The sequence below is a fragment of the Corynebacterium sp. MSK158 genome, from assembly GCF_030229085.1.
Classification (GTDB): Bacteria; Actinomycetota; Actinomycetes; order Mycobacteriales; family Mycobacteriaceae; genus Corynebacterium.
In genome coordinates this window covers 1-115,343 of record NZ_JASPHJ010000005.1, presented here as the reverse complement: position 1 = coordinate 115,343, position 115,343 = coordinate 1, and the positions used below count along the sequence as shown (strand labels likewise).

The window sequence follows — 115,343 nt, the reverse complement described above, 5'->3', positions numbered from 1 at the left end:
TGCTGCTTTAGCGCAGGCCTGCGGCGCGCTCGAGCTCGTGCTTTGCAATGTCCGCAGACTTAGGCACGATGGAAAAGACCTTGCGCTCGGTGTCCATGCCCTTGGTGAGGTTGAGCATACGACCCTCCAGGCCGAAGCAGAGGCCGGCAGCGAAGTCGATGAAGCGCTTGGCGGTGGCCTTTTCTGCGTCAGTCAGCTCGAAGACAACGGCATCACCGTCACGGAAAGGTTCGCCCACCTTGGCTGCATCATTGAAAGACGTCAGCGAAATAGCCACGATGGTCGGAACGAATTCCTCCTGCGCTGGGGCCGGCTCATAGGACTGCGGGGCGCGGCGAGGCGCGTAGGCCGAGGAGCTATTTTCGGAGTAACGCGGCTCCTCGTTGTAGTAGGCATCGTCCTCTTCGATGTCCACCGGGCCCAGCCCGAAGAAATCCTTCGTCTTATCAATGAATGACATTTTTGGGTCTCCCTCTGACCTAAATTTGTACAAGTCTAGACGCGTAAAATGTGTCTGGTGTGACTCATGTGATTTACGCTTTGAAATGCGCTTTTGCGATGTTTTTAACCTACTGGTCGCGGTCCCATGATACTGGTTCCGACACGCACGATATCGCTGCCCGCAACAATTGCCTCGGCCAGGTCCGCGCTCATTCCAGCAGACATTTTCAGCGGTCGGTTAAGCTCAGAGGATAGACGATCTACCTCTCCGCGGACTTTCCGGAATACCTCACCTGCATCGGCGTCGAGAGGCGGAACGACCATGAGCCCGGCAAGTTCTAGGTGGTGCGCGTCTTCTACGGCACGCACGAGCTCATCGAGCGCCTCAGGAGAAACACCGCCGCGAGCACCATCACCGTCGGCGGAGACTTGAATAAATGCCGGCAAATTGCTTTCACGCTCGCCTCGTTCCTTGGCTAAGGAAACTCCCCGCTCCAGCGCGTGGGCGAGCTTGAGGGAATCAAGCGAATGGACGCTGGCTGCCCATCGGGCTACGTGGTTGGCCTTCTTGGTTTGGATTTGGCCAATCATGTGGAAACGCAGCTGCGGCAGCTCAGCGGCCTTGGCACGGGCCTCTTGTTCCCGGTTTTCGGCGACATCGGTAACCCCTAAATCTGCCAGCAGGGCAATATCCGCAGCTGGGTGAAACTTCGTCACCGGCAACAGCTGCGGTGGTTTTCGCCCTGACTCCGCTGCTAACCGTTCAATCTCGACGCGGGTGGCCGCTAGGTTTTGTTCTAGCTGTGCCTTTCGGTCTGACATTACTTAGCCTCCAACCAAATTAGTCCAGCCTGGCGGCCGGTGACGCCTTCGCGTCGATAGGAAAAGAAGTCTTCGTCTTCGATGGTGCAGCGCGGGTCGGATTCAATCGCGGTGATACCTAGCCCCATAAGCTGGCGAATCAGCCCTGCGCGCACATCGATGCCCCACGTGCCCTTCGACGTCCGTGTCTTGGAGCCGGGCAAGCGACGCTCGACGTCAGTGGCCATTTCCTCGGGCACTTCATAGTTCTTTCCCGAAGCAGCCGGCCCCATGACCACCTGAATGCGCTCGGGCTGTGCGCCAAGCTTCTGCATTTCGCGCACGGTATTGACCACAATGCCGTTGCGGGCGCCAAGGCGGCCGGCGTGGGCGGCGGCGATGACACCAGCGGCGACGTCGACAAGCAGCACTGGCGTGCAATCCGCAACGAGGACGCCTAGTCCGAGGCGTCGCTGGGTGGTGACAATTGCGTCTGTGGCTGGCACGGACTCGTCCTGTGGACCATCGACGACGGTGACGGTATTGGTGTGAAGCTGTTCCATCCACACGATATCGTCCAGACCGGTCACGCGCTTCAAGCGCTCGCGGTTAGCGGCAACCGCGGCGGGGTCATCGCCGACGTGGTGCCCCAAGTTAAAGGAATCGTATGGAATAGCAGACGCCCCGCCAGCACGGCTAGTAAAAACCATGCGGACGGGGCGGGTGGTGCGATGTTCCTCGTTTACTGGCATGCACACCAGCGTAGCGTTTTGCGCTTAGCGCATGAAGGAAGGCACGTCCAGATCGTCGTCACCGTCATCGTCACGACGCTGGGACGGGCGGGACAAACGGTAGTCATCGCGGCGCTCCTCGCGGGAGAAACGGTCAGAGTTGGTGAACAGACCGCTAGATTCTGGGCGACGCTCCTCGGCAGGGCGCTGCGGGGTGTAGCGCTCTCGCTCCTGGCCGGCACGCGGCTCGTAGGAGTGGCGGGGGGAGTAGTCATCTTGTACCGGCTGAGCGGCAGCGGGCTGCGCCGGTGCCGGGGTGACGGGCTCTGCTGCTTCGCGCTGGCGATTGTCAAAAAGGGAGCCCGGCTTGCGCTGTTCCTGCTCAGGCTGCTGCTGCGCAGCGGCCTGGGTCATATTGGCCTCGGCATCGAAACCGGTGGCAATGATGGTGATGCGGATTTCATCGCCCAGGGTGTCATCGATGATGGTACCGAAGATGAGATTGACGTCTTCGTCAGCGCGCTCTTCCACCATGGAGGCAGCGGCGTTTACTTCGTGCAGGCCAAGATCGGAGCCGCCGGCGATGGACAGCAGCACGCCCTTGGCACCTTCCATTGTGGATTCCAGCAGCGGGGAGTTAATGGCCTGCTCAGCGGCAGTCATTGCGCGGTTATCGCCGCGGGCGGAACCGATACCCATCAGCGCGGAGCCAGCGTCAGACATGACGGAGCGGACGTCCGCAAAGTCGACGTTGATCATGCCCGGGATGGTGATCAGGTTGGTAATACCCTGCACACCGTTGTGCAGCACCTCATCGGCAGCGCGGAAAGCCTCGACGATGGAAAGCTCTTCCCCACCGAGCTGCATCAGGCGATCGTTCGGAATGACGATGAGGGTATCGCAGACCTCGCGCAGCTCCTCAATACCGGCCATGGCCTGGCGGGTACGGCGAGCGCCTTCGAACTTGAACGGGCGGGTGACAACACCGACGGTCAGCGCACCCATCTTCTTCGCGATAGACGCCACGACTGGAGCAGCACCGGTGCCGGTGCCGCCACCCTCGCCGGCAGTCACGAAGACCATATCGGAGCCCTCGAGGGCGTCTTCAATTTCGGACTTGTGGTCTTCTGCGGAGGTCTTGCCTACCTCAGGGTTAGCGCCGGCACCGAGGCCGCGGGTGGCCTCGCGGCCAATGTCGAGCTTGGTGTCTGCGTCAGAGAAGATAAGGGCCTGGGAGTCGGTGTTGATGGCGACGAACTGAACACCCTTGAGGCCTTCTTCGATCATGCGGTTGACGGCGTTGACGCCGCCGCCGCCGACGCCGACGACCTTGATATCCGCGAGATTGTTATTGGAAGAGATCATGTGAGTAGGTCTCACCTTTCGCTACTTTAAGTCTGCACGTGCATTAAACGAGGAATGTAATGCGGTCCGCCGAAGGCGAATCGCGTTCCTTTCCATCTTTAACGACAGCGGTGTAATTTTCACGCACATTTTCCGCGTGTCGAGACCCTCAAGTTCCACTTTAGGGTTTCTCACCTGCGGTTTTATAAGTCACACCCGTATCATCCGCCCCATGGTTCAGGCACTAAAAAGAGCCCGTGCAGCGCACACGCCTAAGCGGTGCTGCACGGGCCCACAAGAGCGATAAAAAGCACCTGCGGGGGCACCCGTCGCCCTATCCGCGGGTGGTGACCAACTCAGGGTTGGAAATATTCCACTCGCGGCCTTCCATCTTCAACACTGTGGCAAAGGCATGCGCCTTGTCCTCATCGTTGGAATCGCTGGCACCCCAGAAGACGCGCCGGTCATCTTTAGTGGTGAAAGTCAGCGAGTATTCGTCAGCAACTTCGAGCTTCGCCACCTGGTTGCGGACGTCGTCGGAAAGCGCTGCAATCGCCCGCACGGCATCCTGAGTTTGCGGCGAGCCACTATCGACGGAACCCGTGACCTCAACCGCGCCCGCGGGAGGCTCAGCGGAGGTAAATTCCTCGCCTTTATCATCGATCAGGAAGGGCTTATTATCACGCTTTACAAACGCCACGGCCTTGTGCTCGGCTACGTTGATGGTCAAGGTCGAAGGGAAATCGCGAGAGACTGTCACCGAATCGACCCAGTCCAAGCCGGCAACACCGGAAGCTGCCTCGCGCGCATTAACGCGTAGCAAATTTTCGCCCTCCGGAACCCCAGAGGCTTCCTCCACCTGTGCGGGATCGAGCTGGTGAACGCCTTCCACCTGAAAATTGCGTACCTTCAGGACGGGAACCGTCCACATTACGGCGGCCGCTATGAGGGCCACGGCGACAATTGCGGCGATGACCCCAGCGATGAGCTTTGCGGATACGCGCACTAGCTTGCCCGCAATTCATCGAGGATTTCCGCGGCCACCATGGTTACCGAGCCAGCTCCGATGGTCAGCACCACATCGCCTGGCTCCACCACCGACACGACGTCGCGGGCAGCGGCGGAAAAATCCGGCTCGAAGATGACCTGCATATCAGCGGGCATCTTATCGGTAATGATGCGGGAGGTAATTCCCTCCACGGGCTGTTCGCGAGCGCCGTAGATATCGAGTACCACGGCGGCGTCGGCAAGCGAGAGTGCCTGGGCAAACTCGGCGTCGAATTCCATGGTGCGCGAGTACAGGTGCGGCTGGAAACACGCGATGACGCGCCCGCCGTGGCCTTCCGCCTCGACCTTGGCGCGGGCGGCTCGCAGCACTGCAGCGACCTCGGTGGGATGGTGGGCATAGTCATCGAAGACGCGCACGGGCTTGCCCTGCTTGTCGACGCTCCCCCGGTACTCAAAGCGCCGCCGCACACCACCAAAATCAGCCAATCCCTCGGCGATGGCGGCCGGAGTGCCGCCGGAGAGCACGCCAGCGATCAATGCGCCCATGGAATTGAGCACCATGTGGTGGCCTGGTATCTGCAGTTCGTAGCGCACGGTTTCAGAAACACCAGGAAGGTTGACTTGGACGGTGGTGTCCATGCCTTCTGCGGTGGTCTCTTCGCGGACCAGCTCGGCGGCCAGTGGCACGGTGGAGGTAAAAGACTTCTCCGGCGAGCCGTAGGCCACGACGTTGATGCCGCGCTCCAGCGCCCGCTCGCCAGCCCGGGCAGCGTGCTCGTCTTCAGCGCACACAACGAGGTAGCCGGTCTCCGGGGTAACCAAGTCAGCAAAGTCATCGAAGACTTGGAAATAGGCTTCCTCGCTGTGGAAGAAGTCGAGGTGATCGGGCTCGATGGTGGTGAGCACCGCGACGTCAGGGCTATAGCGCAACAGGGAGGCATCAGATTCATCGGCCTCGGCGACGAATGCCTCACCGGTGCCACCGTGGGCATTGGTGCCCGCGCGGTTGAGCTGGCCGCCGATGGCGAAGGAGGGATCAAGACCCGCGTGTTGCATCGCGCTCACGGTCATCGACGTGGTGGAGGTTTTGCCATGGGTGCCAGCCAGCAACACCTGCTTGTGGCCTTCCATCAAGGCGGCGAGCAAATCGGAGCGGCGAATGACCGGGATATCGTTATCCTTTGCGGCTACTAGCTCCGGATTATCTTGGGGGATGGCGGCGAAAGAAGTAACGACGACGGTGGGCAGTTCACCCGACAGTCGCAGGTTTTCTGCGGCATGGCCGATGGCGACCTTGGCACCCATGGTGCGCAGCACCTCAACCGGGGTGGAGTCTTTGACATCGGAACCTGTAACCACTCCGCCGCGAGCGGCGAGGATTCGCGCGAGCCCCGACATTCCGGAGCCACCAATGCCGATGAGGTGGACGCGACGCAGATCGTAGTGTGCGGGATCAGTCATTTACTTATCCTTCCTTCCAGCGGCGTGTTCGGCCTCGGATACGCGGGCGGCGATGCGATCTGCAATGGTATTTGCCACGTCTCCGGCGCTAGCATGGGCGGCGGCGTGCGTCATCGACTCGAGGCGTTGCGGGTCATCGAGAATGCCACGCACTTCGGAGATGAGTCGCTCTGCGGTCAGCTCCGCGTCCGGAATCTGGATGGCGGCGCCTGCCTCGACCACGTCGCGGGAATTGAGCGCCTGTTCGCCATTGCCGTGCGGCAGCGGAACGTAGATGGCCGGCAGGCCTGCGGCGGATACTTCGGCAACGGTCATGGCGCCGGAGCGGCACACGACGAGGTCGGCTACCGCAAGTGCGGAGCCCATGTCCTCGATATACGGCAGTGCGGCGTAGTTCGGGTGTTCTGCGGGCGGATCATTCTTCTTGCCATAGGCGTGCAGTAGCTGGAAGTCCTGTGCCAGGTCCTCCACCGCTCCAGCAACGGCGCGGTTGATGCTGGCCGCGCCTTGGGAGCCGCCGGTGATGAGAATGGTGGGAAGCTCGGCCAGGTTCCACTTGGTGCGCGCGTCTGCGGCTAGGTTGCCATTCGGGTCCTCCGCCAGGCTCGGGCGAACGGGAATGCCGACGACTTCGCCCGGCATGCCAGAATCCGGGTGGGCGTTGAGCCCAATGCCACCCATCTTCACGCCGAGCTTATTGGCAATTCCAGCCAAGGCATTGGTCTCAAGAACATAGAACGGGATACCGAGGGACCGCGCAGCAATATAAGCCGGCCCGGCCACGTAGCCGCCGGTGCCGAAGACGACATCCGCCTTGACGTCTTTGAGTACCTGCTTGGCCTCCCCCACCGCGCGGGAGAGATTGAACGGTAGCTTGAAGAGCTGCGCGTTGACCTTGCGCGGGATTGGCACGGGGGTAATCAGGCTAAGGTCCACGCCGCGGGCGGGAATGATATCGCGCTCGAGGCCCTTTTCGGTACCGAGAGCGGTGATGCGTGCGCCGTGGCGCTCGCGCAAAGCTTCGCCCACGGCGAGGGCGGGTTCAATGTGTCCGGCGGTGCCGCCACCTGCGATGACGACGGAAATAGGCGTGGAATTCATAGCCTAAAGGCTACCAGCGCCACCTAGCGATAGCGGCGCTCGGCGCGCGGATAGCGGCGGCCGCTTCCGGTCACGGGGCGACCAAAGCGCTCCTCGCGCACGCGGGACCGCGGCTCCTGCGGACGAGCGTGACGGCCCTGCTGCTTCTTCTTCGGCTTCGGCACCGGCTGCGGCTCGCCGATGAACAAGAGGCGGTCGAACAGCGGACGGCCAAAGTTCTGCATGGCGGAAATTTGCATCGGCTCGTGACGCGCCACGTTGCACAGGATGCCCATCGAGCCGATCGTGATGATCGCCGCGGTACCGCCGGCAGAAATCATGGGCAGCTGAATACCGGTCACCGGCAGCAGGCCAATGACATAGCCAATATTCACGAAGGCCTGCGTGACCACACCGATAGTCAGCGTGGCAGCGAGCAGGGACTGGAACTGGTTCTGCGCGCGCATCGCGGTGCGCAGGCCGACATAGCCCAACGCGGCGAATAGCACGATGACGAGCGCACCGCCCCACCAGCCGAGTTCCTCACCCACGATGGCGAAAATAAAGTCATTTTTCGCCTCAGGCAGGTAGAACCACTTGGCACGGGACTGGCCAATGCCAACGCCCCAGAAGCCGCCGTCGGCAAGCGAGAGAAAGCCCTGATAGGACTGGAAACCCGTACCTTGAGTATCGGAGATATTGCCTACTAGGGCGTCGAAATAGGTGTGGAAGCGGTTGGAGCGGAAGCCGCCAGAAAGGAAGATAAACAGCAAACCACACACGGCTGCGACGCCGATGGTCGCCGGAACGCGCCAGTCGACACCCGCGAAAATCAGGGTGAAGACAACCACGAGGGCAAAGGACAAAGCCATACCCAAGTCGCCCTGAAAGACGATGAGCAAGAACATAACGCCGGCAATGAGGGAGTACATCATGAAGGGATCCGTCACCTTCATGGATTTGTGCTCCTTATCCGCCAATACGGTGGCACCAAACATGCCTACCGCGATGCGGGCAAGCTCCGAGGGCTGCAGGGAGAACGGTCCCAAATAAATCCAGGACTGGGAACCTACCTCTTCACGGCCGGTACCCACGCCGGGGATCAGCACCGCGATGAGCAAAATGATGGACAAACCCACAATCCACGGCACGCATTTGCGCAGGGTATGCGGCGACACTTTGAGACCAAACCAAAAGGCAACGAGGCCCAAGAACACCATCACGCACTGGCGCAATGCCTGGTTCCATACTCCGCCGTCCTCGGTCAGGGAAGTGGCCATGGAGGAAGAAAAGACCATGAGCACGCCGATGCCCACGAGGAAAAAGATGATTAGGCGCAGCAGCTGGTAATCAAGGCCTGCTTCCTGGCGGGCGCGCTCGCGCAGCTCGCGAACGCGGTCGCCAAAACTCTTGGAGCGCGGGCGCTGCTGGGAGGTGGCCGTCATGTGTTCTCCTGATCCTTAAATCTATAGCTCTAGTTACGGGTAAGTTCCCGCGCGGCCGCGGCGAATACATCACCGCGTTGAGCCATGCCGGTATACATATCCAACGATGCCGCAGCTGGCGCCAAAAGAACGGTATCCCCGGCGTCGGCGTGTTGCAGTGCAGCCTCCACCGCAGCATTCATGGCTGCACAAGGCTCCTGCGTCTCGATGACGTCCACCAGGGCATGCGGCGCGTGCGCCGCGAGGGCCCGGGCTACCTCTTCCCTATCCACGCCTAGGACTACCGCGGCCTTGATGTGGGCGGCGTGCTTGGCGACGAGCCCGTCTACCTCCGCGCCCTTCAACTGCCCGCCGGCAATCCAGACCACGGAGTTGAGCCCCTTGAGCGCCGCATCCGCCGCGTGCGGGTTGGTGGCCTTGGAATTATCGATGAACGTAATGCCGGAATGCTCATGGACCACAGCGCCGCGGTGCCCGGCGACGGTATATGCGGCCAACCCCTGCGCAATGGATTCCGGGGTGGCGCCTGCCAGACGCGCGACGCTGGCTGCGGCCGCAGCGTCCAGAACTCCTGCCAGGCCGGCGGGCTCAATGCCCTCTGCGGACGCGAGATCCTCACGCTTCCCGTCAAGCCGCGAGACAAGACGGCCGGCACTTACGCCCACCTCTCCCTGTGTAGGTTCAGCGGCAGTAAAACGGAAGAGGTCTGCGGTATCCGCGGCGTAGCGGACCGCCTCGGAGTCATCCTTGCCCACCACGGCAACCTCACCAGAGAGCACCTTGGCCTTCGCTCGGGCATAGGCATCGAACGATCCATGCCAATCCAGGTGGTCATCAGCCAAATTCAGTAGCACGCCCACATCCGGGCGCAGGTGGCTGGACCAATGCAACTGGAAAGAAGATAGCTCGGCGCAGAGAACGTCGACGCGAGGGGTGGCAGTGAGGGCGTCGAAAAGCGAAACGCCGATATTGCCCACCGCCAGTGCGCGCTTGCCGGTGCGCTTGGCATCTGCCTGCATAATCTGGGCCAACATACCCGTAGTGGTGGTTTTGCCGTTGGTTCCGGTAACTACCAGCCAGGTACGCGGCGCGCCGAAGACACCCGCACGATCCAGGCGATACGCGAGCTCCACGTCGCCGATGACCTCTACCCCAGCGTCCTGGAGGGCGACCAACAAGGGCGAATCGGGACGCCAGCCCGGCGAAGTAACCGCAAGGTCAAAATCGCCTTGGGCGGCAGAATCGACGGAGACGGTTGCTACCCCGTACTCCTCCGCCAATTCCGCCAGCGCAGTCTGGTTGGAATCTGCCACGGTGGTATCCACCCCGAGGCTTGCCAGCATAGCGACGCAACCGCGCCCCGATACTCCCGCCCCGGCCACGAGCACTCGCCCGCGCAACGAGGATGGCAACTCGGTCATCTCTATTCCTCTTTCCTCGATAAAGCTAAAAGGCGTGAGTCTTAGGAGGCAAAGCCGACGGCAGACAACCAGTCGCCGTAGAAGATGCATACGCCGGCAATAGCGGCCATGGCGCTCAGCAGCCAGAAGCGGGTGACCACGGCGGTCTCGGCCCAGCCACCATTTTCAAAGTGGTGGTGGATGGGCGCCATACGGAAGAAGCGCTTACCGGTGCTGCGGAAGACGATGATCTGGATAACCACGGAGACCGTCTCAATCACGAAGATAGCGCCGATGATGATCATGAGCAGCTCGGTGCGAGTGGTCACCGATAGGCCGGCGACGAGGCCGCCGAGTGCTAGCGAACCGGTATCGCCCATGAAGATCTTTGCCGGCGCGGCATTCCACCACAAAAAGCCCAAGCAACCGCCCAGACCAGCTGCAGCCAGCACGGCCAAGTCGAGCGGATCGCGAACCTCATAGCACCCTGCCGCTGGCGACACGGCGCAAGAGTTGCGGAACTGCCAGAAGGAAATCAGAGCATAGGCGCCCATCACCATCGCGGTAGTGCCCGCGGCCAAGCCGTCGAGTCCGTCGGTGAGGTTTACGGCGTTTGACCACGCAGCAATGAGTAGGTAGAGAAAGACCAAGAAAACAATGGTCCCGATGACCGCGCCGCCCACGGCGATGTCGAAGGTATCAAAATCGCGGACGAAGGAAAGGTTGGTAGACGCTGGGGTCAATCCATGTGCATCTGGGAACTGCAGCGCCAGGATGCCGAAGATGAGCGCCACGGCCAGCTGACCTACCAGCTTGGCGGTCTTGTTCAGGCCGAGGTTGCGCTTCTTAAATAGCTTGATGAAGTCATCGGCAAAACCCAGTCCGCCCAGGCCCATCGTGAGGAAGTAGACCAAAAGACCGGAGGGGCTAAAACCACCGTTACCGGTCACGCGGGCATAAATTCCCACCACGAGGTAGGCCACGGTGATGGCCAGCAAAATCGCCAGACCGCCCATGGTCGGCGTGCCGCGCTTGCGCAAGTGCAGCTGCGGCCCGTCCTCGCGGATTTCTTGTCCCTTGCCTACCCCGGAAAAGTAGCGCACCAACATGGGAGTGGTAAAGATCGCGACGAGGAAGCTGAGGATGCCCGCGATAATGATCTGAGTCATTGCTAAAGGTCTTTCTCCTTGTACTGAGGACTAACGGCGATTGAGCTGTTCTGCCACGCGCCACAGGCGCTGGGCATTCGATGACTTGATAAGGACTACATCTTTGGCCTCGCGCCCCGTCCAATCTTCGATGCCGGCAGGCGCTACCCTAATGATGTCTTCGACCGCCGCCGCAGCGGCGTCAACATCCGGGCTGATAGTAGTATTTATACCCCGCGCCTGTGCGGCCTCAACCATGGCCCTCATATTATCGTTGTCTCCCACGGCCACGAGGTGGTCAACGTGGTATTTGGAAAGCACTTCTCCCAATGCACGGTGGGCGGCCACTGCTTCTCCTCCGAGCTCGCCCATCTCACCGAGCACGGCGATGGCGCGGGCATCCGGTCGGGCGGCCGAGGTATAGGCCAGCGCCGCAATGGCCGCGTGCATGGAATCGGGGTTGGCGTTATAGGAATCGTCGATGGTGGTTACTCCATCGCGGCGGGTACGCACGTCCATGCGGTGTTCCGAGGCATTCTGGTGTCCGGATAGCGCGTTAGCTACCACCTGCGGGTCCATGCCCGATTCGATGGCAGCCGCGGCCGCTGCCAAAGCGTTAGAGACCTGGTGCTTGCCAAAGACCTGCAGCTTTACCGGAAGCGGGTCCGTTCCCGGCGCATGCAGCACAAACGAGGGGCGGGCGACGTCATCGAGCTGGATATCGCTGGCGTAGTACTGGGCGTCGGAAGCTGGCGGCTTATTGGCCGAGTAGTAGACGACCTTGGCCGAAGTGCGCGGCGCCATGCCGGCGACGAAGGGATCATCGGCATTGAGTACGGCGACGCCGCCCTCAGCGGCCGAGGGCAATGCTTCCACGAGCTCGCCTTTGGCTTGGGCGATATTCTCGCGTGAGCCGAACTCACCCAGGTGAGCGGTACCAACGTTGAGTACCACGCCGACGGTGGGCGCGGTAATGGTGGTCAGGTGGCGAATATGTCCGATGCCGCGGGCAGACATTTCGGCAACCAGGAAGCGAGTGTGTTCATCGCAGCGCAACGCGGTATACGGCAGGCCGACCTCGTTATTAAAGGAGCCGGGAGGAGCGACGGTGTCACCCTCAGCGCGGAAAATCGTGGCCAGTAGGTCCTTGGTGGAGGTCTTTCCAGCCGAGCCGGTTACGCCCACGATGTCTAGGCCTTGCTCGGCGGTCAAGCGGCGGGTGACCTCCCGCGCAATATCGGATAACGCCTGCACCACCGCGGCGGCCGAGCCGTCCTCGTCGTGGGCATAGATATCCGCGTTGGCGGCATCACCGGTAACGCGGCCTTGGGGCTTGACGACGACCGCCGGAACCCCCACCGGCCGCGCAGCTAGCACCGCCACTGCGCCCTGCTCGATGGCCTTTGCTGCATAGTCGTGGCCATCCACACGGGCACCGGGCAAGGCAAGGAAAAGCCCGCCTTTTGTTACCTTTCGGGAATCGAATTCGATGAACCCGGTAACGCGCTGGTCTGGGTCAGACACGCAATCGAGGCTGCCCCCGGTGATTTCGGCAATATCGGCAATAGAAAGTGGAATCATGTCTACTCCTTCGCATTCCCAAGGGTATCGCGGTGCGGGGTTCCGGCCAGCTTTTCCTCGATGGCGCGGGCCATTTCCTCGCGGTCATCAAAGTGCAAGGTTGTGCCGTTCACGAGCTGTCCCACTTCGTGGCCCTTGCCTACGACGATGACGGCATCGCCCGGCTCGGCCCAATCGACGACCTCATCGATGGCACGGGCGCGGGAGCCTACCTCGCGGATATCGCCCTCCGGGGAGGCGTCACGTGCGCCCGCCATCACCGCCGCGCGAATGGTGGCAGGGTCTTCGGAGCGCGGGTTGTCATCGGTAACCACGGTAAGGTCAGCGCGGCTGGCTGCGGCTGCGCCCATGATGGGGCGCTTGGAGCTATCACGGTCTCCGCCGGCGCCGACGACAATGCCGACGCGGCCTTTGGTTCCCTCCAGCTGGCCGCGCAGGGTGTCGAGCACCGCAGCGATGGCCGCCGGCTTATGCGCGTAGTCCACCACGGCCACAAAGTCTTGGCCGCGGTCGATGCGCTCCATACGGCCAGGGACTGCGACCTTCTCCACGCCCGACAGGAACTCCGCTGGGTCCTCTCCTACCGCGGCGGCCATGCCGAGCGCCAAGCAAGCATTGGCGATATTGAACTCGCCAGGCAGCGGCAGCCGGAAGGTGAATTCGGCGCCGTCATAATTCAGGGCTACTTCCTGGGCACCGGTGGCCTCAGTGGCGGTTTGGCGTGCGCTGATCGTGGCCGAAGCGCCCTGGGTGGCAACCGTAGTGACTTTGTGGCCCGCGCTCTTGGCGACGCCGCGCATGCGCTCGCCCCACTCATCGTCGATGCAGAGGACGGCACGCTCGGCCGCCTGTTCCCCAGCGAAGAGCTTAGCCTTAGCCTGGAAGTAATCCTCCATGGTGGGGTGAAAATCGAGGTGGTCTTGGCTCAGGTTCGTAAACCCACCTACCGCAAACCGAGTTCCGCGCACACGTCCCAGCTCCAGCGCATGCGAGGATACTTCCATCACCACATGGGTAACGCCCTCGTCCTTCATGCGTGCGAAAAGCTCTTGCAAGGTCGGCGCCTCAGGCGTGGTGAGCGAGGTGGGAACCGGCGTGCGGTTGATTCGGGTACCGGTGGTCCCGATTAGGCCCACGGAATACCCTGCGTGCAGCAGTCCGGCCTCCAGCAGGTAGCTGGTGGTGGTCTTGCCGGAGGTGCCGGTAACGCCGATGACCGTCAGGTCACGGGTGGGGTGGCCATATATCTCAGCGGAAATTGGGCCGAGCACGGCACGAATATCCTCTACCACTAAGATGGGGCGGGTTTCTTGGGCCTCGGTAAGCAGGTCGAGTCCGGCGGCGTCGGTAAGCACAGCTCCCGCCTTGGTATCGCGAGCGAACTGCGCGCCGTGGACGCGCGTGCCCGGCAAGGCAGCAAAGAGCGCGCCTTCCGGCAAACGGGAAGAATCCAGCCCGCACGCGGCGACCTCCACGGAGGCATCACCAATGACGCGGCCGCCAGAAAGCTGGGCGAGAGTATCCAAAGAAACGGTCATACTAAGCTCCTATTGTGCCCGCAGGGTCAGCCGCGGTGCTGGTTTCGATGTCGGAATATTGTCACGATTAAGTAGCCACGAGGCGATATCGCGGAAGATAGGTGCCGCCGACTGGCCGCCGCCTCCATTGTCCTCCACGCCGGACTTGGGCTCATCCAGCATGACTGCAACAACGAAGCGCGGATCATCGGCCGGTGCAATGCCGGCAAAGGTGATCCAATAGGCGGAATTCGAATACGCCCCGGTATTTGGGTCCACCTTCTGGGCCGTACCGGTCTTGCCAGAAAGCTGATAACCCTTAAGCTGCGCATTGCCGGCCGTACCGTTTTGCAGGCCTGCATCATCGTCTTGGAAGACGGCGCGGAACATATCCACCGTAGTCTTGGCGGTCTCCGGGCTTACCACCTGGTTCTTTTCCGGTTCCTCTAGCTTTTCGTCCTTGCCATCCGGCCCCTTGACCGAGTCAATGATGCGCGGCTCGATACGCTCGCCACCATTGGCCAACGCTTGATACACGCTGGCCATCTGCAAGGTGGTCCACGACTGGCCCTGACCAATAGGCAGGTTAGCGAAGGTGCCGCCGGACCATTGCTCCAAGTCCGGCACGCTACCGGCCGATTCATTCGGCAGCTCAACGCCGGTGGTATTGCCCAACCCAAACTTCTTGAGGTACTCGGCGTACTTTTCCTGGCCCAATTTATCGGCGATCATCAAGGTGCCGACGTTGGAGGATTTACCAAAGATGCCGGTGGTCGTATACGGCTCGGTGCCGTGCTCCCATGCATCGTTGACCGTCACGCCCGCCATATCGATGGAGCCGGGGACCTGATGCACCTCATCCGGGGTGGTCACACCCTCCTGCAGTGCAGCAGCCGCGGTAACCACCTTGGCTACAGAACCCGGCTCATAAGGATGGGAGACGCTGCGGTTTTCAAAGTCCTTGCCTTCATCGAGCTGATCCTCAACATTCTTATTGGGATCCACGGTATCGGTATTGGCCATGGCAAGCACCTGGCCGGTGGCAGCATCGAGGACCACTGCTTCCGCACCAGAAGCCTTGGAGTTGGCCTTAGCCTTCTCCAACTTTTGCTGAACGTAAGTCTGCAGGTCCAGATCCAAAGTGAGGGTGACGTCGCGACCATCAACGGTATCCACGACGTCGCGCAGCGTGCCTGGAATCACCTGGCCATCTGCGGACACGTCCTCGGTGGACTGGCCGTCAATGCCGGTAAGTTCCGTATCGCGCGCGGCCTCGAAACCGAACTGGCCATGGCCATCCATCGACACCTTGCCCACAACGTTTTCACCAATGGCACCGTTGGGATATTGGCGGATGTCTTGGCGGTCCGCTGCCACTCCGTGGTACTTATTGGCGATCTCTACGGCAACATCCGGATCGACATTGCGCACCAGTACCTCATACTGGGTATCGGCTTTGAGCTTATTGAGGATGTCGTCCTTATCCACCTTGGAGGTCGAGGCGCCGGAATCCTCAATCAGCTTCGGGATTCCCTCAGACATGTCCTTGAGGGTCTCCTCCATCTTCTTGGTGAGGAAGCTATCCAGCTTTTTATCATCCATGCCCTCGGTCGAGCCATCTTTTTGGGCCTCGATCTCGGCCTTGTCTTTTAGCTCATCGCGCAGGCGGGTCGGCGAGACGGTCAAGGAACGAGACTTCATCGTGTAGGCCAAGCGCTGGCCATCGCGGTCTAAGATCTCTCCCCTCCGGGCCGGCTCAATATAGACGCGCTCACGCTGGGTGACGGCTTTGGCGGAAAGATCCGGGCCCCACACAAGCTGCACCCACGCCAAGCGGCCAGCGAGGACGACCATCGCCACGAGCACCACGGATACGATGATGCGCAGGCGTTTGCGCATCATTTTCTTTTGCGGCACCGCGGAGCTGGCAGAGCGGCGCGGGCGGCGCCTAGCCTTACTTGGCGTAGTCACAGTCCAGTGTCACCTTCCCTATTTCCGCCACAATTTCTTGCGTGTATTGATTGTGCCCTACAAAAGTGAGAATGCCCGCGCCACCACGCGCGAGCATCATCTTTTTCACCGATTATTCTTCCCTAGCTACTCGGCGCGGCTGGCATACGGCGCACGGGCCGGAAGGTTGGGTCGCGCATTGTTCTGGGCGGCATCAGCTTCGCCGGCCTCACGATCGGAATTACGGTCGGCATCGCCACCATTGCTGGTGCGCTGCTGTCCCTGTGGCACGGCATTGAGGGAATCCGACATCCCCTCCGTATCCTTTGGGTCGCTGGAAGCCTGGCCCGGGCGGATTGGTTCACCGTTGACATCAATGAGCTTTTCGGTATCCGGGGTGCCTTCGCGCTTGTCGACGATCTTTCCATCGCCGCCAACTTCCGCAATACCCGGCTGCTTAGGAATAGCCATTCCCATTTCATCCGCGCGGCGCGCAATATCAGCAGAAGAGCTGAGATTTTCCGCATCGCGGTTGAGGGTCTCAATCTGGTTATCCAGTTGGGAATCCTGCACGGTGAGCTGCTGGATGGCAAAGGTTTGCTTGGTAGACAGACCAGACAGCCACATGGCCAAGGCCACACCGACGATAAGCAGGGTGAGGGAAATGACGCCCAACCGGGTAAGGAGCCCGTTCTTCTTCGTTTGCGGCTGCAGCTGGCGTCCGCGGAAGCTCACTACTTGCTTCGAACCTAGGCGCTTCGTGCTGCGGTGCGGCACGCGAGTGCGGCTCGGAGCACGCTTAGTGCTGGGACGCTCGCGCAGCGCCGTCGGGGCTCCGGTATCGATTCCGGTGGTGAAGTCTCGGCTGGCGCCCATGGTGCGAGTGGCCTCTCTGTCGCGGCTGTCAGTCTTTAGGTGGTTGCGGCGTGGGATGGTGCTCATTGCCTGCCTCCCGGCGGTAGAAATTCTGGCATTCCCTCGAGTCTTTCGATGGCACGAACACGCACCGACGCAGCTCGCGAATTTTCCACAATTTCCTCTTCAGAGGCCTTTTCCGCCCCGCGCGTAACGATCTTGAACTTCGGCGCGGTGCCCGGAAGATCCATCGGCAACCCAGCCGGCGTCTTGGAAGTGGTCAGTTCTTTGAAGGCTGCTTTAACGATGCGGTCTTCCAAAGATTGGTAGCTCATGAATACGGCACGGCCACCTTCTGAAAGCGCCTGGGTTATGACCGGCAGGACATTTTCGATAGCCTCCAACTCGCGATTGACCTCAACCCGCAGCGCCTGAAAGGTGCGCTTGGCGGGGTGCCCTCCGGTACGGCGGGTCGCAGCGGGAATGACATCATATAGCAGCTCAACGAGCCGCGCGGAGTTCTCGAAAGGCTCCTTGTCGCGCTCTTTCAACACGGCGGAGGCAATTTTTCCCGCGAAACGCTCATCACCGTAGGTTTTGAGGACGCGAGCCAAATCGCCGTGCGAATAGGTATTGAGTACATCTGCCGCAGTAATCCCTTGCGAAGGGTCCATGCGCATATCCAGCGGTGCATCCGCCTTATAAGCGAATCCGCGGTCAGCCTGGTCTAGCTGCATGGAGGAAACACCAAGGTCAAAAAGAGCGCCGGCAATGCCTACGGTGCGGGCCGAATCAAAGATATCGCCCTCCCCTTCCGCGATGGCGCTGCCCAGCTCATCGAATCGTGCATTAACACCAACGAAGCGATCGCCGTAGGGCGCAAGACGTTCGGTGGCATTGCGCAGCGCCTGCTTATCGCGGTCAACGCCAATGACTCGAGCTTTGGGGAAAGATTCCAGGAAGTAGCGAGTGTGACCGCCGGCGCCCAAGGTGGCGTCGACAAGCACGGCCTTATCCCCCGCCGCCTCTACCTGGGGGCGCAGGAGATCGGCCATGCGCTCGCGCATGACTGGCACGTGGCCGTGGTTATCCGCCACGTCATAATTAAGGTCTTTAGTAGCCATGTCTCCCCGCAACCCCCTTTCTCAAATTCCCTGACTTCCAGTGGTGGAAAGCATGCGAGTGCGTATAGGGCCCTGTCCGAGGCAGGTTTCTGATATCGGGGAAGTACACCAGAATCATCCGCCTCGGACAGAGTCCTTACACGCACTCTTGTGCAGGCTTAGAGCAAGCCCGCCAGTACGTCATCGGCATCTGCTGCCGAATAAGCATCTTCAGTTTGCGACTGGTACTCAGCCCACGCGGCTGCGTCCCAAATTTCGAGAAAGTCCACAGAGCCAACCACAACGCACTCCTTAGACAAGTTCGCATATTCCCGATGCCCCGCAGACAACGTAATGCGCCCATGCCCGTCCGGCCGTTGTTCGTCCGCACTTGCTGCCAAGTTACGGATGAAAGCACGTGCTTCTGGGTTGGTTCGAGAAACCGCCGCAGCCTTCCGTGCGCGTGCCGCAAATTCCTCCCGTGGGTACACGGCCAGCGAGTGGTCCTGCCCCTTGGTGACCATGAGGCCACCCGCGAGTTCATCGCGAAACTTTGCCGGAAGCGTAAGACGTCCCTTGTCATCGAGCTTCGGAGTGTAGGTTCCGAGAAACATCCCGGCGTCCACCTTCCTTACTCGAAAACTCCGGATTCTCTTACTTCAGAATCGAGACCCTTGAGCCCCTCTTTCCTCCGCTGCGCCCCACTCTACCCCACTTTCCCCCACCTAACCCACTTAAAGCGGCGTGTCTCTCGGATCACTCTCGATTACGTGCAGCTAGATAATGGTTTTTCCAGTGGGAAGAAATCCCGCGAAAGGCCTTGACAGCTCACTACAATCACCCCACTCACCCCACCCGTAACACCAATATAATGCGCCCCACTCCACCCACCGACCCCATATGCTGTGTTATCGAGGACTTTTACCTAAGCCCATGGGGCAACTACCCCACGATTGCCCACCCAGCGCCTCATCCGTGGGGCAAAGTGGGGAATTTTGGCGAGATACAAAAGTGCCCCGGTTGACCCTCACTGGGTCAACCGGGGCGAACTAAATTAAAAAGCGCTAACGCTCCTCAAAGCGGCGACGGAAGTTTTCCTCCAACTTGCCACTGACTCCACCACTGCGGGACGCGGATTTCTTTGCACGAGCGCTGGAATAATGGCCCTGGGCGGAATGCCCAGATCCATCTCCGCGCAGCATCCACACACCTGCGGCAAACATCACCAAAAAGCCCGCGATAGAAAGCACGATAAACCACAGGCTTTGCTGCGCGAGAGCAACACCGCCGACAAGCATGCAAAGGCCAACGACAACGAGCGCTACACCTCGGAGGGTTACCGCACCGCCGGATCCGCCGAACGACGTAGGCTCAGAAACGGAAGCGCCAAACTTAGGATCGTCAGCAAGTAACGATTCCTCAATTTCACGGAGCGTACGCTGCTCCTGCTCAGAAAGGGACACTGTTCCTCCAACTAGGGATTGAGCTTCGGGCGGTAATGGTTCTACCTATACTAACGCCCAGAATAATCAGTATGTTCCCCAAAAGGTAGTGAGCGCCCCCACGGAGTGACTACGCAGCAAAAGCGCCGAAAGTAGTCCCTGTCTCACTTTCATCCAAAAATTGTGCGGCATGCTGCATGAGACCATAAACATATTCCTCGCTCGGCGCTTCATCCAGCCCCGAAGACACGCGCGCACGAGTCCGCGAATATCCCTTAAAGGATTCAGCCCACCGTTTGCCTTCCACACCGACGAGCGCTAACCGATCCCATGCACTGGAGGGAAGGCGGCGGCGCCGAGCCACGACAGATGCAGCTACTCGTGCGCCAGCAGTACGTAAAGCCGATTGGTACGCCACCTCTAAAGCTTGATCGAATCGTCCCTCAGCCGCATAACCGCGCGCAGCGTCTAATAATTCTCGCGCCTGGAAGAGAAAACGTGCCCGCTTGCCACCTTCTCGCCCAAGAGAATGGGTACGCGTTGCCGAAATAATCTGTGCCATTGCCTCTGTCCTTAACTAAATAAATAACGTCGTTGAACTGCCCCTGACCCTAAGCAAGCCGCTAGACATTTCACCCCCGAGCATAGTTCACCTGTTCGATTTAAGCAACGTTAATAGCTGGCCACACGCTTTTTACAGACTTCTTGTTCGATTCAATTTTGTGAATTTCGAAGAACATAGCGAGCCCTGCTTTCCCTCCGCCACAGACTTCTGGTGTCATAGGAAGAGTGAGCTTTGAAATTCGCCGCCTAACCCCGCCAGAATTCTCCCTGCTAGCCCCACAGTTGGTTGAGATTTACATCGAGGCAATGCACTACAATCCCGCAATCTTGCATAGCCGCATTTCAAGCTGGCGAAATGACGTGACCCGCCCCGGATTCGGCGCGCAGATTGTCACCCATGAAAATGGCATCGTCGGCGTGGCCTATGGGTTCTTAGGCTCCCCAGATAGCTGGTGGGACGCTGAACTTCGCCGCGGGCTCCGCCTACAAGGCGGGCCCACCGAAGAGCAGTGGGACATTGTGCGCAACTACTTTGAGCTGGCTGAGATCCACGTCTTGCCGCAGTACCAGGGGCACGGCCTAGGCAGAAAGCTTTTGGAAGGATTGCTGTGGAATGCCCCGGCGCGCTATGCGCTGTTGTCCACACCCGAGGTGCCGAACGAGGATAACGGTGCCTTCCGTCTTTATAGAGCCGTCGGCTTCTTCGATGTCCTCCGTGATCATCTCTACCCCGCCGATGCTCGCCCCTTTGCCATATTGGGCGCAAGCCTGCCGCTGTAAACCTCTGTTATTTCTTGCGCAGCCTAGCCGGTATCGTGTGGGGTGTGACTATGCAGAATATTCCTGAGCTTGCGGACATCCCCGGTGCGGTGCGCGAGGAACTCGCCACCTTTCTCGATCAACGCCGAGAGCAGGTGGCCGAAATCGGCGCCCCTGTGACCAAGGCCGTGAGCTTTTTGGAATCCTTCGTGCTTGACGGTGGCAAGCGAGTACGACCTACCTACGCCTGGGCGGGCTACCTCGCCGCAGGTCGAGGAGAAGAAGATCCCGCGGCCATGCTCCGCGCGGCCGCCTCTTTGGAATTTATCCAGGCCTGCGCCCTTATCCACGATGACATTATCGATGCTTCCAATACCCGTCGCGGCAATCCTACGGTGCACCGGGGCGTCGAAAAGCTGCACCGCGAATCGGAGTACCTAGGGGATCCAGAGTTCTTCGGCACCTCCGTGGCAATCTTGGTAGGCGATTTAGCACTGGTGTATGCAGAGGACATGTTCCAAGATTCCGGCCTGAGTGCGGCCGCTTTGCACCGTGCTCGCGGCCCCTGGCGCGGCATGCGCACTGAGGTTATCGGCGGGCAGCTCTTGGATATCTCTTTGGAGGCGGCAGGTTCCGAATCGGTAGAGCTTGCCAATTCGGTCAACCGTTATAAGACGGCCGCTTATACCATTGAACGCCCGCTGCACTTGGGCGCCGCTATCGCCGGTGCAAGCGAGGAACTTATCGCTGCCTTCCGCGGCTATGGGCACGATATTGGCATTGCCTACCAGTTGCGTGACGATCAGCTGGGTGTTTTTGGCGATCCCGCGGTGACCGGCAAACCTGCCGGTGATGACCTGCGCGAAGGCAAGCGAACCGAACTTCTAGCGCTAGCGCTCCAGCGCGCGGATGAGTCTGATCCACAAGCTGCTGCTACCTTGCGCAAGCTCATTGGCCGCACCTCAGATCCCCAGGAGCTATCGCGCTTGGCCCAGATCATCGCTGATTCGGGCGCACCAGAAGAAATTGAGCGCCGTATCGATTCCCTAACACAATCGGGACTGCAACACCTGCACTCCGCACAGGTAGATCCCGCGGTCACCGAAACCCTAGAGCAGTTGGCTATCAAGGCTACTGCTCGCCGCAAGTAGGTTGTGCCGTGGCAAAGACGTACTCTTTTCCCATTCCGCGCGCGCTGCCGCTAGGGCTATCTGCCTCCTGCATTTTACTGCTCGCGTCCTTCTCTGGCGGTGCCACCCGCAACCGTGGAGGACTCCTCGAAGCATTAAATATCGGCTTCTTGTCCTATGGACACGGGCGCAATCTCGGCCTCGCGCTGTACTGGGTGGGTATTTTCCTCTTAGCCGCAGCGTGGGTGCTAGCTGGGCGCACCATCATTCGCCCGCAGCTCAAAAATCCTCTCCCCGAGGGCGGCTTGCGCGACATCCAGCGCATCCTCATCGCCTGGGTAGCTCCCCTTTTATTAGCCGGGCCATTGGCCTCACGCGATGTGTATTCCTACCTCATGCAAGGTGCTATGGTTCGCGATGGCTTCGACCCGTATACCGAAGGTGCCGCCGTTAACCCCGGACCCTTCCTCCTTGAGGTATCTCAAGATTGGCGCAATACCACCACGCCTTATGGTCCCCTTCACCTGTGGATAGGAGAACTGGTCACCAGCCTGGTAGGCGATAACGTCACTGCAGGCGTGGTGATCTATAAGATTCTTTCTCTGCTCGGGTTTGTTACCATCGCCTGGTCAATCCCCCGCATCGCCCGCAAACTCGGCGCGGATCCTGCGGTAGCACTGTGGCTTGGTGTAGCTAATCCAGTCATTATCTTGCACCTTATCGGCGGCATGCATAATGAGTCACTCATGGTGGGGATCGTGTCTATCGGCCTGCTAGCGGCATTGCATAAGCGCTTCCACGCCGCCCTCATCCTCGTGGGCACGGCCGTGGCTATGAAGGCAACTGCGGTTATTGCGGCACCGTTTATCGTATGGATGATGCTCCACCACTACGCTCCCAAGGGCTCCAGTAAGTGGCGACAACTTGCTGTCTTTGTGCTATCTGGCATCGCCGCAGTGGCAGAAATCATCGCCGCAGTGGCCCTCATCACGTGGGTTTCCGGCACGTCGTGGGGCTGGCTATCGCAGGTAAGCGGCAATTCCAAGGTGATTAACCCGCTGGCAGGTCCCACCTTGGCCACCGATATTATCTTCCCAGCGGTACAAATATTTATGCCGGATGCGTCCTATAACGCCATCCTGGCCGTCCTGCGCAGCATCGCCATGGCTTGCATGCTCATTGGGCTGGTGGCGGTGTGGTGGCTTTGCCGCAAGGACAACCGCGACGCCATTATGGGCACCGCGGCCGCGTACCAAGTTGCCTTTGTTTTCAATGCCGTGACTCTGCCGTGGTACTACGCCTCAATCTTCACCCTGATGGGCACCTTCCGGCCGCCGCTCTGGCTTATCAAATTCACGACCGGCGTGGCCCTGTTTATCGGCGTCTCGTTCTCTGGCGATGGCAATCACCAGCTCTACAACTGGTTCTGGGTCATCGGCATGATTGTGGTGGCATGGTTTGCCACCCAGTGGATCTTTGAAGACGTGCCTAAAAAGCGGCAGCCTGCGCGCGCCGAATAACCTCGCGGGCAAGGTGACCGTGCAGGGCATCGATCGGGCGGCCCGGCAGCGAGTCATCCTCGGTAAAGAGATGCTTGAAGATTTCGTCGTCCTTATAGCCGCCGTCTGTCAACACGGTAATTGCCGCAGTTACGTGCTTGGCAATAACGCCCTTGTCGTTGAAGAAGGCTAGCGGCACGCGCTTTCCTTCTGGGGAATCCCAGGCAATAAACTTTCGGTCCTGCAGCAGGTCATAAGCGCGGGTGATGGGCAGGTCTAGCTTTTCTGCCACCTGCTGCATGCTGAGCAGTTCTTCGTTTGCGAGCAAGGAATCGAGGGATTTTTCTTGGTTAGTCACGTTCTCTACTTTAACGCGGGCTAGATGATCAGCCATACTGGGAAGCATGACTAGGTTGGAAATTGGTGACGTTCTGGAGAACCGTTACCGGATCGATCGCCCCATTGCCCGCGGTGGCATGTCTACCGTCTATCGCTGCGTGGACATGCGGCTGGGGCGAGCGGTCGCGGCCAAGGTCATGGACGAGCGCTATTCCGATGACCCGGTCTTTATCAAGCGTTTTTCTCGCGAGGCTCGCGCCATGGCCCGTCTGCAGCATCCCAATCTCGTGGCTATTCACGATTTTTCCGCTGACGGCGAGCCCATCTATCTCATCATGGAGCTCATCGATGGCGGTACGCTACGCGAGCTATTGGCTGAAGGTGGCCCCTTTCCTGTGCAGGCGGCCGCCTCTACCCTGCGCAATGTGTTGCGCGGCTTGGAAGAAGTGCACTCGACCGGGCTCATCCACCGCGACATCAAGCCCGATAATGTGCTTATTACCTCCCACCACCGGGTAAAGGTAGGCGATTTTGGGCTGGTACGTGCCACCAATGCCGAGGCTACCTCGGACATGATCGTGGGCACCGTATCCTATCTCGCGCCGGAGCAGGTCACGGGCGAAGAAATTACGCCGGCCTCTGATGTCTATTCAGCCGGCATTGTCCTCTTCGAGCTTCTTACCGGCACCGTTCCTTTCTCGGGGGATACTCCCCTAGCGCATGCCACGGCCCGTTTGGATTCCGATGTCCCCGCGCCGTCCTCGCGGATTTCTGGGGTGCCCAAGCTTGTCGACGCCCTCGTGGCCACCGCCACCGCCCGCGATCCCCGCGAGCGCTTCGCCGACGCCGGAGAATTCCTCGAGGCGCTCGATGATGTCTGCCGGGAGCTTGATCTCCCGGACGTGACCATCCCTGTGCCAAGAAACGCTGCCGCGGCGCGCACGGCACAAGCACCTACGGATTTTTCGGGCACTGGAGCCACTGAGATTTTCGAACCTACCCGGAGCATTCCACAGGGTGAAACGGAGCATCTCGACGGTGGCCCGACAGAAGTCATCCCACCGCAGCGACTTAGCTTTGAGACGAAACTGGATTTGCCACAGGCCGGGGCCGCTCCAGAACCGGAGCCGCAATCATTGTCACGCCCCCAAGCACAGCCGTTTTCCGCACCCGAGCCCCCACTCGAACCATTTGCCCCAGCAGCTGCCTCTGCGCCTGCACCGGTACCTGCTTCTGTCCCCGAGCAACCGGTCCAGAACGCGCATGAAGAACCCGCCGAGCGTCCGCTGACCAACCGCAATCCACTGTCACTAGTGCTCTACCTAGTAGTGGTCGCGATTGCTGTGGGCGCGGTGGCTATCGGCGGGTGGTGGTTCGGCTCCTCGCTATACGGCATGACGCCGAACCTGTGGATTTAGTTACGTAGCATCTCCGCGATGAGGAAGGACAGCTCGAGCGACTGCTGCGTATTAAGGCGCGGATCCACGGCCGACTCGTAGCGGCCCGACAGATCCACGTCGGTAATGTCCTCGGCGCCGCCCAAGCACTCGGTGACGTCTTCACCGGTGAACTCAAGGTGTACGCCACCCGGGTGGGTGCCCAGTTCGCGGTGAACCTCGAAGAAGCCTTGGACCTCATCCACAATCTTGTCAAAGTGGCGAGTCTTGTAGCCATTGGAGGCGGTGAAGGTATTGCCGTGCATCGGGTCGGACTGCCATACCACCTTGTGGCCGGAGTCTTCCACTGCTTTGACAATGGCAGGCAGAACCGTGCGCACCTTATCGTGGCCCATGCGCGAGATCATGGTCAGGCGCCCCGGCTCGCGATTCGGGTCCAGCCTTTCCGCATACTCCACGGCCTGCTCCGGGGTGACGCCCGGCCCCAGCTTGATGCCCACTGGGTTACCAATCATCGCCGCAAAGTTCACGTGGAAATCTTCGATGCCACGAGTGCGCTCACCAATCCATACCTGGTGCGCAGAGAGATCGTAGAGCTTGGTATCGCCGTTATTGTCCTGGCCCAAGCGCAGCATGGAGCGCTCGTAGTCCTTCAGCAATGCCTCGTGCGAGCAGTAGATATCGGCTGAACGCAGGGTGTCATCGTGCACGCCGCAGGCATTCATGAAGTTCAAACCGTTTTCGATCTCCCGGGCCAAGTCCTGGTAGCGAGCACCAGCGCGGGACTTGCGCACGAACTCGCGGTTCCACTCATGCAGGCGGTAAAGATCCGCAGTGCCGGAAGAGGTCAAAGAACGCACCAGGTTCATTGCCGCCGAAGAGTTCGCGTAAGCGCGGATCATTCGGGCCGGGTCGTGGCGACGAGCCTCATCGGTCGGCTCCACGCCATTGACAATGTCACCGCGGTAATTCAACAAACCATTGGAGTCCGTATCGGAAGAACGTGGCTTGGCGTACTGGCCGGCGATGCGTCCGAGTTTAACCACGGGCACGGATGCGCCGTAGGTCAACACCACGGCCATCTGCAGCAGCGTTTTCACATTGCCACGGATATGCGGCTCAGTATTGGACTCAAAGGTTTCCGCGCAATCGCCACCCTGCAGCAAAAAGGCGTTACCCAAGGCAACGTCTGCCAGCTTCTTCTTGAGCGCCTCGATCTCGGGCGCAACCACGATGGGCGGCACGGACTCGAGAATCTTGCGCACGTTATCGGCCTGGGAAGTATCCCAGCTGGGCTGCTGCTTTGCGTCACGCTTGATGACGTCCTGGAAGACCTCGTCAATGCCGGCGGGCAATGGCGGAAGGTCTGGCAGTACGCCTTGCGGAATATCTACTGTCCAACTCACACTGCTATTTAACCATCAAGCGCCTATCGCGCGTTAGTTAAATTCTAGATATTAATTCTATTGCCCTTTGACAGCGGAAGCACTTGGGCGCAGGCACGGAACTTGGCGAGGTTATGGCGGGCGTCGACAAGCGCATCGTGATTGCCCTTAGGGACAGCCGGCAGGCTGGGACGCCCCGCAAACTCCCAGTACTGCTTCAGCTCGCGGGTATAGCGGGGCATGCGTTTAGGCAGTCCAGCCATATCGCCCCATAGCTGCGCCAAAACCACATGATCATAAGCGCCTACCCACGCCCATAGCTCTACCGGAGTTGAGCTTTGGGTCAAGAACTCGAAGACCTCCGTGCGAATGGTCTCCAGAGGTTTCCACACTGGGTCCCGCGGGCTGGGCAGCTTGGCCAATACATTGTCTTTGACCCAAGAATTGGCCTTGGACGGATCGAAATCCGTAGACACGGCGTAGTACTCGCTGCCATTCTCACCGACGATGCCGATGGAGACCAATTCAATGGTTTGTCCATCTTCGATAAATTCGGTGTCATAGAAGTAGCGCACGTCTCCCAAGCCTACTGCCGCCTAGTCTGCGGCGATAAATTGGCCCCTTAAAGAGACGGTTGTACACTTCTGGCGTGAAGAAATCTTTGTGGTTTACTGCTTTGCCCTTGTGCCTCTCTGCCCTCGTGGCCCTCTGGTGGCTCATCGATATCCCGGAGCTTTTCTCTGGTCATTTTTCCACGTATTACCACATTGACTTGGACGTTTACCGCGAAGGCGGGGCCGGCTTTGGCAGCGACCTCTATGCCAAGGACTACCTCGTTGGCAGCAATCGCGATGTCTCCCTTCCCTTCACCTATCCGCCTTTTGCGGCGCTGCTCTTTGCCCCACTGAGCTGGATTCCCCTCACTGCTGCAAGCATCCTGGTTTCTATAGCCTCCTTTCTTGCGCTGTGGTGCTGCGTAGCCTTGGTCCTGCGTGCCGTTGATTGCCCTGGCTGGGCGGGCTGGGCGCTTCTAGCAGCGATGCTTACTGAGCCGGTAACGGAGACCTTTAGCTTCGGTCAGGTCAATATCCTGCTTACCGCACTCGTTGTGGTCGATATTCTCTGGCTGCGCCCCGGCCGTGGCAGGGGCGTGCTTACCGGTATCGCTATGGCGATCAAGCTCACCCCTGCGGTATTCCTTGCCGTATTTTTCGTTCGCCGTGAATGGCGCGCATTTTTCAGCGCCCTCGGTTCCTTCCTGGCAGCCGGGCTCATCGCCTTCGCCTGCAATCCCCATAGCTCCATCCAGTACTGGAGCGAAACGCTGCGCGATTCCAACCGCATCGGTGGACTTGCCTATAGCTCCAACCAATCTCTGCGCGGTTTGTTTAGCCGCCTAGTCCCCGAACACGCTGAAAAGCTGTGGCTCGTGGCCGTTGTTCTCGTCGTCGCCATCGTGTGGTTTGCCATGGAGCGCCTCTCCCAGGAGAACCAGGCGGTACTCATGTTCCTGGCCGCTTCAGTATCGCTCCTGTGCTCGCCAGTGTCATGGTCGCATCACTTCACTTGGTTGGTATTGGCGGGTGTGCTGCTAGTGGCGCAGCACCACTGGGCGCTCGGTGCGCTGACATGGCTGGCGCTTTTGGCCCGCGGTCATTGGCTCGTCCCCCACGCCAATGACCAAGAGCTGTACTGGGCATGGTGGCAGCATATCGTGGGCAACGACTACGCCATCGTTACCGCTCTGCTGGTTCTTTGCTCGCTACCATTGGCTCTACGACGGGCCGGCGCTTATCAATCCGCGGCGGAACCAGCGTCCAGCCAAGGATAGGGACCTTCCCCAAGGCCCAAAGCGCTACCGATGCCGCAGCGGAGTAGAAGAAGCACATTCCGATCCAGAACCAGGTATTTTCCATCGGCCACTGGCCAGCAAGGCTCACCACATAATCGCGGTGGGCCATGAAGAAGCCGTACCCCAGCGTCATGCCGATTGGATGGGCCAAGTAAATGGGCAGGGTATGCCGGCCCACGAACTTTACAAAAGTGGACAGAGCCGGAACATGGCTAATAAGGACAGCACCAACGATGCCCGCTGGGGTTTCAAGCGTCTGCTCCGCAAAGCGGATCAACAGGTCTAGATCGCCTCGGCCAAGAATGTCCCCGCCTGGAAGTGGCCACTGCACCGCTACCTCGCCTTCGACGGCATTCCAGGTGTGCCGGATGGTAAGTCCCGCGATGTAGCTGATAAGTGCCGCACCATATGCCCACATAGAGCCCTTGCGGAAGGTGCCTTTGAAGGGTGCTTCGGCGGCGTCGGCAAACCGCGTAATAGGCCCGCGCAAATAGGCCGCACCGACGAAGATGGGCAAGAACATGATTGCCTTGCCAATAAAGTAGTAATGATGCTGCCACGCTATAAACAGCAGCGGCGCAAAGCTCAGGCCAATGCCTGCCCACGCGGGCAACTTGCGTACGGCCCACAAAAATATATTGAAAAAGATAAGCGCGTGAATGAACCACGCCATGGTATGGCCCAGCAGCAAGTTATAGAGCAGATCAGTAAGCTGCAGATAGGGATCACCAAATACCCAGTGGTACTCGATGCGCTTAGTCCACAGCTCAACGGTCATCCACACCGTATAGGGCACGAGGAAGAACCACAGGCGGCGGGTAAAAAGCTCGCTGAATGAATAGCGAAAGATCTTGGTAGAGAAATAGCCGGATACGAGGAAAAACAAGGGCAGGCGAAGGGGATCCAGCCACATGTTTAGGTCAGCCAACCACGTTAGCTCACCTTCCGGAACCACCAGCGTGACGTGCAAGAGCACCACGCCGATAATGGATACGCCTTTAGCGGTATCTGGCCAAGCTAAGCGGGCCTTGGGAATAGTGATTACCTCCCCTTGTATTCAGCGCCGGCGGGGTAACCATGGCCGGCTTTGAGCGAAGCCTTCACATCGGAGGCGTACACATCAACATAAGGCTTATCGCTCAGCTCGGCCAAATTGCGCATCACAAAGTCGGTGAAGGCGCGGATAGTCTCATGCTCGGCCGGATTCATCCCGCGCTCCTTGGCCCACTCATGCGGCCAGATGGGGTCTCCTACCCGCACGCCAACCTTGAAGGGGCGGGGAATCCACGAGCCAATGGGATTGGCCTTGCGCGAATTGATCATCGCGATGGGAAATACTGGCTGATTAGTCTCCATGGCGATGCGCGCCATGCCGGTGCGTCCCCTGTACACGCGGCCATCTGGGGAACGAGTTCCTTCCGGATAGATACCGAAGAGATCGCCGCGGGACAAAATACCTTCTGCGGTTTCCACAATGGCGTCGCCAGCGTCCTCGCTATCGCGCTCGATAGGGACTTGCCCTACCGAGGTAAAGAACCACTTTTGCAGGCTGCCAACAAGGCCAGGAGTGGTGAAGTACTCCGACTTAGCCGGGAAAGTGATCTGACGTGGGCATACCAAAGGAAAGAAGAAGGAATCCATGACAGCCTGGTGATTCGACACCAAAATCGCAGGGCCTTCAGCGGGGATTTTCTCGATGCCCTCACTCCACGGGCGATTCCATACTCGCAGGGCAGGTCCGAAAAAGATGTGCTTAAAAGCCCAGTACCACTTGTTTTTCATCGCCAGGTCGTCCTTTGTTAGTTTTAACGGCCGCTGCGGGCCAAATCGGCTACGCCAATCATACCCGCTGCCGACCCTAATTCTGCGGTGGCAACACGTGCGAGGGGACGATGCCCTGCCCCGACAATATCCTGTCCCATGGCTTGGGCAGCGCCCTCGAGGTAGAGGTCAGCATCTTGGGATACGCCGCCGCCGAGCACGATGAGCTCCGGATCCAAAACATCAGCGACAATGGATAGGCCCTGGCCCAGCCACCGGCTGAAGTCTTCCATCACCGCGACGGCAAGTGGATCTCCGCGCCGCGCCGCCTGGGTAATTTCCTTGCCTGTGGGATCAGCCGGCAGCGAGGTCTCATAGCTTCCACGCAGATCAGCGCAGGTATCCGGCAACGCGGTACCGGAGGCATAACGTTCCAAGCAGCCTCGCTTGCCGCAGGAGCACTGCCGACCATTGGGGACCACCACGATATGCCCAAATTCTGGGGCGGTACCAAACGCACCGCGGTAGATGGTGTCATGCGTCATCAACGTCGCGCCAATTCCTGTTCCTACCGCAAAGAAAACCCAATCCTCTGCTCCGCGGCCAGCTCCAAAGCACCACTCACCCCACGCGGCGGAATTGGCATCATGCTCCAAACGCACGTGCATACCGAGCTTCTGCGAAAGCGATTCTCGGACGTTGGCGTGCCGCCAGGGAAGGTGCGGGGCGAAGCGCACTACCTCACACGTAGGATCCAAAAATCCCGCCAAGGCGAGGCCGACGGCGTCCACCTCATAGTCGGCGCGCAGCTCATCGACGATGCCCACAATGTCCGCTTCCAGCTGCTCGACGTCCATGGAAGTGGGAACCGTGCGGCTCGCGAGGATCTCACCCTCCCGAGTGATCACTCCGCCGCGCACGTTGGTGCCACCGACGTCGAAGCCGATAGTCAGATCGGCGGAGTTCTTCTTAAGCATGCATAACAGAATATACCGACAACCGGGTTAGGGTCACATCAAGACATCAGCTGCCGCAATCGCTGCCCCATTATCCGCCACGTCCAATTCTCTTCCACATGGCGACGCCCCGCCTGCCCCATGTGAAGCCTACGCTGCGGGTCGGCCAAAAGAGCTTTCAACGCTTCAGCTAGTTCCGGCACAGAGGCGCCCTTGACGACGACTCCCGTCTCCCCCGTCACCGTCTCTGGTGCACCACCGGAGTCTCCGGCGACAACTGGCAGGCCGCACGCTTGGGCCTCCAAATAGACGATTCCCAAGCCCTCTACGTCTAGCCCACCGCCACGAGTGCGTGCCGGCATGGCAAAAACATCCGCTGCGTGCAAAGCAGTCTCAATGCTTTCCGCTTCCTGAATCACTGCGTCTGGACAGTAGATTTCCGCCAGCTGCTCTAAAGCCGCGCGGTAGCGTCCGCGCCCAATAAGCAGTAGCTGTGCATCCGGAAATTCTTCACGCACGAGAGGCATAGCGCGTAGAAGCTGATCCTGCCCCTTGCGTGGAACGAACCGCGAAATGCAAACGATGGTCGGCCCGCTGACTCCGAACTCTGCTTTTGCCGCTGCGCGTTGCTCCGGCGTGGCCGGAGAAAGGCCCTCCACGCTCACTCCGGAAGGCAGGTGCTCCCAGCGCGGATTCGGTCCAAATGGTCGACGCAACCGACGCAGGGTGTAGTCGGAGATATAGGTAATCACGTCAGCATAGTCACCAATGCGGCGCAGGCACTGCCGAGCAACGGGCACCATTGACCACCCCACTTCGTGCCCGTGCGTCGTAGCTACCACACGGGCGGCCCCCGCCTCCTTTGCGGCCTTGCCCATCAAAGCAAGGGGCGCGGCTGCACCAAACCAGACGATGTCAATATTTTCTGTGCGGATGATCTCCTGCATCCGACGAACCGTGGCGGGCGTCGGCAACATCACACGGCGAGGCCAGCGGATGACCTTGTAGTCCACCGCGGCATCGAATTCCGCCGGTGATTCCTGGGTTGAGGCAAAGACTACGACATCGCGCGGATCTAAGGTTGCTACGAAATCGCGCAGGTAAGACTGAATCCCGCCAATCTTGGGCGGGAAGTCATTAGTTACCAGCAGAACGCGGGCCACTTAGTACCGCGCCGTTCCGGTAATCGGCATGGAATTCAGCGGTACTACCTGAACAGGCACGCCATAGGTAGAGGCATGGACCACCTGGCCATCACCGATGTACATGCCGACATGCGTTACTCCCGGATAATAGCCCACGATATCGCCTGGCTGCAGGTCTTCCAGCGGTACCGATGTGCCACCGGCAATCTGAGCTTGAGACGTGCGCGGAATGGACTTACCAATCTGCTGATACGCCCAGAACATCAATCCAGAGCAGTCGAACTGATCGGGTCCAGCCGCACCCCAGCCATATGGGGCGCCCAGCTTCGACAAGGCAGCCGAGGCAGCACCATCAGCTACCTCACCTAGATCCATATCCGGCTTATCAGATCCGCCGAACTGGCCTTCCCAGGCCTCGCGTTGCTGTTCATCGAGGGCGTCCACCTGCTTCTCGATGTCCTTTTGCTGCTCTTCCAGTTCCTTCTTTTCCTTGAGAAGCTCTTCGCGCTGCTCTTCCAGCGCCTTCTTTTCCTCGCGCACCTTGGTAGCGGCGTCGGCAGCCTTATGCTTTTCCTCTTCCGCCATGGACGCGGCATCAGCCTTCGCATCAAGGGTGCGCTGGGCCTGGCGAGACAGTGCTCCGAGGTAGCCCATGCGCTCTACGGCATCGGAGGGATCTTCTGCAGCCAAGGCACCAGACACTGCCGAACGGGAATCACCGCGGTAGCGCGACTGTGCGATGCCATTGACACGGTCCTGCTGGGTGGAAACATCCCCCTTCGCATCGTCCGCACGCATCTGCGCCTCAGCGGCGGCCTGCTCGGATTCAGCAACCTCAGCCTGCTTCTCCTCAAGCTTGATCTCGAGCTCTTTTACTTCTTCGTTCTTGGCAGAAACCTTGCGCGCAACTTCTCCTACGCGCTCCACCAAGGCGTCTACATTTTCGGTGGCACTCTCCTGTTGTGGAGCGGCCTCCTGCGCAACAACCTGCGAAATCCCAGAAACCGATGTAACAGAAAGAGCCGCTGCAACTGCAGCTGCAGGAAGTACTCGTTTAGACACGTAAGGACCCTTAGACTAAGAAAATTTTAAAATCGTACTAACTATAGCGGGTTTTACCCCCTGATGCACGACAAAGCCCTCCCCGCGAAGGGGAGGGCAAGATCCGCTGCTTCTTAGAAGCGAACTGCGGAGTGAATCGGCATGTAGTTCAGGTCGCGCTCCTGAACCGGGACGCCGGAGTTAAGGGCGTCGATGATGGTGCCGTGGCCGGTGTAGATACCAACGTGGGAAGCACCACCGTAGTAAGCGATGATGTCACCCGGCTGCAGCTGATCCAGGGATACCGGGGTACCGGCGGCAGCCTGTGCCTGAGAGGTACGCGGGATCTGCTTGCCAGCCTGAGCGTATGCCCAGCTGGTCAGACCGGAGCAGTCAAAGGCGTTCGGGCCAGCGGCACCGTATACGTACGGGGAGCCGATGACGGAGCGCGCTGCAGCCAGTGCCTTCTGGCCAACGGTCTGCTGTGCCGGAGCGGCCTGCTTGTGGCCAGCTGCTGCGTAGTTGGTGTTCTGCTGGTTAGAAACCTGACCCAGGGACGGAACGTAGCGGTCGATGTTCGGAACCTGGTCAATGTTCGGGACGTTTTCCAGACCTGCTACCTCAAAGCGGTAGTCAGTATTAGGTACGACGACCTCTGCTGCCTGTGCGACGCCGGGTGCGACGACTGCTGCGGTTGCAGCCAGTGCTGCAGTAGATGCGATGCGACGGGTGTTCTTAATGCCCTGACGACGGTGCTGTGCCATGAGTAAAACTCCAAATCTTCCTGCGCGCCTACTTCTCTTGCAAAAGAAGCTCTGACCCTAGAGGACTAGCGTTCGTTGGGAATCCATTCCTTTAGGATTTCCTCCACTCGGCCCCTCAGTAGGAAGGGCCAGATGCGGCGCTGTAATTCTTCTGTTTAGATTGAGCACCTTTTCGGGCGGTAACTCAATGTCTCGAATAGGTTACGAAATCATCACAAGCAATGTCCATTCGCGACACCAAAATAACGTTTGTTATCGCTTCGTTACCTTCCGTTGACCTTGCCGAGATTTAACCTCCATATGGATGCTGGCGCCCACCAGAATCCACCGCCTCGAGGTCATAAGCTGCACAAATGACAGCGGATGCCGGGCATTCGACCAAAAAGTGTCCTTACTAAAAGTAAGCTTAACAATTAAGACTTTTCTAAATTGTGACTTTCAACACTACGACATTTTGAGAGTCCCTCCTCCTCCACGAGGCCACTCCTTTAACGCACGTCTAGAGCCTCGCTTTCATCACGACGGCGCCCCGCTTTGCCACCTTTCCTTGCGGTCGTTTTAGCTAAACCGCTTCTTGAAGCCCCAAAGGCACTCAACCGACGAGCGCAGCGTACCTCTAGGCAATAAAGCTTTTCGGTATTCACCCCCTCCTGAGCCCACGCACTAAGCTCCTGAAACTGTAAAGCACGACAAAACCGCAAACCATCGATAATCCGCGCACCAGAACACGTACTAAACCGGCTGCACAACAAGCTTCAGCAGCAGTTCTTCAGGTGCTTCTAGATTCATAAATACTCACAGGCACGCAACAGCTCCCCTTCAACAACTCCTGCAGCATCCAGAAGGATGAGAACTGGGATCGGAATCTATCTGTACATACGCAAACCGCCCTTACTCCTTCAGCAGGAGCAAGGGCGGTTCTGTGAGCGCGTTTCGAGTAATCCTCAGGAAAAGCGGCTAAATGCGGCCGTTTTCCTCGTCCTCACGGCGGTTAGCCTCGTTGAGGCGGCGGAACATCTCCGCTTCCTCGTCTTGGTTATCAGAGTGGATTTCATGTACTCGGTGCATGAGGGCCGAATCATCAGGGCTGAAGGTGCCCTGGGTCTCGGAGTCAGCGAGTCCGAGGTGGTTCAGCTGCTTCGGCACCTGAGCGCCTGCGTACTCGAGCGGAACCGGGTGGCCTTCGGCATCAACCGGGCCGAGCGGCTGGTGAACCTCGATGAAGGCACCATTCGGCATCTGCTTGATAACGCCAGTTTCAATACCGTGCTCGAGAACCTCCCGGTCAGAGCGCTGCAAACCAACGCAAATGCGGTAGGTCATGAAGTACGCAATCGGAGGAAGCACGATGAGGCCGATACGACCAACCCAGGTCATAGCGTTCAGCGAAATCTGGAAGAAGTGTGCCACGTGGTCGTTACCACCGGACAGGGTAACCAGCAGGAAGAACACGATGGCAGCAGCGCCGATAGCGGAGCGGGTAGGAACATCGCGCGGACGCTGCAGCAGGTTGTGGTGTGCATCGTCACCGGTGAACTTCTTCTCCAAGAACGGGTACGCCATTAGCAGGACGACCATGAGGCCACACAGCAGAGCTACCCAGAACGCGGAAGGAATGGTGTAGTTGCCGATGTAGAGTTCCCAAGCCGGCATGACACGGGCAACACCGTCAGTCCACAGCATGTAAATATCTGGCTGGGAACCAGCGGAAACTTGGGATGGATTATAAGGTCCAAGCAGCCAGATGGCGTTGATGGTCAGTAGACCAGACATCAGCGCCAGTACGCCAGCCACCATCATGCCCATACCGATGGCCTTGGTGGCGAAGACCGGCATAATGCGGACGCCAACGACGTTGTTCTCCGCACGGCCCGGTCCGGGGAACTGGGTGTGCTTCTGGAACCAAACCATAATCAGGTGGGCTGCAATCAGGCCAAGGATGATGCCCGGAATAACCAGAACGTGCAGGATGTAGAAACGATCCAGCATCAGGTCGGACGGGAAGTCACCGCTAAAGATTGCCCAGTGCAGCCAGGTGCCGATAATCGGCAGACCCAGGATGATGGCGGACATGATTCGCAGACCAACACCGGAAAGCAGGTCGTCCGGCAGGGAGTAACCGAGGAAGCCCTCGATCATGCCCAGCAGGATAAGTGCGCAACCGATAATCCAGTTTGCCTCACGCGGACGACGGAATGCGCCCGTGAAGAAGATGCGCAGCATGTGCGCAACCATGGACATCATGAACAGCAGAGCTGCCCAGTGGTGCATCTGGCGCACGAACAGGCCACCACGAACTTCGAAAGAGATATCCAGCGCGGTGGCGTATGCGCGGGACATTTCTACACCATTAAGCGGTGCGTAGGTGCCGTCGTATATGACCTTGGTGATGGAAGGGTCGAAGAACAGCGCCAGGTAGATACCGGTCAGTACAAGAATGATGAAGCTGTATAGCGCCATCTCACCGAGCATGAAGGACCAGTGGGTCGGAAAGACCTTGTTCAGCTGAGTCCTCAACACGCCGGCGGCGCTATAGCGCTCATCCATGTTGTTGCCCATTTGGGCGAGTTTATTGCTCATTATGACTTACGCTCCCAGAATGCCGGGCCGACAGGCTCAATGAAGTTGCCCTGTGCAACGAGGTATCCCTCGTCATCCACCGTGATAGGCAGCTGTGGCAGTGCGCGGGCAGCCGGGCCGAAGACCGGCTTACCGTAGTGCAAAGCGTCGAACTGCGACTGGTGGCACGGGCACAGGATTCGGTTGGTCTGCGCCTCATACAGAGAGGTCGGGCAACCGATGTGGGTACAGATCTTGGAGTAGGCGTAGTAATCGCCGTGGTGGAAGTCTTCCTGACCTTCGCGCTCGATTGCCTTCTGAGCGTCGTTGTGACGCAGGCGAATCAGCATGACCGCATTGCGGTTGCCGTGAATCGAGTGCATGTGGTGCTCGTAGACATCGCGCTCGGCATCGTACTTGTCGCCATCGTTAACGTCTTCTTCTGCCAGCGGGAAGACGGTCTCCATGCCGCCTGCCGCCAGATCCTCCGGGCGCACACGAACCAAGCGGGTAACACCCTTGGTGCTGTAGTGCTCACCGGTTTCGCCAGAGTGCTTCTCCGCGATGGTACCGGTGTCGCGGGCCAGGTAAAGCTTGACACCTTCATTGTGCAGGGTCCAACCGGAAGTCCACAGGGTGCCGTCGCCGGCATAGTTCATATTGTGGCGAACCTTCCAAGGGTTCTTGATTGCGCCACCAAGCGGAGCAATCACGGTTAGACCGAACAGAACGCCGGCGCCGCCCAGCAGACCCTGAACGGTCTTGCGGCGACCAAGAGTCGAGGTCTTCCAAGAATCGTTCAGAAGGGCGGTCAGGGTACGGCGGTCAACCTCTTCGGAAGGACCGTCGTGACGACGCTGAACGGAGATCTCCTCCGGGAGGATCTTCTTAACGTACTGGACGATGGCGATGCCCAAGCCACAAATTGCGAGGGCTGCAGTAATACCCAGCAACGGGGTGTAGAGAGTGTGCCAAATGTGGCCCTCCTCCCCCAGCTGTTTGTACTGCCACGGCCAGAACAGGTAAACGCCAAGGAATCCGAGGCCGCCGATGACGGACAGGAACAACCAGATAGCAACGTTACGTCCAGCGCGCTTTTCTGCTGGGTCGCCTTCGACTGGGAAACGCTCCTTGCGGAACGCAACGGTGACGTCGTCGAGCTCGGTACCAAGAGCAGCGAGTTCATCGTTGCTCATCTTGTCGAGCTCAGCGTTAGTGTAATTCTTCTTCACATTGCTCATGAGCGCGATCCAATCCACATAGCGGCAGCGCACAGGGCGCTAATGCCGATAATCCACATTGCCAGGCCTTCCGCTACTGGGCCGAGACCACCTAGGTCCCAACCTGCTGGGGAAGGGGTTTCCTTTGCAGACTTGAGGTAGGCAATGATGTCCTTCTTCTCGTCTGCGGTCAGCTGGCGGTCGGAGAACTTAGGCATGTTCTGCGGACCGGTCAGCATAGCCTGGTAGATCTCCTGCTCGCTGGCCGGAGCCAGCTCCGGAGCAAACTTACCGGAGGACAGGGCACCGCCCTGGCCGGTGAAGTTGTGGCAGGAAGCGCAGTTCATGCGGAAGAGCTCGGAGCCCTTCGCTACGTCTTCTGCCTGGATTTCGCCATTGTAGTTAGCACCACGTAGCGATTCTTGGGCAACGCTTCCGTCATCGTTGTAGACAATGTCAGCGCCGCCTCCGTTGGCTGCAACATATGCAGCCAACGCCAGAGTCTGCTGTTCGGTGTAGCGAGGTGCCTTGCGCTCTGCCTGTGCGTCGTTAGACATCATCGGCATACGGCCGGAGTGCACCTGGAAGTACACGGAACCAGCGCCGATACCAACGAGGGACGGACCGCGGCCTTCGATGCCCTGCAGATTGGCACCGTGGCAGGTAATACAAGCGGTGTCATAGATGTCCTTACCCTCTTGGACGAGAGCTTGGTCATCTTTTTCCGCCGTGGCGACCTGTGCGTCCGGGGTCAAGGCAGAAGCCAGGACGCCCGCTCCGGACAGGCCGATCGCCAAAGCGAAGCCACCAGCAAGAGTGCGCTTCGCCTTGCGGCGACGGCGGGTCTTCTTAGCCGCCGCAGTGGTCTGCTCCACTGCCACGGACTGCGAATTGTTATCCATCATTTTCCTTTAGATAACTCGAACACGGGAGGACTGTTTGGGGATCTTGGCCAGTGCTACTGAACCAAGTAAATAACGGTGAAGACGCCGATCCACACAACGTCAACGAAGTGCCAGTAGTAGGACACTGCCATTGCTGCGGTCGCCTGTGCCGGCGTGAACTTGGACTTCGCAACGCGGGCGAGAATGATTGCAAAAGAGATCAGACCCGCGGTTACGTGCGCAGCGTGGAAGCCGGTGATGATATAGAACACCGAACCAAAGACGCTGGACTGCACAGTCACACCTGCGTGAATCAACTCGGTCCACTCAAACGCCATGATACCCAGGAACACAACGCCCAGTACCAGCGTCACGGTGTACCAGAGTCGAAGCTTGTAAACGTCACCCCTTTCTGCGGCAAACACGCCGAACTGCGAGGTCACAGAAGAAGAAATCAGCACTGCCGTAATGAGGAAACCCATGGGCAGGTTGATATGGGCGGTGTGCTCCGCCCAATCGCCTTCCTGACCGTTTGCTCGCGAGGTAAACCACATCGCGAACAGTCCGGCAAAGAACATCAATTCCTGAGACAGGAACACGATGGTGCCCACGCTGACCATATTGGGTCGGTTCAGCGAGGCAGCACGTGGTGCTGTCATACCTTGGTTAGAAACTACGCTCGTCACAGTGGCTATTATGGCTGTTCTGGGCGTTAAAGTCACCTCGATTCCCCCCGCTTTCTCTATTCGTTTTCGATGCTTCATCCAGCGAACGTTCAGCTCTTGAGGGTCAAAAACAATATTCCCCCAAACGGGAACTTTTTGCCCCGCTTTCCGACGCCCCATTGATGCAGGTGACACCACCAGCCGGGCCCTACCCTGAAATTCCTAAGCACCCCAGACGCCTGCGGCCCACACTTGTCGATGCGCCAAGTAGCGCACCCGATCCCAGTCATCCAGAGAGATAAATCACATTTCCTGGACCCCCTAAACGCCCAGCTTTACAACTTTCGAACGACCCCCGCCAAAATCGGCTTCTACGTGCCAGAATGCAGAAGAAGACTAGTCGACAATACGCCACACAGTCAGGTGTCACTCCCCCACCGGCAAAACTTTTTAGAAATCTTGGGAACTTTATGACGCAACAGACGACGCTGGATCGCCAAAGCCCTCCTAGCCATGATGACTAGGAGGGCGGAGAAGTTTTAGGCAGGGATTCCTTTACATCGAGGAATTAGTGCTTTTCCTTCGGCAGGCCGTACTGCAGGGACAGGCCGGTGCAGGCCGCGATGAGGCAGACAGCGCCGAGGGCAATCAGCCAGAAGTAGAGGAAGATGATTCCCAAGCCGAGGAGGCCAATGGCGCCAGTCATAGCCAGCGGCCAGATGGAGCCTGGGGAGAAGAAGCCCAGGATGCCAGCGGCATCTTCAGTTTCTGCCTCTTCCCAATCCTCTGGCAGGACGTCACTGCGGTCATCAGTGAAGTGAAGGTAAGCACCCAGCATCATGCACAGCAGGAAGGCGAGGAACATGCCCACGATGCCAACCCACTCGGCACCGTAGAGGTAGCCATCGTCCTTAACGAAGGTGACGCCGAAGATGTAGACAATCAGCGAGACAAGAAGGTACGTCGCGATTGAGTAAAAGACTTTCGATGTTGCACGCATTGTGTTGTGTCCTTATCTCTTATGCCGCGGTGTTCACGTAGTTATCGCCCTTAGCGGTGTCACGCTCGCCGGAGAACGGGTGGGTGGTTACCGCGTATGGGTCTTGGCCGATTTCTTCCAGGGCCTCCGCGTTGGTGGCATCTGGGTTGTTCTCGCGGAACTTCAGGTACTTGTTGAAGTCCTCCGGAGAGACAACGCGGATTTCAAAGTTCATCATCGAGTGGTAGGTACCGCACATCTCAGCACAACGGCCAACGAATGCGCCCTGCTTCTCAATCTTTTCTACCTGGAAGCTACGCTCCTGAGCGTTTGCCTCGGGGTGTGCGTAGACGTCGCGCTTGAACAAGAACTCCGGTACCCAGAATGCGTGGGAAACGTCGCCGGAAGCCAGACGGAACTCAATCGCGGTATCGGAAGGAAGGACCAGAACCGGAACCTCTTCGGTGGTACCGACGGTCTCAATCTTGTTGTAGTTCAGGTAGGAAAGGTCGCCCATGGACTTGCCGTGGATTGGGTTCGGGTTGTCCACACCCTCAGGGTCGTGAGCAGTCTTCTCTGCCTCAGCCTGACGCTCCTTGTCGGCACCGTCGTAGTTCTCACCATTGACATGGTTCTCGGCGTAACCAAACTTCCAGTTCCACTGGAACGCGGTGACGTCGACGACGACCTTCGGATCCTTATCCAAGGCGGTGACCTTCTGCTGAGTCTGAACGGTGAAGAAGAACAGGCCCATGATGATGAGGATCGGGACGATGGTCAGAACCATCTCCAGCGGAACGTTGTACTGGATCTGGCGCGGGAACTCGCCCTTGCCATCCTTCTTTGCCTTCTTCGCGCTCCAGCGGAAGATTGCAGTAAGGAACAGGCCCCACATAATAAAACCAACGATCCATGCGGCAACCCAGACCCAAATCCAGAAGTTGTACATGGCCTCTGCCTCAGGAGTAATACCCTTCGGCCAACCGAATCCAAGGAGGTTCTCTACAGCAGTTGGTGCCTGAACGTCACAACCTGCCAGAGCGAGTCCACCCAGGGCAAGTGCGCCAGCTACGCCCGCCTTGCGGGCAAAGGTGCGCTTATTACGCTGTCCCACGTGTGTTCTGCCTTTCTGTCCACACAAAACTTCTCGAATACTCACAGAGCACTCTTACCCAATCAGAATAGAGGATAATTGCCAGATTCCCAGCCCGTTTAAAGACATAAAAGGGCACCTAGTGTGCTCATTTCATATTCTCCTTTTGGTAGGTTACCGCCCCACCTGCACAATGTTCCAACCGCACCCCCAGTACCCCTAGACTCCGTGTGCGCCAATTCACAGCATTCCCGTGGAGCCATCATCCGAAAGTTCGCACCCCTATCGGGGAAGCTAATTCCAAGGCAGTCGGCAGGTTTCCTTAAGCCGTGGCGTGTTCTGGTTTCACGCTATGTAGCCGTAAAGTGGGTGACTAGCAATAGACGCTTATATATAAGGAGCAATCTTTACATGTGCGGACTTCTTGGCATGCTCGCCGCCACAGGCAACGTAGATAAGTACGTTGATGCGCTGGAACGATCCCTGCCCTGCATGCGCCACCGCGGTCCAGACGCGGCCGGCACGTGGCATGACGGCGATACCGCCTTCGGCTTCAATCGTCTGTCCATTATTGACTTGGAGCATTCCCATCAGCCCCTCCGCTGGGGCCCGGAGGACCAGCCTGACCGCTACGCCATGACCTTTAATGGTGAAATCTACAACTACGTAGAGCTACGCGAGGAGCTCACAGGTCTCGGCTACACCTTCCACACCGAGGGTGATGGCGAGCCCATTGCGGTGGGCTACCACCACTGGGGCAAGGATGTAGTTAACCACCTGCGCGGCATGTTTGGCATCGTCATCTGGGATACCCACACCAAGACGATGTTTGCTGCCCGTGACCAATTTGGCATCAAGCCGCTGTATTACGCCACTACCCCAGCAGGAACTGTCTTCGCTTCCGAGATGAAGTGCATCCTTGAAATGGCAGACGAGATTGGTCTAGAACTCAACCTTGACCGACGCGCCATTGAACACTATGTGGACCTGCAGTATGTCCCGGAGCCAGAATCTCTCCACGCGAATATTCGCCGCGTTGAATCCGGCTGCACTGTCACTCTTCGCCCGGGCGAAGATGTCGTCTCCGAGCGGTACTTCAAGCCCCGTTTTCCTGTGCAGCAGGTAAAGCAAGGCGAAGAGCAGCAGCTGTTTAACCGCATTGCAGAGGCGCTGGAAGATTCCGTCGCTAAGCACATGCGTGCCGACGTCACCGTGGGTTCCTTCCTATCTGGCGGCATTGACTCCACCGCTATTGCCACACTGGCCAAGCGCCACAACCCAGATCTACTGACCTTTACCACCGGCTTCGAGCGCGAGGGCTATTCTGAGGTCGATGTCGCGGCAGAGTCCGCGGAAGCTATTGGCGTGGAGCACATCGTCAAGATTGTCTCCCCCGAAGAATATGCCGAGTCCATTCCAAAGATCATGTGGTACTTGGACAATCCGGTGGCTGACCCCTCGCTGGTGCCGCTGTACTTTGTGGCGCAGGAGGCCCGCAAACACGTCAAGGTAGTTCTTTCCGGCGAGGGCGCGGACGAGCTCTTTGGCGGCTACACCATCTACAAGGAACCACTATCCCTCGCCCCATTTGAGAAGATCCCTTCCCCACTGCGCCGCGGACTGGGCAAGCTCTCCCAGGTTCTACCCGAGGGCATGAAGGGCAAATCCCTGCTCAACCGTGGTTCGATGACGATGGAAGAGCGTTACTACGGCAATGCTCGTTCCTTCAACTTTGAGCAGATGCAGCGCGTTATCCCGTGGGCAAAGCGCGAATGGGACCACCGCGAGGTTACCGCCCCCATCTACGCCCAGTCCGAGGACTTTGATCCGGTTGCCCGCATGCAGCATTTGGATCTATTCACTTGGATGCGCGGTGACATCCTGGTCAAGGCCGATAAGATCAATATGGCCAACTCGCTGGAGCTGCGCGTGCCATTCTTGGACAAGGAAGTCTTCAAGGTTGCCGAATCCATCCCTTATGACCTGAAGATTTCGCACGGCACCACCAAATACGCCCTGCGCAAGGCCATGGAGCAGATCGTCCCGGCGCATGTTCTACACCGCAAGAAGCTGGGCTTCCCAGTGCCGATGCGCCACTGGCTGGCCGGCGATGAGCTTTATGGCTGGGCCCAGGACACCATCAATGAATCCCAGACCGAGGACATCTTTAATAAAAAGGAAGTTCTCGAGATGCTCAAGGAGCACCGCGATGGCGTTTCTGATCACTCCCGCCGCTTGTGGACCGTGCTGTCCTTTATGATCTGGCACGGCATCTTTGTGGAAAAGCGCATCGATCCGCAGATCGAGCAGCGCGACTACCCAGTCAAGCTCTAAGAGCCTTCCACGCAGAAAAGAGGGTGGGTGCCACTGGCACCCACCCTCTTTTCTGTCCTTCTATTTAGTTGAAGGAATCGCCACAAGCGCAAGAGCCGGTGGCATTCGGGTTATCAATGGTGAATCCCTGGGACTCGATGGTGTCAGCGAAGTCAATCTTGGCACCGGTCAGGTAGGGAACGGACATCTTGTCCACAACGAGGTTTACGCCGCCTACCTGATCAACCTTGTCACCGTCCAAGGTGCGGTCATCAAAGTAGAGCTGGTAGCGCAGGCCAGCGCAGCCACCAGGCTGGACGGCAATGCGCAGGGAGAGATCGTCGCGGCCTTCCTGATCAAGCAGCGCCTTTGCCTTTGCGGCTGCTGCTTCAGTCAGAATGACGCCGGTTGCGGAAGCTGGAGCGGTCATCACTTCTCCTCAATAAGTATTGGATTCGTTGCCACTACCCTACCCGGTTAGTTCAGGTGGGAAAAGGTAGCCCATACCTACAACACCATCTGGGCCGGGCCTATTCCCCTATTCACACCTAAACCTTGTAGTGTGAGGAACGTGAAACTCCCGTGGCAAAAAGATGACAAGACCTCCACTGAGCCCGCCCCTGTACAGGACAAAGCTCAGGCAGAAGTGCAGGAAAAGCCCCAGCGCAAGGGCTATACCCCACCAAAGGGTCGTCCTACGCCAAAGCGCGCAGAGCAAGAGATTGCGCGCGGCGTAAAGCGCGATCCCAATGGCATGTCCGATGCGCAGCGCTACCAGCACCGCAAGGACATGAAGAAGTCCATGAGCAAGGACGAGTGGAAGGAATATAAGAAGAAGGAGCGCCAAGAGCGCCAGCAGGCCAACCGCGAGCAGCAGGCCCGCATGGCAGAGGGCGATCCGCGCTTCCTCCCCGCCCGCGACCAGGGTGAAGTGCGCGCCTATGTGCGCGATTGGGTCGATGCCCGCCGCAGCCTGAGCAACTGGGTCATGCCGATGGCCTTGGTGCTCATCGTGGTCATGTTCTTGACCTACGCGGTCCCCAGCATTGCGACGATCATCAACGCGGTAGCGATGGTTATCCTCGTTATCTTCGCCATCGAGGGCGTCATTTTGGCCCGCCGCTGCAATAATGCCGTGCGCGCCAAGTTCCCCGGCACCACCGAAGCCGGCTTTAGCCTTGGTTTTTATGCGTATTCTCGCGCCAGCCAGCCGCGCAAGTGGCGCATCCCGCGCCCCCGCGTGGAGCTCGGCGCTGACGTTTAAGGGGACTACTCATGGCCATTCCGCAGCCCGATAAGCAGGCACATACCGCACAGGACGCACAGCTCGCCCCTTGGGGGCGCCTGACCGACGCCGCTCAATGGCTCGCTGCTTGCCAAGGCGCGGCCCCTGCCCGTGAGCCGCAGCGCATACGCGCCGTAATTTTCGCGGAACAGGAGGCCTCTCTTTCGGCCGCTGAGACCGCTGCGCGTCGCGCCGAGGCCGGGCTGAATGTAGTCACCGTGACGGATTATTCCCAAGCCTACAGCCTTGGAGCCGCAACAGCGGATGCGGAAATTGATGCCGGGGCTGACCTACTGATTCCCGGCGGCGAGGAGCACGCCCGAGTTCCGGCCGTGGTTATGGCAACGATGACGCAGACGGAGCCGGTAGTGATCGTCGGCAAGCAGCGCAGCGTGGAAGGCTGGAAGCGTGAGGTCTGCGCTATCCGGGACGCTATGTTTCGCGCCCGTAACCTCGAAGGCATGGAGCTAGTTGAATCATGCCAGTCCACGGTGCTAGCAGCCACGGTGGGGTTCATTGCCCGAGCCGCGGAGCGCCGTACGCCCCTGCTTATCGATGCCCCCTTGACCGCCACCGCCGCGCTCCTTGCCGAGCGCGATAACCCCGGCGTGAAAGAATGGCTTTTCGCCACCACGCTGTCCACTGCCCCTGCGCATAAGTTGGCACTGGAAAAGCTAGGGCTCCACCCCCTCCTGGAACTGGGAATGGAGCCACAACCTACGCTCGGTGCCCTCGCGGCGCTGCCACTGCTGCTCACCGGAGTGGAGATCGCCGCGGACGCCTAAGCGTGGGACTACTTCACTAGGGTATGGAGCCAACCGTGGGTATCCTCCACTGCGCCGCGCTGGATTCCGGTGAGGCGCTCGCGCAGGGCCATGGTGATCTCCCCCGCTTCATTGCCATTGACCTGGAAGTCGGCAGAGTCTCCCAACACGTGGCCCACCGGCGTAATAACCGCGGCAGTGCCACAAGCAAAGGCCTCTGACATAGCGCCGGATTCGGCATCGCGCTGCCACTCTTCGGCAGTAATGCGGCGCTCGGTGACCTTGTAGCCCACATCCTGTGCTACCTGCAATAGGGATTCGCGGGTAATGCCGGGCAGCAAAGAGCCCGATAGTTCTGGTGTAACAATCTCCGCGCTATCACCAGAGCCGTACACAAACATCAGGTTCATTCCGCCCATCTCCTCGATGTAGCGGCGCTCAATAGCATCCAACCAGACAACCTGGTCACACCCCTTTTCATCCGCCTGGGCCTGCGCCAAGAGCGAGCCTGCATAGTTGCCCGCAAACTTGGCCGCGCCGGTGCCGCCAGGGGCTGCGCGCACGTAGTCAGTGGACAGCCACACGGATACTGGCTTGATTCCGCCGCTGAAGTAGGAACCCGCTGGGGAGGCAATGAGCACGTAGCGGTAGGAATTGGCGGGGTGAACACCCAAGGAGACCTCGGTGGAGATCATAAACGGGCGCAGGTACAGCGCTGCTTCCCCGCCGGCTTCTGGTACCCAGTTCTGATCCACCTCAACCAATTGGCGCAGGGACTCAATAAACTCCTCCTGCGGAAGCTCCGGCATAGCCAAGCGCTCAGCGGAGTTAATAAAGCGCTGCGCATTGTGGTCCGGCCGGAAAGTAGCGATAGAACCATCCGGCTGGCGGTAGGCCTTGATGCCTTCAAAGATCGCCTGTCCATAATGGAATACGTTGCTGGCCGGGTCCATACTTAACGGACCGTACGGGCGCACCTGAGCATTGTGCCACCCTTTTTCTTCGGTCCAGTCAATGGTGACCATGTGGTCTGTAAAGTGCTTGCCAAAGCCGGGGTTGGCGAGGATGTCGCTCAATTCTTCCGCGGACGTGGGGGTATCGGTACGAGTAATCGTGTAATCAAGCATGCCCACAATCTACCCCTTTATCTATAGCGAGGCAGGAATAAGTTCATCGCCGCGCGGTACAGTGGTGGGAAGATTGATAAGCCTTTCCACAAAGGAGGAGACAAATGGCACAGTCCGATCTACCAGCACGCGGCCACTTTCCCCAGGTAAAGCTGGGAAAGAAGGTTCCTAAGAAGGCGGAAGCTCTACTTATCGCCGCTTTCGAGGGCGAAGGCGGCCTCGAGCTGCCAGGCACCGATCTGCTTGGGGGCGCGGCGCTGCGCTCCACTTATGAAGCACTGGTGGCCGTAGGGGCCTCTGGCAAGGCCGGTGAGGTCACGCGCGTGCCGGCCCCATCCAAGGCGGGCGTAGCATCCATCATCGCCGTTGGCTTGGGCGATGCGGAAGAAGTTGACGATGAGACGCTGCGCCGCGCTGCCGGCCAAGCCGCCCGCTCTATCACCAAGGTGGGGGCCGTAGCCACCTCCCTGGGCGATTTTGGAATCACCCCAGTGGTAGAAGGCCTTATCCTCGGCGGCTATAAGTATTCTGGCCTGCGCTCCGAGTCGGCAGCGGAGACCACCACCTACACCGTGGTGGCGGAGAAGTCCACTCAAAAGGAGTTCGACAGCGCCAAGATTACCGCCGAGTCCGTCCTCATCGCCCGCGACCTCGTCAATACCCCTTCCAACCTGCTCTACCCAGAAACCTACGCCGCGTTCCTGTCTGCCCAAGCGGCAGAGGCCGGCCTTGAGGTAGAGGTCTTGGATGAAAAGGCGCTGGAAAAGCAGGGCTTTGGTGGCATCATGGCCGTCGGCCGCGGATCCGCCCGCCCGCCGCGCTTGGTCCGATTGAGCTGGAAGCCAAAGAAAGCCAAGCGACACGTCGCTTTGGTGGGCAAGGGCATTACCTTTGATACCGGCGGAATTTCCCTGAAGCCGGGCGCCAAGATGTGGGACATGATTTCTGACATGGGCGGTTCCGCTGCAATGGCCGCAGCCATCATCGCCGCAGCAAAGCTGAACCTCAAGGTGGGCATCACCGCTACGCTGCCACTGGCGGAAAACATGCCGGGCAGCGATGCCACCCGCCCGGGTGACGTCATCACCCACTACGGCGGCATTACCTCCGAGGTTCTCAACACTGACGCCGAGGGCCGCCTCGTGCTTGCCGACGCCATTGCGCGCGCCAGCGAGGACAACCCCGATTACCTCATCGAAACCGCTACCTTGACCGGCGCCCAGATGGTCGCCTTGGGTGAGCGCACCGCCGGTGTGATGGGCTCGGAAGAATTCCGCGATCGCATGGCCGAGATCGGCCGCGAGGTGGGCGAGAAGGCTTGGGCCATGCCACTCCTGGAAGAACACGAAGAATCCGTGAAATCCGCCAGCGCCGATATCCGCAATATCAACGCCAAGCGTGAGGGCGGCATGGAATACGCCGGCACCTACCTCCAGCACTTCGTGGGCGAGGGAATCGAATGGGCCCATATCGATGTGGCTGGCCCTTCCTTCAACACCACGGGCGCTTATGGATATACCCCGAAGATGGGCACCGGCGTGCCCACCCGCACGGTGGTTGCCGCCCTGCGCGAGATTGCTGAATTAAAGTAGCACCACTACAGGCTTTGTGCGTTTAGAATCCTAGAAGCATGAAGCCTGCTCTAATCATCGTTGACGTACAACATGACTTCTGCCCCGGCGGCGCCTTAGCCACCGAGCGGGGCAATGAGGTCGCTGCAAAAATCGCTACCCTGCAACAGGACTACGAAACCGTCGTAGCCACGCAGGATTGGCATATCGATCCGGGTTCTCACTTTTCTAAGGACCCGGATTTTGTCGATTCTTGGCCAGTGCACTGCGTAGCCGACTCCCACGGGGCGGCCATGCATGAGGCCATCGGGCCGGCGCAAGCCTACTTCCGCAAGGGCGAATACACCGCCGCCTATTCCGGATTCGAGGGCGCTGCGAACGGCACCTTGCTCGCTGACTGGTTGCGCGAGCGCCACATAGACGCCGTGGATATCGTGGGCATTGCCACCGATCACTGCGTGCGTGCCACGGCCGCCGACGCCCTTAAAGAGGGCTTTACCGTCCGCGTACTGCGTGAGTATTGCTCCCCCGTTGATGATGCCCGTGGCGAGACTGCGTTGCAGGAATTGGCCGCTGCCGGCGCCACCATCTGCTAAACACATGAAGACGCCTACGGCCCTCGAACCGAATCTGGTCCGAGGGCCGCTGGCGCCTCTCTACAAGGTGTTTCCATCTATCGGCTAAAGCAGCCGCCCTCTGGAAACGGGAGGGGTTCTCTCTATCTCTCTCGCATGCGCTCTCTCAAACGCATGAATTAAGTATGGGGCATCGAAATTGGATCCGGGTGTCAAGTACCTGAAATTTTCCTGTTGAATTGTGCTACCAAGGCTCCTTCTACCTCACCTCGACAAATGCGTCTCCACCCAAACGGCGAAAGCCCTGCGCTACGCGAGACGATTGTTATAGGGTGATCTGCGTCCCCACGGGTGCCCGAGCACGGGCTGAGAGTGCGCTAAAGCTGCGCATAGACCGTTCGAACCTGTTTGGTTAATACCTACGAAGGAAGAGAGGAGCGCTTGCCATGACGGCTGCCCCAGAAAACCACCCTAAGCATTCCTATTCCCCCATTCACCACGACGGTCTAGAAGTTCCAGAGACCGAAATCCAACTAGATGATTCCCCGCAAGGCCCCAATGAGCCCTTCCGCGTCTACCGCACGCGTGGGCCAGAATGCGCACCTGAAGTGGGGCTACCGGCCTTGCGCAGCGAGTGGATTAGCGAGCGCGGAGATACCAAAGAATACGCCGGTCGCGGCCGCGATCTGGCCGACGATGGACGTGCCGCACAGCGCCGCGGGGCGTCTTCCCAAGAGTGGAAAGGCTCTAAGCGCACGCCGCTAAAGGCTCAGCCCGGGCGCCGCGTAACCCAAATGCATTACGCCCGCCAAGGAATCATCACCCGCGAAATGGAATTCGTAGCACTGCGTGAGCACTGCGATCCGGAATTCGTTCGCGCTGAGGTAGCTCGCGGCCGCGCCATTATCCCTAATAATGTCAACCACCCCGAGTCTGAGCCCATGATCATTGGGCGAAAATTTCTCACCAAAATCAACGCCAATATTGGTAACTCCGCGGTTACCTCCTCCATCGAGGAAGAAGTGTCCAAACTGCGCTGGGCTACCCAGTGGGGCGCGGACACCGTGATGGATCTTTCCACTGGTGACGATATCCACACCACCCGCGAGTGGATCCTCCGCAATTCCCCAGTTCCCATTGGCACCGTGCCCATTTACCAAGCATTGGAAAAGGTCAATGGCGTGGCAGAGGATCTGACCTGGGAAATCTTCCGCGATACCGTCATCGAGCAATGCGAACAGGGTGTGGACTATATGACCATTCACGCCGGTGTGCTCTTGGCGTATGTACCGCTAGCAAGCAATCGCGTGACCGGCATTGTCAGCCGTGGTGGCTCCATCATGGCGGGATGGTGCCTTGCTCACCACAAAGAGTCATTTCTGTACGAGCACTTCGATGAGCTATGCGAGATTTTCGCTCAATACGATGTTGCATTTTCGCTTGGCGACGGCCTGCGCCCCGGCAGCCTTGCCGATGCTAACGACGCCGCCCAATTTGCAGAGCTAAAGACTATCGGCGAACTTACCCGCCGCGCCTGGGAGTATGACGTCCAAGTCATGGTGGAAGGCCCCGGACACGTGCCGCTCAACATGATTCAAGAAAACAACGAACTCGAACAGGACTGGGCTTCAGATGCCCCCTTCTATACCCTGGGCCCTCTAGTTACCGATATCGCCCCTGGCTATGATCACATCACTTCCGCCATCGGTGCCGCCCATATCGCAATGGGTGGTACGGCCATGTTGTGCTATGTCACGCCGAAGGAGCACTTGGGACTGCCCAACCGCGATGATGTAAAAACTGGTGTCATTACTTATAAGATTGCGGCGCACTCAGCGGACGTTGCCAAGGGACATCCAGGCGCCCGCGCATGGGACGATGCCATGAGCAAGGCCCGCTTTGAATTTCGCTGGAATGACCAATTTGCGCTCTCCCTCGACCCAGAGACCGCTCAGGCCTATCACGATGAAACGTTGCCTGCTGAGCCAGCAAAGACCGCACACTTTTGTTCCATGTGTGGGCCGAAGTTCTGCTCCATGCGCATTAGCCAAGACATCCGCGAGATGTTCGGCGGGCAAATGGCCGAGCTCGGCATGCCGACGCTGGGCGAGCAGGTCCGTGCGGCAGCCCACGGCCCAGCACCACAGGAAGGTATGCAGGAAAAATCCGCCGAATTCCGCCGCAACGGGTCTCAAATTTATTTACGCGAGGATGCTGACCTAGCTTAGCTCTCGCCCTGTATCGGGATTTTCGCCGCGCTCAAATCGGGCGCGGCGTTGCCTTTGTTCTTCCCTTTTGCGCAAGATGCGCTGCCTTTCCATGCGATCGCGCATGCGCTGCGGATAGCCGGTTTCTTCCACGTCATAAATATCGCAGCTCAAAAGTTTGGCCACCGCATCAATTCCTTTCGGCCCGCCAATACGGCGCCGGATAAAATCGCCGTGTTCATCCACAACGACAACGGACATCTCATTGACTACAGTTTCCGGTTCCACAAAGGCCTCTACATATACCTTTCCGGCGGCCCATTGTTGCAGATCCTGCGCGTCTTCCGGGCGGATGGTCTCCCCCGGTCCGCGGGGTGGTCGCAGTGACGATCTGGACTTGTTGCGGCGGAAAGGGTTGAACATAATTCCCTAGCTTACCCGGAAGGAGGGTAGTTACTAACCCCACATCTGCACGAGGGTGAGCATCACGCTGTAAGATTGTCGGGTAGCGATAGAACACTTCCAACTTTCGAGGAGTCTTATAACTCATGGCGAACTCCGTTGAGATGCCCGAGCTGGGCGAATCCGTAACCGAAGGCACCATCACGCAGTGGCTCAAGTCCGTAGGCGACACCGTCGAGGTCGACGAACCATTGCTCGAGGTCTCCACTGACAAGGTCGATACCGAAATCCCCTCCCCCGTAGCCGGCACCATTATTGAAATTAAGGCTGACGAGGATGACACCATCGAGGTCGGCGAGGTCATCGCCATCATCGGTGACGAGGATGAGGCAGGCTCCGCATCCAACGACTCCTCCGCTGACAAGGGCGAGGAAGAAGCAGAAGAAAAGAAGGAAGAGCCGAAGGCTGACTCCTCCAACGGCGGCTCCGGCGACGCAGCCGACGTGGAAATGCCAGAACTCGGCGAATCCGTCACCGAGGGCACCATCACGCAGTGGCTGAAGTCCGTAGGCGACACCGTCGAGGTAGACGAGCCACTGCTCGAGGTCTCCACCGACAAGGTCGACACCGAAATTCCTTCCCCAGTAGCAGGCACCCTGGTAGAAATCCTCGCAGACGAGGACGACACCATCGAGGTCGGCGAAGTCATCGCCCGCATCGGCGACGAAAACGCCACCGCATCCTCCTCCGAGGCCAAGCCAGAGCCACAGGAAGAAAAGAAGGAAGAGCCAAAGGCCGAAGAAAAGGAAGAGCCAAAGGCTGACTCCTCCAACGGCGGCTCCGGTGACGCAGCCGACGTGGAAATGCCAGAACTCGGCGAATCCGTCACCGAGGGCACCATCACGCAGTGGCTGAAGTCCGTAGGCGACACCGTCGAGGTAGACGAGCCACTGCTCGAGGTCTCCACCGACAAGGTCGACACCGAAATTCCTTCCCCAGTAGCAGGCACCCTGGTAGAAATCCTCGCAGACGAGGACGACACCATCGAGGTCGGCGAAGTCATCGCCCGCATCGGCGACGAAAACGCCACCGCATCCTCCTCCGAGGCCAAGCCAGAGCCACAGGAAGAAAAGAAGGAAGAGCCAAAGGCCGAAGCAAAGGAAGACAAGAAGCCAGAACCGAAGGCTGAGGAAAAGAAGGAGTCGCAGCAGGATTCCTCCCTGAACACCTCTGCCAAGGTCAACAATGGCGACAACGTTCCTTATGTCACCCCACTGGTACGCAAGCTGGCTGAAAAGCACGGCGTAGACCTCAACACCGTTGAGGGCACCGGCGTGGGCGGCCGCATCCGCAAGCAGGACGTGCTCTCCGCTGCTGGTGAGGGCGATGCACCTGCCAAGTCTGGCGCACAGTCCAATAACTCCCCACGCGCTCGTTGGTCCACCAAGTCCGTGGATCCGGCCAAGCAGGAGCTCATCGGTACCACCCAGAAGGTCAACCGCATCCGCGAAATCACCGCCGCCAAGATGGTCGAGGCGCTGCAGATTTCCGCGCAGCTGACCCACGTCCAGGAAGTCGACATGACTGCCATCTGGGATATGCGCAAGAAGAACAAGCAGGCGTTCATCGACAAGCACGGTGCCAACCTGTCCTTCCTGCCATTCATCGTGAAGGCTACCGCCGAGGCTCTGGTCTCCCACCCGAACGTCAATGCGTCCTACAACCCAGAGACCAAGGAGATGACCTACCACTCGGACGTCAACATCGCTATCGCCGTTGACACCCCGAAGGGCCTGCTCACCCCGGTCATCCACAAGGCACAGGACATGACTCTGCCGCAGATCGCTCAGCAGATTGCAGAGCTGGCTGATAAGGCCCGCAATAACAAGCTGAAGCCGAACGATCTCACCGGTGCTACCTTCACCGTGACCAACATCGGTTCCGAGGGTGCCATGCTCGATACCCCGATCTTGGTTCCGCCACAGGCCGGCATCCTGGGCACCGCAGCTATTGAAAAGCGCCCGGTCGTTGTCAACGAGAATGGCCAGGACGCCATCGCCATCCGCCAGATGTGCTACCTGCCATTCACCTACGATCACCAGGTAGTTGACGGTGCGGACGCAGGCCGCTTCATCACCACCATCAAGGACCGCCTGCAGACCGCAGACTTCCAGGCAGACCTCGAAGTCTAAAGGTTCTATCGCCGCTTAAAGCCTCTTAGCCCCACCGCAGGGCTAAGAGGCTTTAGCTATGTCTGGGGTGCCAAGTGGGGGTGATGGATCCAAAATCACCGGACTAATCCATCCCCTTTTATTCGAGGTGTTGAGGGTGCCTTGCCCCTAAGCCCATGGTGAGCGCACTGGGCGCAGATCTATACAGTGACGGGCTGCATAAAAGTTTCCAAAGGGGGAACGGTTCACCCATTGTTAAACATATAATTGGGGCGGTTACAGCCACTGTCCCCCTATTAAGGAGTCTCACTGACATGGAATTCATCTCCCGCCATCTAGGGCCGGATTCTGCGGAGCAGGCCACCATGCTTGCGAAGGTAGGCTACGACAGCGTGGACGCGCTGGTCGATGCCGCCATTCCGTCAAAGATCCGCGCCGCAGAACTGCCTCAGCTTCCTGAGGCACTCTCGGAAGATGAGGCGCAGGCTACATTGCGGGAGTACGCCAACCAGAACACCGTGCTGAAGTCCTTCTACGGACAAGGCTTTTCTGACACCCTCACTCCCGCGGTCATCCGCCGCGGTTTATTGGAAGATGCGGGATGGTACACCGCCTACACCCCGTATCAGCCAGAGATCTCCCAGGGTCGTCTGGAAGCGCTGCTCAACTTCCAGACCATGATTGAGTCCCTGACCGGTCTGCCCATCGCGAATGCATCCTTGCTGGATGAGGCCTCCGCCACCGCGGAAGCCGTGGGGCTTATGTCCCGCGCGGTAAAGAAGGGCCGCCGCGTGGTACTGGATTCTCGCCTGCACCCGCAGGTGCTTACCGTCGCCGCGGAGCGCGCCCGCGCGATTGACCTCGAGGTAGAGATCGTAGACCTGCGCGAAGGCCTCGTGGGCGAGGATCTCATCGGCGCAGTAATCGCCTACACCGGTACCGAGGGCGATATCTTTGATCCCTCCACCGTCATCGAGGAGCTGCACACCCGTGGCGCACTGGCTACCGTGGCCACCGACCCGCTTTCGCTGCTCCTGCTGGAGGCACCTGGCTCGCTGGGCGCCGATATTGTGCTCGGTTCTTCCCAGCGCTTTGGCGTTCCGCTCTTCTTCGGCGGCCCGCACGCTGCCTACATGGCGGTCACGGAAAAGCTGAAGCGCCAGATGCCTGGCCGCATCGTAGGCGTTTCCAAGGACGCGGATGGTCGCCCAGCCTACCGCCTAGCGCTGCAGACCCGCGAGCAGCATATTCGCCGCGAACGTGCCACTTCCAATATCTGTACCGCGCAGGCGCTACTGGCCAACGTCGCCTCCATGTACGCCGTCTACCACGGCCCGCAAGGTCTCAAAGCCATTGCCCAGCGCGTCCACGCGCTCGCTTCCTCCTTTGCGCAGTCCGTTAAGGACGCCGGAAAGCAACTAGTGTCCGAGGACTTCTTCGACACCGTTACCGTCGCCGGCGTAGACGCCGCCACCATCAAAGCTGACCTCCAGAAGGAGGGCTACCTCGTGCGCACCATCGGCGAGGACAAGGTATCGGTGTCCTTTGGTGAGTCGGCGACCAAGGAGGACGTCGCCAAGCTCGCCCAAGCCTTCGGCGCCGAATCTGCTGAGGCTGACTTCGCCCTGCCGGAGAACCTGCAGCGCGGCGAGGAGCCGCTTCAGCACGAGATCTTCAATCGCATTCACTCCGAGACCCAGATGCTGCGCTACCTGCGCAAGCTGGCCGATAAGGACTTGGCGCTCGACCGCACCATGATTCCGCTGGGCTCCTGCACCATGAAGCTCAACCCCACCGCGGCCATGGAACCCATCTCCTGGCCGGAGTTTGCAGGCATCCACCCCTACGCACCAGAGGAAACGACCGCCGGTTGGCGCGCCTTGGTAGAAGAGATTGAGGGCTGGCTGGCCGAGGTCACCGGCTACGCCAAGGTCTCCATCCAGCCCAATGCCGGTTCCCAGGGCGAGCTGGCGGGTCTTTTGGCCATCCGCCGCTACCACGTGGCCAACGGCGATAACGAGCGCGATGTAGTGCTCATCCCAGCCTCCGCGCACGGGACCAATGCGGCTTCGGCAACGCTGGCCAACCTGCGCGTTGTTGTGGTGAAGACCGCCGAGGACGGCTCTATTGACCTGGCGGATTTGGATGACAAGATTGCCAAGCACGGCAACCACATCGCCGGCATCATGGTGACCTACCCCTCCACCCACGGTGTCTTTGATCCGGAGGTCCGCGACGTATGCGATAAGGTCCACGCGGTGGGCGGCCAGGTCTACATCGACGGTGCGAATATGAACGCGCTGACCGGCTGGGCCCGCCCAGGCCAGTTCGGCGGCGATGTTTCCCACCTCAACCTGCACAAGACCTTTACCATTCCGCATGGCGGTGGCGGCCCGGGCGTGGGCCCGGTTGCAGTGGCCGAGCACCTTATCCCCTTCCTACCCACCAACGCCGCGGATCCGCAGCTGGATGCCACCATCGCTACCCCGGTAGGTCAGGGCGTGCCAATTACCAATACCAAGTACGGCTCGGCGGGTGTGCTGCCGATTTCCTGGGCGTACCTAGCTATGACCGGTGCGCAGGGACTAGCCCAGGCCTCCGCCCACGCGATTTTGGGCGCGAACTACCTGGCCAAGTCCTTGGAAGATTCCTTCCCGGTGCTCTACACCGGCAATGCTGGCTTGGTTGCGCACGAATGCATCCTGGATCTGCGCGCGCTTACCGACGCCTCCGGGGTCACCGCCGCCGACGTAGCCAAGCGCCTCGTGGACTTTGGTTTCCACGCCCCCACCCTTGCCTTCCCTGTGGCCGGAACCCTCATGGTCGAGCCCACCGAGTCTGAAGACTTGGCCGAGCTGGACCGCTTCATCGAGGCTATGCGCACCATTCGCGCCGAGATCCAAGAGATCATCGACAGCGAGGTGTCCTACGAAGGCTCCGTTATCCACCACGCACCATTTACCGCGGAGTCCATCGGTGCCGATGCGTGGGAGTTCGCCTTCAGCCGCGAAAAGGCAGCGTGGCCCGTGAAATCCCTGCGCCACAGCTACAAGTACTTCCCGCCGGTGCGCCGCATCGACGAGGCCTACGGCGACCGCAACCTGGTCTGTAGCTGCCCACCACCAGAAGCTTTCGACATCGACGATTCTGAGGAGTAACCATGACCGAACTACTCACCTCCCCGCTTCATGCCGAGCACGAAAAGCTCGGCGCCACTTTCACGGCCTTCGGCCCGTGGAACATGCCCTTGAAATACCAGAATGAGCTGGATGAGCACCGCGCGGTGCGTAGCACCGCTGGCCTCTTTGACCTGTCCCACATGGGCGAAATCTGGGTCAACGGCGCCGACGCCGGCGCGTTCTTGTCCTATGCCTTCATCTCCAACTTCGAGCCACTCAAGGTGGGCAAGGCCAAGTACTCCATGATTACCGCTGAAGACGGCGGCATCATCGATGACCTGATTACCTACCGCTTTGAAGAGGACAAATTCCTCGTCGTCCCGAATGCCGGCAACGCCGATACCGTATGGGACGAGCTCAATAAGCGCGCCGAGGGCTTCGATGTTTCCCTGAAGAACGAGTCCCTGGACGTCGCCATGATCGCCGTCCAGGGCCCTAAAGCCGCAGAAATCCTCGTCCCACTGGTAGAAGACAATAAGCAGGACGAGGTATATAACCTCGGCTACTACGCCGCGACCATGGGCAAGGTAGCGCGCACTTTCGCCATTATCGCGCGCACCGGCTACACCGGTGAGGACGGCTTCGAGCTCATCGTGTATAACTCCGATGCCCCGCAGCTGTGGGAAGAACTCCTCAAGGCCGGTGCGGAATACGACCTCAAGCCGTGCGGTCTTGCCGCCCGCGATTCCCTGCGCCTCGAGGCCGGCATGCCGCTCTACGGCAACGAGCTCTCTCGCGATATCACCCCAGTAGAGGCGGGCATGGCGCGTGCCTTTGCCAAGAAGGAGGCCGATTTCGTCGGCGCCGAGGTCATCCGCCAGCGCGCCGCCGAAGGCCCACAGGTGGCTATCACCGGCCTCACCTCCACGCAGCGCCGCGCCGCGCGCACCGGAGCCGAAGTATTCGTGGGAGACAAGAAGGTCGGAACCGTCACCTCCGGCCAGCCTTCCCCCACCCTGGGACACCCAGTGGCCATCGCGCTGCTGGAAACCAGCGCCGAACTCGAGCCCGGCGCCGAAGTCGAGGTAGAGATCCGCGGCAAGCGCTATCCTTTTGAAGTAACCGCGTTGCCGTTCTACAAGCGCGATAAGTAAACATCATCTCAACCAGCCCGAAAGGACTACATCACCATGGCTACCCTTCCACAAGATTTCTCCTACTCCGAAGACCACGAGTGGGTCAACGCCACCGCTGACGCCGTTGCAGGCGCTACCGTGCGCATCGGCATTACCTCCGTCGCTGCCGATCGCCTGGGCGAGGTTGTCTTTGCCGAGCTACCGGAGGTGGGCGATACCGTCACCGCCGGCGAGTCCTGCGGCGAAGTCGAATCCACCAAGTCCGTCTCCGACCTCTACTCCCCTGTCACCGGCACCGTCAAGGCCGTCAACGAGGCCGTGCACGATGACTACGCCGTCATCAACAACGATCCGTTTGGTGAGGGCTGGCTCTTCGAGGTCGAGGTAGATGAGGCCGGCGAGCTCATGGATGCCGCCGCCTACGCATCCGCCAACGGCCTAGACTAATTCGGCCCCACGCGGGAGGGTGTGCCACGCGCATCCTCCCGCTTTGCTTTGCCCACCGCACCAGAGGAAACTTTGAAGCTATGACTGCACCACGAGATCCTTTCTTCCCCGCCGAGCGCTCCATCCGCGCCTCCGATAAGCCACTAGAGGTCCGTTTCCTGGGCCGGATGGACTACCAAGAGGCGTGGGATTACCAGGCCGAGGTAGCGGCCGCCCGTGCCAAGGGCGAGCAGGGCGACGTGGTGCTTGTGGTCGAGCACCCCAATATCTATACCGCCGGCAAGCGCACCCAGCCAGAGGATATGCCGGATAATGGACTGCCTGTTATCACCGTGGACCGCGGCGGGCGCATCACCTGGCATGGCGAGGGCCAGTTGGTCATCTACCCCATTATCAAGCTGGCTGAGCCTGTCGACGTCGTCGACTATGTCCGCCGCTTGGAGGAAGCCACCATCCAGACGGTTCGCCAGATGGGGGTGACCACCGCTGGGCGCATCGACGGCCGCTCGGGTGTATGGGTCCCCTCCACCACCCAGGCCAAGGATCCGGCTGCCCCGAAGCGCGACCGCAAAATTGCCGCGCTGGGCATCCGCATTACCCGCGGGGTGACCATGCACGGCTTGGCGCTCAATTGCTGCAATACGCTGGAATACTACGACCACATCGTGGCCTGCGGCATCGACGACGCCGACGTGACCACTCTGTCCTTAGAACTGGGCCACCAAGTCAGCCTCGAGGACGCCACCCAGCCGCTGTTGCAAGCGCTGGACGACGCCCTCTCGGGCCGCCTCATCGTTGCCGACCACACCTTCGGCTCCGCCCCGGATCCCACGAAGCTGGCCAATGAAAGGGCACGGGAGAGGCGTCGGCAAGCGCGGCACTAGCCCTCGTTCGGGGCTGGCGTGGAATAGGATGTGACCGCGGCGACTTATACCTAGAAGAGCTATTAGCCATCACCACCATCAACCGATAAAGTGAGTTTTTGTGACTGTAAAGCCTGAAGGACGCAAGATGCTCCGCATTGAAAAGAAGAATGCGGAGTCACCCATCGAACAAAAGCCACGCTGGATTCGCAACCAGGTTCGCACCGGCCCGGGCTACGAGGACATGAAGTCCCGCGTGGCCGGCGCCTCCCTGCACACCGTGTGCCAAGAGGCAGGCTGCCCGAATATCCACGAGTGCTGGGAATCCCGCGAGGCTACGTTCCTTATCGGTGGCGATAAGTGCACCCGCCGCTGCGACTTCTGCGATATTGCCACCGGCAAGCCGGAAGAACTCGACCGCGACGAACCGCGCCGCGTGGCCGAAAACATCCAGGAGATGGACCTCAACTACACCACCATTACCGGCGTTACCCGCGACGATCTCCCGGATGAGGGCGCATGGCTCTACGCCGAGGTCGTGCGCAAGATTCACGAGCTTAACCCGCATACCGGCGTGGAAAACCTCACCCCGGATTTCTCCGGCAAGCCGGACCTGCTCGAGGAGGTCTTCGAGGCCAAGCCGGAGGTCTTCGCCCATAACCTGGAGACCGTGCCGCGCATCTTTAAACGCATCCGCCCGGCCTTCCGCTACGAGCGTTCCCTGGACGTTATCCGCCAGGCCCACGACTATGGCCTGATTACCAAGTCCAACCTGATCCTCGGCATGGGCGAGACCGAGGATGAGGTCGAGGAAGCATTGCGTGACCTGCGCTCTGCCGGCTGCGATATCATCACCATCACCCAGTACCTGCGCCCCGGCCCGCGCTTCCACCCGATTGAGCGCTGGGTGCGCCCAGAGGAATTCGTCGCCCACTCCAAGCTGGCCAAGGAGCTCGGCTTCGGCGGCGTCATGTCCGGCCCTCTGGTGCGCTCGTCCTACCGCGCCGGCCGCCTCTACGTGCAGGCCATGGAAAAGCGCGGCTTCGAGCTGCCGGAAAACCTCAAGCACCTGGCCGAGACCTCCCAGGGTGCCACCGCCCAAGAGGCCTCCACCCTGCTGGAGAAGTACGGCCCCTCGGAAGAGACTCCTGTGACCACCCGCATGGCCAAGACCCCGGCTAATGCGAATTCGGCGGCGGCTACCATCCGCTAAACCGAACGTTTTCATAACGGCCTGCGCTTTTCGCGTGGGCCGTTTTAACATTTATGCCCGTTGACCTTTAAAGTAGGAGCCATGGCGAAAGATGACAAGGCAGCACTAAAGGCTGCAAAGAAGCAAGAACGCGCGGCCAAGCGCCAGCAGCGTAAGCAAACCTGGTCCCAGATGTGGCAAGCATTCAATATGCAGCGCAAGCAGGATAAGGCGCTTATCCCCATCATGCTGGGTGCCTTCCTGGGCATGGGATTGCTCTTCTTCCTCATTGGCCTGCTTTTTAGCGGCCAGTGGTTCATGCTCATCCTCGGCTTGGGCATCGGCGCCCTGCTCGCCATGTTCCTCTTTACCCGCCGCCTTGAGCGCGATATGTACAAGCGCGTGGAAGACCAGCCGGGCGCTGCCGGCTGGGCGCTGGAGCAGCAGCTGCGCAATACCGTGGGCATCGTGTGGTCCGTAAAGACCGGTGTGGCCGCCACCCGCCAGCAGGATCTTATCCACCGCGTCATCGGCAACGCCGGCGTCATCTTCGTTTGCGAGGGCAATAAGAACCGCGTACGCCCCACCTTGAACCAGCTTAAGAAGCGTGTAGACAAGATCGCCGGCGGCGTTCCTATCTACGAGATCTTCGTGGGCAACGGCGAGGACGAGGTTCCCGTATCCAAGCTGCGCAATAAGGTCATGAAGCTGCCGCGCAACTTCAATAAGAACGAAACCTACGACAACATCCGCCGCATCGAGGCCATGGATTCCATGCCGGGTACCACCCCGGGCATGCCTAAGGGCCCTATGCCCCACCAAGCGCAGAACATGGCCGGCATGAACCGCCGCATGCGCCGTGCCCAGCAGCGCAAGAAGAATAAATAAGCGCTAAAGAAAGTCCCTGCTGCACCGTGCATAGTGCAGCAGGGACTTTCTTACATCCCAAACCCGTGGGGTTTAACAGCCGAGACTATTTTTCCATTCTGGCCGTAACAAGCAGCGCTAAGACCACAATAGCTAAGCCCTGCGTAATCCAATAAGGCCAGCCAACGCCGACTGAGATTGCTATTAAGACCACCCCAATTATGGCTAAGACCTTTATCCGCATAGTCGTGCCCCTTCTCCTGCCGCTAAATCGACCACAGCTAAAAGGTATCTTAACAAAGAGCAGTCCTTATGGGAGCGCAGCGGAAAAACTTAAGAACGAATAACAATGGTGCCAGTGGCGCGGTCGTGCATTCCGCGTCCATCCGCATCAACCATGGCTGCTGGAAAGAGCACGCCGGTAAGCAGCGTACGCAGTACGGCGCGCCACAGACCCACGCGGGCACCGGGGACATCGAGACGCGCCACGCCCATCCCCAGCAGCAGCATGCCCGGGGTGCGGGCAAAGAGCCAACCACACACAATGCCCAGGATGACCCACAGGGCGTAGCCCAAGAAGGCTACACCGCCCAATTCCGTGGTGAACATGTGGATCAGGTTGGCAATGAGCATGCACACGATCCAGTCAATGGCCACGGCGCCGGCGCGGCGGCCTACCGAAGCCAAAGATCCAGGTCCAGACTCGGGAAGACCGAGCTTTTCGCCCGGCCAGCGGCCGGGTCCTTCCATGTCATCGTATTCGCCCGGAATATTCGGCCCGTCGAGCCACGTACGCTTATCTGCCATGCTCACCAATCTAGCGGGCACAAAGTAAGATGTGAAACGAGGGGAATCGCGATGCCGACGGTGGGAACCTAGTAGGCTATAGAGAGACAATTCACCGGTCAACAACGAGGAGACAAACGTGTCTTTCGAGACAGTGCAGGACATCGTCCAATTTATTAAGGACGAGGACGTAAAGTTCGTCGATATCCGCTTTACGGACGTCCCAGGCACCGAGCACCACTTTTCCATCCCAGCAGATGAGTTCACCGTAGAAGATGCCGAAAATGGCCTTGCCTTCGACGGCTCCTCAATCCGCGGATTCACCACCATTGATGAGTCCGATATGACCCTGCTGCCGGATCCAGCCACCGCGCATATCGATCCGTTCCGCACGGCCAAGACCCTGAACATCAAATTCTTCGTCCACGACCCATTTACCTTTGAGCCTTTCTCCCGCGACCCGCGCAACATCGCGCGCAAGGCGGAAGAGTACCTGCAGTCCACCGGCATTGCCGATACTTGCAACTTCGGCGCTGAGGCCGAGTTCTACCTCTTTGACTCCGTGCGCTTTGGCACCGACGTCCAGCACGGCTTCTACGAGGTTGACTCCGATGAAGGCTGGTGGAATCGCGATAGCGAGACCAACTTCGACGGCACCCCGAACACCGGCTACAAGACCCGCCTGAAGGGCGGCTACTTCCCCACCGCGCCGTATGACAAGCACGGTGAGGTACGCGACGCCATGGTAGAGAACCTGCAAAAGGTTGGCTTCCAAATCGAGCGCTTCCACCACGAGGTCGGCGCCGGCCAGAATGAGATCAACTACCGCTTCAACTCCATGTTGCACGCGGGCGATGACATTCAGACCTTCAAGTACGTGATTAAGCAGACCGCGGCGCAGTGGGGCAAGACCGCAACCTTCATGCCCAAGCCGCTGGCCGGCGATAATGGTTCCGGTATGCACGCCCACATGTCCCTATGGAAGGACGGCAAGCCTCTCTTCCACGACGAGGCTGGCTACGCAGGCCTTTCCGATATCGCCCGCTACTACATCGGTGGCATCCTCCACCACGCTGGTGCCGTTCTTGCGTTCACCAACCCGACGCTGAACTCCTACCACCGCTTGGTGCCGGGCTTCGAGGCCCCGATTAACTTGGTGTACTCCCAGCGCAACCGCTCGGCTGCCATCCGTATCCCGATTACCGGTTCCAACCCGAAGGCCAAGCGCATCGAGTTCCGCGCACCGGACCCATCCGGCAACCCTTACTTGGGCTTTGCCGCCATGATGATGGCCGGCATCGACGGCGTAAAGAACCGCATCGAGCCGCACGCTCCAGTTGATAAGGACCTCTACGAGCTGCCGCCAGCAGAGGCTGAGTCCATCCCGCAGGCGCCGACCTCCCTCGAGGCTTCCCTGAAGGCCCTGCAGGAGGACATGGACTTCCTCACCGAAGGCGATGTCTTCACCGAAGACCTCATCGAGACCTACATCAACTACAAGTACGAGAACGAGATCAACCCGGTCCGCCTGCGTCCTACCCCGCAGGAATTTGAAATGTACTACGACTGCTAGAGCTGCGCTTGCCGACGCCCCCTCTCGCCACCGGCTTTCCGCCTTCCTAGGCTCCCTAATTGCTGAGTGCCGATTGGGGGCTTTGCAGATCTATGTGCACTTTGGCTTCAGAAGTTTTGCACCCAACATTGACAAGCGTCCTTGGTTCTTGGCGGTGCCCCACTCCTTGTTGTTTGACTATCGCAGCGTTTTCAAATGCATGGCACTTGAGCAAAACCTTGCGCAAATGATTACTAAGATTGCGCATTTTGAGCTATACTTTAGTCAATCGATACCCCCTCCAAGCTTCCCATAGGAACAGCTCAATATGAGAGGGGGGCTTTGCTATTCTGAAGCAATGAACCGCAGGAAGAAGTTCCTTAGCATTGAAGAGCAAGTCAGTTTAATTCAACGCCGTGGGTTAATTCTTCCTTCCGAAAAATCTGCTAAAGATTTCCTTGAGCGTCAAAACTATTACCGCTTTTCGGGCTACATGCGGTACTTCCAAGAAAACTTAGCCGGTGACGAAGCCAAATTCTTTCCTGGCACCCAGTGGGATGAAATAGTTAATATCTACCGGTTGGACTTCGAACTTCGTTCTCTCCTACTCCGCGGGCTCCAAGAAGCAGAGCTTGCGGCCAGGACGGCCTTTGCTCTCAGCGAAGGTGAAATCCATTCTCCTTATGAGAAGTATCTTCAGCCCACTGCGTACCGGCGCCCACCAAATCCGGCCATGCCGCCCACACACGATCTAATTATCAGTGAGCTCAAGCGGTCTAAGGAACCATACCTCCATAAATACCAAAAGGACTCAGGGGCCGACACTGAAAGGTGGGTTTACGATGTTCCAATTTGGGTGGCAGTCGAGGCATTGTCCTTTGGTACGTTGTCGAAAGCAATAAGCTTCCGAAACGATGACAACCGAGTTTACGCAAAGACTTGTTCCATTCTTGGCGTAAAGAAACAATACTTAGCGCGCCAATTGCGCTCTTTTACCTTCGTGAGAAATAAATGTGCCCACTCAGCTCGGTTATGGAACAGTTTCGTTTTGGACCAACCTTCAGTTTCTAGTGCTACGAAACGGCGTGCTGAGAAAGTTTTAGGTCAAAATTACGGCGAGAACTCGCTACTAGCAGTAATTGTAGCCCTTGATAACTTTCTCTTTCTTACTAATTCGTGGGATGGATTTTTGGATGAGTATATAGAGCTGGTCAAACGAACTCCGGCTTTCCACCAAGGTATAGCGAATCCTCATCATTCATAGCCCTCTTGGTGCATGAACACACAATGGTATTCCGGACCCTTTTCATGCGACCCCGGCCACATATCCTTAAAGTCTTGACCCCTGCCCCTAATTCAGCGCCAGTTGAGAGTTCTCACCAGCAAAACGACAGCAGAATTCTGATAACCCGACCGAAAGAAATTAACATGTGAGTGTGACTGATAGATTCCGCCAACTCCCGGCCCCTGGCCCCGCGTGGGGAGGCAGCCTCATGGGCACCTCCATCGTTTCGCGCCTGCTCGTGGAAGAAGGAATGATGATCCTGGCCGGCATTTTTGCCGCCATCGCGTGCGTCATTTTTGTCGTTCTCACCGCGGGCTTCTTGCGCTATCGCCACCCTAGTTTTGAGCGCACCACTATGGCGGAGTGGTCGATGTTTTTCATCGGAATCTTGGCGCTCGGTGCCGCGCTTTCCGGTCTGACGGATATCCCTACCTTCCGTCTCGTGGGCTTTTGGATCGGTGGTCCGGTTACCGTTATTACGTGGGCTATCCAGCTCACGCGCTTTGATGGTGAGCCGAAGTTCACCTGGGGCCTGCCGCTGGTCGGCCCTATGATTTCGGCTTCCGTTTCCGGTTGGCTGGCTAATGATTACGGCCCGCTCTACCACGTGATGGGTACGGTATTTTTCTTCATGTCCCTGGTGACGGCGGTGCCCACCTTCGCCCGCGTGTATTGGGCCGCATGGCACGGCAAGGTGGATTTCACCGGCGCGAAATCAGCCACCGCATGGGTCCCGCTAGGCGTAGTGGGCCAGTCCACCACGGCAATGCAGATTCTCTTCCCTGGCCCCGTCTCCATCTATTACGGCGTTACGGCGCTTATTATCGCCATTCCGCTGTCCATCTACGCGATGTTTACCTTCTATCCCAATGTGGCACGGTGGGTTCCGTACTCCCCGGCTTGGTGGTCCTGCACGTTCCCGCCGGGCACTGTGAGCATGGGCGGCCACCAGCTGGCATTGGTCAATGGCTCCGAGCTTATCGACGCCATTGCGCTCACCATCCCCGTCCTCCTCACCGCCCACTGGATGCTGTGCTCCACCCGCTTCCTCAGCTGGGTGTGGGAAGGAAAGAAGGAAACCGGCCCTGAAGAGCCGCTCATTAAGACTGGGCCCAAAAGGTAGCAAGGAGGCTAAGCCACTATGCGAGACGCCAGCTTTGAACGAGGCAAGCGCCGCACACGCCGCCGCACGCCTGAGGCCCGACCGCGGCGCGAGCACTGGAGCAGGGAATACGCAATCTATGCGGAAGATTCCTGGGGCATCGATGACTTAGGGTCCGAGGGCGGCGAGAATTCCGTGCGCACCTATTCCGGTGGCCGCGCAGATGGCAATCGTCGCCGGCGCCGCTGATGCATAATAGCTCCCCTATCACCTTCATCGCCTGGGAGCGCGCCAACCTGGCTGCGGTGAGAGACGTACTCGCTGGCCTGCAGCGAGACGGCATCTATCTGCGCCGCGACCACCTGCTGATGGAGACGTCGTGGCTTGGCACAGGCGCGCGGGACTTCTACGCCACTGCCTGGCGCTGGGACGCACAAGACTGCCCGCTCTTTTATGACCTAGCCCGGCGCGGCAAGCTCTTAATTACTATCAGCGATACCGTGATTTCCTGCGGCGACAAAGACGATATTGCCGATGCGCGCGATGGCATTGCACAAGTACTCATCGCCGCCCAGGATCCGCAGCAATTGTCCGGGCTGCTTGCCGACGCCCCAGAAGACTAGCCCTACAGTCCCGGTTGCTCGCTGCGCTTCATCCAGCCCATGCGCGGGGCAAAACCGCGGGGATGCTTCATCTGCGCTACGGCGTCGGCAATCATGAGGCGGTGGCGGCGCGACACGCTATCGGGAAGCTTCGCCACGGAGAACCACCCCGCCTTGGTATTTTCTTCATCGCTGATGACCGGCTCTGCGCCATCGGCTACTGATACGCGCAGCGCCGTTCCCATAAAGGTGCACTCATCACCGTTGGGGTAAGTCACTGGTCCGGACTGCCCCACGCCCAATAGCGCTTCCACCTTGGCGTCAAGGCCGACTTCCTCTTTGACTTCTCGCAGCGCGGTGGTGGTAATTTCCTCGCCTGGCTCGCAGATTCCTTCCACCGGGGTCCACGTACCATTATCGGAACGCTTTACTAGGAGCACGGAGGGGACTTCCCAGAGTGCGGCGTCTGCCGGAACATCGCGGATGATGATGGCGCTACAGGCTGGCACAAAGATCTGATCGTGGCCAATCTTTTCGCGCAGCTGAACAATAAAATCTGGAGTCGGCATGCCACCTAGCGTAGACCAGTGTGGCGCACTTAGGCCATGGGCCCCAAGACCTCTTTAGCTAGAAGCTGAATATCGGTGGCCAACGTGAAAGATAGCTCCATGTCCGTCGGCGTGGTTTGGCAGGTGTGACCTTCTTCGAGGCGCTGCGTCGTTCCGGAAACCACGCCCACGATGGTTTGCTTTCCTTCTACTTCGCCGTACACCGGACCACCGGAGTCACCATTGGTGCTGCATACGCGCGCCCTAGCGGCAAGCGAATCTCGCTGGAGTCCCTCCGAGTTCAGCTGCGCCATTTCCGCGTCATGGGAAAGCGTGCCGCACGTCTCATCGGTCACGCGGCCAAGCTTGCACACCTGATGCGGCAGGTGGGCCAGGGAGGTGGCGACGCTATTGTCTACCGCCCCGGGGACATAGTACTCAGCGCTGCCAGTGATCTCGATAAAGGCCACATCGAGGTCGTGGCTGTCTTCGGAATAGAAATCAGAGTAGATGACCTCGCCGATAGGTTCGGCGGGGTAGCTAAAGTCGCCGTCGGCGGTTCCGGCCCAGACCTTATCGCCGGGTTTGCCGCAATGGGAAGCGGTAACGGCGATCGTGCGGGCGTCGGCAAGCGTAAAAGACCATGCCGCGGTACACGACTGGTAGTTGAAGTAGGCACCCGGCCGCGGTTCATCGCCGGAGAGATCCAAGGCGGTGCCCGGAGCGAGCGGCGCCGTGGCCGGGGAATAGGACTCATTAGGAATGAGGTTTCTATAAGACAGGGCGGAGAATCTTGGTTCTTCCCCACCCCGCACCGGGCTGCAGGCCGCAAGGAACGCGGCCGTGCACGCTACAAAGACGCTAGTTGCTCTCCGCGTCCGCATTCCCGGCGTTGTCCTTGTCCTCTTCTTCCGCATTCATCTCCGCCTGGGCTTTGAGATCGCGGATGAACTTTTCCGGATCAAACTCGGTGTAGTGTTCCGGGCCGGCAAAATTTTCTAGGGCCATGGTCTAAACCTCCGTTTTCTGAATCGACGTGGTGATGTAATCCTTGACCGCCGCAGCATCATTAGGCAAGTCCTTGACGTGCCGCTCAGTATCGAGAATGCCGGCAAAGCGCTCGGGCGGCTCAGGGGCAGAGCCGATGGCTTCCGTGATGGTCTCGGCAAACTTCACCGGCAGTGCGGTCTCCAGACACACGATTGGAGTCTTTACCCCCTCGCGCTGTGCGCCACGAGCCACCTTGATGCCGTCGGCCGTGTGCGGATCCGCCAGGTAATCAAAGCGCTCGTGTACATCCTTGATGGTGGCTAGGCGATCGGCATGGCTGGAGGAACCGGACAGGAAACCATAGTCCTCGCGGGCAGCAGCAATCTTGTCGTGGTCGAGGCTAAAGCCGCCCTCTTTCACCTTGGTGCCGAATAGCTCCGCGGTTTCGGCTGCATCGCGGCCGAGCAAGTCGAACGCAAAGCGCTCAAAATTCGAGGCGCGCGAGATATCCATGGACGGCGAAGAGGTTGCCATGGTCTCTGCGGCTGGACGCGGCCGGTAGTTTCCGGTGCGGAAGAACTCATCCAGCACATCATTTTCATTGGTAGCCACGATAAGACGATCAATGGGAAGGCCCATCTGGCGAGCGATGTGGCCGGCACAGATATCGCCAAAGTTACCGGTGGGAACGCTAAAGGAAACCTTCTGATCGGCGGTCTCGGTGACCTTGAGCCAGCAGGAAATGTAGTAGACCACCTGGGCCATCAGCCGTGCCCAGTTAATGGAATTGACCGCGCCAATGCGGTAGGCGGCCTTAAAGTCAGCATCTCCCGATACCGCCTTGACCACATCCTGGCAATCATCGAAAACGCCATCTAGAGCGATGTTGAAGATATTCGGGTCATCCAGCCCAAACATCTGCGCCTGCTGGAAGGCCGTCATTCGGCCGGCCGGGGTGAGCATAAAGACGCGAATGCCGTGGCGCCCGCGCATCGCATACTCTGCAGAGGACCCCGTATCGCCGGAAGTGGCGCCCAGAATATTGAGGGTCTCACCGCGGCGGGCGAGCTCGTATTCAAAGAGCTCACCCAAAAGCTGCATGGCCATGTCCTTAAATGCTGCAGTAGGTCCTTCAGATAGATGGCCGATAAACAGGCCCTCGCCTAGTTCGGTGACGGGAACGATTTCCGGGTCCGCAAACTTGGGGCTGGTATAAGCGCGCGCGGCGATATCCTCGATGTCTTGCGCTGGAATATCGTCAATGAAAAGCTTAAGTACCTCGGCCGCAAGCGCCGCGTAGCCTTTGTCCGCTAGGAGCCTGCGCCATGAATTTAAAGTGGCGGAATCTAGCTGTGGGTAGCTCTCAGGCAGGTATAAACCGCCATCGGGGGCAAGCCCACCGAGGAGAATATCTGTAAAAGATGCGGGCTGACGGGCGGTATCGCGGGTCGAAATGTACTTCACACAAAAGAATCTTAGTAGTTAAGGCGTAAGGTATCAGCCATGTCGCATCCGAATCCCCGAGAAGTCATTACCACTCAGGCTTTAGGCATTTGGGTAGCCGCCATGGCGGTCTACCTCGTAGCGATTACCGGCCGTACCTCTTTTGGTGTGGCCGGTTTGGATGCCATTGAGCGCTTCGATGTCGATGCCGGCCGTATCGCGGTCTTTACCTCTGTGCAGTTGGGTGTGTATGCCCTAGCCCAAATCCCCACCGGCATCTTGATTGATAAATTTGGCCCGCGCCTACTCCTCGTGGTCGGCGCCGTCATTATGGGCATTGGCCAAGTGGTACTGGGCTTTACCACCAGCTATGGCGTAGCCATTGCCGCGCGCGTTCTCATCGGCGCGGGCGATGCCACGGCATTTCTCTCCGTGATGCGCATCCTGCCCTATTGGTTCCCACTGCACCGCACCCCCATGTTCACCCAGGTGACGTCGTCGTTGGGGCAAATGGGTCAGTTCATTTCCGCGGTGCCCTTCCTGTGGTTGCTGGGTGCGGCCGGATGGACCGCCGCCTTCGTTACCCTTGGCGCGGTAGGAATCTTGGTAGCCATCGCCGCTATCGTGGCGGTGGCAGACTCACCAGAGAAGTTGGGGATTATTCCCACGGAGAAGGAACCACCCAACTCGCAGGCCACCAGCATCCCCGCCCGCTTGAAAACGGTATTCCGCTCCCCGGTGGCCTGGCAGGCTTACTTCATCCACTACATCGGTATGCTCCCGCTCATCGTCTTTGTCATGCTCTGGGGCATGCCCATGATGACCCAGGGCATGGAGATGTCCAAGGCCAAGTCCAGCCTGGTACTTACCTTGCTGGCGGTATTCTTGGTCCTCGTCGGCCCCCTGCACGGCAAAATTTCCTCCCGCGCGCAGCATGTCCGCCCGTGGCTTAGCCTCGGGTTCGTAGCAATTCACGCACTGACCTGGCTGATTTTCTTTACCTTTGGCACCGACAGCGGTGTGGTCGCAATTTTGGTGGTGTCCTTCGTTACCGCGCTGTGCACGCCGACGGCTAACTATGGCTTCGATATCGTGCGTGAGCGCATGGACCGCTCCGTGGTAGCCACAGCTACGGGCTTGGGAAATATGGGTGGGTTTACCTCCGGCATGTTGGGCGCGCAGCTCTTCGGCATGGTGTTGGATCATTCCTCCGACGCCCCTGATTACTCCATGCCGGATTTCACTGCCGCCGCGGCTGCGGTGCTAGCCGTTTGGGTAGTAGGCATGATTGGTGTGGTCATCACCCACTTCCTTCGCCGTCGCGCGGGCGAAGACGGGCCTTCTGTCACCATCGTGGAGGTTTCCTAGAAACCCTCGGTTGATCACTCCGGGTTGAGGATAAAGCGAATGGTCCCCTCAGGGTCCGCCAGAAGTTCCCGGGTCGCCGCCACGGCTTCCGCCTCGTCGAAGGCGATGCGCTCAAAGCCAGTATCGTTGAGCTCCACAATGTCCGCACCAGGGCAGGCCAGAAGAATTGGCGAGTGCGTGGCAATAATGACCTGTGCGCCGCGGTCAACTGCTTGGGCGATTTCCGCTACGAGGGCCAGTTGCCGGATAACGGACAGCCCAGATTCTGGCTCATCAAGGATGTACACACCTTGGCCATTAATGTGCTCATAGAGCAGGTCAAAGACGGATTGCCCGTGCGAGCGGCGGGACAAATCCACGTTCTGAGAAAGAGTCGAACGGCCGCCACGTTCGGCCGCTGAATCCCCACGTCCAATCAAGTACTCGTGCTTTTCGGCGCGCAGGAAATAGGCACGCTGGATCACTTCCTCCGTATCGCAGCGAATGGGGCTGCGAGGAACGATTTCATCTGGGTCATCCATGCGGCCGCCCGCAGGTGAACAGCCCAAATCACTAGCTACGCCAGCGAGCAAGCTCGATTTGCCAATGCCGTTTTCACCTACGAAGACGGTGACAGGGCTTCGCAACTTGAAGCTGCCCAAATCAACTAAGTAGTCGAAGATGGGCAGCTCGGCGCGGTAGTCATCAGGCTTAAACTTCAGGCTTAGGGCATCAACCAGCATGGGCCCTAGGTTAATTCAGTTCATCGAGTACGCGCAGCGCATCTTCCTGCGCTGCCGCCGCGCCAAAGTTTTTCAGGTGGCCACCCAAGTCGCCGGCCGGAACTGACTGGGCGATGGTATCGGCCGGCACGGTATTGACGGCATAAGCCACCCCTACACCGCCGGTGATGGGGATGGCAATGGCGGCGAGTACTCCCGCCGCGGTCGACAGCGTGGTCTTGAAAGTCATAGTCTCCTCCAGAGGCTTCGGCACCGAGCACCCTGCCCGTTACCAATTTGTGATGTTTTACCTTAGGAAGAGTTACTGCCAAGGCCATGCCGCCTAGCTGCGGGTTGCCTGAATTTTCGCGCCCAGTTCGCGAGGAAATAAAGGGCTAGTTTGCTGGATAGCTCTCGGCCACGATGCCATCGCTGGCCGGCATCACAAGGCCTCGCTCAAATGCTACGAGGACTGCCTTTTCATCGGATTCGCTGATGTCACCAGACTCCACCGCACTGTTGAGCTCGCGCTCGAGGTAGACGCGCACATCGGATTTGCCGTTTTCAGTCTGGGTAATATCCCGCGGGACGGAATTGAGCGGGATGCCCAGCGCCTTCGCCAAGGAGGTCACGCGGTTGGCGTCGGTGGAATCATCGCCTTTGATAGCACCATTGACCTGTGCGGGCATGTCTTCTTGGACTACGCCACCAGCCACGGCCTCGCCCACCGTCTTCGTCCCCTTGGGGGGATTATCGCGATTGGTGGCCCACACCCCGACAGCGATAGCCACGATGACGGCCACGGCTACAAAGGCCCACAGGTAGATGAGCTTATGTCGATACACTCCGCTGATTTTAGCCATGGTAACCAGCGCTATCGCCGAAGGAACCGTAGTCATTGCCGCGAGGGTTCTCGCCGCGATCATTGAGAGCGTCGATGATGGAGCGGATGGTGGCCTCCCCTATGCGGTCGGCGCGCCCCCACGAGCGAGGGGCCTGACGGGAGCTATCGGGCGATGGTTCTTGGCGCGGCGGCGCTGGCTTTTCCTCCCGCGGCGTGGAGACCTCGATGGTCAATGTGGTGCCGTCAAGGTGGAGGGCGTCACCGTCGCGCACGCCCGCGGCACGCGCTGCGGAAAGCAGCGCGGATAGTTCGCTCACCGTGGCGTTGTCCACATCGAGTTGCAGCTTAAAAGACATAACTAGCCAGTCCTTTCTTGTTCCCATCCCACTTTAGAGCCCGAAAGTGCAAAAAGTAAGGCCACAATGCGCGCATCGGGGACTTTCAAGGCTAACTCTAAGAATGCTCGAAGGATTCCTCCTCGCCCCAGAAGACCTCATCCACAACCTTCCGGGCATGGCGGGTAAGTTTCAGATAGTTTTCTAGAAACCCTTGGTTGTCCTCCGGCGGCCAGCCAGCGGCACCGGCTACCTGGGCCAGCTGCGGACCGGGCCCGGGCAACTGGTCGACGCGCTTGCCGCGCACGAGCACCAGTGCATTGCGGGCGTCGGTAGCCATAAGCCAGGCTTCGCGCAGGTCCGAGACCTGCTCGGCAGAGAGGATTGCGTTTTCCTCCAAGGCGTCGAGCACGCGCAGTGTGGACGGATCGTGCAGCTGGGCATACTCGTGAGCATGCATCATGGTCAGGAGCTGTACGGTCCATTCAATATCTGAGAGCGCACCGCGCCCCAGCTTGGTATGAGTATTGCGGTCCGCGCCGCGCGGCAGGCGCTCATTGTCCACGCGCGCCTTCATGCGCCGGATATCGCGAATGGTCGAGGCGCTCGCGCCGCCTTCTGGGTAGCGGAAGCTATCGACCATGGACATAAATCGCTCGCCTACTTCCTTGTCACCAGCCACGAAGGCCGCGCGCAACAAAGCCTGCAGCTCCCAAGACTCGCCCCACTCGCGGTAGTAACGCTCATAGGAGGAGATGGTGCGCGCCACCGCACCAGAGCGGCCCTCTGGGCGCAGGCCCAAATCGACGTCCAATGGTGGGTCGCCCGAAGGCTTAGACAGGCGGCGCCGAAGCTTATCGACGATCCCGATGGCCCACTTCACGGCCTCCCCTTCCGCACCAGAGTCACCGGCCGGTTCGCTAGGTTCTGCTACGACGAGCACATCCGCATCTGAGCCAAATCCCAGCTCCATACCTCCCAAACGGCCCATGCCAATGACGGCGATGCGCGCTGGCGGCTCTGCGTCCTCGTTAGCCAGGCGCCACGCGCGCACCTCAGCGCGAAGTGCGGCCTCAAGGACGGCATCCCAAATTGTGGATAGCTCGTGACACACCTGCTTGACCGGCATGAAGCCCAGCAAATCCGCACTGGCGATGCGGGCCAGCTCAACCCGGCGCAACGAGCGCGCCACCGCCACCGCTTTATCCGGGTCGGCGTGTCGCTTGCTGGAATTGACCAGCGCCTTGGAAACCTGTTCGGGCTTGGTTTCTAGCAGTTTGGGGCCAGTGGCGCCGTCGGAAAGCTGCTTAACCGAATCCGGTGCGCTAATAATCAGATCAGAAGTAAACGGCGAGGTACCCAGAATGTGCATGAGCCGCTGGCCCACAATTCCTTCATCGCGCAGCATGCGCAAGAACCACGACCTATCGTTCGCGGCCTCCGAGAGCTTGCGATAGTTCAACAGACCCATATCGGGGTCTGCGGTATCAGCCAGCCATTCCATCAAGGTAGGCAGCAAAATCGCCTGGATGCGTGCCTTGCGCGAGGTTCCCGCCGCCAAGGAGGTCAGGTGCTCAAAAGCGCGGTCGGGGTGGTTATAGCCCAACGCGGCCAGCTGCAGCTTGGCGGCCTCCGGCGACAGCTTGAGCTCATCGGCGGACATGGTGACCACGGAATTAAGCAGCGGCCGGTAGAACAGGCGCGAGTGCAGCTCGGAGATCCGCAGACGGATTCGGCGCAGGTGCGAGAGCATGCGCTCGGCCGCCGACTTGGTGCCCTGCGGATAAAAGCCGGCGATGCGCGCCAGCCACTTCATCCCCTCTTCATCGTCCTTTTCCGGCAGCGTGTGTGTGCGGCGGAAGCGCTCCAATTGCAGGCGGTGCTCAAGCAGGCGCAGAAACTCATAGGCTTCAATGAGCTGGGTGCCGTCCTCCCGGCCGACGTACCCCGCTGAAATCAGCGCTTCCAGCGCCTCCACCGTGGAAAGCGCGCGCAGCGTCTCATCGGAGCGACCATGGACCAACTGCAGGAGCTGGACAGCAAATTCGATATCGCGCAGGCCGCCCACGCCTAGCTTCAGCTCGCGGTGCTTGAGTTCTTCGGGAACATTGGCCAGCACGCGGCGGCGCATGGCCTGTACGTCCTCAACAAAAGACTCGCGCTGCGACGCCGTCCACACCATCGGTCGGATCTGGTCCAAATAGTCCTGGCCTAGTGGGAGGTAGCCCGTCATAGCGCGCGCTTTAAGGAGCGCCTGGAATTCCCACGTCTCCGCCCATCGCTTGTAGTAGGCCACGTGGGATTCCAAAGTGCGCACCAACGCGCCCGATTTTCCTTCGGGTCGCAGGTTCGCATCCACCTCGAAAAAGGTGGTGGATCCAATGCGATTAAACTCCGCCGCCAGCCGCGTGGCCCTAGGGGTTGCCTCGCTGCCAACGAAGATGACGTCCACATCGGAGATATAGTTCAGCTCGCCTGCGCCACACTTGCCCATCGCCATGACTGCCAGCTGTGCATCCAAGGGTTCATCGCCGTAGATGGTGCGCACAGCGCAGGCAAGGGAGGCGGTTAAGGCGGCGTCGGCAAGCGCGGTGGTCAGCGCCGTAATCTGGCGGAATCCTACCTCCGGCTGCAGCTTGGTCTGGCCCTTGCGTGAATGGAAGGTGCCCGCCACATCGCAGGCGGCAATGCGCATCATCAAAGTGCGGTAGGTCGTGCGCAGCGCCTTCTTATGCTCACCCTCGCCGGCACGGTAAGTACCCGCCGTGCTCAAGTCCTCGCGCGCCGGATCGGGCCGGTCCACGTCGTGAGCAAAGTCCGCAGGCTGGGCATCGACCGCACCAAGCAAGCTTTGCAGCATCTCTTCGGGCTGAGGAAGGGGTTTTTCTAATTCTCGCCACAGTTCAGGGTGTGCCGCGAGATGATCGCCAAAGGCGGTCGACGCCCCCAGTAAGGCGAAGAGGCGCACGCGCAAGGTTTCATTCGACCGCACGGCATCATCTAGCTCTGGGGTTTGCTCATAGATGCGGATCAGATTATTGAGAGCCAGGTCTGGGTCGCCCACGGCAGCGAGGGTCCACAACAGATCCGCTGATTCCAGATTCTTCCACCCCAGCTGCTCAATATCCTGCGCAGCATGCGGGCGGGTAAGACCTAGTGTGGCCGGTGAAGGCACAGCAGCAGGACGCATTTTTCTCCTAGAAGTTCAGGTTATTGCGCAGCTCAAAGGTGGTGATTTGGCTCTGATAGTGATGCCACTCATCCCACTTGGAGCGCAGGAAGAACTCAAAGACGTGCTCGCCCAGGATTTCTGCCATGAACTCGGATTTTTCAAATTCTCGCAAGGCCTGATCCAAGCTGGTGGGTAGATCCTTATAGCCCATTGCCCGGCGCTCGCGGCGGGTGAGCTGGTGGACATCGTCCTCGGCCGGATCATCGAGCTCGTAGCCTTCGCGGATACCTCGCAGGCCTGCCGCTAGTAGCACCGCATAGCCCAAGTAGGGGTTCATCGAGGCATCAATGGAGCGGATTTCTACCCGGCGCGATTCTTCCTTGGTCAGCCGGTAGGTGGGAACGCGGACCAGCGCGGAGCGATTCGATACTCCCCAGGTGGCTGCGCCCGGCGCCTCGTTGCCGAACATCAGGCGTTTATAAGAATTGGTCCATTGATTCACAATCGCGGACATCTCCGTGGAGTGCTCCAAGATGCCGGCGATGAACTGGCGGCCGGTCTGGGACAAAGAGAATTCATCATCCGGATCGTGGAAAGCATTGGATTGGCCTTCAAAAAGGCTCAAGTGGGTGTGCATGCCAGAGCCCGGCAAATGCTCGAAGGGCTTAGGCATAAAGGTGGCGCGCACGTTGGAGTTGGTGGCCACCTGCTTAATCACGTGCCGGAAGGTCATGATGTTATCGGCCATGGTGAGCACGTCCGCATGGCGCAGATCAATTTCTTGCTGGCCCGGCGCGGTTTCGTGGTGGCTAAACTCCGTGGCGATTCCCAGTGATTCCAGTGCTAGCATTGCCTTCCTGCGGAAAAGCGGGGCGGTATCGTGCGTTGCTTGGTCGAAGTAACCGCCGTTGTCCGTGGGCACCAAGTCAGTGAGTTCGCGGCCGCGCTCGAAAAGATAGAACTCGATTTCAGGCGAGGCCATGCAGGTAAATCCATCGTTGGCGGCCTCAGTGACCTGGCGGCGCAGGATATGGCGCGGGTCTACCATGGAGGGCTGGCCGTCTGGCTGTGCGATATCGCAAAACATGCGGGCCGATTGCAGGTCCGGCTCATCCATATCAAAGGGCAGAATCTGGAAGGTGGAGGGATCTGGCAGGGCGATGGTGTCAGACTCAGAAATGCGAGAAAAGCCCTCTACGGAAGAACCATCAAAGCCAACACCTTCTTCAAAGGCCGATTCCAGCTCGGACGGGCTCATGACCACGGATTTAAGGGCGCCCAGAATATCCGTAAACCACAGGCGGATAAAGCGGATATCGCGTTCCTCAACGGTGCGCAAGACAAATTCGTGTTGGCTATTCATGCTTTAGACCTTACCGGCTCTCCCCCGAGGGATGTGCAGTTCATGCGACAGTTTTTCCGGGGCGAAATGCGCAGGTCGGAAGAGTATCTAGGGGGTGGCCAGTGGGGGATTTTCCGGCAGGAGCCAGCTCCAGCGCATGCTTTGCTAAGTGGGCAAGCGAACACACGTACACCTCTTAAAGGACGAATCTTTATGACCACCCACTGCGATGACCTTTCTGCTCACGTAATCGAACGCCTCGTCACCGCGGCACAACAAGGCTGGGCGCCGGCGGACTTAGAACACGTCTTAGGCCCGCACGCCTACCCGATTATTTACCGTGCAAGCCCCCATGTGCCGGCACGAATTACCTCCCCTGCGCTGCGCAAAGCATGGCTACAGATGGCCCCTCCGCAGGAAAACTTCATTCCCCGCGATAAGTTGCGCGCCATTATTAAAGAGCTCATTCACCTACCGAAGCTGCGCGATACCGAGCTTTTAGCCTCCGGCGAATCCTTGCGGGAGGACGGGCTCAGCGATAAGCAACGCAAAATCCGCGAGAAGGTTCTAGGCCTTTTGCGGAAAGCGGAATCTACCAGCTTTGAGGATGAGGCCGAGGTTCTCATTTCTAAGGCGCAGTCCCTGCAGCAGAAGTATCGCATCGAAGACCTGCTTACTTCCGAGCTGCCTCATCTCATTTCCCACCGCGTGCACATCCACCCGCCGTATATCAAGCACCAGGCTTCCCTATTAAGCACCATCTCTGACGCCAATGGATGCACCACTCTCCTGATTCATGACAAGGGCTTGGCCTGCGTGATTGGCGCTCCTGCCGACGCCGCCCATTGCGCCGACCTTTTTGCCTCTCTCAACCGTCAATGCGATTGGTTCATGCGCAATGGTGACGGCGCAGAAATTGCCCGCGCTACGGGCTCCACCGCCGCCTATCGCCGTAGCTTCCGGCTCTCTTATGCCGCCCGCATCGGTGAACTGCTCACTCAAGCAAATGAGGATGGCATCGCAGATAACCTGCGGGAGTCGCAGTACTGCTCACACCACGCAGAGACTGTAGCTACCCAAACCCTTCCGGCGTTGCAGGCGCGCACCGATCACGCCATCGATACTCGCAATCGCCTCTTCCCCAACCTGACGGAAATGTCGCTTTCCATGAACAGCATGCACGGCATCAACGATGGCATTGCCGCTGCCGATAAATCTCACTTTGGCGGCGATGCTTCCGGGATCGGTTCGGTCCCCGAAATTACGCAGTAATTTTGCCCTGCTCAAGGCCATTCTTCCCTCCCGTTCCCTGCTAGCGAACGGGGGCGAGGAGCGACACCGAAACGAATGCTTAACGGGTAGGATCACCGGTGAGATATTGGTCTAGAAAGTAAAAGGTACGTGAATGTCTACACAGTCTTTTCTCGAAGTTGAAGCGAAATTCTCCGTAGCCGAGTCCACTCAGCTCCCTGAACTGACCCGCCTCGAGGGAGTTGACCACGTTGCAGACACGCGCCACCACGCGCTTTCTGCCATCTACTACGACACCGAAGACCTCCGCCTGACCCACGCAAAGATCACCCTCCGCCGCCGCACGGGTGGCAATGATGATGGCTGGCATATCAAGATTCCTAGCGAGGCTGGCCGCACTGAAATCCACGCCGAGCTGGGAGAACCTGTAGATGGCCGCTACGAAGTACCTGAGGAGCTTCTCCACCAGGTCCGCTCCATTATCCGCCACCACGAACTCACCCCGATTGCTCAGGTAGACAACAAGCGCACCGAGATGGTCCTAGCGGATGCCGATAATAAACCGGTAGCGGAATTCTGCGATGACCACGTCACCGCCTTTTCCTTCCTTCCAGGTGGCCAGCAGCAGTCGTGGCGCGAGTGGGAAGTAGAGCTCGCCGGTGAGCTTCCTGGCACTGAGGAAGGCACGCAATTCATTCGCCGTGCCACTTCCCTGCTCATCGGTGCCGGTGCGCGCGTTTCTTCCTCCCCATCCAAGCTGAAGTCTGCTTTGGGCGATTCCTACGCCAACGCACCGCTGCCTCCAGCCCTAGTTTCGCCAGACGTGGATCCAGACTCCCCTGCCGCGGCCGTCATCACCGCGCTCCAAGCCAACCGCGACAAGCTAGTTGATTATGACCCTCGCGTGCGCCGCGATGAGTGGGACTCGGTTCACCAGATGCGCGTCGCCACCCGCGAGCTGCGCAGCCACCTGCAGACCTTCCATGGCATCGTTGTCGGCCCAGAAATCGACAAGATCGAAGCCGAGCTCAAGGAGCTTGCCAGCATCTTGGGCGTTGCTCGCGATGCGGAAGTTGTGGAAGAGCGCTGGCAGAAGCTGCTGGAGTCCGAGGATTCTGACACCTTGGATGACTCCACCCGCGAGCACATTGCGCACGATATGGGCAACGCCTACCGCCGCGCGCACCGCCGCGTTATCGCAGCCCTGGATTCCGAGCGTTACCTCGAGCTGCTGGAGTCGCTCGATCGCCTGCTCGCAGACCCGCCAACGGCCGATAAGCAACAGGAGTCCGCCCCGGCAGCAAGCGATGCGGAGCAGACAGAGGAGCAGTCCTCTGCAGAAGATGACGCCGCTACCCCTACCGAATCCAGCGAGGACAGCGCACCTGCTGCAGAAAAGGCCGAAAAGAAGCCAGAGAAAAAGAAGTCCAAGGACAAGTCCGCCGACATGGATACCGTGATGGCGCAGCACCTTGAAAAGGCCTATAACAAGCTGGTCAAGCGCCATAAGAAGGCCGTGGAGAACTGGGATAACCAGGAATTGTCCCTGCACGAGCGCGAGGATTATTTCCACGATATGCGCAAGGCAGCAAAGAAGCTGCGCTATGCAGCTGAAGCAGCTGGTTCTGCTACCAACCTCAAGACCAAGCGTCTCTACAAAGCCTGCAAGCAGATGCAGTCGGTGCTCGGTGACTTCCAGGATTCCGTGACCTCGCGCGATAAGCTGCTCGAGCTGGCAGGGTCCGCTCGCCGCCGTGGGGAAAATACCTTTGGTTACGGCCTGCTTTACCAGCGCGAGCGAACCATTGGCCTAAAAGCTCTTGATGATTACGCCGAGTCTTTCAAAGACATCAAGGCCGCGTTTAAGCCGCTGCGCAAGAAACTAAAGTAGCCGCGCTCCCCGGGTAGGTGCCGGGAAACACGGCTTTAAAAGAGATGGCTGGGAGTTAGTTACTTCCAGCCATCTTCTTCGTCTGCGGCATCTGCCGCATCATTGCGGGCTTGGGCGATTTCGATGGCGTTTTCTGCCTCTTCGCGGGTGTCATACGGGCCCATCCGATTTTCCCAGCCAGAGGTCTTGCCTTGGCTGACTTCCTTAGTGGCGGGATCAAAGAACCACTTCTGGTCTGCATCGCTCATGAAACTATCCTCTCAGTCGTTGCATCAACGGCACCGGCTGACTGCTGCCGCTGATATGGTTTCTGCCCACACTACCTACGCTGTCTCACCGCTGCCCGCTAGAATGTGGGGCAGCACAATTCTTTTATACGAATCCATGTCGTATTCCCCCGCCACCGCGCGAATAGGTGGCGGGCGTTCGTTGCTTAAAACGCGCCACCGCGTGTGTGGGGCAACGAAGACTACTGGTCCCAGAACCTGGAAAAGGAGCTTTAGCACCCATGCCACTGTGGTCAACGCCTGCAGAGCCTGTAGCCGAGCGCGCCGCCCGAGCACATACCGAACTCACGGGCAGCGCTCCAACGCGTACCGCCAGCGCGCCGGCGACGTGGTCCCTTATTGGTGAACATATTGATCACTTCGGCGGCATTGTCGCCATGTGTGTGGGACAGTTGCGCGCTGCAGCGGCAGTCAGCCCGCGCACCGACGGCGTGGTGGCCGTACATTTCCACCCAGCTCAGGGCGAGCCTTCCCATGACTCGATTAGCCTGCAGGCGCTTGCAGAGCTGGCAACGGCGCAACAGCCCACCACGGATGCGGAAGGCCAGCCTGTTATTCCGCCGGCACCACAAGGCGGGTTGGCGGCCCGCGTAGGTGGCATTGTCCACACGATGATTAATCGTCAGTTGCTCTCCCGAGAGACGGCCGGCGCGGATATCACCATCGCCTCCGATATTCCAGAAGGTACGGGTTTGGGCGCGGATGCCGCGGCGGACATCGCGGTGGCGCTAGCGCTCATGGGCGCAGAAGCGGATCTCGATGCACCGTTGAGGGCCCGGGTGGCGGATGTCTGCACCCAGGCCGTTTCTACCTTCGCAGCGCGGCCGCCGCTGCGCGCACGCCACAGCGCAGCGCTGCGCAGCACGGGTGAGGGCGTGTGCATCATGGACTACGCCGATGGTTCTGTCACCCACGCCCCGCACGTGGTGGGCCGCGAGATGTCCGCCTTTGCGGTGGCGGTGCCGGAAGATTTTTCCGCGCAAGAAGAAAAGGCCATCGCCGATATCCGCCAGCGCCAGCGCTTTATCGATGATGCGTGCCACTCCTTTGGCACCGATTCGCTGCGCTTGCTTCCCGACGCCCAACAGCGCGTCCTCGACTGGCTTAAGGCAGTGCACAAGGTCTACGGCGAGGAAGGTCGCCCGAGCATCAGCGCCGCCACGGAGTGGATGGCCTTTTATGAGGAAGAAACTGAGCGCGTAGAAAAGTTTGCGCGCTGCCTGCGCTCGCACCGCGGCGCGGAGCTCTTCCCTATCCTATTGCAGTCGCAGTCTTCCTTGGCAAATATCTACGGCTTGGATTCGGCAGAAAAACTCGCCGAGCTGGTCACGGTTCGCGGTGCCGTTGCGGGTCGCTCGGCGCATGCCGGCACCTCGAACGCGGTCATCGCTTATGTTCCGGCGAAAAGCGCGCACAATTTCGCAGCTGACCTTGCAGAAGATGGACTGCTCGTCGTCGAACTGCAGCCAGGCGAGGCCGCCCGCGGCGAAGACTAGAAGCCCTGCCGGCTAGTCGGCCGGCCACGCAAAAAGAACCTCGCGTGAATCGGTATCCGCCGTCACCAGCGAGACAGTGGTTTCACTTCCGGTTTCCGGTGCGCCCACGGAGTGGGCGAAGACGGGTGGCTCCGGTACGAAAATCCGCGCCTTGTCCCGCTTCGGATCGCCGCGGACCACAGTGGCTGGGAAATTGGTACCGAGCCAAGGTCGCAGCACGGTGGCCTCTGTCAGGTTCAGGCAGGCCTTATCTACTTGGGAGGCGAGCTGCGAGGTCGAACGCATTGCCCCGATGACCTCCGTGGCGCTGCCTGTTACCCACTCGGGAACCTCATAACCGCCGCATAGCGCTAGGCATACTTCCGTGGCGAACCTATCGGAAAGGCGCCGCAGCGGCGCGGTGACGTGGGCATAGTAGCCACCGATACCGGCGTGTACCTGCGCCTCCTGCTCGCCGAGCCAGGCATAGTCGGCTCCGCGCAAAAGGCTCTGGGCTTCGCGCATGACGGCCATGCCGCGCGGGGAATCGGCGTCGACGGTGAGCAGGAATTGGGGAATGGGGGCGTCGCCAAGCGCAAAGCCTAGGGCCTGCACCTCGGCGCGAAATTGGCGCTCGTGCTCCGGCTCGGCCGCGGGCAGGGTGCGCAAGAAGCCCACGCCAGCTTCCTGCATGAGACGCCCAGCGCACATGCCGGCCAACAGGGAAATTTCGGAGTTATAGTCCATAACCTCATAGCGCGGCTCGATGACAAGCTCAAAGGTGCCATCGTCATTTTCCACCACCCGCTGGGAGGGCAGGCGCAAGGAAATGGCCTCGCGGCGCAGGGAGGATTCCTGGCGCAGCCGTCCGACCACTGGCAGCAGTGCAATAGATGGGTGGAGGTTGCCGGCCGCAAGATCCGCATGCGCGCCTTCATAATCCAGGCGGGCCTGGGAGTAAATGAGCGCGCGCTCGACGTGGAAGGACTCCACCTCGCCATTGCCATCCAAGTCAAAGGTCCACAACACGGCCGGCTTATCGGTGCCAGGCAGTAGCGAGGCTCGGTCCTCGGAAAGCTCTGGCGGGTGCAGGCGCGCGGGTTCATCGGGAAGATAGATGGTCTGGCCGCGGCGGAACGACTCGCGCTCCAGCTCGCTGCCGGGCTCGATGAAAGCAGCAACGTCCGCGATGGCATAAAAGACGCGGTATCCGCCCTCGCGTTCTTCGATGTAGACCGCCTGATCCAAGTCCATGGAACCGGCGGGATCCAGGGTCACGAAGGGAATGTCGCGGGCGTCGCGGCGCGAGTCGGCGTATCGGTCCTGCGCGCGGGCGGCCTGGGCGGTGACCTCTGCCGGAAAATCGGTGGCCACCGAAAATTCTGTGGCAATGGCGCGGAAATCGAGCGGGGCGGCGTAGAGCTTCATGCCCACCACCATAAACGTAGTAGGGCGAATGAGTCGGCCTATAAGCCGGATTCTGTCTAACCGCGGCACTCGCCAAGGAGCACCGCGCGGTGAACATCCATCTAGACCAACCGTTGCCAGTTGGTTCCAGCAGCTACCTTCAGGCTCGAGCGAGCAGCCTTAAAACGCCTGATCGGGCCCCGCAACGTGGCGGGGCCGTGATGCCTTGCTCCCGGTGGGGTTTACCCAGCCACCGCCATCACTGACGGTGCTGGTGCGCTCTTAACGCACCGTTTCACCCTTACCTTGTGGCTCCAACTCGGCCGAAACCAAGTGGAGGTACAAGGCGGTCTACTTTCTGTTGCACTTGCCCGCGGGTTTCCCCGGGTTGCCGTTAGCAACCACCGTGCTCTGTGGAGTCCGGACTTTCCTCGGCGCCCACGCGGCAGCACGTGGCTGCCCGTATGAAGCGACGCGATCACCCGGCCGGCTCATTCGCGTTCTTTATTCTAGCGCAGGCCTGCCAGGTGGCCCACATCGTTAAATCCGTGCACCATAGAGCCGCCTTCCCAGAATTCCACCCGCGAAATGGCAGCCAGGTCGAGGAAGAGGTGCCCAAAGGTGGCCGGGCCCGCATCGAGGGCCTGGCGGATGAAGGACTTAATCGGGTTGACGTGGCTGACCACCAGCACGGTCTTTCCTGCGAAGCGCTCTTGGAGCTCCTTGCGGGTGGTGCGCACGCGGCGGTTGACCGCCTGCAGCGATTCACCGCCCGGACAGGCGACGCTCGCATCGTGCAGCCATTCCTCGTGGAGTTCCGGATCGCGCTGGTGGGCCTCGGCTGCGGTCTTGCCTTCCCACGCACCGAAGTCCACCTCGATGAGGCCTTCGACCGTCTCTACCTCGATATCACGGCCATTGGCCACGGCCGCCGCGGTCTCTTGGCAGCGGCGCAGGGGCGAGCAGACGATGGCGTCAAAGTGGGCGTCGGCAAGCGCTTGCGCCGCGGCGAGCGCCTGCTTTTGCCCCAGCTCCGTAAGCCCCGGATTGGCGCGGCCGGAGTACTGCTTGGCAGCCGACATCTCCGTCTGCCCATGGCGCAGCAGGATAAAGCGGGTGGTAGGTCCGCGGTCCCCCAGCCAATCGGTGGGGTGCGGCGCGGTGGTGTCCTGCTCCGCGGCTGGTGCTGGCTCGGAGTCTTCTTCGCCGGCAACGATGCCTTCGGGGTGCCCGGCGGCCGCGGCATCCATGGCGTCATTAGACAGGGCGTCTGCCACCTTGTTTTTGGCGCGCGGCACCCAGTCCAGGCTGAAAGAGGAAAAGCCGTTGATGTATTCGCGGGCGCGCAGAGCCAGCTTCTGCATATCGCGGTGCTTGATTTTCCAGCGACCGTTGATTTGTTCCACCACCAGCTTGGAATCCATGTGGAATTCCACCTCAGTAGCGCCCATCTCGGTGGCAGCTTCGAGCCCGCGCAGCAAGCCGTTGTACTCAGCTACGTTATTGGTGGACTTGGTACCTACCACGTAGACAATCTCGCGCAGGATGCGCTGCCCGCTGCCGTCATAGATAACGGTGCCGGAACCGGCTACTCCGGGGTTGCCGCGGGAGCCGCCATCGGCGTAGATGATGACCTTCATTAGACCAAGCGCACCAGGTAGGAGCCGCAATCGCCGCACTGCGGCAGCTCATCGGCCGGGGCATTGCGCACAGCGTTTTGCTCGGCCGGCGGCAAGACGATGAAGCAGCCGCCGCAGGCGCGGTTGGCCTTGAACTGGGCGGCGCCTACGCCATTTTCCTCGCGCTGGGTATCGTACTCGCTGAGCACTCCGGCGGGCAGTTGATCGCGCAGCTCGCCGATGCGCACGGCCGGGTCTTCTTGATTGGCGGCCGCTTCCTTAGCCGCCTCGGCTGCGCGGCGCAGCTTTTCCAGCTTGCGCTCGGAATCAGAAACGCGCGCGCCGTGGACGTCCAGATTGGAGCGCAGCGCGTGCACCTCGTTATGCGCCTCCTGCAGCTCGCTCATGAGGTCTGCGATGCGGGACTTGGCGGCGTAGAGATCGTGCTCCAAATCCTTGCGGGTTTCTGGGTCCACTGCGGCACCGAGCTGGCGCTTATCATCGCGCTCGCGCTGGCGCAGCTTGCGCTCATCGGCCTGGATGCGCAGGATTTCCGTCTCCATGTCATCGACGGCCATCTGCGCAGAACCGGAGGCATCGAGCAGGCGCTTGTGCTCCTCTTTGGCCTTGTCATACTCGGCTTGTTCCGGGATTTCCTTCTCGGCGCCATGGCCCTGCGAGCGTTCCAGGTTGGCCAGCTCCAGCAGTACCGGCTGTAGTTCTTGCGATAGTTTCACTTATGACTCCTTTGGGTGCGCAGAGATAGTCCACGGGTCGGTGCGCAGGCTAATAATTTCCGTATCCAGTTCTAAAGCATTCTCTACGATATCGCGCGCCTGGGCCGTCCACGGAAATTCGCTGGCCCAGTGGGCGGTATCGATGACGGCTGGGCCGCCGGCGCGCAGGTGCTCATCCACCGGGTGGTGGCGCAGATCCGAGGTGACGTACACGTCCACGCCTAGCTTCGCGGCCGCGGAGAGGAAAGAATCTCCCGAACCGGAAGACACGGCCACCGTGCGCACCTTCTGGTCCGGATCGCCGGCGGCGCGGATACCCCAGGCGGTCTCCGGCAGGGCATTAGCCACCTGCTGGGTGAACTCGCGCAAGGTCATCTCCTGCGGCAGCTCTCCCACACGCCCCAGGCCGAGCGCCTTGTCCAGGTCCTGGTGGCCGGCGGTTTCCGTAATGTCATAGGCCGGCACCTCATAAGGGTGGGCGGTGTGCAGGGCCTTCAGCAAAGAGGAGCGAAGAGCGACCGGGGCGACGAACTCGACGCGGATTTCCTCGCCGCGGTGTAGCGCACCGATCTCACCCTCGGTGGGGTCAGCGCCCTCCTCCGGCTGGAATTGACCCATGCCGGCGATATCGAAGGAGCAGTGGGAGTAGGCGCCGATGTGGCCCGCGCCGGCGTCGAAAAGCGCCTGCTTTACCTCCTCGGCCGCGGCGACCGGCACGTGCACGCCCCACTTATCCACGCCCTGGGGCTCCGGCACGATAGGCCGGCCGGGGTTGATGCCTACCAGCTCCGCGAGCTTGTCGTTGACGCCCGGCCGCGCCTTATCCGCGTTGGTGTGGGCCGCAAAGAGCGCAACGCCATTGCTGACCAGCGTGTGCACTACTTTGCCCTTGGGCGTATCGGCCGCCACGGACTCCACCCCGCGCAGCAGCAACGGGTGGTGGACCACGAGCATGTCCGCGCCGAGCTCCACCGCGCGCTCGGCCACCGCTTGGGTGCAGTCCAAAGCGAAGGCCACCAGCTTTACCTCCGCGGCCGGATCGCCGCAGATAAGCCCCACGGCGTCCCACTTTTCCGCCAGGTGCGGCGGGTAGGCCTCATCGAGTACGCGGCGGACATCGCCCACGCTCACAGCGGACATAGAGGTGCTCCTTTATGCTCGTTTCATGGAATAGTTAGTACTGCTATATCCTATCTTCCGCACCACAGTACTATTCGCGCGAAGGGGTTTTCCGCATGACCGAATCCGATACCCGCTCCGGCCTTTACCTCGTCTTTGTCTGCACCGGAAATATCTGCCGCTCCCCCATGGCAGAAATCATCGTGCGCGATGAAATGGAAAAGGACATGCTAGACCTCGTCGCCACCGTAGATTCCTGCGGTCTGGGCGGCTGGCATGTGGGCCAGGGCGCGGACGAGCGCGCGATTGCCGAGCTGCGCCGCGGCGGCCACGATGGCGGTTCCCACCGCGCGGCCAAGCTAGGCGCCGAGCACATGGACGCTGATCTTTTCATTGCTATGGACAAGGGCCACCGCGAAGCCCTCATTGAGCACGGCATCGACCCCGACAAGATCCGCCTGATGCGCAGCTTCGACCCCAGCTCCCCGGAGGACGCAGACGTGGCAGACCCCTATTACGGTTCCACAGCGGATTTCGAGACCACGCGCAAGAATATCGAGGCCGCCGTGCCTGGCCTGCTGGATTGGATTCGCGCTAACCGCGACTAAACTAGGCCCCATGCTAAAGACGTTCCTTAAGCCGGGTTGGGTTCTACTGCTGCTGTTCGTCGTGGCCTTTTCCTACCTTGCTTTTACCGTCCTTGCCCCGTGGCAGCTGGGCAAAGACGATGACATTGTGGAACGCAACGAGCTCATCACCCACGCCTATGAGGCTGACCCTAAGCCGGTGGAGGAGCTCGTGGATGGCAACGGCGCTATCAAGAACGATGAGTGGTCCCGCGCCACCCTGCACGGCCATTATCTGCCGCAGGATGAGGTGCTGCTGCGCCTGCGCCCGGTCGATTCCGGTCCGTCCTACCAATCCCTGGTGCCCTTCCGCACCGATTCCGGCCTGACCATCCTGGTTAACCGCGGCTGGGTCAAGGCCGGCGAGGCCAACGCCGTGCCGGATATCCCTGATGCTCCCTCGGGCGAGACCACGCTTACCGGCATGATCCGCGCCGACGAGGCCGAGCACCAGTCCGCCCCCATTAAGCAGGAGGGCTACCAGCAGGTCTACTCCATCCATACGGAGCAGATTGCCTCGCTTATCGACGCCCCCTTGGCCCACGACTACATCCAACTCTCCGCCGACCAGCCCGGCGTGCTCAACCCCATGCCCATCCCGCAGCTCGACCGCGGCAACCACCTCTCCTACGGCTACCAGTGGATTGCCTTCGGCATCATGGCCCCGCTGGGCTTGGGCTATTTCGTATGGTCCGAAATCCGTGAGCGCCGCCGCCTGCGCGAGGAGGAAGCAGCCCTCTCCGCCCTCGACGCCGATGCCTCAACTCCATCCGAGCCCGCCGATGCCTCCGGTGCAGGCTCCGCACCGGTAGAAGCCCCGTCCCCCGCGACCTCCCGGCGCGACGCCCACGCGGCCGCTGACGACGCCACCGATACCGCCCCAGCCGTTCCCGCCGCGTCCTCCTCGCATGCCGCCAGCCGCCGCAATCGCTCGCGCTACGGCGACTCCAAGCCGGATCACTACGCCAAGCTGAACAAGCGCCGCCGCGAGCGCTACTAGCCACTCTTTGCCTAGGCCATTGCCTGAACATCCGTTTAGGCCCCGAATCAGCCACGTTAATGCGTTATGCCCTCCCCTCTTGGGGCATAACGTGGCCACAAGTTGACTCTCGAGGCCTTACCCCCCCTCAACTCTGCCAGCCGCCTAAGCCCACCAACGCAAATAATGACCGCCTCTCGGAACCGAATCCGAGAGGCGGTCTGTCTTGTGCGGCCTGAGGGGATCGAACCCCCGACCTATTGGGTGTAAACCAATTGCTCTTCCAGCTGAGCTAAAGCCGCATGCGCTCTTGCGCTGTTAGAAACAGTAGCGCAGGTTGCTAAAACAACACAAATCGGCAGGTAGAGCCCTACTTCTTGGTGTAGCCGCGCTGCACCAAGCACGAGCCTTGCCACTCGCCTAGGCGCTCCGCCTTGGTCTGCACTAGGCCTGCCAGCTGAGCGGACTCAGAGATGAGCCCAGGCTCTACGGTTCCCGGCTTGCCGGCACCTGGGGTAAGCAGCCAGACTGCACCGTTATCGGCCAGCGGGCGGCTCGCGTCCACCAGTCCATCCACAAGGTCGCCGTCTTCTTCGCGCCACCAAAGAAGGACTACATCGCACAGCTCGTCATTTTCTTCTTCCAAGAAGTCATCGCCGAGCACGGCCTCGATCGATTCAGAGATTGCGGTATCGCAATCCTCGTCCCAACCAAGCTCCAGGGCGATTTGCCCTTCCTTGATTCCGAGCTTGACTGCAGCGTCAGCCACTATGCATTTCCTTCCTATTTTAGTGAATGTCTGGTCCGCGTATCGCCCGCATCCTGCGGGTAAATCACGGCTTAATAGAAGCATTTTAACGCCCACCGGCCCCTTTTACCCGCCTAAGGGCCGCAATTCCCCCATTTTGCAGGCCCTGCCGCCAGCGCAGCTGGCTCCACAGAGTTAGCAAACTACCCTCTTTTTCCCCAACAAACTTTGCAAAGGTACTGGTTATGGCGATGTAACGTACCACACGTCCCCTTAAGTCGGACTTCACAACGACTGTGGATCTGTGAGCGCGTATCCTAGTAGGCAAACTGTGCAGACCCTTAAATAGGAGGTTTAAATGGCCGAGAAGGACGCCCACCAGGGCGACTCCAACTTCCCCCTCATCCGCGACGGCGTTGCATCGTATCTTCACGATAATGATCCAGAAGAGACCCGCGAGTGGATGGACTCCCTCGATGGTCTGCTGGACCACTCCGATCCGGAGCGCGCACGCTACTTGATGCTGCGCCTGCTCGAGCGCGCTACCGCGAAGCGCGTTGAGGTGCCGTCGTTGACGTCTACGGACTTCGTCAACACCATCCCCACCACCATGGAGCCGGAGTTCCCAGGTGATGAGGAGCTGGAGAAGCGCTACCGCCGCTGGATCCGCTGGAACGCAGCCATCATGGTGCACCGCGCACAGCGCCCGGGCATTGGCGTGGGCGGCCACATCTCCACCTACGCAGGCGCTGCCCCGCTATACGAGGTCGGCCTGAACCACTTCTTCAAGGGCAAGGACGATCCTTCGGGCGGCGACCAGGTCTTCTTCCAAGGCCACGCTTCCCCCGGAATGTACGCGCGCGCATACATGGAAGGCCGCCTGACCGAAAAGGATCTGGACGGCTTCCGCCAAGAGGTCTCCCGCGGTGAGGGCGAGGGCCTGCCGTCCTACCCGCACCCGCGTCTGATGCCATGGTTCTGGGAATTCCCCACCGTGTCCATGGGCTTGGGCCCGATTAACGCTATCTACCAGGCACGCTTTAATAAGTACCTGGAGACCCGCGGTATCAAGGACACCTCCAAGCAGCACGTATGGGCTTTCTTGGGCGATGGCGAGATGGACGAGCCAGAATCCCGCGGCCTGCTGCAGATCGCATCCCTCTACGAGCTGGATAACCTCACCTTCGTGGTCAACTGCAACCTGCAGCGCCTTGACGGCCCGGTTCGCGGCAATACCCAGATCATTCAGGAGCTGGAGTCCTTCTTCCGCGGCGCTGGCTGGGAGGTCATCAAGGTTATTTGGGGCCGCGGCTGGGATAAGCTGCTGGAAAAGGACACCGAGGGTGCCCTCGTCAACGTCATGAACACCACCTCCGATGGTGACTACCAGACCTTTAAGGCGAATGATGGCGCCTATGTGCGTGAGCACTTCTTCGGCCGCGATGAGCGCACGGCCAAGCTGGTAGAAGACATGTCCGATGATGAGATTTGGGCACTGCGCCGTGGCGGCCACGATTACCGCAAGGTCTACGCTGCCTACGCTCGCGCGCTGGAGAACAAGGGCACCGGCAAGCCAACCGTCATCCTGGCGCACACCATTAAGGGCTACGGCCTGGGCCACAACTTCGAGGGCCGCAACGCTACCCACCAGATGAAGAAGCTGACCCTGGATGACCTGAAGCGCTTCCGCGATAAGCAGGAGATTCCGTTCTCCGATGAGGAGCTGGAGAAGGATCCGTACCTGCCGCCGTACTACCACCCGGGCAAGGATTCCCCGGAGATCAAGTACATGCTGGAGCGTCGTAAAGAGCTCGGTGGCTTCCTACCGGAGCGCCGTGAGGACTTCACCCCGCTCGAGGCACCGGCGCTGGATAAGCTGCGCTCCGTGCGTAAGGGTTCCGGCAAGCAGGAAGTTGCTACCACCATGGCCTTGGTGCGCACCTTTAAGGAGATCATGCGCAACAAGGAGCTAGGCAAGCGCGTTGTGCCGATCATTCCGGACGAGGCCCGCACCTTTGGCATGGACTCCTGGTTCCCCACCATGAAGATCTGGAACCCACGCGGCCAGAACTACGTGCCGGTTGACCATGACTTGATGCTCTCCTACCGCGAGGCTACCGACGGTCAGATCATGCACGAGGGCATTTCTGAGGCCGGCGCCGCTGCCTCCTTCACCGCGGCAGCTACGTCCTACGCCACCCAGGGCGAGGCCATGATTCCGCTGTACATCTTCTACTCGATGTTCGGCTTCCAGCGCACCGGCGATGCCTTCTGGGCGGCTGGTGACCAGATGGGCCGCGGCTTCATTATTGGCGCTACCGCCGGCCGCACCACCCTGACCGGTGAGGGCTTGCAGCACATGGACGGCCACTCCCCTGTCCTGGCCGCTACCAACCCGGCCGTGGTTTCTTATGACCCGGCCTTCGGCTACGAGGTGGCGCACCTGGTCACCCGCGGTATTGAGCGCATGTACGGCAAGGACCATGAGGCCATCATGTACTACCTCACCGTCTACAACGAGCCGGTGCACCAGCCGGCCGAGCCGGAGGACTTGGACGTGGAGGGCCTGCACAAGGGCATCTACCACTACAACACCGCTGAAGGCGGCTCCATCGCTGCCAATATCTTGGCTTCCGGCGTGGGCGTGCACGAGGCGCTGCGCGCGCAGCAGCTGCTTGCCGACGACTTCGATGTCAAGGCCTCCATCTTCTCCGTCACCTCCTGGAACGAGCTGGCCCGCGACGGTGCCCGCCGCAACAAGGAGGCCCTGCGCAAGGGCGAGGAGCCGACCGAGGCATTTGCTACCTCCCAGCTCAAGGGCTATGAAGGTCCGTTCGTTGGCGTCTCTGACTTCACCACCGAGCTGCAGGAGCAGATCCGCCCGTACGTCCCAGGTACCTACATCACCTTGGGTGCGGATGGCTTCGGCTTCTCCGATACTCGCGAAGGCGCACGCCGCTACTTCAACATCGATGCCGAGTCCATCGTCGTCGCCGTACTCGATGGCCTGGCTCGCGAGGGCAAGATTGAGCGCTCCGTTGTGGAGAAGGCAGCCAAGGATCTCAAGCTGGATGATCCGACCGCTACCACCCACATCGAGGACTAATCCCCGCATTGGTGCGGGCTAGATCCGCACCAATGCGTTACAAGTAAGGCGCCGCCGGCTTCCCGCCGCGGCGCCTTTTGCGTGCCTCGAGAGATATTCGCTTGATCTGCCTGCCTATATCGTGTCGAGGACACGGCCGAGGGCCGCGGAGATGGCCTCAGGATCTTCGAGGATGACCATGTGCCCGGAGCCTTCCACCGTCTGCAAACTCGCGGCTGGCCAATTCTCACAGAGCACTTCGGATTGCGAACGTGGGGTGACAATATCGGAGGTTCCCACCACTACCTCACCGTGGAGCTTCGCCAGCCTTTCGGCGGCGTCGTACTCAGCGTGTTCCAGAAGATCGTCGAAGAAGCCGGAGTAGGAGGCCAAGGGGGTATCGAGAAGCATAGCAACGTGGAACTGCAGCTTCTCCATCTGGGGAAAGCCGGCTAGGGTCACGGCGAAAAGCGGCGCGATAAAGCGGGCAACCTCAAAGCGGGCGCTATCGACGCGACCGGGCAGGCGCAGGCACAGGCGGTAGAGCGCGTGCAGGGACTTGGATTGCAAAATCTGGGCCACGCCCTTGGCCGCAAAGCGGCGCATAGAAGTAGAAATCAGCAACGCGCTCTTGATGCGCTCATAAACCTCGGCCGGCGCACGGCGGATGAGATTCAACGCAACCATGCCGCCCAGGGAATGGCCCACGATGACCAAGTTGCCGCGGGGAGCGCGCTCGCGGATGACGGCTAGGACGTCGTCGGCAGCCGCGTCAACGGTGCACTCTTCTGGGTCGACCGTGGAGGACTGCCCATGCCCACGCAGGTCCACCAAGAGTGCGCGGGCATTGCGGCCGCGCAGGTAATTGGCCTGGTCATAATAAGCTTCTGAGGACAGGCAATAGCCGTGAATAAACACCACCGTCACCGGGGCGTCCTGCTGGCCTACTTCATACCAGGCGATGTCTAGGCCATCGTGGTCCACGGTGCCGGACGCGCTAATGTGGGTAAGCCCCGGCTCGGTAGAGGGATCATGCAATCCCCCATAGAGCTTTTCTAGCTCGGCGCGGTGCGAGGGGCGCAGGCGCTTGAGCCAACTACGCGCCACAACGGAAGAACGTTTTCTCAATGCCATAACGGGATCAATACTAGACTGGTGGGCATGGCAAACGACCTCAGTGCCCAATTGCAGGCAAAGTTCAATGCGAGTGCGCCGGACAAGGAGCCGGAGCGAGATACTCTTAGCCAGCTCATCGCACTCATCCACAAGGTCACCGGGACCGAGGAAGACTTGGGCCGCGAGACCCGCCTGAAGGATATCGGCGTGGAGTCGCTCGATCTGGTAGAGCTCACCGTGCGCGCGGAAGATGCCTTCCAGGTGCGTTTTTCTGAGGAGACGATGCTCAACAGCGAAACCATCGGCGATATCGCCGAGTATGTGGAGGATCACCAATGATTTCTTATCTATCCGATATGGACGGCGTGCTCATCAAAGAAGGTGAGATGATCCCTGGCGCGGATAAATTTATCCAGGCACTTAAAGACAATGACATCGAGTACATGGTGCTCACCAATAACTCCATGTCTACCCCGCGGGACCTATCTGCCCGCCTGCGCACTACTGGCCTGGACATTCCCGCTGAGCGTATCTGGACCTCCGCTACCGCTACCGCGAACTTTCTTTCCAGCCAGGTAAGCTCCAGCAAGGCCTACGTGGTGGGCGAATCCGGCCTGACCACCGCCATGCATGAGGCAGGCTGGATCCTCACCAACGATGACCCGGACTTCGTGGTGCTTGGTGAGACCCGCACATACTCCTTTGAGGCGATTACCACCGCCATCAACCTCATCCGCGATGGTGCACGCTTTATTGCCACCAACCCGGATGTCACCGGCCCTGCCCCCACGGGCGTACTTCCGGCTACCGGCGCCGTAGCCGCGCTGATTACCGCCGCCACCAACCGCGAGCCTTATTACGTGGGCAAGCCTAACCCGGTCATGATGCGCTCGGCGCTCAATCATATTGGTGCTCACTCGGAGCACACGGTCATGATTGGTGACCGCATGGATACAGACGTCAAGGCGGGCCTTGAGGCCGGCATGCGCACGGTCCTGGTGCGCTCCGGCATCTCCGATGACCGAGAAATTTCCCGCTACCCGTACCGCCCGTCGGCCGTGCTGAAATCCGTGGCCGAGCTACCAGACAAGATCCTGGATCCCTTCGCCGAAGCGGAATAGTTCTTTCCCAATCGCACCATCCGGCGGCAGAAGCAAAGGGGTGGACCAGCAGCTGTTGGTCCACCCTCCCTGTGCTTTCTACGGCAGGCGCACGGCAGCAGTAAAGCCGTGGCGCTGTGCAAGGTAGCGCACGACGCAGTCCAGCGCATCTAGCTCTTCGCGGGTGCCGGTCAGCACCTGGTGGCAGCCAATACCGCTGTCTGAGTGGGCACAGGCTTTGCCGCCTCGAGCAAGCGCCGCGACAGAAAGCCCATCCCGGAACCAGCGAGTGCACCACTGAGCGGTCAGTGGGTCATCGCCCGGAATGATAAATTCCGACTCGGTACGGATGCACCGATCCATGGCGCGTTCAATCTCCGAGCGCAGCGAGCGCGGCATCCCGGAAATCTTGAGCACACCGGTAACCACGGTGGCACCACCGTTGACGGAGGGCCACGCGGAGGTGGAGGCCGGCTGTTCAACCGGCGCAGGGTTAACGCACGTATTCATAGCCGATTCTCCCTCGACATAGATCACCACCGCACGAGGCCTGCCGGCCCGGCGCGATGCAAGACGAGCTTCGTCTTCCCCAACGAACTGTCTGATGCGTCTGCACACAATTTTCCTGCGTCACACCTCCCCCTACAACCCTCAACTTTCACTTCAACCCCCGTTTGCTAAACCTCAACCCCAGGTACAGACTGGGACTAAAGTTGCAGGTGAAACCAGTGTTATTAATGTGAAACTTGGCCTTTTCTGTGAACTTCCTAGGCTTGTTCTATATTCTCCACCAGACGGCCTGCTCATGGGCGCGAAAACCCTATTTGACTTACCTCCAACAGCGGCTAGTTACAGGCACGCCGCGATCCCAAGTTTTATGGCTCCTACCGACAAAAATCCTCGATTTTCCCACCCTGCGGGGGGGGAGCCTTCCACCGTGCCGCTTCCCCGATAAAAGGTTATAGACACGCGCTAGCGCACTGGAGGCGCTAGCTCCGCCGAGTCCGGACGCCTACAAGGCGTTCCAGATGGAGGTATTCGTATCGTGCCAGAGTGGCTTGCACCATTCGCCAAAGTCACGGTCCGTGAGCGCCACCATGGCATACTCGCCGGCCACCCAGAGGTAGGTGCCGGACATGCCAAAGTGACCGACGGCGTCGGCAGGCAGGGCGCCCATCCAGTGTTCTTTGTCGCCGTGGATTTCAAAACCAAGGCCCCAGGTACAATCTTTAAAATTGCCGTAGCCCGGGACAATGCCGCGCAGGCCACCAAAATGGACGCGGCGCATATCGGCCACGGTGGACGGGTGCAGCAGCTGCGGATCCTGGACTTCCGCAGCAAAGGCCGCCAAATCTTTCACCGTGGAGACCAAGCCGTGACCGGCCGAACCTTCGAGACGAGTGGAATCCATGCCCGACGGGGTAAGTACACCCTCGCGTAGGTACTCGGCAAAGTCCATGCCCGTGGCATCGGCCACGGTATCTGCGGCCCACTCATAACCGGCCGAGGAATAGATGCGGCGTTCGCCTACCGGCTTCTGCGGCTCTCGGGAGTCAAAGGAAATGCCAGAGGCGTGTGCAAGCAGGTGTTCCAGGGTCGAGCCCTCCGGACCGGCCGGCTGCCCCAATTCCACCGCGCCTTCTTCCACGGCAAGCATCACACCATAGGCCGCAACCAGCTTGGTCACCGATGCCACTGGAAACTCGCGGGCGGTATCTCCTACCGTTTCTATGACCTCGCCGCGGTGCAGCAAAGCACCGGCCACCGTATCCGCGGGCCATTGGCTGATCTGGCTAAATTCACTCATGCCCTCCAGCCTACTGAGCCAAGCCCGCCCAAGGCCCGCACTCTAGGGCCGGGCGAGGGGCAAGGAAGTTAACCGCCAGTTAAGACAAAAAGAACTCTTTATGTAATTGGCCTAGGATCGCTTGCACAGGCGGCAAACATGACGAAGCTTTAAATCATGCCTAATAATTCTCAGAATCAGTCCGCTTCTGCCCGCGGAAACGTCAATCGCCGCCGCTTCCTGCAAACCACCGGCACCGCCGGCGCCGCCATCGCTTTGTCCACCGCCGCCGCCAACTCTGCCAATGCCCAAAGCAGCCTCTCGCCGCGCGTGGAGCAACACATGGTGGAGCCGAAGCTGGGCGAGCGACCCTTCCTCCACGGCGTGGCTTCTGGCGACCCGATTCCGGATTCGGTCATCCTGTGGACCCGCGTGACTCCGGATGCCGATGCCATGCCGGGATCCGGCCTGGGCGAGGCCACCCGGGTGGAGTGGGAAATTGCCAAGGATGAGGGGTTTGGGGACGTCGTCAAGCGGGGCGAAGTGACCACCGATGCCAACCAGGACCACACCGTGCACGTGGACCCGCACGGCCTAGAGCCGGAGACCGTGTACTTCTTCCGCTTTAAGGCGCAGGATAAGTACTCGCCCGTCGGCCGCACCAAGACCGCCCCGGCGCTGAGCGCCTCCCCGGAAGAGCTCACCTTCGGCGTGGCTAGCTGCGCTAACTGGGAGTCCGGCTTCTTCAATGCCTATGGCGATATTGCCCAGCGCGGCCGCGCGGACCAGCTGGATTACATGATTTTCTTGGGCGACTATATCTACGAGTATCCGCAGCGCGAATACGCTGGCCATGGCCCGGTGCGCCTGCACCACCCGGCGCACGAGATTATCTCGCTGGAGGATTACCGCATCCGCTTCGGACGCTACCGCACCGATGAGAACCTGCAGGCCGCACACGGCGCGTTGCCGTGGGTTGTGGTGTGGGATGACCACGAGGTGGCCAACGATAACTGGCGCGAGGGCGCCGAGAACCACACCGAAGGCGAGGAAGGAGCCTTCCTGGACCGCCGCAAGGCCGCGATGCAGGCCTACTTTGAGTGGATGCCGGTGCGCGCAACCAACCCATCCGAGCAGGGCCACCTTTACCGCAGCCTGACCTTCGGTGATCTGGTGGAGCTAACCATGATGGACCTGCGCACCTACCGCGATGAGCAGGTGCGCTTTGGCCCGCGCAAGATGGCCGCCGAAGGCCGCACGATGCTTGGCTCCGAGCAGTACAACTGGCTGCTCAATAAGATTGAAACCTCTTCTGCCAAGTGGAATATGCTGGGCAATTCCGTCATGTTCTCCCCCATGAACCTGGCTACCCTGCAACAAGATGACAAGACCAAGCCGGTTTCTTCCTCGCTGTCTTCCAATATCACCGGAATTCCGGTCAACGGCGATCAGTGGGATGGCTACTCGGCGGAGCGCCGCTTGCTTATCGACGCCCTCTCAAAGCACGACTCCCACACCCTCTTTGTCACCGGCGATATCCACTCCGAGTGGGCGCATAATATCAGCAAGGATGGCCGCATCTTCGGCGCCGAGATGGTCTGCGCCTCCGTGTCTGCGCCCAACGTGAACGAGCAGCTGAAGCTGCCGGAAGGCAATGAGCTTTCCAAGCTGGCTGAACGCTACTTGATGAGCGCCAACCCACACACCCGCCACGTGGATCTGGACCACCACGGTTACAGCTATGTCACCGTGCGCCCGGATTCGGCGGAAATGCACTGGTTGCGCGTGGATAACCTGCTCACCGCCAAGTCCCCGGTGCGCGAGGCCGTGACCATGACCTGGCGCCCGGGTGAGGGCTACACCAAGTAGTTGTAAGTTCTGTCACATGACAGGTACTCGGTGTTAACGAACGAGTAGTACACCTTCGATAGGCAGAGTGAAAGACCCTCTCTGGGGAATTTCACTACCTATCACTCGCCCGCCTGTCGGGCCCCCTTTGGTGCCGCGGATTCTTCCCTAGTCCGCGGCATACTCATAGTCGATGTAGCCGCGCTCGCCGCCCAGGTAGAACGTATCCTGGTCCGGCTCGTTAAGCTCGAGGCCCTCGCGCCAGCGGCGCACCAGGTCCGGGTTAGCGATAAGCTGGCGGCCCACCACTGCGGCGTCCACATAATCCAGCTCGATTTCGCGCTGGGCATCCTCCTTCGAGGTAATCGTGGGGAAGCCATCATTCATAAGCACCTTGGTCACGCCGTTTGCGCGTGCCTTCTGTGCCAGCGTGGCGATGAGCTCGCTGTCCGGCTCGCCATGCAGCAAGGACACATAGGCCAGGTTCAGCGGTGCCAGGGCATCGAGAAGCCCGCCGTAGGTGGCCAGCATGTCTTCCTGATCGTCTTCGATAACACCCTGCACATTGTGTGCCGGGGAGAAACGCACGCCCACGCGGTCGGCACCGATTTCCTCCACCACGGCGCGAATGACCATTTCTGGCAGGCGCCAGCGATTTTCCGGGCTGCCGCCAAATTCGTCTTCGCGCTTATTGGCCAACGGCGCCATGAACTCGTGCAGCAGGTAGCCGTTGGCGCCGTGGATCTCCACGCCGTCAACACCAGCATCAATAGCCCGGCGCGCGCCCTGGCGGAATTCGTCCACGATGCGCGGCAGCTCTTCCTTCTTCAGCTCGCGCGGCACCGGTGCGTCCATCTTGCCAGCGAAGCCACGCACGGTTCCTCCCCAGTCAAAGGCGCTCGGCGCCTCTGGGTTCGCACCATCAATCAGGTCTGGGTGGCTAGTGCGGCCGCCGTGCATGATCTGCATAAACAGGGTGCCGCCTTCCTCATGAACGCGGTCCGCGACGGCGCGCCAGCCTTCTGCTTGCTCGTCAGTCGCAATTCCTGCCTGGCCCGGGAATGCGCGGTTGGTCCACGCCGGGAAGGTTCCCTCCGTAACCACCAGACCAGCCGTGGCACGCTGCGAGTAGTACTTCTGATGCAGCTCGGTAGGAATACCGCTTTCGCCTGCACGCTGGCGGGTCAGTGCCGCCATGGTGACGCGGTTATCTAGCTTGAATCGGCCAAGTTCCAGTGGTTCAAAAAGTGAAGTCATGCCCAGTGCAACGCGCAGCCGGTCCGGACTATTTCACCATTGCCAAAAGGACAATGACACCAGTGTGTATGACAGCTTTACCTCGCCCAATAATGAGCGCTGGACGGACCGACTTACTGTAGAAGGCCAGCCGTACTAGCGCGGCTCTGCCGGGATCTCTTGGCCGGTGCTGCCGGCGGTTCCGGAAGCTTGAGTGCCGTCGCCAGCATCACTTCCGGCAGTGGACGCAATGCCAGCCCCGTTGCCGGAATCGGTCCCGCCGTTGGCGGCACTCGGGGCGGGCGAGGCATTGCCCGTGGCGCCCGCTCCCTGACTACCGCCGCCGGCAGGCGAATCGGTCGCGCCAGCGCCATTAGAGCCTTGCGGGTTGGCGGTCTCCGTGGGAACAGCACTGTCCTCCGTCGGCTCGTCCTGCGTGCCGGTCTCGGTGGTTTCGGGGGTGGGGTTGGTGGAGGGGGCGTCGGAAAGCTGCGAGGAAGAGGCCGCCGCGCCGCTATCGCGCCAATGCTCAGGCGAAAGCCAGCCCGCGTCCGCGTTTTCGGGATTGCTCGAGGCCAGGGCCAAGGCGCCGACGACGAGCAGGGCCAGGATGAGGCCCGTGGTAGAGGCGCGGACTCGGCCGCCAATGGTCGCTATCTTTTGGAACTTGGTATTGGTCTCCAGCGCCCGCCAGATGCCCTGGGTGGGCTCAGGCTCTTTTTCGTCATCATCCGGCAGCGCGGGCTTTCCGGGGCCATCGCTATCTGGACCATCCACCTCGGGCGACTGGTTTTCCGGCTGGGAGTCGGGGCGCGAGCCCTCTCCTGCCGCGGAGGCATCCTTGACGGACTCTTGTGCCGCAGCATTGTCGCCTGCCGGAAGAAGCGGGCGCTGGATTTCGTCCAAGTCGGCCACGTTGTAGTGATCCCAGAACTCGGAAAGCAGCGCGGAGCGGATGGCGCGTTCCACCGCCCACTGGCGGGCGGGGTTTACGGTAACCAATACGCGGTAGGTCACGTGCCACGACTGGCCGGCCGCCTGCGGGGCCACCAGCTGGGTGGCCGGTAGAACCTCGAGCTCGCCATTGACGTCCACGGCGATGGACGGTTCCTGGATGGCTTGCTCGGAAATCGTGCGCACTCGGCGCGTGATTTCCGGCAGGGTCTCGCCTTCTTGCACCGGCACGTCAAAGTTGACCACGGCGCGCGACCATTCCTGAGAATAGTTGGTGACCGCGCCGGCCGAGCTATTGGGCACGGTGACCAGCTCGCCGGTAGGCGTGCGCACCTTGGTGGTGCGCAGGGTCAGCATCACTACGGTGCCTTCCACATCGGTCACGCCATCGAAGCTGACGTAATCGCCCACGCCAAATTGCTTTTCCGAAAGGATGAAGAAGCCGGAGAGAAAGTCCGCAATGATGGACTGGGCGCCAAAGCCCACGGCGGCCGAGACTATCGTCGCCGGCACCGCCGCACCCACCGCTGGCACGCCGAGATTGGTCAGCGCGGCCCAGATGATAAGGAAGTACGCTGCTGCCTGCACGATGTAGACCAGCGCACCGGTCAGCGCCAAGCGCGCCTTGGTGGCTTCTTCCTCTTCATCAAGGCGGTGCTCCATAATGCGGATGGCCAGCCTGCCGATGCGCGGGATCAAAATGCCTATCAGCAATAGCGCGATAAGCGGCAAGCCATGGTCAACAAAGAGGCTCCACAGCTCGTAGGAGTAATACTTCAGATTCATGTCTCTAGAGTAGGGCGCGCGCCTGAAAACTGGGTGCCAGTTTGCTGCCAGCAACCGAGCAAACACTCCCCCTAGCACAGCCACTACTCCCCTATGCCCTGCACAAACTCGTGCATCGGCCGCCTTGTTTGTCTACTGTGTGGGGCATGAAGAAATCATTCCTTATTCCCTTCTTCGCCCTAGCTCTTTTTGCCACCGGTTGCAGCGGCAGCGACGAGACCGCCACCACCATTTCCACGGTCAAAGAAACCGTTACGGAAACGGCCTCCGAGACGAGCTCTACAGAATCCAGCACCGAGGAAACATCCACAGAAGAAGTGACCACGGAAGTAGCAACTACAGAGGCCGCGCAGCACGCCGAACCGCAAACCGAAAATCAGGAAGCCGTGCAACCGGCTACCGAAAACCAGCAACAGGAAAACACCGCGCAGTACCAATGCGCGGACGGCACCTGGGTGGAGTTTGCCGCGTTATGCAAGGAATCAAACGCTCAACCGCCAGTACAAGCGCCCAATGGGCCGAGTGCAGAGTGCCCGGCCTACCTGTGCGGCTATGGCAACGATGCCAATGGCAACCGGAATAAGAGCTCCGGAGAAATCCAGACCCAATATGGCTGCGAGCAAGGCTATATCACGGACCCGCAGCTTTGCGGTGCGGTTGGGCGCTAAGCCTATCTCCTAGTCGCGGGAGTCATAGCGCTTCATGAGGCGATCAATGAGTTCATCAGTAAGCTTGTCATCTTCCAAAATGGCATCAAGGAGGCGTTGAGATTCCTCGTGGGAGGCCTGTTCCTCCTCATTGTAGGAATCACCGGTGAGGTCCACGCCGAAGTCCGTGTCATCACTTTCTGCTACCACTGCGCTGAGCTGATCCACATCGGATTCGAAGGACTCCATAAACTCGCTAGCCTCCGCAGCGGCCTCCTTGCGGCGCTTGCCGGATCGCACTTCCTTTTCAATGCGGCGCTGCAGCGCGGCCTCCATCTGGCGGTGGCGCCAAGAACGTAGGCGGTGCGGCTCTAGGCGGCGGCCCACTGCACGGCTTTTATTTTCGGCTTTCTTGGCCAACACTTTAACCTGTGCGGCGGTGTCATTAATAGGTGCCCAGTCTTGGTAGGCGGGCACGCGCCAGCCGGCCCAGATGCCCAGCAGCGCCAAGAAGATAGAAACTAGCGGCCCGACGATCATGCCCACCGCCATCATGTCGAAGTGGTGGCCCACCAAGACGATGACAGCGCAAGCAACAGCCGGGATAACCGTCGGCTGGTTATCACCAAATACGCTCGGCTCGCGCCCCATCACGATGTCACGAATCATCGATCCGCCCGTGGCGGTAAACACGCCCATCATGATGCATGGAATAAGCGGCAGGCCGTAGGTAATGGCCTTCACCGCGCCGGTGGCGGCCCACAGGCCGGAGACGACGGCGTCGCCATGCGCCTGCAGATAATCCCAGGTCTTGCCCTTGAAGTAGACAAAGCGTGCAATGAGCGCACCGGCAAAGGCCAGGTAAAGGTACTCCGGCTGGCTCATTGCCGCAACGGTGCCGCGGTTAATGAGTACATCGCGCACCATACCGCCGCCCAGGGAAGAAAACATCGCAATGAAGAAAAAGCCGATGATATCGTAGCCGCGCTTGCGCGCCATAGTGCCACCGATAATTCCCATCAGCAGCACACCACTGATATCGGACCAGCGGTAGAGAGATTCAATGAGCGGATCTACTTCAACCATATGGTTATTAGACTTCACCGCCCGCGCTTGTGCAATCAGCACACCCATATGCGCAGATAAACACAAAAGGCGCCGGCACTGCTTGCCGACGCCTCCTTGCCCCCCCTACACCGTGGGGCCAGCGGGGCTCGAACCCGCGACCAACGGATTATGAGTCCGTAGCTCTAACCGACTGAGCTATAGCCCCACGCGGATCACACACCACAAGGGTGAATATCCGCTTATAAAAGAGTAGCCAATGCGGCGCCAAAGACCAATTTGTCCAGCGCAGTGCAGCTCCGTCCGGTATAAGTAAATTATGCGCCACATCACAGTTCCTTTCCTTATCGCCGCTGCCCTGACCTTGTCCGCCTGCTCAGCCGACTCGGACCAGTCCCCCTCCATTAACTCCGACGAGAACTCCTCTAACAGCCAAGACTCCAATGCCAGCTCCAACGAAGACGCCAAGGATGTCATTGGCACGTGGGAACAAAAAATAGGCGAAGGTGACCACAAATCCACCTTTACCGCTAGCGTGACCGAAGAGGTCATCACCGTGGAGTGGGATTACGGCTCCGACAATGATGAACCACTGTGGATTGGAACCTTTGATGCTGCCAAGGCCGCCAAGGGCGAAACGGTAGCCTCCAAAAAAGACGCCGGTGGCGTGGACGCTGTATCCGATGCCATGATGCCGGATACCCTAGATTTCAAGCTCGAAGACGATCAGCTCAAATTCACATTCAATACCGACAATGTCTCACTAGACGTCGCGTTAAAGAAATTTAGCGACGAGCCCAAAACCAAAAATGAGCTCCAAAACACCGATTCCACCCGATCCTTCAAAGACAACACTCTGGAGCTACCCACCGCTACGGTCAAGATCACCGGACACCACGTTATCGATCCGGGCTCCCCTGGAAACCGGATTGGCGATAAGCCCATCATCGTCTTTGACTACGAGATGACCAATAAGACGGACAAAGAGCTGCGCACTGCGGATTTCTCCTCGCTGTTCACCGCAATCCAGGATAACGACGAGAACTCCATCAATGAGCTCAAAACCGGTTTTAGCGAATACATCGATACTGACAACATGTTGGACAAGATCAAAAAGGGCGGCACGGTCAAGAGTTCCGCCGCCTTCGAGCTTGATGACCTCACCACTCCAGTAGAACTGGTAGCCAGGGAAAAATACGGCGAGGAAGAAGTGGGCTCGCAGACCTACAAACTGGAGGAGTCTACCCCGATGGATCCCGCGCCAAAGGACGAAGACTCGAGCCCGGAGTTACCCAAGAAAAAAGAGAAAGACACTCATTCCATCTAGCTCCAGTTCCGAGGTGGAAATGGTTGCCCAGCCTTAATCCCACTCAACTCGAGGCGGTTCGAAACTAGGTCTATGCAAACGTTACCCCTGCTTTTACCTCCGGTTTCTCCACAGCATAGAATCATCAGTGACATTGACCCCGATGTTACTACTTCTGTGATGGGAGATACATATGGCGACACTAGATTCCCTTTTGGTGCCCGGCGCGGTGGAACTGCACGGCACTGCCAAGGACTGGCGAGTAGCTATCCGGCTTGCAGGATCGTTGCTCGAAGACGCAGACACGATCACCGCAGACTACACGGAAGCAATGGTGCACTCCGTGGAGGAGACGGGCCCCTATATCGTGGTTGCGCCGGGATTCGCCTTTGCACACGCACGGCCCTCGGAGGCGGTGAAAGAGACATCGCTGTCGTGGGTACGCCTAGATGAGCCGGTGAAATTCGGCCACGATTCCAACGATCCCGTCGACTTGGTCGTAGCGTTTGCCGCGCGCAATGACTCCGAGCACTTGCACGCGATGAAACAACTGGCAAAACTGCTTGCTACCAAGCGTGACGAGCTCGATCGGGTGGAATCCGAAGAGGAACTCCGGGCGGTGCTCACTGCAACCACGCAAAGCAAGAAGCAGCCGGCGGCCAAGCCCCAACAAGCATCCGAGCCTCAAGAGGCAAAGCATACGGCCGCAGATTCTGTCGCGTCCAAGGGAAAGATCCTCACCGTATGCGGCAATGGCCTGGGCACTTCGCTCTTCCTTAAGAACACGCTCGAGCAGGTCCTGGACGAATGGGGCTGGGGACCGTACCTGAATGTAGAAGCCACGGACACCATCTCCGCCAAGGGGCGTGCGAGCGAGGCAGATTTTCTGCTCACCTCCGGCGAAATTGCCGCAACGCTTGGCGATGTCGGCGTTCCCGTCCATGTCATTAAAGACTTCACCTCTATGTCTGAAATCGATGGGGCTCTGCGCGAGCTCTATGACATCTAAGGAGCATCCTCATGGACTTTCTTCTTGCTATAGCGAACTTCCTGGTTAATGAAATTCTTTCTGTACCAGCATTCCTCATCGGCATCATCACCGCGGTGGGACTGGCAGCAATGGGACGCGGCACCGGCAAAACCATCGGCGGCGCCATCAAGGCTACGCTCGGCTTCCTTCTTATTGGCGCCGGTGCAGGCCTAGTCACCGATTCGCTCGAGCCGCTCGGCGCCATGATTACGGGCGCTACTGGCGCGCAAGGCGTGGTGCCAACCAATGAGGCAATCGTAGGCATTGCACAAGACCAGTTCGGCAGCCAGGTCGCCTGGATCATGATCCTTGGCTTTGTGGTCTCGCTGCTCCTCGCCCGCTTCACGCCCATGAGCTACGTATTTCTTACCGGCCACCATGTTCTCTTCATGGCGACGCTGCTCACGATGGTGCTCGCACCTGCCGGGTACTCGTCCTGGGTCGTCATCGCCTTCGGCGCTGCCCTACTCGGCATCCTTATGGTCTCGCTCCCGGCTATCGCCCACCCATTTACCCGCCGCATTACCGGCGATGATTCCGTCGCCATCGGGCATTTCGGCACGGCCGGGTACTTGGCCGCCGGTGGTGTGGGCAAGCTGGTGGGCGGCAAGGGCAAGAAGATGTCGCCCTCCACTGAGGATCTCAAGCTGCCAGAAGGCCTGCGCTTCCTGCGCGATTCTATGGTGGCAACCGCGCTATCCATGGCACTGATGTACGTGGTTCTCGCCGTGCTTTTCATTGCCCGTGCCGGTTCTGAAGAAGCCTTCACGGCCTTCCCTGATGGCGCCACCGATGTGGGCAATTTCTTGATGCAGTCCGTCACCCAAGGCCTCCAGTTCGGCGTGGCCGTGGCCGTCATCCTTTTTGGCGTCCGCACCATCCTGGGTGAGCTCGTACCCGCATTCCAGGGCATCGCCGCCAAGGTCGTGCCCGGCGCGATCCCCGCACTGGATGCGCCGATCGTCTTTCCCTATGCCCAGAACGCAGTTCTCATTGGGTTCATTTCCTCCTTCCTCGGCGGACTTGTCGGCCTTGCAGTCCTTTCCACCTGGCTCAATCCGGCCTTTGGCATTGCGCTGATTCTGCCTGGTTTGGTGCCGCACTTCTTCACTGGCGGCGCAGCAGGCGTTTACGGCAATGCCACCGGTGGGCGGCGCGGTGCCGCATTAGGCGCCTTTGTTAATGGCCTCATTATTACCTTCCTGCCGGCATTCCTCCTCGGTGTCCTTGGTTCCTTCGGCTCCGCGAATACCACTTTTGGTGACGCTGACTTTGGCTGGCTCGGCCTGCTGCTGGGCTGGTCCATCCACGCCGATGGTGCCTTGGGCCTCGTCTTCATTGCCCTTATCGCGCTGGCCATTTTGGCCCTGGGCTGGGTGTGCCAACGCAAGCTTGTCGACGCCCACTGGGACCCCACTCCCCACCGTCCTTCCCCCACCAGCAACGCCGATGCCGCCGCAACCAGCGGTGCACCCGGCGCGGCTACTTCTTCTGGAACAGCCAAGAAGTACCCGAAGGTGCTACCGCCCGAAGGTGCGCCAGTTCCACCCGCCGGCATCGATCACTAGCCGCGCGCCACGCCCCGAAGGGCGCTACAGTATCCCTATGCAGCGCCCTTCCTTATTCCCCGTAGCGTCCATCCTTCTCGCCGCTGGCCTCACCGTGAGCGCCTGCGGCACCGGCTCCGATTCCGATAACAACTCCGCGCCGGAAAACGAGCCGGCCTTCTCCACCGCACAGGACAATAGCTCTGCCGCGGGCGAAGCCGAAGAAGAATCCAGCCCGGAGAAGGACACGAAGCAACGCCGCACCGAGACGGTCACTAAACAGGCCGAACCGGATCAGCCCGCTCCGCCAGCCGGCGGCAACCACAACATCAATGTGGGCCAGATTGGCGGCTACTGCGGCACATCCTCGTCTGGCGATTCTATCGACGCCGGCGATGCCACCTCCTGTGAATTCGCCGCCGCGGTCTTTGACGCCGCGATGCAGGCTAGCTACACCATGCGTTCGAAAGATCCCACAGTAACGGCGGTATACCACGCAGATATCACTGCCAGCAGCCCAGTGACCAAACAGTCCTATAACCTGGATTGCCGCATGGGCAGCGACCAGCGGGTGCTCACCTGCGAAAAGCCCGGCGATAAAACGGTGCGCGCCTCTTTTGAAACCGCGGACCGAAGCGTGTGGACCAAGCGCGTGGCCACTACCAATTAACCGCTACTCCAGGAACTAACCAGACCGAACTAGATCAACCGTTCAGCAAACCATTCTGCAATGAAGCCTTCCTTCTTATCGCGCGCAGCGGCCACGGTTTCAACGAGCTCCACAATCTCTTCATCGGCGATTGGCCCCAGCCCAAAGCCTTCGATTTCTAAATAGGTGGAGGCACATACCCAGGCGATTCGCTTATTGCCGTCGACGAATGCATGCGCTTTTGCCAGATAGTGCAACAACGCTGCAGCCCTATCCAGTGCAGATGGGTGCAAGTACTCGCCGCCGAAGGTCTGTAAAGGGGTGGCCAATGCTGACTCAAGTTTCGAGCGGTCGAGGAGGTTGCCATCCCGACCGATGAGTTGATGGTTCAGTCGAACTACGTCTTCCACCGGAAGGCAATACTCATTCATCGGGTTGCAAGGATCTCAAGAGCGCCCTTCCAGCGTTCTACTGAAGCTTGCAAGCGCTGCTGTAGGTCGGCACCGGAAAGATTCTGCACAGAAAGCATAGGCCGCGTCGGCCCTTCAGCACCACGAGCTTCCTGCAAGGCATAGTATTTTTTCATTTCCAGCTGCGAAATCGGCTCGTTAGCATTCGCCTCGGGGCCCATCTGACCACGAGCGACGATCCATGGACGTTCCGAGTGCGTAAGTTCAATCAATTCATCGGATGTCTTATCACCATAAAAGGCAATCACGGCATCGATGATCTTTTCGGCTTCGTCCCCTATAGCCTCTACATCAGCTCCCGGTAACACCGTAGAGGTTTTCTCGGAGCGTTGATATTTATTCTCGCGATAGAGGTCGGGTTCAACCGGACCGTCTTTCCACGCCTGAAACTCATTCGAGACAAGAGGTCGCCCGTACCAGCCCAGGCTCCATGCTTGGCAGTAATACGTAAGCTTCTCCAGCTTCCACGCATCGACCCACCCCAGTTTGTTGTAGATAACCTGCGCGACGTCTACTGCTGTAGCCATGACCCCTCCTCTCATAGTACGAAACAATTTTTACGTGTATAAAGCCAAAATTCTTAAGCCAGTATAGCCTTCCTCATCTGCTATATGAAGGCCACGGCAGCTCCACGTCCACAGGCACGCCGGCGAGGGTGTCCAGCGATTTCTTGAACTCGGCAAGGTCGAGGCCTACCTCCTTATAGCCTCGGCCATGGCTTCGGGGATGCATTCGGCACGGGTGCGAAGGGAGGCACCATCGGCAGTCAGGGCAGCGAGGGTGCAGCGCCCATCATCGGGGTCGCACCAGCGCTCCACATAGCTCTGCTTTTCCAGGCGCTTGAGCAGCGGCATGAGCGTGCCACTATCCAGGCCCAGCAGGGAGTCGATGAATTTTCAGCGGCACCGGCTCATCCGCCTCCCATAGCACCAGCATGACCAGGTACTGCGGATAGGTCAGGCCTAGATCCACCAACAACGGGCGGTAAGAGCGCACCGCTACCCAGCCCCTTACCCACGCCGCCCATGAGGTCTGTCCCTACTCCAACGCCACCCGCGGCAATATCGAGGTCACCGTGACCGTCGTCGAAGACTAGCGTTCTTGCGTACAATCGGCGGACGTACAAAGACCCGATAGAAAAGGAGTCATTATGGACGCCGTTTACACCACCGAAGCACTCTCCACCGGAGCGGGCCGCGACGGCCGCTCTGTGGTTAAGGATTCCGATCTGGACTTCACCATGACCGCCCCGAAGGAGATGGGCGGCAGCGGTGAGGGCGCCAACCCGGAGCAGCTCTTCGCTGCCGGTTACGCCGCTTGCTACCACTCCGCACTGAAGGCAGTGGCCAAGGACAAGGGCGTTGACGTGGAGAATTCCTCCGTCGGCGCCCGCGTTAACCTGGGCAAGAACGACGAGGGCTTCTACCTCGGCGTTGACCTCGAGGTCACCATCCCAGGCGTTGAGGATGACAAGGCACAAGAGCTTGCCGACGCCGCCCACCAGATGTGCCCTTACTCCAAGGCCACCCGCAGCAACATCGAAGTCAACGTTGGTGTTGCACAGGACTAATTTCTATTCCTCTCCCCAGCCTACGCCGCGCCACTAGGCGCGCAGCGTGGGTATTTTTATGCTTTGTACGGCCTCTTTTGTCGACGCCCGAAGACCCCTCGGCACCGCAGCAAGGCCAAAACCTTATTTTTTTAAAATCGTCGATTTTATCAATTAGCCCGCCAGCTGGAGCGCCTAATTTATAAATTCGTCGATTTTTAACAATTAGGGTTCCTCTCGGGCTTCCCTTAACCGCACTAATTGATCGGTTTGGACCTCGCTAAAATAGTCCCAGACGAGCTCGAGCGAGCTGAACTCCTTACTCGCCTCCCTACGCTCCGATTGGGGTCGACCATCAGATTGAAGTAATTTTCCAGTTGCCTCTGCACACACAGGGACGAGTTTGCTGATTATCCTTCAAGAGCCCTAGATAACTCCACATTCTCGTAATACGCAGAATGTGATTTAACGGCATCGCTCACGTCGTGATTGACCGCAAACGAGGCGTCCAGGCCCTCGAAGCCTATCGCCTTCCTGCCGCCCATCGCTGCAGAATACAGTCGACCAAGAACCACGTCATTGTGGAAGTGATAGTTGTGAACTACACCAGATAGGGCTTCACCAACAGAATCCCGCGTCGCATCTTGACCAATGGCCGCACCTTGAAGATACACGGCTTCAACGCGTACCTCATTCTCAGTTCCGGCAGCGCCTGCTAGCGCAGTAGCGAGGTTGAGCATGACGCGGCCACCCAAGCTATGCCCCCCTACGAGCACCACGGATTCCAGGTTGGAGCGCTGAATAATTGCGGCGAGCGCCAAGGCAGTCTTATTCGCACGGTTAACTGCAACCGTCCACGGGTTCTTGACCAAATCCAGGGCGCCTAGTGCGAAACCAGCAGGCCCCGCTTTCTTCGCCAGCTTCTTGCTAGCATGCTTTACCATTCCCTTGAGAACAGCCCCACCAGCGAGGCCAGCACCTGGAGCTAGGAAACCAGCAAGCTCCAGCATTTCCTTGCTGCCCCAATTCACCAGGTAAATCGGAGAATCGGGGGACGCAGCTTCAACCGATTTAACTTCGGTATGCCAATCCAGCTTCTTCTCAGTGGTAAAGCCACGGGCGATGAGAACGGGCGTGCCACCCCCCCTGCGGACGCACTGCATATCAAAGGAGTCATCCTCACCGACATAAGAGTTAAGCGCCTTTACTCCGTATGCGGAGCCGAGCAGTCCACCGGCAGCAGTAACGACCAGGCTTCCGCCAGCCACCCCAATCCGCCTGAGGCTAGGGAGCCGAAGCCAAGAGCTGCTAGGCCAGCATTGTGGGCAGCAGCGCCAGATAAGCCAAGAATCGTGGTCCCATAAGCGCTGCCTACCATCGGTGCGGCAACCCACCCACCGGCAACTCCGAGAACTAGAGCGCCGGCACCAACAGCAGCAAGCTTGGCCGCGCGACCAACATTGGCTGCCTTGAATTCACGGAGCTCACGCCACTGGGTGAGGTCATCAATGCGGTGATTAAGGCACTCAAAGTCCGGAACCTGATGAAGGTGTTCTGCACACACGGCCGGCAAAGCCACCAAGCCCAGGCCAGCAGCGGCGAAGTTATCACACTGGGGCACGGTGCAATGGGACGTCGCCGAACCACAGTTCTCGCACACGTACAGCGATTTGGACTTCGATTTCCTGTGGGTGGATTTGGTCAAGCAACGAGAGCACCAGCCTTCTTCGGTGTCGCCACTCAGCGTGCCCATGAGCTCGGTCAAAGTCGTGGCCAACTTTGCCGGAGCAATAGCTTGCCCCCTAAGCTCTTGTACCTCTCCCCGTGGCGCTTGACTGCGCGCTTTACCGCCTTAGCAGCGAAGTCTCTTTGATCTTCTGGGCTAATAAACTCGTTGTTGAAATTGAAATCTGGGCCCGCTTAAAACCGAGTTCTACGACCGTAAGCGCTGGCCAACCCGCGATGCCGAACGCAAGGCCGTTGCTTACTGGATTGAAGTAGTCTACAACCGACGACGCCGGCACTCCGCACTCGGGATGGTCAGCCCCGTCGACTTCGAGAACCGCATTGGTCTAACCACCAGCAGAAAAGAAATAGCTGCCTAACCACTAGGTAGCTCCACTACGTGTACACGAATTGCGGTCAGCCCCCAAGCACGATTCAAACTTTCCAGGTTCTGACCTAGGCTCGTCCGAACGTTTTTCTTTTCCCTCTAAAGAAAAAGGACACCCTGCACAGGCGGGCATCCTCTCAACTTTAGGCTCCTCTATTCGCAGGCGACGCCGTCACCGTCTCGATCCAAATTCGAGCTATAGCCTGGTTGACCGGCGTACAACGGCGCCGCACCTGCAGCGCGAGCGGCTGCACAATTAGGGTAATAGCTGGCTGCTCCACCATCACCACCAGCCGATTCACCACCACCATCATTGATTGACTGCTGTTGAATCACTGGCGCAGGAGCAACGAATCCATGCACACCACCATCCGCATCCGAATCGGCATCCCCGTTCACATCTACTACTTCTTCTGCCGCTTCGGCAGGACTTACCTGCGGATCCAGCGTTGGCTCCTCAAACTCAACTGGGGCAGTAGATTCCGGTGCTTGATTTAGCGTCGAGCTTTGGACGGTTTCGGAAGCAGTAGTGGTTACCGTTGCGGTTTCTCGCACTGTAGTAGTTTCAGTGCTCTTCGTTTCGTCGGCGTCGGAGCATTGACTGAGAAGAGAAGAGACGACAAAAAGAGCAGCGATGCTGCCTACAATTTTCTTACCGGAGGCCATAAGTTTCCCCAAGAGATGAGATTGTATTTAATTGACGCTTCAACTATAGCTCGGAGCGACTCTCCCACCTATTTACATATACGCGATTTAGAGCTCATATCTTCGGTAACCTATTCATTTTCCCACTCTGATGAGCTTTCATCTGAATCGCTTTCACCTCGTGGTCGGGACTCCCCCAAACCCCTACCCACCTCACCCCGATACTTCTCCAGCAGGACCTCCAGGTCGGTGAACAGGGCCGAGCCGTACTCCGAGTGACGCAGGCCGAACTCGACGCTGGTGGGAATGAAGCCGGCGGGATTGCCGAGGTCATAGCGGATCCCCTCATGAGCCACAACATGGACGGGATGCCCCTCGGAGAGGAGGAGAGTGATGGCGTCGGGAAGCTGCAGCTCCCCGTCCTTGCCGGGAGTGATACGGCGGAGAGCGCCAAAAATCGTACGGTCCAGAAGGCAGCGACCGGTAGCCACCATATTCGACGGCACATCCCCAACCGCTGGCTTTTCCACCATGCCCACAACCTTCTTCACCCGATCATCGTCAGTAACCTCAACATCAAAGACGCCATAATTCGACACCTGCGGCGGCCCCACCTCCACCGCCAACAACACCGAACCGCCATGCTCTTGGCGCACCCGAATCATCTCACCCATGGCGGCGGTGGGCTCAATGACCAAATCGGGAAACACGACCGAGGAATAGTGCCCGTCGGCATCTAAGATTTCGTCCGCATCCCCTTCTATTCCTTAGCTCCGTACCCATGTCACGCAAAGCCTTGTTTTACATCACGGTGCGCCATTAAAGCCCCATCCAAAGGAGAATTGGGCTTTCCAACATCTGAATACCCAAACCCGTTGTCTACCACGACTACTGCTCTAGCGGCCCTAATCTACGGATCCATCTCCGTGCTGATGTACATCACCAAAGCAGAGTTTGGACCCAAACGCCTCATACCATCTTCGATTGCTTTGCTACGGGACTGTAGTAACTCCAGCGTGATGGCCAAGATTTTCAACGGGCTCCGACACAGGAAAATAGCCAGGCCTATTCTTCCTCTTCCCTCTTTCTGGCCTGTCTGCGCTCGCGCCCCCGAGTGCGTTTTGCTTTGCGGATGTCTACGACCCAACGCGGAACAAAAGGCCACGGAAGCGGAACCCCGAACCCACCTGTAAATCCAACGGCTCCGAGGACGAAAGCTGCCATGAGCGCAACCTTCAGCACCGTGCCAACAAATTCGGGAGGGTTAGCACCATCGACCAACCCTGCGATACCGCCAACACCCAAAACTAGCGTGCTATAAGGATAATAGAAGAGGACGCCATCACTTACTGCACCTTCCCAGGCGAGTTCGTCGTACCACTTTTCTGATCTGGGGTTCCTCCGCACATATCGGATGTAGTAGGTCCAGTAGAGCACCATGACAAGTACTAACCCGGCGTATACGAGCAGCCCAATAATATCGCCGTCCATAAAATAGGCCTCCCGTGGCTGCTGGTTGCGGTATGTAACCAAACGCTACCAGCGTCTGCTGGGTTAAGGCATGAAACGAAACGACATACGGATGCGCACAACGCCAAGGCCCAGGAAAATATGAAAGACCGACCAATTGTGATGCTTGTAGCCTTGCGGCTAGGAGGCTTCTTGCCTTTAATCTGTCCGGATTCCCCCAAAAATCCGTACCACACAGACGCCCCGCCTTCCCCCTGCTCACCAGCGAGTCTTCTGCCACCGCCCAGCTTGCCGACGCCCCACCTAACCACCCCCACCCCTCGTACTGCTTCGTACCCTGTGCCCAGCGTCGACCCAGTACTTTGAGACAAGACTCCACCACCTTTTCTACAAAGAATACAAGAGCCTGAGCTGGGCCCTTACTTAGCAGACTTTCTCGTATAGATGGCGTCCCAACTTCTTCGTTCCACTTTCCCAATCTCGTCACAAGTCGGGCCACGCATCACGGAGGTCAATTGCATACGGAACCTTCAAAAATCCCGATACCAACCGAGCAACAACCACAGTAGGTAAAGCCGGAACGGTTCCCACTACAAGGTCAGGTTGAAACTCAGCGACAATCTTCCGCCTAGCAGCAGCTGCCCAGAGCATCCCCAACGCAACAGTGCCTTGATGCTGAATTCTCAGCGATAAAGAACGGCCAGCAGGAACAAAACCTGTCCTCAGTATCTGCTCGCCCTTCTCACCGCATTCAATGGATTTTGCTGGTTTAAAAGGTTGCTTCCTTAGCCAAGTTCTTAAATTCACCTTTCTACTGAAGTTTGGAGGCGGTGCGATTACTAGCACCTAGTGACCAGCATTTACGAGGATTTCACTAATCCAAGCAAGTCTTCGCTGGGGAACACCAATTTCCGGAGCCCAGTAGGCTCACAATCAGTACACGCATCCCAAACCTCTCTGCTAAAACCGTTCAAGCCTCACTAAATCCGGAAGACCTCAACTTGTCAGCAAAACAATACCATTCGCTCCACGAAGGACTTCTCAACTTCCACTACTTAAGGAACATAAACCTAGCCATGAGCTGCTGGTTTGTCTGTTTAACCGATGGCCTATATAGTTAATTCTCGTTGCACAGAGAACCGCAAGTTCAATGTACAGCGTACGCATAATCCTCCATAGCTCAGTTGGCAGAGCATTCGACTGTTAATCGAAGGGTCACTGGTTCGAGCCCAGTTGGAGGAGCAAAGTTCCCGCTTAGTAACACTAAGCGGGATTATTTGCGTTTTGTCTATATTTCTTCAGGGCTTCAATCTTTAGGGCCTAAACGACAGAATGTGTTGTTTTGCGGCGTGTCGGGCTAAACGACATTTTGTGTTGGTGGAGTTTAGCGTATG

General features: G+C 59.4%; 108 protein-coding genes, 3 tRNA genes, 1 other RNA gene, 1 pseudogene and 1 riboswitch. Of the genes and pseudogenes, 42 read left to right on the top strand and 71 right to left on the bottom strand.

Annotation, left to right across the window (positions count from 1 at the left end; genetic code table 11):
* Positions 1-7: 7 nt before the first annotated feature.
* From QP915_RS05745 to QP915_RS05660, 18 genes are all read right to left on the bottom strand, one after another.
* Positions 8-460 carry a cell division protein SepF gene (locus QP915_RS05745; protein WP_005328906.1) on the bottom strand — a complete coding sequence of 151 codons (453 nt, stop codon included), beginning with the start codon at positions 458-460 and terminating at the stop codon, positions 8-10.
* 104 nt (positions 461-564) lie between these two features.
* On the bottom strand, positions 565-1,263 hold the full coding sequence (locus QP915_RS05740; RefSeq protein ID WP_284768544.1) for a YggS family pyridoxal phosphate-dependent enzyme: 699 nt from the start codon (positions 1,261-1,263) through the stop codon (positions 565-567).
* Positions 1,263-1,994 carry a peptidoglycan editing factor PgeF gene (gene pgeF / locus QP915_RS05735; RefSeq protein WP_284768543.1) on the bottom strand — a complete coding sequence of 244 codons (732 nt, stop codon included), beginning with the start codon at positions 1,992-1,994 and terminating at the stop codon, positions 1,263-1,265. Before pgeF ends, QP915_RS05740 begins: the two co-directional genes overlap by 1 nt.
* A 24-nt stretch (positions 1,995-2,018) precedes the next feature.
* Positions 2,019-3,338, bottom strand: a complete 1,320-nt coding sequence (gene ftsZ / locus QP915_RS05730) for a cell division protein FtsZ (RefSeq protein WP_284768541.1) — start codon at positions 3,336-3,338, stop codon at positions 2,019-2,021.
* Positions 3,339-3,651: 313 nt separating this feature from the next.
* On the bottom strand, positions 3,652-4,323 hold the full coding sequence (locus QP915_RS05725) for a cell division protein FtsQ/DivIB (protein ID WP_284768539.1): 672 nt from the start codon (positions 4,321-4,323) through the stop codon (positions 3,652-3,654).
* The gene (gene murC / locus QP915_RS05720) at positions 4,323-5,786 is read right to left on the bottom strand and encodes a UDP-N-acetylmuramate--L-alanine ligase (protein WP_284768537.1); all 1,464 of its coding nucleotides are present in this window, start codon (positions 5,784-5,786) and stop codon (positions 4,323-4,325) included. The genes QP915_RS05725 and murC overlap by 1 nt, the downstream gene beginning before the upstream one ends.
* Positions 5,787-6,887, bottom strand: a complete 1,101-nt coding sequence (murG, locus tag QP915_RS05715) for an undecaprenyldiphospho-muramoylpentapeptide beta-N-acetylglucosaminyltransferase (protein WP_284768535.1) — start codon at positions 6,885-6,887, stop codon at positions 5,787-5,789.
* Positions 6,888-6,910: 23 nt separating this feature from the next.
* On the bottom strand, positions 6,911-8,311 hold the full coding sequence (locus QP915_RS05710) for an FtsW/RodA/SpoVE family cell cycle protein (protein ID WP_284768533.1): 1,401 nt from the start codon (positions 8,309-8,311) through the stop codon (positions 6,911-6,913).
* Between the two features lie 29 nt (positions 8,312-8,340).
* Entirely contained in the window at positions 8,341-9,732 is a 1,392-nt protein-coding gene (gene murD, locus QP915_RS05705; RefSeq protein WP_284765761.1) for a UDP-N-acetylmuramoyl-L-alanine--D-glutamate ligase, read from the bottom strand.
* A gap of 41 nt (positions 9,733-9,773) precedes the next feature.
* Entirely contained in the window at positions 9,774-10,880 is a 1,107-nt protein-coding gene (mraY, locus tag QP915_RS05700; RefSeq protein WP_239278954.1) for a phospho-N-acetylmuramoyl-pentapeptide-transferase, read from the bottom strand.
* Positions 10,881-10,910: 30 nt separating this feature from the next.
* The gene (locus QP915_RS05695) at positions 10,911-12,440 is read right to left on the bottom strand and encodes a UDP-N-acetylmuramoyl-tripeptide--D-alanyl-D-alanine ligase (protein ID WP_239278955.1); all 1,530 of its coding nucleotides are present in this window, start codon (positions 12,438-12,440) and stop codon (positions 10,911-10,913) included.
* Between the two features lie 2 nt (positions 12,441-12,442).
* Positions 12,443-13,978: a UDP-N-acetylmuramoyl-L-alanyl-D-glutamate--2,6-diaminopimelate ligase gene (locus QP915_RS05690; RefSeq protein WP_284768532.1), complete on the bottom strand. Its 1,536-nt coding sequence runs from the start codon at positions 13,976-13,978 to the stop codon at positions 12,443-12,445.
* A gap of 9 nt (positions 13,979-13,987) precedes the next feature.
* Entirely contained in the window at positions 13,988-15,859 is a 1,872-nt protein-coding gene (locus tag QP915_RS05685; RefSeq protein WP_370658848.1) for a peptidoglycan D,D-transpeptidase FtsI family protein, read from the bottom strand.
* Between the two features lie 195 nt (positions 15,860-16,054).
* Positions 16,055-16,849 (bottom strand): cell division protein FtsL, encoded by a 795-nt coding sequence (ftsL, locus tag QP915_RS05680; protein WP_284768531.1) that lies wholly within the window; start codon positions 16,847-16,849, stop codon positions 16,055-16,057.
* The gene (gene rsmH / locus QP915_RS05675) at positions 16,846-17,886 is read right to left on the bottom strand and encodes a 16S rRNA (cytosine(1402)-N(4))-methyltransferase RsmH (protein ID WP_284768530.1); all 1,041 of its coding nucleotides are present in this window, start codon (positions 17,884-17,886) and stop codon (positions 16,846-16,848) included. Before rsmH ends, ftsL begins: the two co-directional genes overlap by 4 nt.
* Positions 17,887-18,044: 158 nt before the next feature.
* Entirely contained in the window at positions 18,045-18,479 is a 435-nt protein-coding gene (gene mraZ, locus QP915_RS05670) for a division/cell wall cluster transcriptional repressor MraZ (protein ID WP_005324499.1), read from the bottom strand.
* Between the two features lie 450 nt (positions 18,480-18,929).
* Complete coding sequence (locus QP915_RS05665; RefSeq protein ID WP_239278959.1) at positions 18,930-19,328, bottom strand: DUF3040 domain-containing protein; 399 nt, start codon at positions 19,326-19,328, stop codon at positions 18,930-18,932.
* Between the two features lie 109 nt (positions 19,329-19,437).
* The gene (locus tag QP915_RS05660; RefSeq protein ID WP_239278961.1) at positions 19,438-19,869 is read right to left on the bottom strand and encodes an SAV_6107 family HEPN domain-containing protein; all 432 of its coding nucleotides are present in this window, start codon (positions 19,867-19,869) and stop codon (positions 19,438-19,440) included.
* Between the two features lie 227 nt (positions 19,870-20,096).
* On the opposite strand from QP915_RS05660, the gene QP915_RS05655 reads away from it, so the two are divergent.
* From QP915_RS05655 to QP915_RS05645, 3 genes are read left to right on the top strand one after another with little or no spacing between them, the layout of a single operon-like run.
* Positions 20,097-20,651: a GNAT family N-acetyltransferase gene (locus QP915_RS05655; protein WP_239278962.1), complete on the top strand. Its 555-nt coding sequence runs from the start codon at positions 20,097-20,099 to the stop codon at positions 20,649-20,651.
* A 50-nt stretch (positions 20,652-20,701) separates the two neighbouring features.
* The gene (locus QP915_RS05650) at positions 20,702-21,781 is read left to right on the top strand and encodes a polyprenyl synthetase family protein (RefSeq protein ID WP_239278979.1); all 1,080 of its coding nucleotides are present in this window, start codon (positions 20,702-20,704) and stop codon (positions 21,779-21,781) included.
* Positions 21,782-21,789: 8 nt separating this feature from the next.
* Positions 21,790-23,280, top strand: coding sequence for an alpha-(1->6)-mannopyranosyltransferase A (locus QP915_RS05645; RefSeq protein WP_284768527.1), 1,491 nt, complete (start codon positions 21,790-21,792; stop codon positions 23,278-23,280).
* On the opposite strand, the gene QP915_RS05640 is transcribed toward QP915_RS05645, so the two are convergent.
* Positions 23,249-23,653 carry an Rv2175c family DNA-binding protein gene (locus QP915_RS05640; RefSeq protein WP_080970387.1) on the bottom strand — a complete coding sequence of 135 codons (405 nt, stop codon included), beginning with the start codon at positions 23,651-23,653 and terminating at the stop codon, positions 23,249-23,251. The genes QP915_RS05645 and QP915_RS05640 overlap by 32 nt on opposite strands.
* 10 nt (positions 23,654-23,663) lie before the next feature.
* On the opposite strand from QP915_RS05640, the gene QP915_RS05635 reads away from it, so the two are divergent.
* Complete coding sequence (locus tag QP915_RS05635; RefSeq protein ID WP_284768524.1) at positions 23,664-25,016, top strand: protein kinase domain-containing protein; 1,353 nt, start codon at positions 23,664-23,666, stop codon at positions 25,014-25,016.
* Here QP915_RS05635 and QP915_RS05630 read toward each other — a convergent pair.
* Together QP915_RS05630 and QP915_RS05625 are read right to left on the bottom strand one after the other, a co-directional pair.
* On the bottom strand, positions 25,013-26,401 hold the full coding sequence (locus QP915_RS05630; RefSeq protein ID WP_284768522.1) for a class II 3-deoxy-7-phosphoheptulonate synthase: 1,389 nt from the start codon (positions 26,399-26,401) through the stop codon (positions 25,013-25,015). The two genes, QP915_RS05635 and QP915_RS05630, sit on opposite strands and share 4 nt — an antisense overlap.
* A 44-nt stretch (positions 26,402-26,445) precedes the next feature.
* Positions 26,446-26,955 (bottom strand): polyadenylate-specific 3'-exoribonuclease AS, encoded by a 510-nt coding sequence (locus tag QP915_RS05625; RefSeq protein ID WP_049377664.1) that lies wholly within the window; start codon positions 26,953-26,955, stop codon positions 26,446-26,448.
* 74 nt (positions 26,956-27,029) lie between these two features.
* Between QP915_RS05625 and QP915_RS05620 the strand changes: the two genes are divergently transcribed.
* The gene (locus QP915_RS05620) at positions 27,030-28,211 is read left to right on the top strand and encodes a glycosyltransferase 87 family protein (RefSeq protein ID WP_284768520.1); all 1,182 of its coding nucleotides are present in this window, start codon (positions 27,030-27,032) and stop codon (positions 28,209-28,211) included.
* Here the strand turns inward: QP915_RS05620 and QP915_RS05615 are convergent.
* From QP915_RS05615 to ctaC, 12 genes are all read right to left on the bottom strand, one after another.
* The gene (locus QP915_RS05615; RefSeq protein WP_284768517.1) at positions 28,117-29,211 is read right to left on the bottom strand and encodes an acyltransferase family protein; all 1,095 of its coding nucleotides are present in this window, start codon (positions 29,209-29,211) and stop codon (positions 28,117-28,119) included. The two genes, QP915_RS05620 and QP915_RS05615, sit on opposite strands and share 95 nt — an antisense overlap.
* Positions 29,212-29,273: 62 nt before the next feature.
* The gene (locus QP915_RS05610) at positions 29,274-30,014 is read right to left on the bottom strand and encodes a lysophospholipid acyltransferase family protein (RefSeq protein WP_284768515.1); all 741 of its coding nucleotides are present in this window, start codon (positions 30,012-30,014) and stop codon (positions 29,274-29,276) included.
* Between the two features lie 23 nt (positions 30,015-30,037).
* Positions 30,038-30,970 carry an ROK family protein gene (locus QP915_RS05605; protein WP_225746707.1) on the bottom strand — a complete coding sequence of 311 codons (933 nt, stop codon included), beginning with the start codon at positions 30,968-30,970 and terminating at the stop codon, positions 30,038-30,040.
* Between the two features lie 38 nt (positions 30,971-31,008).
* Complete coding sequence (locus tag QP915_RS05600; RefSeq protein WP_284768513.1) at positions 31,009-32,112, bottom strand: glycosyltransferase family 4 protein; 1,104 nt, start codon at positions 32,110-32,112, stop codon at positions 31,009-31,011.
* Positions 32,113-33,156, bottom strand: a complete 1,044-nt coding sequence (locus QP915_RS05595) for a C40 family peptidase (protein ID WP_284768511.1) — start codon at positions 33,154-33,156, stop codon at positions 32,113-32,115.
* 113 nt (positions 33,157-33,269) lie between these two features.
* The gene (locus QP915_RS05590; protein WP_284765747.1) at positions 33,270-33,899 is read right to left on the bottom strand and encodes a C40 family peptidase; all 630 of its coding nucleotides are present in this window, start codon (positions 33,897-33,899) and stop codon (positions 33,270-33,272) included.
* Between the two features lie 957 nt (positions 33,900-34,856).
* Positions 34,857-36,479 (bottom strand): cytochrome bc1 complex cytochrome b subunit, encoded by a 1,623-nt coding sequence (gene qcrB / locus QP915_RS05585; protein WP_284768509.1) that lies wholly within the window; start codon positions 36,477-36,479, stop codon positions 34,857-34,859.
* Positions 36,479-37,699: a cytochrome bc1 complex Rieske iron-sulfur subunit gene (qcrA, locus tag QP915_RS05580; protein ID WP_239193586.1), complete on the bottom strand. Its 1,221-nt coding sequence runs from the start codon at positions 37,697-37,699 to the stop codon at positions 36,479-36,481. The genes qcrB and qcrA overlap by 1 nt, the downstream gene beginning before the upstream one ends.
* The gene (gene qcrC / locus QP915_RS05575) at positions 37,696-38,583 is read right to left on the bottom strand and encodes a cytochrome bc1 complex diheme cytochrome c subunit (protein WP_005324465.1); all 888 of its coding nucleotides are present in this window, start codon (positions 38,581-38,583) and stop codon (positions 37,696-37,698) included. Before qcrC ends, qcrA begins: the two co-directional genes overlap by 4 nt.
* 53 nt (positions 38,584-38,636) lie before the next feature.
* Positions 38,637-39,248, bottom strand: coding sequence for an aa3-type cytochrome oxidase subunit III (gene ctaE, locus QP915_RS05570; RefSeq protein ID WP_430516378.1), 612 nt, complete (start codon positions 39,246-39,248; stop codon positions 38,637-38,639).
* Positions 39,249-39,795: 547 nt separating this feature from the next.
* On the bottom strand, positions 39,796-40,227 hold the full coding sequence (ctaF, locus tag QP915_RS05565; RefSeq protein WP_005328946.1) for an aa3-type cytochrome oxidase subunit IV: 432 nt from the start codon (positions 40,225-40,227) through the stop codon (positions 39,796-39,798).
* A 19-nt stretch (positions 40,228-40,246) separates the two neighbouring features.
* On the bottom strand, positions 40,247-41,320 hold the full coding sequence (gene ctaC / locus QP915_RS05560) for an aa3-type cytochrome oxidase subunit II (protein WP_284768507.1): 1,074 nt from the start codon (positions 41,318-41,320) through the stop codon (positions 40,247-40,249).
* A gap of 390 nt (positions 41,321-41,710) precedes the next feature.
* Here ctaC and asnB point away from each other — a divergent pair, with 390 nt between their 5' ends.
* On the top strand, positions 41,711-43,633 hold the full coding sequence (gene asnB / locus QP915_RS05555; protein WP_284768505.1) for an asparagine synthase (glutamine-hydrolyzing): 1,923 nt from the start codon (positions 41,711-41,713) through the stop codon (positions 43,631-43,633).
* A gap of 64 nt (positions 43,634-43,697) precedes the next feature.
* Here the strand turns inward: asnB and QP915_RS05550 are convergent, their stop codons facing one another.
* A complete protein-coding gene (locus QP915_RS05550; RefSeq protein ID WP_005324455.1) occupies positions 43,698-44,042 on the bottom strand; it encodes a HesB/IscA family protein in 345 nt (114 codons plus the stop codon).
* Between the two features lie 141 nt (positions 44,043-44,183).
* On the opposite strand from QP915_RS05550, the gene QP915_RS05545 reads away from it, so the two are divergent.
* Both QP915_RS05545 and QP915_RS05540 read left to right on the top strand, forming a co-directional pair.
* Positions 44,184-44,876, top strand: coding sequence for a DUF3043 domain-containing protein (locus tag QP915_RS05545; protein WP_284768503.1), 693 nt, complete (start codon positions 44,184-44,186; stop codon positions 44,874-44,876).
* Between the two features lie 11 nt (positions 44,877-44,887).
* The gene (locus QP915_RS05540; protein WP_284768501.1) at positions 44,888-45,682 is read left to right on the top strand and encodes a nicotinate-nucleotide--dimethylbenzimidazole phosphoribosyltransferase; all 795 of its coding nucleotides are present in this window, start codon (positions 44,888-44,890) and stop codon (positions 45,680-45,682) included.
* 8 nt (positions 45,683-45,690) lie between these two features.
* Here QP915_RS05540 and QP915_RS05535 read toward each other — a convergent pair whose 3' ends face one another.
* Entirely contained in the window at positions 45,691-46,788 is a 1,098-nt protein-coding gene (locus QP915_RS05535) for a branched-chain amino acid aminotransferase (RefSeq protein ID WP_284768500.1), read from the bottom strand.
* Between the two features lie 104 nt (positions 46,789-46,892).
* Between QP915_RS05535 and QP915_RS05530 the strand changes: the two genes are divergently transcribed.
* The 3 genes from QP915_RS05530 (at position 46,893) to thiC (ending at position 51,162) form a co-directional block, all read left to right on the top strand.
* A complete protein-coding gene (locus QP915_RS05530) occupies positions 46,893-48,380 on the top strand; it encodes a leucyl aminopeptidase (RefSeq protein ID WP_284768497.1) in 1,488 nt (495 codons plus the stop codon).
* A gap of 38 nt (positions 48,381-48,418) precedes the next feature.
* Complete coding sequence (locus QP915_RS05525) at positions 48,419-48,955, top strand: isochorismatase family protein (RefSeq protein WP_284768495.1); 537 nt, start codon at positions 48,419-48,421, stop codon at positions 48,953-48,955.
* 316 nt (positions 48,956-49,271) lie between these two features.
* Positions 49,272-49,382, top strand: a riboswitch (TPP riboswitch).
* Positions 49,381-51,162, top strand: a complete 1,782-nt coding sequence (gene thiC, locus QP915_RS05520) for a phosphomethylpyrimidine synthase ThiC (protein ID WP_284768493.1) — start codon at positions 49,381-49,383, stop codon at positions 51,160-51,162. (Overlaps the previous riboswitch by 2 nt.)
* On the opposite strand, the gene QP915_RS05515 is transcribed toward thiC, so the two are convergent.
* Positions 51,154-51,564: an oxidoreductase gene (locus tag QP915_RS05515; protein WP_225746692.1), complete on the bottom strand. Its 411-nt coding sequence runs from the start codon at positions 51,562-51,564 to the stop codon at positions 51,154-51,156. The two genes, thiC and QP915_RS05515, sit on opposite strands and share 9 nt — an antisense overlap.
* Positions 51,565-51,689: 125 nt before the next feature.
* Here QP915_RS05515 and sucB point away from each other — a divergent pair, with 125 nt between their 5' ends.
* The 7 genes from sucB (at position 51,690) to QP915_RS05480 (ending at position 61,359) form a co-directional block, all read left to right on the top strand.
* Positions 51,690-53,735: a 2-oxoglutarate dehydrogenase, E2 component, dihydrolipoamide succinyltransferase gene (sucB, locus tag QP915_RS05510; RefSeq protein WP_284768490.1), complete on the top strand. Its 2,046-nt coding sequence runs from the start codon at positions 51,690-51,692 to the stop codon at positions 53,733-53,735.
* A gap of 293 nt (positions 53,736-54,028) precedes the next feature.
* On the top strand, positions 54,029-56,872 hold the full coding sequence (gene gcvP, locus QP915_RS05505; RefSeq protein ID WP_284768488.1) for an aminomethyl-transferring glycine dehydrogenase: 2,844 nt from the start codon (positions 54,029-54,031) through the stop codon (positions 56,870-56,872).
* A 2-nt stretch (positions 56,873-56,874) separates the two neighbouring features.
* Positions 56,875-57,987, top strand: a complete 1,113-nt coding sequence (gene gcvT / locus QP915_RS05500) for a glycine cleavage system aminomethyltransferase GcvT (RefSeq protein WP_284768485.1) — start codon at positions 56,875-56,877, stop codon at positions 57,985-57,987.
* 36 nt (positions 57,988-58,023) lie between these two features.
* The gene (gene gcvH, locus QP915_RS05495) at positions 58,024-58,416 is read left to right on the top strand and encodes a glycine cleavage system protein GcvH (protein ID WP_005324433.1); all 393 of its coding nucleotides are present in this window, start codon (positions 58,024-58,026) and stop codon (positions 58,414-58,416) included.
* 80 nt (positions 58,417-58,496) lie between these two features.
* Complete coding sequence (lipB, locus tag QP915_RS05490; protein ID WP_284768483.1) at positions 58,497-59,300, top strand: lipoyl(octanoyl) transferase LipB; 804 nt, start codon at positions 58,497-58,499, stop codon at positions 59,298-59,300.
* 127 nt (positions 59,301-59,427) lie between these two features.
* Entirely contained in the window at positions 59,428-60,492 is a 1,065-nt protein-coding gene (gene lipA / locus QP915_RS05485) for a lipoyl synthase (protein ID WP_284765921.1), read from the top strand.
* 81 nt (positions 60,493-60,573) lie between these two features.
* Entirely contained in the window at positions 60,574-61,359 is a 786-nt protein-coding gene (locus tag QP915_RS05480; RefSeq protein WP_239273549.1) for a DUF4191 domain-containing protein, read from the top strand.
* Positions 61,360-61,671: 312 nt separating this feature from the next.
* On the opposite strand, the gene QP915_RS05475 is transcribed toward QP915_RS05480, so the two are convergent.
* Positions 61,672-62,145: an RDD family protein gene (locus QP915_RS05475; protein ID WP_284768481.1), complete on the bottom strand. Its 474-nt coding sequence runs from the start codon at positions 62,143-62,145 to the stop codon at positions 61,672-61,674.
* 118 nt (positions 62,146-62,263) lie between these two features.
* Here QP915_RS05475 and glnA point away from each other — a divergent pair, with 118 nt between their 5' ends.
* The 5 genes from glnA to QP915_RS05450 all read left to right on the top strand — a co-directional run bounded on the left by glnA (position 62,264) and on the right by QP915_RS05450 (position 66,686).
* On the top strand, positions 62,264-63,697 hold the full coding sequence (gene glnA / locus QP915_RS05470; protein WP_284765733.1) for a type I glutamate--ammonia ligase: 1,434 nt from the start codon (positions 62,264-62,266) through the stop codon (positions 63,695-63,697).
* A gap of 337 nt (positions 63,698-64,034) precedes the next feature.
* Positions 64,035-64,940 (top strand): Abi family protein, encoded by a 906-nt coding sequence (locus QP915_RS05465; RefSeq protein ID WP_284768479.1) that lies wholly within the window; start codon positions 64,035-64,037, stop codon positions 64,938-64,940.
* Between the two features lie 172 nt (positions 64,941-65,112).
* On the top strand, positions 65,113-66,084 hold the full coding sequence (locus QP915_RS05460) for a TDT family transporter (protein ID WP_284596769.1): 972 nt from the start codon (positions 65,113-65,115) through the stop codon (positions 66,082-66,084).
* Between the two features lie 18 nt (positions 66,085-66,102).
* The gene (locus QP915_RS05455) at positions 66,103-66,312 is read left to right on the top strand and encodes a hypothetical protein (RefSeq protein WP_225746683.1); all 210 of its coding nucleotides are present in this window, start codon (positions 66,103-66,105) and stop codon (positions 66,310-66,312) included.
* Positions 66,312-66,686: a hypothetical protein gene (locus QP915_RS05450; RefSeq protein WP_284768476.1), complete on the top strand. Its 375-nt coding sequence runs from the start codon at positions 66,312-66,314 to the stop codon at positions 66,684-66,686. Before QP915_RS05455 ends, QP915_RS05450 begins: the two co-directional genes overlap by 1 nt.
* A 2-nt stretch (positions 66,687-66,688) precedes the next feature.
* Here QP915_RS05450 and QP915_RS05445 read toward each other — a convergent pair whose 3' ends face one another.
* The 4 genes from QP915_RS05445 to thrC are packed head-to-tail and all read right to left on the bottom strand — an operon-like array spanning position 66,689 to position 69,667.
* Positions 66,689-67,234: an NUDIX hydrolase gene (locus QP915_RS05445; protein ID WP_269953176.1), complete on the bottom strand. Its 546-nt coding sequence runs from the start codon at positions 67,232-67,234 to the stop codon at positions 66,689-66,691.
* A 29-nt stretch (positions 67,235-67,263) separates the two neighbouring features.
* Positions 67,264-68,097, bottom strand: coding sequence for a trypsin-like serine protease (locus QP915_RS05440; protein WP_284768474.1), 834 nt, complete (start codon positions 68,095-68,097; stop codon positions 67,264-67,266).
* Complete coding sequence (locus tag QP915_RS05435; protein ID WP_284768472.1) at positions 68,075-68,221, bottom strand: hypothetical protein; 147 nt, start codon at positions 68,219-68,221, stop codon at positions 68,075-68,077. Before QP915_RS05435 ends, QP915_RS05440 begins: the two co-directional genes overlap by 23 nt.
* A 3-nt stretch (positions 68,222-68,224) precedes the next feature.
* Complete coding sequence (gene thrC / locus QP915_RS05430; protein WP_284768470.1) at positions 68,225-69,667, bottom strand: threonine synthase; 1,443 nt, start codon at positions 69,665-69,667, stop codon at positions 68,225-68,227.
* 39 nt (positions 69,668-69,706) lie between these two features.
* On the opposite strand from thrC, the gene QP915_RS05425 reads away from it, so the two are divergent.
* Positions 69,707-71,014 (top strand): MFS transporter, encoded by a 1,308-nt coding sequence (locus QP915_RS05425; RefSeq protein ID WP_284768469.1) that lies wholly within the window; start codon positions 69,707-69,709, stop codon positions 71,012-71,014.
* Between the two features lie 14 nt (positions 71,015-71,028).
* Here QP915_RS05425 and QP915_RS05420 read toward each other — a convergent pair whose 3' ends face one another.
* From QP915_RS05420 to QP915_RS05395, 6 genes are all read right to left on the bottom strand, one after another.
* A complete protein-coding gene (locus QP915_RS05420; RefSeq protein ID WP_269953179.1) occupies positions 71,029-71,736 on the bottom strand; it encodes an AAA family ATPase in 708 nt (235 codons plus the stop codon).
* Positions 71,737-71,746: 10 nt separating this feature from the next.
* Positions 71,747-71,965 carry a hypothetical protein gene (locus QP915_RS05415; RefSeq protein WP_040425194.1) on the bottom strand — a complete coding sequence of 73 codons (219 nt, stop codon included), beginning with the start codon at positions 71,963-71,965 and terminating at the stop codon, positions 71,747-71,749.
* A gap of 145 nt (positions 71,966-72,110) precedes the next feature.
* The gene (locus QP915_RS05410; protein WP_239279126.1) at positions 72,111-72,560 is read right to left on the bottom strand and encodes a hypothetical protein; all 450 of its coding nucleotides are present in this window, start codon (positions 72,558-72,560) and stop codon (positions 72,111-72,113) included.
* Between the two features lie 10 nt (positions 72,561-72,570).
* Positions 72,571-72,915 carry a Cgl2226 family protein gene (locus QP915_RS05405; RefSeq protein ID WP_284768467.1) on the bottom strand — a complete coding sequence of 115 codons (345 nt, stop codon included), beginning with the start codon at positions 72,913-72,915 and terminating at the stop codon, positions 72,571-72,573.
* A 97-nt stretch (positions 72,916-73,012) separates the two neighbouring features.
* On the bottom strand, positions 73,013-76,084 hold the full coding sequence (locus tag QP915_RS05400; RefSeq protein ID WP_284768465.1) for a bifunctional [glutamine synthetase] adenylyltransferase/[glutamine synthetase]-adenylyl-L-tyrosine phosphorylase: 3,072 nt from the start codon (positions 76,082-76,084) through the stop codon (positions 73,013-73,015).
* A gap of 7 nt (positions 76,085-76,091) precedes the next feature.
* On the bottom strand, positions 76,092-77,429 hold the full coding sequence (locus QP915_RS05395) for a glutamine synthetase family protein (RefSeq protein ID WP_284768463.1): 1,338 nt from the start codon (positions 77,427-77,429) through the stop codon (positions 76,092-76,094).
* 192 nt (positions 77,430-77,621) lie between these two features.
* Here QP915_RS05395 and QP915_RS05390 point away from each other — a divergent pair, with 192 nt between their 5' ends.
* Entirely contained in the window at positions 77,622-78,680 is a 1,059-nt protein-coding gene (locus QP915_RS05390) for a DUF2786 domain-containing protein (protein WP_284765719.1), read from the top strand.
* Positions 78,681-78,813: 133 nt separating this feature from the next.
* Positions 78,814-80,550, top strand: a complete 1,737-nt coding sequence (locus QP915_RS05385) for a CYTH and CHAD domain-containing protein (protein ID WP_284768461.1) — start codon at positions 78,814-78,816, stop codon at positions 80,548-80,550.
* Positions 80,551-80,609: 59 nt separating this feature from the next.
* On the opposite strand, the gene QP915_RS05380 is transcribed toward QP915_RS05385, so the two are convergent.
* A complete protein-coding gene (locus QP915_RS05380; RefSeq protein WP_284765717.1) occupies positions 80,610-80,798 on the bottom strand; it encodes a hypothetical protein in 189 nt (62 codons plus the stop codon).
* Positions 80,799-81,058: 260 nt separating this feature from the next.
* Between QP915_RS05380 and QP915_RS05375 the strand changes: the two genes are divergently transcribed.
* Positions 81,059-82,333, top strand: a complete 1,275-nt coding sequence (locus tag QP915_RS05375) for a galactokinase family protein (RefSeq protein WP_284768458.1) — start codon at positions 81,059-81,061, stop codon at positions 82,331-82,333.
* A 12-nt stretch (positions 82,334-82,345) separates the two neighbouring features.
* Here QP915_RS05375 and QP915_RS05370 read toward each other — a convergent pair whose 3' ends face one another.
* The 5 genes from QP915_RS05370 to QP915_RS05350 form a co-directional block, all read right to left on the bottom strand.
* Complete coding sequence (locus tag QP915_RS05370) at positions 82,346-83,740, bottom strand: RNB domain-containing ribonuclease (RefSeq protein ID WP_284768457.1); 1,395 nt, start codon at positions 83,738-83,740, stop codon at positions 82,346-82,348.
* A 25-nt stretch (positions 83,741-83,765) separates the two neighbouring features.
* Positions 83,766-84,213: RNase P RNA component class A (gene rnpB / locus QP915_RS05365), an RNA gene on the bottom strand.
* 15 nt (positions 84,214-84,228) lie between these two features.
* Positions 84,229-85,359, bottom strand: coding sequence for a bifunctional RNase H/acid phosphatase (locus QP915_RS05360; RefSeq protein ID WP_284768454.1), 1,131 nt, complete (start codon positions 85,357-85,359; stop codon positions 84,229-84,231).
* On the bottom strand, positions 85,359-86,075 hold the full coding sequence (locus QP915_RS05355; RefSeq protein WP_005324390.1) for a zinc ribbon domain-containing protein: 717 nt from the start codon (positions 86,073-86,075) through the stop codon (positions 85,359-85,361). The genes QP915_RS05360 and QP915_RS05355 overlap by 1 nt, the downstream gene beginning before the upstream one ends.
* Positions 86,076-87,215, bottom strand: coding sequence for a Nif3-like dinuclear metal center hexameric protein (locus QP915_RS05350; protein ID WP_284768452.1), 1,140 nt, complete (start codon positions 87,213-87,215; stop codon positions 86,076-86,078).
* A 95-nt stretch (positions 87,216-87,310) separates the two neighbouring features.
* On the opposite strand from QP915_RS05350, the gene QP915_RS05345 reads away from it, so the two are divergent.
* Both QP915_RS05345 and QP915_RS05340 read left to right on the top strand, forming a co-directional pair.
* Entirely contained in the window at positions 87,311-87,802 is a 492-nt protein-coding gene (locus QP915_RS05345) for a low molecular weight protein-tyrosine-phosphatase (protein ID WP_284768450.1), read from the top strand.
* A 10-nt stretch (positions 87,803-87,812) separates the two neighbouring features.
* Positions 87,813-88,820, top strand: a complete 1,008-nt coding sequence (locus tag QP915_RS05340; protein ID WP_284768449.1) for an SURF1 family cytochrome oxidase biogenesis protein — start codon at positions 87,813-87,815, stop codon at positions 88,818-88,820.
* 208 nt (positions 88,821-89,028) lie between these two features.
* Here QP915_RS05340 and QP915_RS05335 read toward each other — a convergent pair.
* Together QP915_RS05335 and QP915_RS05330 are read right to left on the bottom strand one after the other, a co-directional pair.
* Positions 89,029-89,101: transfer RNA gene (locus QP915_RS05335), tRNA-Val, on the bottom strand.
* A gap of 68 nt (positions 89,102-89,169) precedes the next feature.
* Positions 89,170-89,568, bottom strand: a complete 399-nt coding sequence (locus tag QP915_RS05330) for a DUF3052 domain-containing protein (RefSeq protein ID WP_005324380.1) — start codon at positions 89,566-89,568, stop codon at positions 89,170-89,172.
* A gap of 337 nt (positions 89,569-89,905) precedes the next feature.
* Here QP915_RS05330 and aceE point away from each other — a divergent pair, with 337 nt between their 5' ends.
* Entirely contained in the window at positions 89,906-92,653 is a 2,748-nt protein-coding gene (gene aceE, locus QP915_RS05325; protein WP_284768448.1) for a pyruvate dehydrogenase (acetyl-transferring), homodimeric type, read from the top strand.
* A 114-nt stretch (positions 92,654-92,767) separates the two neighbouring features.
* Here the strand turns inward: aceE and QP915_RS05320 are convergent, their stop codons facing one another.
* Positions 92,768-93,766: an alpha/beta fold hydrolase gene (locus tag QP915_RS05320; protein WP_284768446.1), complete on the bottom strand. Its 999-nt coding sequence runs from the start codon at positions 93,764-93,766 to the stop codon at positions 92,768-92,770.
* A gap of 27 nt (positions 93,767-93,793) precedes the next feature.
* On the opposite strand from QP915_RS05320, the gene QP915_RS05315 reads away from it, so the two are divergent.
* On the top strand, positions 93,794-94,087 hold the full coding sequence (locus QP915_RS05315) for an acyl carrier protein (RefSeq protein WP_284768445.1): 294 nt from the start codon (positions 93,794-93,796) through the stop codon (positions 94,085-94,087).
* A complete protein-coding gene (locus tag QP915_RS05310) occupies positions 94,084-94,869 on the top strand; it encodes an HAD-IIA family hydrolase (RefSeq protein WP_284768443.1) in 786 nt (261 codons plus the stop codon). The genes QP915_RS05315 and QP915_RS05310 overlap by 4 nt, the downstream gene beginning before the upstream one ends.
* A 78-nt stretch (positions 94,870-94,947) precedes the next feature.
* On the opposite strand, the gene QP915_RS05305 is transcribed toward QP915_RS05310, so the two are convergent.
* On the bottom strand, positions 94,948-95,358 hold the full coding sequence (locus tag QP915_RS05305; protein ID WP_051138330.1) for a hypothetical protein: 411 nt from the start codon (positions 95,356-95,358) through the stop codon (positions 94,948-94,950).
* A 502-nt stretch (positions 95,359-95,860) separates the two neighbouring features.
* A complete protein-coding gene (locus QP915_RS05300; protein ID WP_023021124.1) occupies positions 95,861-96,655 on the bottom strand; it encodes a serine hydrolase domain-containing protein in 795 nt (264 codons plus the stop codon).
* A gap of 156 nt (positions 96,656-96,811) precedes the next feature.
* Here QP915_RS05300 and QP915_RS05295 point away from each other — a divergent pair, with 156 nt between their 5' ends.
* A complete protein-coding gene (locus tag QP915_RS05295) occupies positions 96,812-98,503 on the top strand; it encodes an alkaline phosphatase D family protein (RefSeq protein WP_284768438.1) in 1,692 nt (563 codons plus the stop codon).
* 147 nt (positions 98,504-98,650) lie between these two features.
* On the opposite strand, the gene QP915_RS05290 is transcribed toward QP915_RS05295, so the two are convergent.
* Positions 98,651-99,739, bottom strand: coding sequence for an alkene reductase (locus tag QP915_RS05290; RefSeq protein ID WP_284768437.1), 1,089 nt, complete (start codon positions 99,737-99,739; stop codon positions 98,651-98,653).
* 135 nt (positions 99,740-99,874) lie between these two features.
* Positions 99,875-101,458: a mechanosensitive ion channel family protein gene (locus tag QP915_RS05285; protein ID WP_284768436.1), complete on the bottom strand. Its 1,584-nt coding sequence runs from the start codon at positions 101,456-101,458 to the stop codon at positions 99,875-99,877.
* A 146-nt stretch (positions 101,459-101,604) separates the two neighbouring features.
* Between QP915_RS05285 and QP915_RS05280 the strand changes: the two genes are divergently transcribed.
* The gene (locus tag QP915_RS05280) at positions 101,605-102,126 is read left to right on the top strand and encodes a hypothetical protein (protein WP_284768435.1); all 522 of its coding nucleotides are present in this window, start codon (positions 101,605-101,607) and stop codon (positions 102,124-102,126) included.
* A gap of 9 nt (positions 102,127-102,135) precedes the next feature.
* On the opposite strand, the gene QP915_RS05275 is transcribed toward QP915_RS05280, so the two are convergent.
* Positions 102,136-103,191 (bottom strand): trimeric intracellular cation channel family protein, encoded by a 1,056-nt coding sequence (locus QP915_RS05275; protein WP_284768434.1) that lies wholly within the window; start codon positions 103,189-103,191, stop codon positions 102,136-102,138.
* A 113-nt stretch (positions 103,192-103,304) separates the two neighbouring features.
* A tRNA-Ile gene (locus tag QP915_RS05270) sits at positions 103,305-103,378 on the bottom strand.
* 111 nt (positions 103,379-103,489) lie between these two features.
* On the opposite strand from QP915_RS05270, the gene QP915_RS05265 reads away from it, so the two are divergent.
* The 4 genes from QP915_RS05265 (at position 103,490) to QP915_RS05250 (ending at position 107,723) form a co-directional block, all read left to right on the top strand.
* On the top strand, positions 103,490-104,497 hold the full coding sequence (locus QP915_RS05265) for a DUF5067 domain-containing protein (RefSeq protein WP_284768433.1): 1,008 nt from the start codon (positions 103,490-103,492) through the stop codon (positions 104,495-104,497).
* 172 nt (positions 104,498-104,669) lie between these two features.
* The gene (locus QP915_RS05260) at positions 104,670-105,485 is read left to right on the top strand and encodes a PTS sugar transporter subunit IIAB (RefSeq protein WP_284768432.1); all 816 of its coding nucleotides are present in this window, start codon (positions 104,670-104,672) and stop codon (positions 105,483-105,485) included.
* Positions 105,486-105,496: 11 nt separating this feature from the next.
* Positions 105,497-107,074: a PTS ascorbate transporter subunit IIC gene (gene ulaA, locus QP915_RS05255; protein ID WP_284768431.1), complete on the top strand. Its 1,578-nt coding sequence runs from the start codon at positions 105,497-105,499 to the stop codon at positions 107,072-107,074.
* Positions 107,075-107,111: 37 nt separating this feature from the next.
* Positions 107,112-107,723 carry a hypothetical protein gene (locus QP915_RS05250; protein ID WP_284768428.1) on the top strand — a complete coding sequence of 204 codons (612 nt, stop codon included), beginning with the start codon at positions 107,112-107,114 and terminating at the stop codon, positions 107,721-107,723.
* 29 nt (positions 107,724-107,752) lie between these two features.
* Here QP915_RS05250 and QP915_RS05245 read toward each other — a convergent pair whose 3' ends face one another.
* The 4 genes from QP915_RS05245 to QP915_RS05230 form a co-directional block, all read right to left on the bottom strand.
* Positions 107,753-108,112: a type II toxin-antitoxin system death-on-curing family toxin gene (locus tag QP915_RS05245; RefSeq protein ID WP_284768426.1), complete on the bottom strand. Its 360-nt coding sequence runs from the start codon at positions 108,110-108,112 to the stop codon at positions 107,753-107,755.
* Between the two features lie 17 nt (positions 108,113-108,129).
* Positions 108,130-108,699 (bottom strand): Panacea domain-containing protein, encoded by a 570-nt coding sequence (locus QP915_RS05240; protein WP_284768424.1) that lies wholly within the window; start codon positions 108,697-108,699, stop codon positions 108,130-108,132.
* Positions 108,700-108,864: 165 nt separating this feature from the next.
* On the bottom strand, positions 108,865-109,026 hold the full coding sequence (locus QP915_RS05235) for a winged helix DNA-binding protein (RefSeq protein WP_284768422.1): 162 nt from the start codon (positions 109,024-109,026) through the stop codon (positions 108,865-108,867).
* Between the two features lie 10 nt (positions 109,027-109,036).
* Positions 109,037-109,168 carry a winged helix DNA-binding protein gene (locus tag QP915_RS05230; RefSeq protein ID WP_284768420.1) on the bottom strand — a complete coding sequence of 44 codons (132 nt, stop codon included), beginning with the start codon at positions 109,166-109,168 and terminating at the stop codon, positions 109,037-109,039.
* Positions 109,169-109,181: 13 nt separating this feature from the next.
* On the opposite strand from QP915_RS05230, the pseudogene QP915_RS05225 reads away from it, so the two are divergent.
* Positions 109,182-109,268: pseudogene (locus QP915_RS05225) on the top strand (organic hydroperoxide resistance protein); the annotation flags it as partial.
* A gap of 54 nt (positions 109,269-109,322) precedes the next feature.
* Positions 109,323-109,742 carry an organic hydroperoxide resistance protein gene (locus tag QP915_RS05220; protein WP_284768419.1) on the top strand — a complete coding sequence of 140 codons (420 nt, stop codon included), beginning with the start codon at positions 109,323-109,325 and terminating at the stop codon, positions 109,740-109,742.
* A gap of 389 nt (positions 109,743-110,131) precedes the next feature.
* Here the strand turns inward: QP915_RS05220 and QP915_RS05215 are convergent, their stop codons facing one another.
* Both QP915_RS05215 and QP915_RS05210 read right to left on the bottom strand, forming a co-directional pair.
* Entirely contained in the window at positions 110,132-110,989 is an 858-nt protein-coding gene (locus tag QP915_RS05215) for a DUF726 domain-containing protein (protein WP_284768418.1), read from the bottom strand.
* A complete protein-coding gene (locus QP915_RS05210) occupies positions 110,926-111,342 on the bottom strand; it encodes a hypothetical protein (RefSeq protein ID WP_284768417.1) in 417 nt (138 codons plus the stop codon). Before QP915_RS05210 ends, QP915_RS05215 begins: the two co-directional genes overlap by 64 nt.
* 289 nt (positions 111,343-111,631) lie before the next feature.
* On the opposite strand from QP915_RS05210, the gene QP915_RS05205 reads away from it, so the two are divergent.
* The gene (locus QP915_RS05205) at positions 111,632-111,826 is read left to right on the top strand and encodes an integrase core domain-containing protein (RefSeq protein WP_420361664.1); all 195 of its coding nucleotides are present in this window, start codon (positions 111,632-111,634) and stop codon (positions 111,824-111,826) included.
* Between the two features lie 161 nt (positions 111,827-111,987).
* On the opposite strand, the gene QP915_RS05200 is transcribed toward QP915_RS05205, so the two are convergent.
* From QP915_RS05200 to QP915_RS05190, 3 genes are all read right to left on the bottom strand, one after another.
* Positions 111,988-112,512 carry an excalibur calcium-binding domain-containing protein gene (locus QP915_RS05200; RefSeq protein WP_284768415.1) on the bottom strand — a complete coding sequence of 175 codons (525 nt, stop codon included), beginning with the start codon at positions 112,510-112,512 and terminating at the stop codon, positions 111,988-111,990.
* A gap of 98 nt (positions 112,513-112,610) precedes the next feature.
* Complete coding sequence (locus QP915_RS05195) at positions 112,611-113,222, bottom strand: sugar phosphate nucleotidyltransferase (RefSeq protein WP_337887915.1); 612 nt, start codon at positions 113,220-113,222, stop codon at positions 112,611-112,613.
* Between the two features lie 322 nt (positions 113,223-113,544).
* The gene (locus QP915_RS05190; RefSeq protein WP_284768413.1) at positions 113,545-113,970 is read right to left on the bottom strand and encodes a hypothetical protein; all 426 of its coding nucleotides are present in this window, start codon (positions 113,968-113,970) and stop codon (positions 113,545-113,547) included.
* A 1,148-nt stretch (positions 113,971-115,118) separates the two neighbouring features.
* Here QP915_RS05190 and QP915_RS05185 point away from each other — a divergent pair.
* A tRNA-Asn gene (locus QP915_RS05185) sits at positions 115,119-115,191 on the top strand.
* The last annotated feature ends 152 nt before the right edge of the window (positions 115,192-115,343 follow it).

Bases quoted from the DNA above. Each gene is read 5' to 3' on its own strand.
- QP915_RS05745 (WP_005328906.1), bottom strand. From the start codon at position 460: ATGTCATTCATTGATAAGACGAAGGATTTCTTCGGGCTGGGCCCGGTG.
- QP915_RS05740 (WP_284768544.1), bottom strand. From the start codon at position 1,263: ATGTCAGACCGAAAGGCACAGCTAGAACAAAACCTAGCGGCCACCCGC.
- pgeF (WP_284768543.1), bottom strand. From the start codon at position 1,994: ATGCCAGTAAACGAGGAACATCGCACCACCCGCCCCGTCCGCATGGTT.
- ftsZ (WP_284768541.1), bottom strand. From the start codon at position 3,338: ATGATCTCTTCCAATAACAATCTCGCGGATATCAAGGTCGTCGGCGTC.
- murC (WP_284768537.1), bottom strand. From the start codon at position 5,786: ATGACTGATCCCGCACACTACGATCTGCGTCGCGTCCACCTCATCGGC.
- murG (WP_284768535.1), bottom strand. From the start codon at position 6,887: ATGAATTCCACGCCTATTTCCGTCGTCATCGCAGGTGGCGGCACCGCC.
- QP915_RS05710 (WP_284768533.1), bottom strand. From the start codon at position 8,311: ATGACGGCCACCTCCCAGCAGCGCCCGCGCTCCAAGAGTTTTGGCGAC.
- murD (WP_284765761.1), bottom strand. From the start codon at position 9,732: ATGACCGAGTTGCCATCCTCGTTGCGCGGGCGAGTGCTCGTGGCCGGG.
- mraY (WP_239278954.1), bottom strand. From the start codon at position 10,880: ATGACTCAGATCATTATCGCGGGCATCCTCAGCTTCCTCGTCGCGATC.
- QP915_RS05695 (WP_239278955.1), bottom strand. From the start codon at position 12,440: ATGATTCCACTTTCTATTGCCGATATTGCCGAAATCACCGGGGGCAGC.
- QP915_RS05690 (WP_284768532.1), bottom strand. From the start codon at position 13,978: ATGACCGTTTCTTTGGATACTCTCGCCCAGCTTTCTGGCGGCCGCGTC.
- QP915_RS05685 (WP_370658848.1), bottom strand. From the start codon at position 15,859: ATGATGCGCAAACGCCTGCGCATCATCGTATCCGTGGTGCTCGTGGCG.
- ftsL (WP_284768531.1), bottom strand. From the start codon at position 16,849: ATGAGCACCATCCCACGCCGCAACCACCTAAAGACTGACAGCCGCGAC.
- rsmH (WP_284768530.1), bottom strand. From the start codon at position 17,886: ATGGCTACTAAAGACCTTAATTATGACGTGGCGGATAACCACGGCCAC.
- mraZ (WP_005324499.1), bottom strand. From the start codon at position 18,479: ATGTTTCTCGGAACCTACACTCCGAAGCTCGATGACAAGGGACGTCTT.
- QP915_RS05660 (WP_239278961.1), bottom strand. From the start codon at position 19,869: ATGGCACAGATTATTTCGGCAACGCGTACCCATTCTCTTGGGCGAGAA.
- QP915_RS05650 (WP_239278979.1), top strand. From the start codon at position 20,702: ATGCAGAATATTCCTGAGCTTGCGGACATCCCCGGTGCGGTGCGCGAG.
- QP915_RS05640 (WP_080970387.1), bottom strand. From the start codon at position 23,653: ATGGCTGATCATCTAGCCCGCGTTAAAGTAGAGAACGTGACTAACCAA.
- QP915_RS05635 (WP_284768524.1), top strand. From the start codon at position 23,664: ATGACTAGGTTGGAAATTGGTGACGTTCTGGAGAACCGTTACCGGATC.
- QP915_RS05610 (WP_284768515.1), bottom strand. From the start codon at position 30,014: ATGAAAAACAAGTGGTACTGGGCTTTTAAGCACATCTTTTTCGGACCT.
- QP915_RS05605 (WP_225746707.1), bottom strand. From the start codon at position 30,970: ATGCTTAAGAAGAACTCCGCCGATCTGACTATCGGCTTCGACGTCGGT.
- QP915_RS05590 (WP_284765747.1), bottom strand. From the start codon at position 33,899: ATGGCACAGCACCGTCGTCAGGGCATTAAGAACACCCGTCGCATCGCA.
- qcrB (WP_284768509.1), bottom strand. From the start codon at position 36,479: ATGAGCAATAAACTCGCCCAAATGGGCAACAACATGGATGAGCGCTAT.
- qcrA (WP_239193586.1), bottom strand. From the start codon at position 37,699: ATGAGCAATGTGAAGAAGAATTACACTAACGCTGAGCTCGACAAGATG.
- qcrC (WP_005324465.1), bottom strand. From the start codon at position 38,583: ATGATGGATAACAATTCGCAGTCCGTGGCAGTGGAGCAGACCACTGCG.
- ctaF (WP_005328946.1), bottom strand. From the start codon at position 40,227: ATGCGTGCAACATCGAAAGTCTTTTACTCAATCGCGACGTACCTTCTT.
- asnB (WP_284768505.1), top strand. From the start codon at position 41,711: ATGTGCGGACTTCTTGGCATGCTCGCCGCCACAGGCAACGTAGATAAG.
- QP915_RS05550 (WP_005324455.1), bottom strand. From the start codon at position 44,042: ATGACCGCTCCAGCTTCCGCAACCGGCGTCATTCTGACTGAAGCAGCA.
- QP915_RS05540 (WP_284768501.1), top strand. From the start codon at position 44,888: ATGGCCATTCCGCAGCCCGATAAGCAGGCACATACCGCACAGGACGCA.
- QP915_RS05535 (WP_284768500.1), bottom strand. From the start codon at position 46,788: ATGCTTGATTACACGATTACTCGTACCGATACCCCCACGTCCGCGGAA.
- QP915_RS05530 (WP_284768497.1), top strand. From the start codon at position 46,893: ATGGCACAGTCCGATCTACCAGCACGCGGCCACTTTCCCCAGGTAAAG.
- QP915_RS05525 (WP_284768495.1), top strand. From the start codon at position 48,419: ATGAAGCCTGCTCTAATCATCGTTGACGTACAACATGACTTCTGCCCC.
- thiC (WP_284768493.1), top strand. From the start codon at position 49,381: ATGACGGCTGCCCCAGAAAACCACCCTAAGCATTCCTATTCCCCCATT.
- QP915_RS05515 (WP_225746692.1), bottom strand. From the start codon at position 51,564: ATGTTCAACCCTTTCCGCCGCAACAAGTCCAGATCGTCACTGCGACCA.
- sucB (WP_284768490.1), top strand. From the start codon at position 51,690: ATGGCGAACTCCGTTGAGATGCCCGAGCTGGGCGAATCCGTAACCGAA.
- gcvP (WP_284768488.1), top strand. From the start codon at position 54,029: ATGGAATTCATCTCCCGCCATCTAGGGCCGGATTCTGCGGAGCAGGCC.
- gcvT (WP_284768485.1), top strand. From the start codon at position 56,875: ATGACCGAACTACTCACCTCCCCGCTTCATGCCGAGCACGAAAAGCTC.
- gcvH (WP_005324433.1), top strand. From the start codon at position 58,024: ATGGCTACCCTTCCACAAGATTTCTCCTACTCCGAAGACCACGAGTGG.
- lipB (WP_284768483.1), top strand. From the start codon at position 58,497: ATGACTGCACCACGAGATCCTTTCTTCCCCGCCGAGCGCTCCATCCGC.
- lipA (WP_284765921.1), top strand. From the start codon at position 59,428: ATGCTCCGCATTGAAAAGAAGAATGCGGAGTCACCCATCGAACAAAAG.
- QP915_RS05480 (WP_239273549.1), top strand. From the start codon at position 60,574: ATGGCGAAAGATGACAAGGCAGCACTAAAGGCTGCAAAGAAGCAAGAA.
- QP915_RS05475 (WP_284768481.1), bottom strand. From the start codon at position 62,145: ATGGCAGATAAGCGTACGTGGCTCGACGGGCCGAATATTCCGGGCGAA.
- QP915_RS05465 (WP_284768479.1), top strand. From the start codon at position 64,035: ATGAACCGCAGGAAGAAGTTCCTTAGCATTGAAGAGCAAGTCAGTTTA.
- QP915_RS05455 (WP_225746683.1), top strand. From the start codon at position 66,103: ATGCGAGACGCCAGCTTTGAACGAGGCAAGCGCCGCACACGCCGCCGC.
- QP915_RS05450 (WP_284768476.1), top strand. From the start codon at position 66,312: ATGCATAATAGCTCCCCTATCACCTTCATCGCCTGGGAGCGCGCCAAC.
- QP915_RS05445 (WP_269953176.1), bottom strand. From the start codon at position 67,234: ATGCCGACTCCAGATTTTATTGTTCAGCTGCGCGAAAAGATTGGCCAC.
- QP915_RS05440 (WP_284768474.1), bottom strand. From the start codon at position 68,097: ATGCGGACGCGGAGAGCAACTAGCGTCTTTGTAGCGTGCACGGCCGCG.
- QP915_RS05435 (WP_284768472.1), bottom strand. From the start codon at position 68,221: ATGGCCCTAGAAAATTTTGCCGGCCCGGAACACTACACCGAGTTTGAT.
- QP915_RS05425 (WP_284768469.1), top strand. From the start codon at position 69,707: ATGTCGCATCCGAATCCCCGAGAAGTCATTACCACTCAGGCTTTAGGC.
- QP915_RS05420 (WP_269953179.1), bottom strand. From the start codon at position 71,736: ATGCTGGTTGATGCCCTAAGCCTGAAGTTTAAGCCTGATGACTACCGC.
- QP915_RS05415 (WP_040425194.1), bottom strand. From the start codon at position 71,965: ATGACTTTCAAGACCACGCTGTCGACCGCGGCGGGAGTACTCGCCGCC.
- QP915_RS05405 (WP_284768467.1), bottom strand. From the start codon at position 72,915: ATGTCTTTTAAGCTGCAACTCGATGTGGACAACGCCACGGTGAGCGAA.
- QP915_RS05400 (WP_284768465.1), bottom strand. From the start codon at position 76,084: ATGCGTCCTGCTGCTGTGCCTTCACCGGCCACACTAGGTCTTACCCGC.
- QP915_RS05395 (WP_284768463.1), bottom strand. From the start codon at position 77,429: ATGAATAGCCAACACGAATTTGTCTTGCGCACCGTTGAGGAACGCGAT.
- QP915_RS05390 (WP_284765719.1), top strand. From the start codon at position 77,622: ATGACCACCCACTGCGATGACCTTTCTGCTCACGTAATCGAACGCCTC.
- QP915_RS05385 (WP_284768461.1), top strand. From the start codon at position 78,814: ATGTCTACACAGTCTTTTCTCGAAGTTGAAGCGAAATTCTCCGTAGCC.
- QP915_RS05380 (WP_284765717.1), bottom strand. From the start codon at position 80,798: ATGAGCGATGCAGACCAGAAGTGGTTCTTTGATCCCGCCACTAAGGAA.
- QP915_RS05375 (WP_284768458.1), top strand. From the start codon at position 81,059: ATGCCACTGTGGTCAACGCCTGCAGAGCCTGTAGCCGAGCGCGCCGCC.
- QP915_RS05370 (WP_284768457.1), bottom strand. From the start codon at position 83,740: ATGAAGCTCTACGCCGCCCCGCTCGATTTCCGCGCCATTGCCACAGAA.
- QP915_RS05360 (WP_284768454.1), bottom strand. From the start codon at position 85,359: ATGAAGGTCATCATCTACGCCGATGGCGGCTCCCGCGGCAACCCCGGA.
- QP915_RS05350 (WP_284768452.1), bottom strand. From the start codon at position 87,215: ATGTCCGCTGTGAGCGTGGGCGATGTCCGCCGCGTACTCGATGAGGCC.
- QP915_RS05345 (WP_284768450.1), top strand. From the start codon at position 87,311: ATGACCGAATCCGATACCCGCTCCGGCCTTTACCTCGTCTTTGTCTGC.
- QP915_RS05340 (WP_284768449.1), top strand. From the start codon at position 87,813: ATGCTAAAGACGTTCCTTAAGCCGGGTTGGGTTCTACTGCTGCTGTTC.
- aceE (WP_284768448.1), top strand. From the start codon at position 89,906: ATGGCCGAGAAGGACGCCCACCAGGGCGACTCCAACTTCCCCCTCATC.
- QP915_RS05320 (WP_284768446.1), bottom strand. From the start codon at position 93,766: ATGGCATTGAGAAAACGTTCTTCCGTTGTGGCGCGTAGTTGGCTCAAG.
- QP915_RS05315 (WP_284768445.1), top strand. From the start codon at position 93,794: ATGGCAAACGACCTCAGTGCCCAATTGCAGGCAAAGTTCAATGCGAGT.
- QP915_RS05310 (WP_284768443.1), top strand. From the start codon at position 94,084: ATGATTTCTTATCTATCCGATATGGACGGCGTGCTCATCAAAGAAGGT.
- QP915_RS05305 (WP_051138330.1), bottom strand. From the start codon at position 95,358: ATGAATACGTGCGTTAACCCTGCGCCGGTTGAACAGCCGGCCTCCACC.
- QP915_RS05300 (WP_023021124.1), bottom strand. From the start codon at position 96,655: ATGAGTGAATTTAGCCAGATCAGCCAATGGCCCGCGGATACGGTGGCC.
- QP915_RS05295 (WP_284768438.1), top strand. From the start codon at position 96,812: ATGCCTAATAATTCTCAGAATCAGTCCGCTTCTGCCCGCGGAAACGTC.
- QP915_RS05290 (WP_284768437.1), bottom strand. From the start codon at position 99,739: ATGACTTCACTTTTTGAACCACTGGAACTTGGCCGATTCAAGCTAGAT.
- QP915_RS05285 (WP_284768436.1), bottom strand. From the start codon at position 101,458: ATGAATCTGAAGTATTACTCCTACGAGCTGTGGAGCCTCTTTGTTGAC.
- QP915_RS05280 (WP_284768435.1), top strand. From the start codon at position 101,605: ATGAAGAAATCATTCCTTATTCCCTTCTTCGCCCTAGCTCTTTTTGCC.
- QP915_RS05275 (WP_284768434.1), bottom strand. From the start codon at position 103,191: ATGGTTGAAGTAGATCCGCTCATTGAATCTCTCTACCGCTGGTCCGAT.
- QP915_RS05265 (WP_284768433.1), top strand. From the start codon at position 103,490: ATGCGCCACATCACAGTTCCTTTCCTTATCGCCGCTGCCCTGACCTTG.
- QP915_RS05260 (WP_284768432.1), top strand. From the start codon at position 104,670: ATGGCGACACTAGATTCCCTTTTGGTGCCCGGCGCGGTGGAACTGCAC.
- ulaA (WP_284768431.1), top strand. From the start codon at position 105,497: ATGGACTTTCTTCTTGCTATAGCGAACTTCCTGGTTAATGAAATTCTT.
- QP915_RS05250 (WP_284768428.1), top strand. From the start codon at position 107,112: ATGCAGCGCCCTTCCTTATTCCCCGTAGCGTCCATCCTTCTCGCCGCT.
- QP915_RS05240 (WP_284768424.1), bottom strand. From the start codon at position 108,699: ATGGCTACAGCAGTAGACGTCGCGCAGGTTATCTACAACAAACTGGGG.
- QP915_RS05235 (WP_284768422.1), bottom strand. From the start codon at position 109,026: ATGCCGCTGCTCAAGCGCCTGGAAAAGCAGAGCTATGTGGAGCGCTGG.
- QP915_RS05220 (WP_284768419.1), top strand. From the start codon at position 109,323: ATGGACGCCGTTTACACCACCGAAGCACTCTCCACCGGAGCGGGCCGC.
- QP915_RS05190 (WP_284768413.1), bottom strand. From the start codon at position 113,970: ATGGACGGCGATATTATTGGGCTGCTCGTATACGCCGGGTTAGTACTT.